This is a genomic window from Streptomyces sp. NPDC051041 (genome assembly GCF_044456065.1).
Lineage (GTDB): Bacteria > Actinomycetota > Actinomycetes > Streptomycetales > Streptomycetaceae > Streptomyces > Streptomyces glaucus.
This window is the reverse complement of sequence record NZ_JBITFM010000009.1, coordinates 113,310-226,679: the sequence shown is the minus strand read 5'-3', so window position 1 is coordinate 226,679 and position 113,370 is coordinate 113,310. Positions and strand designations below refer to the sequence as shown.

Genomic DNA, 113,370 nt, shown 5'->3' with positions numbered 1-113,370 from the left:
TTCGTTGTCGCCCCAATCACCGCGACGAGCAGGCGGAATTGACTGATCCGTCACCAAACTCGAGAAGCGTCTTGACCAAAACCTTGTGAGCTGGGCTTCTTACGCGAACCGGGAGGTCAGTTACCGGTTTTTTCGGCCAGGTTCAGATCTGTCGCGTCTACCGTCGGGCAGCGCTCAGCGGTCGTCGTTGCCGGTCAAGCCGGTGCGGTTCATGACCGCGGGCCCGCCACGCCTTGACGCGCCATCGGACAGTCACGCACCCAACAACGTGACAACACCGTTGGCGCGCCTGCCCACGTGAAGCTGATCGCCATGCCCTTCCAGGCCGGCCGTCGGCTTCATCTGTATCCGCGCACCCCACGCCCAACTACCGCCGGGCGAGGGAGCAGGGTCGGCGGTCAGGTGGCGGTGCGACGATCGAGGGCGTCGGCCAGGCGGTCAGCCACCGGGCCGGGGCGGGCCGCGAGGTGGACCAGGACACGGAGCTCAAGCGTCACGAAGGAACGAGGTCACACCCTGGGGCGCGGCCTGGGTCGCACCGGTCGGTGCCGTACGCGGGCCTTCGGCATACGGCCTGCCCAGGAAGACAAGGGGTCGGCACGGGGCCGGTTGCGGCGCCGACTACTTCCCTGGGAAGCCCTCCGTGGCAAGCACCGGCCCGGATCCGCGAGCCGCACCGGCCGTGCAACCGCCGCGCCGAACCAGCCGCGCCCAGCCCGTCGACTACGGCCAGGAGCTCCAACAGCCGCCCGGTGCACACGGCGGGGGCCATGAAGAAGAACTCCGGCCCCGCCGTGATGATCGGACGATGACCACTCGCTGCCCGCTAGTGCTCTGACCGGGAAGGTTCGCCGGGTTGGCGGTTGGGGCGGTTGGATGGGCGGTGACGTCCGTTCCGACCGCTGGAGGTGTGGTAGCTGAGCCTGTCCGTGTGCGCAGACTGACCGATCAGGAGGGGCAGAAGCTGCAGCAGATCGTGCGCCGGGGCAGTACCAGCTCGGTGCGCTACCGGCGGGCGATGATGCTGCTCGCTTCGGCCGGCGGAAACCGCGTCCCGGTGATCGCGCAGCTGGTCCAGGCCGACGAGGACACGGTGCGGGAGGTGATCCACCGGTTCAACGAGATCGGTCTGACCTGCTTGGACCCCCAGTGGGCGGGAGGCCGTCCCCGCCTGCTCACTCCTGACGACGAGGACTTCCTCGTCCAGACGGCCACCACCCGCCCCACCAAGCTCGGCCAGCCCTTCACCCGCTGGTCGATCCGGAAACTCGCCGCCTACCTGCGCCGTGTCCACGGACGCATCATCCGCATCGGCCGGGAAGCCTTACGGTGCCTGCTCCGGCGCCGCGGCATCACCTTCCAGCGCACCAAAACCTGGAAGGAGTCACCCGACCCCGACCGTGACGCCAAGCTCGACCGCATCGAGCACGTCCTGGAGCACTTCCCGGACCGGGTCTTTGCGTTCGACGAGTTCGGCCCGCTCGGGATCCGGCCGACCGGCGGCTCCTGCTGGGCGAAACAGGGCACGCCCGACCGGCTGCCGGCGACCTACCACCGCACCCACGGCGTGACCTACTTCCACGGCTGCTACTCCGTCGGCGATGACACGCTCTGGGGCGTCAACCGCCGCCGGAAGGGCACCGCCAACACTCTGGCCGCGCTGAAGTCGATCCGCGCCGCCCGGCCCGACGGCGCCCCGATCTACATCATCCTGGACAACCTCTCCGCCCACACCGGAGCGGACATCCGCCGCTGGGCGAAGAAGAACAAGGTCAAGCTGTGCTTCACCCCGACCTACGCCTCCTGGGCCAACCCGATCGAGGCCCACTTCGGCCCGCTGCGGCAGTTCACCCTGGCCAACTCCCACCACCGCAGCCATCCCGCGCAGACCCGGGCCCTGCACGCCTACCTGCGCTGGCGCAACGCCAACACCCGCCATCCCGACGTCCTCGCCGCCCAACGCCGAGAACGCGCCCGCATCCGCAGCGAGAAGGGCATCCGCTGGGGCGGACGCCCCCTCGACGCGGCAGCTTGATCAGCCTGGCGGGTCTTCCCAGCTATGGCATCAGGCGAGTCGTGGTGCCACCTCGGCTGCGACCCACTCCATAGCCTTCTCGACATGTTCAGCCGCGACAGGCAGCCACAGGGTGCAAGCGGTGAGCCCGGCCTCGGCGAGCCGCCCGAGGTCGTCGGCGACACTCGCTGCAGTGGGCGCAGTGCCGCCGAGCGGCCGTCCCGGTGGCGGAACCGCCGCAGGAAGACCGGGCGGAGTAAGGAACGCGGCCGAAGCGAGCGTCAGCCGGACAGCGTTCTCTGCGCCGGCGAGGTCACACAGGCGGCGCCGCACGTCGGTGACCTCTGCGGCGTCAGTGCCGGTGCCGTACCAGCCGTCGCCAAAACGCAGCGCACGGCGCAGGGCGGCGTCGCTGTGGCCGCCGACCCACACGGGCGGACCGCCGGCGGTGACCGGAGGCACTCCCAGGTGCGCGGCGTGCAGTGTCGTGAACGGCCCGTCGAAGTCTGCGGGTCGCCGGGTCCATAGGGCCTTGGCAGCGGCGAGGTGGTCGTCGGTGCGTGCACCACGTTCACGCGCGGGTACTCCGACGGCATCGAATTCGTCAGAATTCCAGCCGGTGCCGACGCCCAGGATCAAGCGGCCACCGGACACGACGTCCAGGGTGGCCGCCTGGTTGGCGAGCACCAGCGCCGGGTAGTACGGCGCGACGAGCACGGACGTCAGCAGCCGCAGGCGCGTCGTCGCCCCTGCGACGGCCGACAGCAGAACAAGCGGATCAGTGTCGAGGCCGAAACCGCTGTCCAGTAGGCGGTTGCCGACCGCAACGTGGTCGAAGCCTAAGTCTTCAGCGTGGCGTGCGGCGCGGAGCACGCTGGCTCCGTCGTCGAGTGGCCAGCGCGGTTGAAGGGAAACGCCGAGGCGCAGCAGGGGCATGAGGTTGCCTTTCGACGGCAGTCCGATGGCGACACGACGATCACCGACCGCCCTGTCGCCACACCCAACTCCCGCACCGCCCCTATTTCATCCCCGGCTAGGACGCAGCGGATCGCCTGTCACTCCGCACGGCGCTCGCTGAACAACACCGTGACTCCGTAAGCCGGTGAACCTTCCCGGTCAGAGCACTAGGCACCGGACCCACCCCCGCCAACGTCACCGACCCGGGCCCCCTACCGCGCGCCCAGCTCGCCGCCACCCGCCACTGAACCCCTAACAACTCCAGAAGTTCATTGAACAGGCTCTGCTGTCAGAAGTTGTACGGCTTTTCGGTGCTCCAGTTCAGCACGTCGGCCTCGTTCCAGCTGAACTGCGGCTTCTGCCCCTTGACGGTGACGGAGTAGAAGGGGCCGGTGTGACCGTCCGCGTCGCGCAGCGCGATGGCGAGCGACTGCGCCGTGTGGTTGTTCGAGCCGTAGTCGAAGAGGTTCACCGCGCTGTATGCCTTGCCTCCGGGCTGGAGCGTGATGTGCTTGTCGCCGCCGGGGCTGTCCTCCTTCGAGTGCGGCAATGCGACGTTGTCGGTGTTCCAGTCGAGCACCACGGCGGGGTACGAGGTGACCCAGCATGGCGTGGTTCCCTCGTTCACCGCGGTGAGCAGCAGGTGGTCGCCCTGCTGGCCGGCGAACCGGTGCACTGCGGTGACCAGCGTCTCGTCTCCACGGCAGGGCTGGGTGCCGGCTGTCGCGCGCTTGCTCACGACCTTTCCCGTCACGCCCGAGGCGGTCGCCGAGCGCACTCCCGCCTTGAGGTGACCAGCGCTGTCGGCCTGCGCCGCGCTGCCCTTGCCGTCCCCGTCGGACGCGGACCGGCTCGGGGTGCTGCCAGCGGTGTGGTCGCCGCCCGCCGCCGTCGAGCCGTCGCTGGTGCCGCCGCAGGCGGTCAGGCCCAGCGCCAGCGCGGCGGTGACGGCGGCCAGGACGGCGGTACGGCGGGCACGGTGCGTGGTCATGATGAAAACTCCCCCTGTGGTTTGTCCGGACGCGGTGCCTTCCCTGCTCCTGCAGGGTGACCAGCCGGATCGGCTGTTTCGTTACACCCCATGAGATGGCACAGGGCGAGCGTCGGTTCACTCGGGTCTGTCCGCATTCGGTAACAAGGGGCAGCGCGGCGGGCAGTCCGGCGGGACCAGGGCGCTGTCCGGACAGTCCTGTAACGGGCCGTCCCGGTCGCCCGCAGCCGTGTGGCCAACCGGTCGGTGAGTCACGAGAGCACCTCCTGCAGTCACCGAACAGCCCGCTCACTACTCCGCCTGCCTGGGGGCCACCTGGCCTGCTTGGGGGCCACCTGCGTATCCACCGCATCGACTGCGGTTGGCTCCGCATGATTTTGCTGCTCACCGTGTCCGGCACAGCGGCCCCCATGGCCGGGTGCTGATAAGAACCGTGCGCCGGCCGCAAACGGCGGTGACCAGTCCTGGGACCTGGCAGGTCGGGGCAGCTCCGGCGTATTGGTCGCCTCGGCGAGTGCGAGGCGACCGCCCTTCAGCTCAGGCACGTAGTTTAGATCGTGTGTTCACCACGCTAGTCGTCCGGCCCGTGCGCGATGCGACTCACCGGCTCCGCTGGTCCGCCTGGCGACGCCGCCATCAGGCCCGAGCCCAGGCCAGCCGCTACCGCCGACAAGCCGCGAATCAGACATGAAGATCACGATCCACGGCAGGAGTATTCACCGGCCCTGACCACCTGATGCACGTCCTGCGCCGCACTCTCCCCGAACTCCAGTACCACAGTGAAACCATCGACGGATGCCTCGCCGCAACCGGACTCACCCTGACGACATCACTCCGACAAGCTCAGTAGCGGACGGCCCCGTCGGCGACTCAGTGAGTTCTTTCAGCGTGGCCACTGATCGGGTGACGGGTGAGCTGAAGCACGACAGTTGTCACGTAGGGTCACATAGGCATGCTTGTTGTCACCGGCAAGGCCGTAGGTGCGCATGGGTGAGACTTGGGCAACGTCGACTTCGCCGCACTACACGGCATGAACAACCGGCCCGCGGGTCTGAGGCGAGACCCGGTCGCATGGAACCGGGCGCTCGGGGCCGCACGTCCCCCCGTACATGCTGATCGTCCTGGGGATACTCTTTGCCGTCGCGCCCGCCGTCGTCTGGATGACGATCGCCCGCACCCGCCCTGTCGGCTTCGCGATCGGCGGCACGCTGCTCGCCGGAGCCGGTGTGCTGATCAGTGTCCAGCAGGGCTGGATCCACGCCCCCGGACCCGACGCCCATCTCGTGTTCACGGTCCTGGCGCCTCTGCTCATCGCCTGCGGTGCGGGACTGGAAGGTCGGCACGAGAACTCCCCTCCCCCGGAATGGATTCCCCGCCGCAATGGAGCGATCGGCTTCCTGGGGATGCAGTTCGCCCTCACTCTCGTGGCCGGTCTCCTGTATGCGCTGATGATCAGCGAAGGCTCGGACGCCCCGCCGCCCGAGGCCCTCCCCTTATTGCCGCCGGGCATCAGCATGGTTGACGAAGGCATCAGCTGCGGTTCCGGCGGCTGCTGGCGCGCCGCGACGGTCACCAGCGGGGACGGCCTGTCCCGCCCGGAGATCATCCGCAAACTGGGCCTCGAGCAAGAGAACTGCCGCTCCAGCGGCTGGCTGCTTGACTGGCGTGACGTGTGCGTCGGAGCCAGGGACAATGGCGAGAACGTCACCATCTACGCCAGCTGGGGATACTGAGAGGCCGCTTCCGGTCGGTCACGGTGGTCCTGAACGAAAATCTGTGACAAACAGCGTGCCTCACCGGTGACAATCGGGCTGCTTCGACCGGTCTCATACACCCAGCTCAACCAGCTCTGCCGGTGACAACTGCCGTGCTTCGGCACAACGGGCCGGTGTCCCGCAACGCACGAGGCTCCCGTGCCGTTGGAGGAGGTGTTCTACGTCTCAACCCACCGGCGCGGGAGCCTCGTCGGGTGTCCATCCTGCCGCACTCGACCTGCCTCACGCCCTGGTCGAGTGGGTCACCATGCTCATCGTCACCCGTGAGGGTGGCCGCCGCTGCAAGCTCTCGCCGCACCAGCGTGCCCTGGTCGGCCTGGTGCACCTGCGTCGGCACGACACCCTGGCGCAGATCGCGGCCGGTTTCGGGATCTCGGTCGGCACCGCTCACGCCTACGTCGCCGCCGTCATCCATCACCTGTCCAAGCGGGGACACCTGTTCCCTTCTGTTGGAAATTCTCGTCTTTCGCGCACACGCACGCCTGTTGACGCGCTCGCAACGAGAGCTTTACTTTCCACGGAAAGCGCTTACCGAAGAATGCGCCGCCATTCGGTCAGTACAGCCCGCCACGCAAGCACCTTCTCCGCCATGCCCGGAAACAGCTGCAGAAAGGGCTATCCGTCATGCGATTATCCAGATGCCGTGCGTCCAGAGCCGGACTGATCGTCGCCGCGCTGGCCGTCTCCCTCCTGACCACCGCGCCCGTCGGCTCCGCTTCCGCATCTCCTTCCGCCTCCTCCCCTCCCCCTGCCTCCTCCCCTCCCGCTGTCTCGGCCGCGACCGCCGACGGTTTCGCCTCCGTCGACGCCCTGGGGCAGAACGGCACCACCGGCGGTGCGGGCGGCGCGGTCGTCACGGCCGCCACCACCGCGCAGCTCCTCGACCACATCTCCCGCCCCGAACCCCTGGTCGTGCAGGTCAGCGGTACGATCACGCTGCCCGCCGGGTCCCGCGACGGCATGCACCCGGTCGCCTCGGACAAGACCATCGTCGGTCTGGGCAGCACCGCCCGGCTGACCGGCGGCGGCCTGCACATCGGCCTCCCGGTGAGCGACGGCGTCACCTCGCCGCCCCCGGACGCCGTGCACAACGTCATCATCCGCAACCTGTCGTTCGACGGAGCCACGGACGACCTCATCAACATCCAGATGTTCTCGCATCACATCTGGATCGACCACAACGACTTCTCCGACGGCGACGACGGCGCCGTGGACATCAAGCGCGGCTCGGACTTCGTCACCGTGTCCTGGAACCGCTTCCACGACCACGACAAGACCCTGCTGCTCGGGCACGACGACGACAACGCCGCCCAGGACCGCGGGCGGCTGCGCGTCACCTATCACCACAACCACTTCGACGCCTCCGACCAGCGCAACCCGCGGGTGCGGTTCGCCGAGCCGGTGCACGTCTACAACAACTACTACCGCGACAACAGTTACGGCGTGGCCTCCGCCATGGACGCCGGGGTGGTGCTGGAGGGCAACTACTTCCACAGCGTCAACAACCCGGCCCGGGTGGACTTCAGCGGCGACCTCGGCCGTCTGGTCGCGCGCGACAACATCCTCGTCGAGTGCAACCACCCCATCGAGACGCGGGGTTCGGTCGTCGAGCCGCGCACGTACTACGCCTACACCCCGCACCGGGCGGCCGAGGTCCCGGCCGTCGTCCCGGCCGGGGCCGGCGTCGGGAAGATCTGAGAGACGGAGACGACCATGCGGAACCTCCCCTCCCTCACCCGCCGCGGCCTGCTGGCGGGCACCGCCGCCACCGCGGCCCTGGCCGCCCTGCCGGCCACCGGCGGGAGCAGCCTCGCGCGGGCCGCCGCGCCCGCCTCCGTACCGCGGGTCCGAGCCGCCGCGGCGGCGCAGAGCGCCGACGGCTTCGCGGGCGTCCCCGCGCTGGGCCTGTCCGGCACCACCGGCGGCGCCGGCGGCCCGGTGGTCACCGTCACCGACGCCGAGACGTTCCTGGACTACTGCGACCGCGACGAGCCCTACGTCATCCAGGTCCTCGGCACCCTGCGCATCAGCAGCAAGCAGGGCGTCCGCTCGAACAAGACCATCATCGGACTGGGCGGCGACGCGGAGATCACCGGCGGCGGCCTGGACATGTACCGCAGACAGAACGTGATCATCCGGAACCTGCGGTTCACCGGTGCCGACGACGACTCCCTCAGCATCCAGCAGTCCTCGCACCACATCTGGATCGACCACTGCACCTTCAGCGCGGGCGCGGACGGCCTGATCGACATCGTGCGCGGCGCGGACTACGTCACCGTCTCCTGGAACCACTTCCACGACCACAGCAAGACCATGCTGATCGGCCACTCGGACGCCAACGGCAGCCAGGACCGGGGCAAGCTGCGGGTCACCTTCCACCACAACTTCTTCGACGGCACCGACCAGCGCCACCCGCGCGTCCGGTTCGCCGAGCCGGTGCACGTCTACAACAACTACTACCGGAACAACCGGCTCTACGGCGTGGCCTCGACCGAGGACGCGGGCGTCCTGGTGGAGGGCAACTACTTCGAGAACGTCGCCCACCCGATCCGCTCCGGCTACGACGAGAGCGGTCCGGGCCGGGTGGTGGAGCGGAACAACCTCTACGTCGGCTCCGGAACGCCCCGGACGCTGGGCACGGTGATCGAGCCGCGCACCTACTACGCCTACACCCTCGACGCCCCCTCGACCGTCCCGACCACCGTCCCGGCCGGCGCCGGCGCCGGCAGAATCGCCTGAACCCGGGAGGCACACGATGCACCGCAAAGGCACGCTCCTGCTCACGGCCCTGGCCGCGCTGGCCGCCACGGCCGCCGCTCCCTCGCCCGCTCCCGCGGCCCCTGCCGCGCTGGCGGAACCGGCGCCCACCGGGTTCGCGGGCGTCGACGCGTGGGGCCAGAACGGCACCACCGGCGGCGCGGGCGGTCCGACGGTGACGGTCTCCACCGCCGCCGACCTGATCGCCGCCGTCAAGGCCGAGGGCCCCAGGATCGTCCGCGTCAACGGCATGATCACGCTGCCCGCCGGGATGTACGACGTCAGCTCCGACAAGACGATCGTCGGTGTCGGCGCGAGTTCCGGGATCTCCGGCGGCGGCCTGAACATCGGCCTGCCGGCGAGCGACGGCGTCACCTCGCCGCCCTCGAACGCCGTGCACAACGTCATCGTCCGGAACCTGACGTTCAAGAACGCCAGCGACGACTCCCTCAACATCCAGATGTTCTCGCACCACATCTGGATCGACCACAACGACCTGTCCGCCGGTTACGACGGGCTGATCGACATCAAGCGGGGCTCCAGCTACATCACCGTCTCCTGGAACCACACCCACCACCACACCAAGAACATGCTGCTGGGCCACTCCGACAAGAACGGCGCCCAGGACACCGGCCGGCTGAAGGTGACCTACCACCACAACTGGTACGACCGCACCCCGCAGCGCAATCCGCGCACCCGCTTCGGCGACCCGGTCCACATCTACAACAACTACTTCCTCGACAACAGCGACACCGGCCCGGCCTGCAACGCGGACTCGGGCTGCTTCGTCGAGGGCAACTACTTCGACGACGTCGAGGAGCCCATGACCAACAGCTACTCGGGGCCGGAAGGCGGCGTGTTCGAGCGGAACAACGTCTTCGTCGGTGACACCGGCGAACCGGTCACGGGCGGCAGCGTCGAGGATCCGGCGGACTACTACGACTACACCGTCGACGACCCGCGGACCGTCAAGGACACCGTGATGCGGGGCGCGGGTCCGGGCACCATCGGCCTGTGAGGCCTCCGCCGGAACGCCGTTCGAAGGCGGGCCGGCGGATCCGCGGGCGGGCCGGCGCGGCAGCGTGATCGCCCGCCGGGCCACCCACCGCTCGCGGCCCCGGCCGATGTCCCGGCCGGGGCCGCGGCGGGCGGCCACGGGCGCGGCGCCGTCACAGGCCCGCGTGCTCCAGCAGCAGCCCCAGATCGTCGTCCTTCACCCGGGTGACCCCTTGCGGGTGCCGGTTGGACAGGGCGTGCAGCGGGACGGGGTCGCGGTGCAGCCGGCGGGTCGCCGCCGGATCCAGCGTCGCCGTGAACCGCCACGGCTGACGAGGGCTTCCGGTCACCTCGTACGGCTCGCCCTCGATCTCGGCCACCGCGGCGACCTCCCGTACCGGCGCGGAGAAGTAGATCCACAGGCGGTCACCGGGGGCCATGCGCCGCCGCCTGGACAGGCACCACTCCCGGCGGGGCGCGGTTTCGGCGAGTTCCAGCATGCGGTCCTTGGCGGAGGAGCCGCCGTCCGGGGCGGTGCCTGCGGGTTTCACGATGAACAACCAGTCCACGGGTGCTCCTCGGCTCGTGCGTACGCGTACCCGTACCGTGCCGGCACGGGTCCCTGTGTGCTGCCCGGTGCACGAGCCGCCATGCCCGGCCGCGCGCACCCGTCGTGCACCGGATCCAGGACTGCGGTGACCGGGCGGCAGCGCCCGGGGACCACTCGCCGGGAAGGCGGTGACCGGACGGGTCGGCGGCGCCTCCGAGACCGGGCGGACGCGGTGGTGCCCCGCCGGACTCCCGGCGCCCCCGGGCACGGGCGAAGGGCCGAACCCGGCGCGCCCTCCCGCAGGCGGCCACGGCGCGGCCCGGCGCGGAAGGCACCGGCCGCGCAGGCCGGCCGCCGTCGTGGCCGGCGGGAGCAGGACGCGGTACGTCACCACGCGGAGGGGGGCGCGTTGTGGTCTGCTGTGTAGAAGCCGTGCCGCGAGGAGTGGTAGCCCATGACCGGACCAGGCGGCCCTTTGGACCCCGGCTTCGCTGACGCTGTCCTGCACAGTATCGGCGCGGGCGTCTTCACCGTGGACACGGCCGGGCTCATCACCTACGTCAACCCGTGGGCGGAACGGCTGCTGGACCGGCCGGCGGCGGAGATGCTGGGCCGTGACGCGCACGATCTGCTCCACCGCCGTCCCGACGGCGACCCGGTCCCGCGTGAGCAGTGCCTCATGCGGGCCCCCCTGCTGGGCAGCCGGAACCCCGAGGAGGGCAGCGAGGAGTACTTCCTGCGGGGCGACGGCACCATGCTGCCGATCATCTGGTCGACGACGCCCCTGATGCGCGCAGACCACGGGGAGGGGCTGGTGGTCGTCTTCAGCGACTTCAGCCTGCACCACGACGCCGAGAAGCGGGCGGCCGCCCACACCGCCGCCCTGGAAGCGCTGACCGGCCGGTTGAACCTGCTGGCGGACGTCTCCTCGGTGCTGCTGTCGGGCATGGACGCCTCCGCCGCGATGCGCCGGCTGCTTCCCCTGCTGGTTCCGGAACTCGGGGACTGGGCCGCCGTCGACCTGGTCGACGCGCGGTCCGGGGCGCCGGAGCGCGTCGCGGTGCGCAGTCCGGCCCATCCGCGCCGGGCGAGACAGCTGGAGGGGCCGCTGCCGCTGCCGGCCAGGTCCCAGCGGCCCAGGTCACCGGTCACGGGCGGGACCCATTCGTTCCTGGTGGACGCCGCCGACGTGCGGGATCCGGATGCGCCGCTCGCCGTGACCCACCGCATCCTGTTCGAACGGCTCGGCGGCCAGTGGGCCACCGTGGTCCCGATCCGTTCCCGCCGGCACCACTACGGAGCGCTGACCGTGGCGCGTGCCGAGGGCTCCCCCGCCCCCGCCGAAACCGAGGTGCGGCTGCTCTCGGACATCGGCCGGCGCCTGGCCCTGGTGCTGGACAACGCCCGGCTGTACTACGAGCAGCGCAACGTCGCCGAGACCATGCAGCGCCAGCTGCTGGCCCCCCTGCCGCAGGTCGACCACCTGCGGATGACCGCCCGCTACCTGCCCGCGCAGAGCGCCATGGAGATCGGAGGCGACTGGTACGACGCCTTCCTGCTCGCCGACGGCGTCATGGCCCTGGTCATCGGGGACGTGGTCGGCCACAACCTGCAGGCCGCCGCTCACATGGCCGAGGTCCGCAACATGCTGCGCGCCCTCGCCTGGACCCATGTGGAACCCCCCAGCATGATCATGCGCCGGCTGGACGAGGCGGTGACCAACACCAGCGATGCGCCCATGGCCACGCTGGTCTTCGCCCGTGTGGAAGGCCCGGAGGGAGGGCCGTGGCGGCTGCACTGGGTCAACGCCGGTCATCCCCCGCCGCTGCTGATCACACGTGACGGAGGCACACGTTTCCTCACCGGCGGGCACGGGCCGCTGATCGGCATGAGCGCCACCCTCCATCTGGGGCTGAGCTGGCCGGACGCGTACGAGGACCTGCCGGCCGACGCCACCCTGCTCCTGTACACCGACGGCCTCGTCGAGAGCAGGGACCGCCCCATCGACGCCGGCCTGACCAAGCTCCGCCACCACGCCTCCGTCCTGGCCCGGCGACTGTCCGGGCGGAGCGTGGACGTGTTCTGCGACCAGCTGCTGCAACGCCTCTCCCCCAGCGGCGACGACACCGCCCTGCTCGCCCTGCGCCTGCCCGCGGCCGGCGCCGGCTCTCCCGGCGACCACAGCCCGCCGCCGCCCCCGCAGAGCCCCCGCAGCCCCGCCGCCCCGGACCGGGCCGCTCCCGGCTCCGTGCAGGAGCAGGCTCCCGTGCAGGACCCCACGGGCCGGGCCCGGGAGGCGCTGCGGATCCGCAGCGGCCCCGGGGAGTAGGCGCCGCGCACGTCGGCCGGCCGCCGGGACGCGCCGGGTGAGCCCCGAAAGCCGGGCCGCCGTCCCTCCTCACACCTGATCGCGCCGCCTCTCGGCAGGCCGGTTCCTCCGAGTCGGCGCCCGGCGGGACCGGGAGCCGCGCCGAACGGTTCGCGGACCCCACGGTGGCGGTGACCGGCGCCTACACCTCCAGCTCGGTCAGCCGCTCGATCCGGATGCCGTCCACCGTCAGCGTGTCCGCCAGTTCGGCGAACTTCCGCAGGTGGGCGCCGGCGGAGTGAGCGCGCAGGTGTTCCTCGCTCTGCCACACCTCGTGCATCACCAGCAGACCGGGGTCGTCCAGGCCCTGGTGCGGCACGTAGGTGAGGCAGCCGTCCTCCTGGCGGGTGGCCGCCACCAGGGGCGACAGCGCGTCCTTCAGCTCCTGCTCCTTGCCGGGGCGCGCCTTCATGCGGGCGACGAGGACGATGGGGCCGGTGTTCCGGACGGTCATGGGTTCTCCTGTTCGTGAAGGTGTGAGCGGGTGCCGGTCCGCCGCCGGAACGCGGCGTCCCCGCGGCGGTCCGTTCCGCGACGCGGGGCGAAGCGGCTACGCCAGCCGTCCGCCGCCGTCCACGTGCAGGACGGTGCCGGTGACGTAGGGGGTGTCGATGGCGAACAGCACGGCCTTGACGAGGTCGTCCGGGGTGCCGACGCGCCGGGCGGGATTGTTCCGGGCGACCGACCGGAGGAACTCCTGCTCGCCGTCACCGAGTCCGTCCCAGGCGCCGCTGTCGACGATCCCCGGGGACACGGCGTTGACGCGCAGCGGGGCGACCTCCACGGCGAGGGCCTGGACGAGGAGGACGAGGGCGCCGTTGGCGGTGGCCATCACGGTGCGCCGGACGCCACGGCTTCCGAGGGCGGCCCCGACTCCTACGAGCAGATGCTGCGGCGCTACGCGCTGATCGCGCACGACGTGCTGACCACCGACGAGCTGCTGGCGACGGAACCGTTCCGGAGGCGCTATCCGTCGCGCCGCCGGGGCCGGCCTTCCGTCACCGGGGGGAGGCGTCCCGTCGTCCGCGGGCCGCGCGGGCGAGGTTGTTGTGCACACGGCGCAGGTACTTGGCCACGGAACAGGGCCTTCCGTCCGCGCCGCACTGGCGGCAGGTCCGCAGGTGCGTCTCGTACTCGTCGGCCGCCTGGTCGGGGCGGTCCTGAAGAGGCTGCATGAGTATTCCCGGGGTGATGCGAGGGCAGGGACGGACACAGGAACGGCCTCAACTGGTTGCCTGAGGCTCACTTCCGGATTGTGATCTTGTTACTCGGGGTACGGCAAGGCGGATCCGGCCACATGCGCGGGCGGCGGCAGCGGCCGCCCGGTGGCCGGCACGTGTCTCGGCCGCTTTCCGCAGGTGTGCCGGGTCGCTCTCCGCCCGCCGGCCGGGGCGGCGCCGTCGGGTGTGCCGACCGCCCCGGCGCCGTCAGGTGTGACCGCCGCCGTCCCGTCACCGGTCACACGGCCGGTCACCGCGCCGGAAACACCCACCGGCTACCGTGAGGCGCCTTCGCGCAGGGGAGTCGGACTCCCCTGTCCGCCCGCCCGGCGGCCGGAGGGCGGATTCGCCGGGCGCGCCGTACGAGAGGAACACACATGCCGTACGTCCTGCCCGACGACGACATCGTCCACGTCCGCGATCAGGTGTATCTGGTCACGGGCAGCAACACCAACTGGGTCATCGTCAAGGAGGGGAACAGCGCCACCCTGATCGACACCGGCTATCCGGGGGATCACGACAAGGTGCTCGCCTCGCTGGCCTCCGTGGGGCTGGCACCGGGTGACGTGACCGCCGTGCTGGTCACCCACGCCCACAACGACCACATCGGCGCGGCCGAGCGGCTGCGGTCGGCGCACGGCACCCCGGTCCTCATGCACGCGGAGGAGGTCCCGCACGCCCGGCGCGAGTTCCTGCAGCAGGTCTCGGTGGGCCGGGTGCTCGCCAACGCCTGGCGTCCCGGAGTGCTTCCCTGGGCCGTGCACGCCGTCCGGTCGGGGGGAACGGCGCACGTGCCCGTCGCCGAGCCGCGGCCGTTCCCCGCGCCGGGGCCGCTCGACCTGCCCGGCGCCCCGGTGCCGGTCCACACCCCGGGACACACCGACGGGCACTGCGCCTACCACCTGCCGGGCGCCGGCGTGCTGGTCAGCGGGGACGCGCTGGTGACGGCTCATCCCACGTCGCGCACGTCCGGGCCGCAGCTGCTGCCCGACATGTTCCACACCGACCGCGAACGGGCGCTCGGGGCCCTGGCGCGGCTGGAGGACGTGGACGCCGACCTCGTCCTGCCGGGTCACGGACCGTCGCACCGCGGCGCCGTGCGGGAAGCCGTGTCCCGGGCCCGCGAGCAGGCCGCGCGGTAGGGGCGGCCCGCCCGCCGAGGCGGGTCAAGAAGACGGCCACGAGGATTCCACAACGGTGCGGAAGGCTGACGGCGCGGCCCGTGGTGCGGCGCCCCGGCGTTCCCGCTGGGTTCAGGAGCCGTCATGGCCACCTGTCGCGCCGCCGGGATCGTTCCCGGCGGCGCTCCCCGCGCCACCGGACGCGCGCCGGAACCGGCGTCGCCCGGCCGGGTGCGCGTCCGGGCCGAGGCGTGCGGCGGCCGCGGCCGGGACCGGTTCCCGGCCGCGGCGGGCGAGCCGGGGCGCGGCCCGCTTCCCCACCGCGGGGCCGTCCCCTCCCCCTTCCGCACCGGGGACGGCGTACGGGGCCGACGGCGGGGCGCGGTCACGCGCGCTGGGCCTGCGCGATCTCGTTGAGGTGGTTCTCGACCCAGTGCCGCAGCTGCGCCAGCGGCTGCGCGACGCTGCGGCCCAGGTCGGTGAGCGCGTACTCCACGTGCAACGGCACGGCCGGGTAGATGGTCCGGTCCACGAATCCCTTCTCCTCCAGGCGGCGCAGCGTGTTGGTGAGCACCTTCGGGCTGATGCCCTCCAGCCGCCGCTGCAGCGCCCCGAAACGCTGGGGTCCCTCCTCCATCGCCCCGATCGCGAGCGCCGACCACTTGTTGGCCAGCAGGTCCAGCACCTCGCGGCACGGGCACTGGGCCGCGTACACGTCATGCCGGTCGTGCTGTTCCGTCGCGCAGATCATGACCATCGGCTTCACGCCTTCCCTTCGTGAGTCACCCCTCCCACCAGTTTACTTCCCCAGAGGAAGTAAGTGCCCTTGCGCGTTACTACCTCCCTGGGTCTACGTTGCAATGGCAGCCAGCACCAACTGCCAGTACATGAGGAGACATCCGATGAGCGAGACGTCGCACACCACCATGCCCGCGGTCGCCTACCGCAAGAGCCTGCCCGTGGACGACGCGGAGAGCCTCGTGGACGTCCGGCTGCCGGTGCCGCAGCCGGGTCCGCGTGACCTGCTCGTGCAGGTGGAGGCCATTGCGGTCAACCCGGTGGACTACAAGGTGCGGCAGAACAACGACCCGGGCGGCGAGCCCAAGGTCCTCGGCTGGGACGCCGCGGGCACGGTCGTGGCCGTCGGCGACGAGGTCGAGCTGTTCGAGGTCGGCGACGAGGTCTTCTACGCCGGCGCCATCGACCGGCCCGGTACCAACGCCCGCTTCCACGCCGTGGACGAGCGCATCGTCGGCCGCAAGCCCTCGACGCTCTCCTTCACCGAGGCCGCGGCGCTCCCGCTGACCTCGCTGACCGCCTGGGAGGGCCTGTTCGAGCGCCTCGGCCTGCACGACGGCGCCCTGAAGCAGACCGGGACCCTGCTGGTGACCGCGGCGGCCGGCGGTGTCGGTGCGATGGTGGCCCAGCTGGCGCGCGCGCTCACCAGCCTGACGGTGATCGGCACCGCGTCGCGCCCCGAGACCACCGAGTTCGCCCGCCGCATGGGGGTGACCCACGTGGTCGACCACCGCAAGCCGCTGGCCGAGCAGGTGCGCGCCGTCGCGCCCGGCGGAGTGGACCACGTCTTCAGCACCACCGGCACGGACCGGAACCTGGCCGTCTACGCGGACGTCCTCAAGCCCTTCGGAGGACTGGTCGCCATCGACGACTTCGGCCCGGTGGAGATCGGCCTGCTGAAGTCCAAGAGCATCTCCTTCCACTGGGAGCTCATGTTCACCCGGTCCCTGCACCGGACGCCCGACCAGGCGGTGCAGCACCACATCCTGAACCAGGTGGCCCGCCTGGTGGACGCCGGCATCCTCACCACCACCGCCACCACCGACCTCGGCACGATCAACGCCGAGCACCTCCGCGAGGCGCACCGCGTCCTGGAGTCCGGCAGGGCGATCGGCAAGATCACCCTCACCGGTTTCTGAGCACGGGGAAGTGGAGGCGCCGGGCCCGTGGCGCACCGGCGCCCCCGACGACGACGCGGCCGGCGCCCTCGCGGCGTCCCGCCGCTACCTGACCGACTTCGACGGCGCGGTCGGGGCCGGTGCGGACGCCGCCGACGTCGTGCGGGCGATGACCGCCGCGCACGGCGACCGCGGCAACCCCTACACCCTGTTCCTCTCGGCGGCCGCCCAGTACCCGGAGCCGGCCGGGGCCGACGGCACGCGCTGAGCCACCCGCGTTCCGCGCCTCAGTCATCCGACGGATGTGCGCGCGGTCCGGATCTCCTACCGTTCGACGACCGGGACCCGAACACGCACCCGCCGCACGCCGGATCGCCGGGCGGCGCGGTCCGGGACGGTTCCCGGGCCCGCGGCGCCCGGGCGCGGCGGGGCGACGAAGCCCCTGCGCGTCCCGCCCCGCGTCCTGCCCGTCCTCCGCCGCCCGGGGCGGGCGCGGCCCCACGAACGTCGGGCACGAGGAGACCACCGTGACAGGGTCACGACGCACAGCGGACGACGACACCGTCCGGTTCTCCGTCCTCGGGCCGGTACGGGCCTGGCGCGGCGGGAGGGAACTGCTCATCGGCCCCCAGCAGCAGCGGCTGGTCCTCGCCGTGCTCCTGGCGCGGGCCGGGCGTCCGGTGTCGATGGGCGAGTTCACCGATCTGCTCTGGGCGGGCAGCCCGCCGGCCAGCGCCGTCAACGCGGTGCACCGGTACGTCGGCGCGCTGCGCCGGCTGCTGGAGCCCGGTCTGCCCGCCCGGTCGCCCGGCCGGTGGCTCGCCGGGCAGGGCGGCGGATACCTGATGCGCGTCGACGCCGGCTGCCTCGACCTGCTGCGGTTCCGCGCCCTGGTGGAGCAGGCCCGGCGGTCGCCGGCGGCCGGCGACCCGGCGGCGGTCGACCTCTTCACCGCCGCGCTGGACCTGTGGCAGGACCGGTGCGCCGCGGACCTGGAGCCGACGGGCGTCGCCCACCCCGTCTTCACCATGCTCGAACACGAATACGTGTCCGTGGTGTGCGAGGCCGCCGAGGCATCCCTGCGGTGCGGCCGGGCGGCGGCGATGCTGCTCCCCCTGCGCCGGGCCGCGGCCCGCCGTCCCCTGGACGAGGCGCTGGCGGCCCACCTGCTCCAGGCGCTCGCCGCCGACGGCAGGCAGGCCGAGGCCGTGGCCCTGTACCTGGAGGTACGCCGCCGCCTGGCGGACGAGCTGGGCGTCGACCCCGGGCCGGAGCTGCGGGCGGCGCACGCCCGGTCGCTGCGCCACCGGCCCGCCGGTCCGCGCGGCGGGGAGACCGCGGGCGACGGGCCGCCCGAAGCGCACGACGCCCCCTCCCCCGCCCCGGCGGCGCCCGCGGTGCGGCCGGCGCAGCTCCCCGCGGACCTGCCCGGTTTCACCGGGCGCGGCGAAGCGCTCCGGCAGGCCGCGGCGCTGGCCGCGAGCGGGGACGGCGCACTGCGGGTGCTGGCGGTCGACGGCATGCCCGGTGTCGGCAAGACCGCGCTGGCCGTGCACTTCGCGCACCGCGTCGCGCGCGACTTCCCCGACGGCCAGCTCTACGCCGATCTGCGGGGCTTCACGTCCGACGGCGGCCCCGCGGACCCGGGGGACGTGCTGGCGGGCTTCCTCGACGCCCTCGGCGTGGCCCGGCACCGGATACCCGCCGCCGCGCAGATGCGTGCGGCGTTGTACCGCAGCCTTCTGGCGGACCGGCGGATGCTCGTGGTCCTCGACAACGCCTGGGACACGCGGCAGGTCAGGCCGCTGCTCCCCGGCACCGCGGAGTGCATGGCGGTGGTGACCAGCCGCAGCCGGCTGACCGGGCTCGCGGCGGCCCACGGGGCCCGGCTGCTCACCCTGGACGTGCCGTCGGCCGAGGAGGCGGCCGAGACCTTCATGGAGCGTGTCCGCGGCTGCCGTCCCGGCCTCGAAGCACCTCAGGTCCGGCCGATCGTGGACCGGTGCGGACGCCTCCCGCTGGCCGTGGCCGTCGTCGCCGCCCGTGCGGCGGCCCGTCCCGAGCGGACCCTGGCGCAGATCGAGTCCGAGTTGTCGGCCGCCGGGAGGAGTCTCGACGGCTTCGGCGACGACAACCTCGACAACGACGTCCGTGCCGCGTTCTCGTGGTCGTACCGCACGCTCGGGCCGCAGGCCGCACGCCTTTTCCGGCTGCTGCCGCTGCATCCGGGCCCGGACGCCACGGTCACCGCCCTGGCCGGCCTGGCCGGCACACCGCTCCGGGAGACCGCCGCGGCCGTCGGGGAGCTGGTACGGGCCCGGTTGCTGACCTTGCGGCAGCGGGACCGGTACCGGTCCCACGACCTGGTGCTCACCTACGCCGCCGAACTGGCCGGTCCGGCCGGGTCCGCTGCCGCTCCGTCCGGGCCGCACGGCAGCGGCAGGCCGACGGTGCACGCCGGCGGCCTGCCGCTGCTGCCCCGGACCCGCCGGCCCGGCCCGCGCCCGCTCCCGGAAGGCGCTCCGGCCGCGGCCCGCCGGGGGTGAGACCCGCCCCGGCTCGCCCACCGCTGCCTCGACGACGGCGCCACCGCAGTGCGGTTCGCCCTCGCCACCAGCCCACCCGTGAGCCGAGCACCGGCCGCTGTCCCATGCCGTCGTGCGGCGGGAACGCCCTCCCGGGTCCCCCACCGGCCCCGCCCGGCCCGGCTTCCCCACGGCGCAGGACCGTGACGGCACCGCCCCGACGGCCGGCCCGGGGGCCGTGCGGGACACCGGGCGGGCCCGGACCGCGGGGCGGGGGCCGCCCCCGTCCGCGCCGGCGCACCGGATTCAAGAAGCGCACCACAAAGCTTCCACTCGCGACGGTCATGCTGGTCCGGTGACGGCGAGCGGCCCGGCCCGTCCGGACCACGACGCCGGCCCGTCCGGACCACGACGCCGGCACGGCCCCGCGAGCGACCGGGGATCCGCCGGCCGTCGCGCCCGGCCCCTCACCCCCTCACCCCCTCACCCCGGATCCGACACGGCCCGTCAGGGAGAAACCATGGCCACAGTGACGCACCAGACCGCGCCCACGCAGTTCGTCGAGGCGGACGGCGTCCGCTACGCCTACCGCCGGCTCGGTCCCGCGGGGACGGTGCCGCTGGTGATGCTGCAGCACTTCACCGGCAACCTCGACAACTGGGACCCCGCCCTCGTCGACGCCCTCGCCGCCGAGCGCGAGGTCGTCCTGGTGGACTACCCCGGGGTGGCCTCCTCCACCGGGACCCCGGCGACCACGGTGGCCGAGCTGGCCCAGCAGATGATCACCTTCACGGTGGCCCTGGGCCTGGAGCGGATCGACCTGCTCGGCTTCTCCCTGGGCGGCTTCGCGGCCCAGGACATGGCCCTGGTCCGGCCCCGCCTCGTCCGCCGCCTGGTCCTGGCTGGCACCGGGCCCAAGGGCGCACCGGGCATGCACGGCTGGCGCAAGGACATCGAGACGCACGCCCGCGCCGAGGTGCCCACCGGCGAGGACCTGCTCTACATCTTCTTCGCCCACACCGAGACCAGCCGGGCCAGGGGCGTGGAGTTCCTCGGCCGGTTCATGGCGCGCACCGAGGACCGGGACGTGCCCAGCAGCCTCGCCTCCCGCGACGCCCAGTACGACACCGTCCTGGAGTGGGGCATCCCCGACCACTCGGCGCTGCAGCGGCTGACCGGCGTCCAGTGCCCCACCCTCATCGTGCAGGGCGACGACGACCTGATGATCCCGACCAGGGTCAGTCACCTGATGGCGGGGCTGATCCCCGACGCGCGGATCCTCGTCTACCCCGACGCCGCCCACGCGTCGCTGTTCCAGTACCCGGCCGAAGCCGCCAAGGACATCAACGAGTTCCTCGGCTGACACCCGCACCCCGCCACCCCAGGAGAAGCATTATGTCCGACCTGCTCACCACCGTCCTCGACGCCCACGGCGGCCGCGCCCGCTGGGAGGAGGCGCACCGGATCACCGCCCGCCAGTTCTTCGGCGGCGCCCTGTGGGGCATGAAGGGCCACCCCGGCGCCCTCGACGGCGTGGAGGTGACCGTCGACCTGCGGCGCGAGCACGTGTCGCAGAAGCCGTTCCTCGACGCCGGCCACCACACCTCCTTCTCGCCCGGCCGGGTCGCGGTGGAGGACTCCGACGGCAAGGTGGTCGAGGAACTCCTCGATCCGCGTGCTTCGTTCGCGGGCCACGGCCTGATGACGCCGTGGAGCCGGCTCCAGCTGGCGTACTTCTCCGGCAGCGCCATGTGGACCTACCTGGCCGAACCGCTGTCGCTGACGTTCCCCGGGGTGCGCACCGAGGAGATCGGCCCGTGGACCGAGGACGGTGAGAAGTTCCGCCGGCTGCGCGTGGTCTTCCCCGAGGGCATCGCGACCCTCAGCACCGAGCAGATCCTGTACGTGGACTCCTCCGGGCTGATCCGGCGACGTGACTACAGCGTGGAGATCGCCGGCGACACCCCCGCCGCCCACTACGTCTCCGGGCACCAGGAGGTCTCCGGGCTGGTCGTCCCCACCACGCGGATGATCTACAGCCGGGACGAGAACGGCCACAAGGTGCCCGAGCCGCTGGTCGTCTCGGTGCGTCTGGAGGACGTCGCCGTCTCCTGAGACGGCCGGAAAAGGGCGCTCCACCGCGCCGACGGCCGCCCCGGAGGGGGGCGGCACGGACAAGAAAGGCAGCCAGCCATGAGCAGCATCTCAGCCGCGTCCTCCGGGTCGTTCACCATCGGCGGCGAACTGAAGGTCAACCGGCTCGGCTACGGGACCATGCAGCTGACGGGCCCCGGCGTGTGGGGCCCCTTCCCCGACCAGGACGCGGGGGCGCGCGTGCTGCGCCGCGCGGTGGAGCTGGGCGTCACGCTCTTCGACACCGCCGACTCCTACGGCCCGGAGACGGCCGAGCAGCTCCTGCACAAGGCGCTGCACCCGTACCCGGAGGACGTGGTGATCGCCACCAAGGCCGGTCTGACCCGGCCCGGTCCGGGGCAGTGGCGGCCCGACGGGCGGCCCGGGTACCTGCGGCGGCAGGCGGAGTCCAGCCTGCGCAGGCTCGGTCTGGAGCGCATTCCGCTGTTCCAGCTGCACCGCGTCGACCCCTCGGTTCCGTTCGAGGACCAGATCGGCGTCCTGAAGGAGCTCCGGGAGGAGGGGAAGGTCGCGCACATCGGTCTCTCCGAGGTCGGGGTGGAGGAGCTGGAGCGGGCGCGCGCCATCGTGCCGATCGCCTCGGTGCAGAACCTGTACAACGTGGCCCAGCGCGACTCCGAGGACGTCCTGCGGTACGCCGAGGAGCACGGCATCGCGTTCCTGCCCTGGTTCCCGCTGGCCACCGGGCAGCTGGCGCGCCCGGGCGGTCCGCTCAACCGGATCGCCGGCCGTCTGGGCGCCGCGCCGTCACAGGCCGCGCTGGCCTGGCTGCTGCGCCGTTCGCCGGTCGTGCTGCCGATCCCGGGCACGTCGTCGGTGGCGCACCTGGAGGACAACGTGGCCGCGGCGGCGCTGGAGCTGTCGCAGGCCGACTTCGAGGCGCTCAGCGACCCGTTCCCCCCGCGCGGCTGAGGACGCCCGCGTCCGCGGCGCCCCGCCTCCCCGGCGGCACTCCCTCCTCCGGCCGCACGGGGCCGGAGCGGGGCTGCCCGCCCCCGCCCCGTACGGTCCGCCTCGACTCCCCCGGGACGACCGGTCGTGTCCGGCCGTGTCACCTCGGCACCCCGGGGAAAACCCGGTTCCTCCTCTCCACACACTCACACCTCGGAGGTCAACATGTCCGACCTGTTCCCGAACCGCCCGTCCGTGGCCATCGCCTACCACTCCGGTTACGGGCACACCGCCGTCCTCGCCGAGGCCGTCCGCCGCGGAGCCGCCGCAGCCGGGGCCGACGTGACCTTCGTCGACGTGACCGCGGTCACCGACGAGCAGTGGGGCCTGCTGGACGACGCGGACGCGATCGTCTTCGGGTCGCCCACCTACATGGGCGGCGCGTCCGCGGGCTTCCACACCTTCGCCGAAGCCACCAGCAGGCGGTTCGTGGAAGGACGCTGGGCCGACAAACTGGCCGCCGGGTTCACCAACTCCGCCTCCAAGAGCGGCGACAAGTCCAACACCCTCGCCTTCTTCGCCGCCTTCGCCGCCCAGCACCAGATGCTCTGGGTCAGTCTGGGTCTCGCCCCCGGATGGAACTCCACCACCGCCTCCGAGGACGACCTGAACCGCCTGGGCTACTGGGGCGGGGCCGGCGCCCAGACCCCGATGGACGGCGGCACCGACACCGTCCACGGCGCGGACATCGCCACCGCCGAGCACCTCGGAGCACGGGTGGCCCGGCAGGCCGCACTCGTGAGCGCCGGCCGCCACGCCCTCTCCGTCGCGCCCTGACACCGGGCCGTGTCCCCCGAGGCACACGTGCCTCGCTTCGACCGCCCGGACGACCGGCCACGAGGAGGCGCCGGAAGCTCCCTGCAGTCAGCCCCCGCCGGACACCGCACGCGCTACGGGCGCCGGGGCCGCCCGGGCGGTCCGGGCGGTCCGGGCGGTCCGGTCCCGGCCGTCCGCCGCCCCGGGGGCGCCGGCCTCGCTGCGCCCCCGGCTCAGCGTCTCCCCCGCGGCCCGCACCCGGTTCCGGTCGCTGGCTCCCCCGGTCGCCGCCGGACGGATGTTCTCCGGCCTGCTCCTCGGCCTGGCGCCTTCCTTCGACGACCAGGTCTTCGGCATCCGCAGCGGAGCCCTGAACGGCGCGGTCGTCGTCGTCCGGCCCATGGCCGCGGCGCTGTCACCGACGGTGCGGGCCCGCCGCCCCGGCCGGGCCATGGACCTCTCCGCCCTCGAGGGGAGCGGTCCGGCACCGGAGCGGCTGCGCGCTCACCCGGCCCGCCGGACCGACCGGATCCGGGCGTCCGGGGCGGGGGCCGGCCGCTCCCCGGCGTCCTCCCGCCCCAGCTCCGCGGCGTACGCCAGGGCCAGGCGGTGCGCCTCGTACCGGCCGGGCCGGCCGACGGTCAGCAGTCCGGCACGCACCAGTTCTCCCGCCGCCTCGGCCGCCGCCCGCGGCGGGAGCCCGGCCAGGCCGGCCAGGGCCGCGGTACCGGCGTCGGGGCCATGGTGCAGCGGCAGCAGCCGGAACATCCGTGCCGCCCGGGGGCCCAGTGTGCGGTAGGACCAGGAGAAGACGGCCCGTACGTCGTTGTCGTGCCCGTCGTCGCCGAAGCCGTCGAGGCTCCGGCTCTCCCCGGCCGCGGTCAGCTCGGCCGCCAGCTCGCTCAGCGGCTGGTCCGGGCGGGCCAGGGCGCGGACGGCCGCGACGGCCAGGGCCAGGGGCAGCCGGCCGCACCGTTCGACGATCTCCTCGACCACACCGGGCCGCGCGCCGCGGTGGGCCGGACCCAGCCGGCGCAGGAAGCACCCGGCCGCCTCCGCCGCCGAGGGCACCTGGAGTCCGACCAGCCGCGCCCCGTACGCGGCGGCCAGTCCGCTCAGCCGCCGCCGGCCGGTGACCACCACCATGCACAGCGGGGTGCCGGGCAGCAGCGGCCGCACCTGTGCCAGGTCCAGGGCGTTGTCCAGCACCACCAGGACCTTCCGGGCGGCCAGCACGCTGCGGAAGAGCGCCGCCCTGGACTCCGTCGACGGCGGGATGCGCCGGCGCTCCACGCCCAGCGATTCCAGGAAGCCGTGCAGGACGTCACCGGGGTCCGCCGGGTCTCCGCCGGGGGCGAAGCCGCCGAGGTCCGCGAAGAGCTGCCCGTCGGGGAACCGCGCGGCCACCCGGTGGGCGAAGCGCACCGCCAGGGCGGTCTTGCCGATTCCGGGGATGCCGTCGATCGCCAGCACGCGCAGGGCCCCGGCCGGCTCCTCCGCGAGGGCCAGCGCCTGGGCCAGGGGCCGGTCCCGGCCGAAGAAGCAGGGCAGGTCCGCGGGCAGCTGGGCGGGGACCGTGACCGGTGCGGGTCCGTGCGGCACGGGCCCGGCGGCCGCCGGGCGGGCGTCTTCCCCGCCCGCGGCCGTCGCCGGGCGGGGCTCGTCCGTGCGGCGCCGCAGGACGCGCTCGTGCGCGGCGCGCAGTTCCGCGCCCGGCCGCGCGCCCCGCTCCCGGTACAGCCGGGCGCGGATGTCCCGGTACAGGGTGAGCGCCTCGGCCTGCTTGCCGTCCGAGGCCAGCACGAGCAGCAGGCGGGCCTGGAGCCGTTCGTTCAGGGGGTGGCGTTCCGCGGCCTGGCGCACGACCAGCAGCACGGCGCCGGGGCGGCCGGACCGCAGGGCGGCGTCCGCCGCCTCGCACACCACCGAGGCGTGCTCGTGCTCCAGCGCGGTGAAGACCCGGTGGGCACCGGCGGCGAGCAGGTCCGCCGCGCACCGCCCCTGCCACTGCTCCAGGGCCGTGCCGTACCGGCGCACCGCCTCCCGCGCGTCCCCCTCGGCGGCCGCCCGGCGGGCCTGCCGCACCAGCGCGCGGAACCGGAGGAGGTCGAGGTGGTCGGCGTCGACGCGCAGCAGGTAGCCGCCGCCGTGCCGGACGAGCCACCGGCCCGGGCTCCGGGGCGGCAGGCCCGGTTCGAGCAGGCGCCGCAGTACGCCCACGTAGCGGTGGACCGCGTTGGCCGCGCTGGCGGGCGGTTCCCCGTCCCAGAGCAGGCCCACCAGGTCGGCCAGCGGAACGGGCCGCCCCGCGCGGGCCAGCAGGGCGGCCAGGACCAGGCGCTGCTGCCGGGGTCCGAGCGGCAGCTCCGTGCCGGCCCGGCACACGCGCAGGGGACCCAGCACCGAGAACCGGACGGTCTCCTGCGGCGGGCCGGCCGTCCCGGCGGGCCCGCGGGGTGGTGCCGGCGCTCGGTCGCCCGGCGCCTCCGCGGACGTCCGGACGGTGTCGCGCGGCGGCTGCCGGTCGCCCGGGGGACCGGGAGGGGCGGCCGGGGCGGCGCGCCGTGCCGGGGCGGGGCCGTGCGCCTCCCGGTGCCGGTCGTCGCCGTGCGCGGGCGCGCCGGTCGTCGGGCCGGGGTGTGCCCTGCTCCCGGGGCGGGGCACGGACGGTGAACGTGTTGTGATCATGAAGTTCTCCCACTCGGTCGTGCACGCCGGACGGCCCGCCGTCTCCGCCGGCTGCCGAGCCGTGAGGAGCGGGCGGCGGGCGGACGGGGGCCGTCCCTCGCCCGCCTGGACTGTTCGCCGGGCGGGCGCGGTGCCCGGGGCCCCGCAGCCGTTCGCGGGAGCCGTCCCGGCGTACGCCCGCGCGGCCGGGCCCGGGACGGCGGTGATCCGGACCGGTCCTGCGCGGCCACCGTAGATTCCGCTCGGGCGCCCCCGCATCGGTCGGATGACTCATCCCACGGGGCGGGATGCCGAGGCGTTCCGGGACCGGCCGGCGGGGCGGTCCCGGAGCGGCCGCGCGGGACGCCGCCCCCTTCGCCCGAACGGGTCCGGGAAGCCGCCGGTGAGACAAGTCATTCGACGGATGCGTGCCGCCGCCGGCGAGGCGACGCTGTGGGGGCGGGGCCGCGACCGCGGTGCGCGGCGACTCGGTCGTCGTCGGCAGACCCCGTCGGTCGTTCCCCGGAGGAGGACGCACAGTCATGATCGGTTCCAAGGATGCGGTGGAGGACGTCGACCTGCTGGTGGTGGGCGGCGGCAAGGCGGGCAAGACCCTGGCCATGGACACCGCGCGATCCGGCCGCAGGGTCGTCATGGTCGAGCGCGGCATGATCGGCGGCACCTGTATCAACGTGGCGTGCATTCCCACCAAGTCCCTGGTGACGAGTGCCCGGCTGGCGCGCAGAGCGGCCTCCGCCCGGTCGCTGGGCCTGAACCTGGGCAAGGTGGAGGTCGACCTGCGGCAGCTGCGCTCCCACAAGGAGGGCGTGGTCTCGGACATGGTGGCCCTCAACCACCGTCAGTTCCTGGACAGCGGCATGGACTTCGTCCTCGGCACGGCGCGCTTCGTGGCGGAGCGGATGGTCGAGATCGGCCTCGACGGCGGAGGGCGCCGGGTCGTGCGCGGCGCGGACGTCGTGATCAACACCGGGACCGTCCCGCACCTCCCGCTGATTCCGGGACTGGCCGAGGCCGACCCGCTGACCAGCGAGACCATCATGGACCTGGACCGGATCCCGGACCGCCTCGCGGTCATCGGCGGCGGCTACGTGGGCCTGGAGTTCGCGCAGATGTTCGCCGTCTTCGGAAGCCGGGTGACCGTGCTCGACCGGAACGAGCGCCTGCTGCCGCACGAGGACGCCGACGTGGCCGGGGTCCTGGCCGAGTGCCTGCGCGAGGACGGGGTCGAACTGCTCCCCCGCGTCGCCGTCAAGGAGGTAGCCCGCGAGGACGGCGTCGTCCGGGTGCTGCTCGACGACGGCCGGAGCCTGGCGGCGGACGACGTGCTCGTGGCCACCGGCCGTGATCCGGTCACCCGGGACCTGGGGCTGGACGCGGCGGGCGTCCGGACCGACGCACGCGGTTTCGTCCGGGTCGACGACGGGCTCGCCACCGGTGCCCCGCGCACCTGGGCCGTGGGCGACGTCGCCGGCAGCCCCCAGTTCACCCACGTGTCGCTGGACGACTACCGCATCGTGAAGGCCAACATCGCGGGCGGCGCGCGCAGCACCGCCGGGCGGCTGGTCCCCTGGAACCTGTTCACCGACCCGGAGCTGGCCCGGGTGGGGCTCACCGAGGAGCAGGCCCGGGCCACGGGCCGCGACGTCCGGGTCGCCAAGCTGCCCGTCAGGGCGATTCCCCGGGCCCGCACGCTGCGCGAGACCCGGGGCGTGTGGAAGGCGGTCGTCGACCGGGACACGGAGGAGATCCTGGGCGTGGCCCTGCTCGGCCCGGACTCGTCGGAGGTCCTGACGGTGGTGCAGACCGCGATGTGGGCGGGGATGCCCTTCACCCGGCTGCGGGACGGGCTCATCGCGCATCCGACCATGGCGGAAGGGCTGAACGCGCTGTTCACCAGTTGGGTGGACTGAGCCCCGGGGCCCCGGCCCGCGGGTCGGACGCGGTTCTCCGCCTGGAACGTCCAGCTCTGCTTCTCCAGCTCGGCGGTCAGCCCGATCAGCAGGTCCTGGGGCACGGCGTCCGCCTTGCCGGTGCCCTCGATCCGCGCCCGCATCCGGTCGGCAAGCGCGCGGAACGACGCGACCAGGGCCTCCGCGGCCGCGGCGTCCGCGACCCGGCCGGACGTGAAACCGGGCAGGCCGCTGCCGGCCGTGATCGCGGCGGCCCGGCCGTCCGGGCCGACCTCCGGCGCGGCGGCCCGCTCGGCGACGCGATCGGCGTAGTCACGGGCGGTGGATCCGCACGGACGGTCGCCTCTTCCCCGGCAGGGGCGCCGGGCCGCCGTCCCCGTGGGCGCGGTCCGTCCGGTGTCCGGTCAGGACGCGTTCTGCCGGTCGAACGCGGCCAGGGCGTCGCGCAGCGCGGCCCGCGAGGTGACGCCCAGTTCGGGGAAGACGCGGTACAGGTGGGCGCCGGCGGTGCGGGGCGAGATGTTCAGCTGGCGCCCTATCTCCTTGTTCGACATCCCGCTGGCCGCGAGTTCGGCGATCCGGCGTTCCTGAGCGCTCATGGGCACGGTCTCGCCGCCGTTCGGGACCCGGACGACGACCCCGGCGGCGCGCAGCTCGGTGCGGGCGCGCTGCGCCCACGGAGGGGCTTTCAGACGGTGCTGGAAGATCTTCAGGGCCGCGCCGAGATGGCCCCGTGCGGCCGTGTAGTCCCTGCGCCGGCGCAGCCACTCGCCGTAGAGCAGCCGGAGGCGCGCGTACTCGTGGGCCCACAGGGAGGCGTCCGGGACGGCGAGGGCGGCCTCGTACAGTCTCCCGGCCCGCTCGCCGGGAGCCGCCACCGCCGCGGCGGTGGCGAGGATCATCTCGTGGCGCGGTGAGACGGCGTGCAGCCGCGCCCGCTGTCCCGCCTCGACGTGGGCCCGCGCCGCCGCGGTCCGTCCGGTGCGCACCGCGGACTCCACCAGGTCGAGGAAGACGTGGTGCAGGTTGGGGGACGGCGGCAGGTCACCGGGGGCGCTCACCGCCGCCGCGTGCTGGTAGGCCTCCTCGAAGTCGCCGCGGCCCATGGCGGCCCGGGCCCGGAACCCGCTGACGGCCGCCGTCATGAGCCGGAGCCGTCGCGGCTCCGCCCACGCGGTGAGTTCGTCGCAGCGGGCGCGCAGCGTCTCCTCGTCTCCGCGCCCCGCCGCGACGGACGCCAGCCCGTAGGCGAACAGCATGCGGGGGGAGTGGTAACCGTGCTTCTCCACGTCGTCGCTCTCGGCGGCGATGGCGAGGGTGGTGTCCCAGTCCCCTCTCACGAACGCGTCGTAGCTGCGCGCGACGAGGACGAACCGCCGGCTGTCGTAGGCGGTGTGTCCCACGAAGCCGCGCCGCACGCCGTCGTAGTAGCCGAAGCAGTCGAGGGACAGCGCCGTGCAGATCAGCCAGTTGACGTGCAGGAAGGGGGCGTCGGCCGGGAGCGCGGCCGCGGCCCGGGCCAGGCGTTCCCGCGCGCCGTGGGCGGTGCGTGCCGGGTCGGCCACGCAGTCGAAGCACAGCCGCGCGGTCTCGGACACCCGGTCGAGCAGCCGGTGCACGGGCGGCCACAGCTCGGAGCGGCCGGCCCACTTGGCGCAGTTGAGCAGTACGTAGAAGGCGGCGTCGAAGGCCGCCGCGTCCTCGGGCAGGGTGCTGCGGGGGGCGGCCTCCAGCACCGGCAGCAGGGTACGGAACACCCCGTCGACGTCCCCGTCCCGGTGCCAGAACACATAGGCGGCGGCCATCGCGCCGTGCAGGGTGTCCGCGGAGCGGGAGGTGGCCAGCTCGTGGGCGGTCTCCAGGAGTCCTCCCACGCCGGCGGCGAAAGCGGCCCTGCCCAGGCGGCCCGTACGGTCGGCTGGTTCCGGGCTGAGTTCGGCGGCGCGGCGGTAGGCGGCGGCCGCCTCCGCCGCGCCGCCTCGGGCCAGCGCTCGCTCGGCCGCCCGGCAGAGTTCCGCGGCGACCGCCTCGTCGGGGTCGTCCGCCGCGTGGGCGAGATGCCAGGCGCGGCGGTCGGGTGCGTCCCGCAGGACGTCGGCCAGGGCACGGTGCGCGGATCCGCGCCGGCCCTCGGGGGACATGTACACCAGGCAGGAGCGGGCCAGCGGGTGGCGGAAGCCGATCTGGCCGGCCATGTGGTCGACGCGCACCAGTCCGCTGCGCCGGCTGTCGTCCAGCAGGTCGTCGCTCCACCGCCGGCCCGCGGCGGCCAGGGCCTGCCGGACCTCGCGGAGGTTGCCCGGCCGCTGCCCGTCCAGCGCGACGAGCAGCAGGAAGAACCGGGTGGCGGGGGCGAGGTGCCGGATGCGGTCGGCGAAGACGCTCTCCAGCCGGCTGCTGAGGGGCAGGCCGGCGGGCAGGGGGGTCCGGCCGCGGCGTTGCGCGTCGGTGAGCCGGCTGGGCAGCTCGATCAGGGCCAGGGGGTTGCCCTCGGCTTCGTCGAGCAGGCGCCGGCGGGTGGTCTCCGCCAGGTCGGGATGTCTGCGTTCGAGCAGGGTACGGGCGCCCGCCGGGGGCAGGGGGCCACGGTGAGCAGGCGCAGCCCCGTGGGGTCGATGAAGTCGTCCCAGCCGTTGCGGGCCGCCATGACGAAGACCACGGGGCAGCCGCTGAGCCGGCGCGCCACGAAGGTCATGACTTCGGCGCTGGACCGGTCGATCCAGTGCACGTCGTCCGCCAGGACGCACAGCGGGGTCCGTTCCGCCGCCAGCTCCAGCAGGGCCAGAGCCGCTGCGGAGATCGCGAAACGGCCGGGGGCCGAGCCCTCGCGGATGGACAGTGCCTGTTCGAGCACGCTTCTCTGGAAGGGCGGCAGGCCCAGAAGGTGGTCCAGCAGGGGGTGGAGGAGCTGGTGCAGGGCCGAGAAGGCGAGATCCTGCTCGGTCTCCACACCGGCCACGTGCAGCACTCTCGTCCCGTCGGCCCGGGCACGGGCCGCGGCGGCGTCCAGCAGGACGGTCTTGCCGACCCCCGGGCCGCCCCGGAGCAGCAGGGCCGTTCCTCGGAGGCGCGCACCGGTCAGGGCGGTTTCCAGCGTGTGCAGTTCGGCTGTGCGGCCCACCAGTGACAAGGTTCCTCCCCGCGCCGGCGGGCACATCCGTGCGTCCCGGCACCACCATCGTGGCAGGGGACGCCGGATGGTGCATCCGTCACATGACTGGCGGGCCCGCCCCGCACCGGGCGCGCTCAGGCCAGGAAGGCCAGCACGTCCTCGGCGAATCGCCGGTGGTACTGGAAGAGGAAGCCGTGCCCGGAGTCCGGGTAGATCCTCACCCGCGCGTCCGGCAGGAGCCCGCCCAGGAGGTGGGACGCGCGCGGCGGGACGACGAGGTCGTGGTCGCCGCCCGCCACGAGCACCGGGTGCCGGATGCCCGCGAGCCGCCGGAGGGCGGCGTGGTCCGGTACGCCCCACTCGGTCACGGCCTCGTACTGCGCGTCCCGGCCCGCCGCGGTGACCGGCGCGTCCCGGTCGTGCTCGCGTTCCATGCACCGGCCGAGGAACCCCAGGCCGCTGCGCTGGCTCGTCTTCGTGTGGTTGAAGAAGGCGTAGAGGTAGTCCTGGACGTCGAGCCGGTCGAAGCCGGCGTGGGCGAGCACGTCGTCCCGGTAGCCGTGCACGTCCGGTGCCCCGCGGGGAGCGGTGGCGGCGAGGACGACGCGCCGGACCGCGGAGGGCCGGAGCAGGGCCAGCTCCTGCGCGGTGAAGCCGCCCATCGAGTAGCCCAGCACGTCGACCCGGCGCAGACCGAGGGCGGCCGTGAAGGCCAGGGTGTCGACGGCCAGGTCCCGGACGGTGCGGGGCGCCTGTCCGGTGCTGGCGGCCACTCCGGCGTTGTCGAAGGCGATGACCTCGCGTTCGGCGGCCAGGGCGTCGACGAGCGCGGGGTCCCAGCTGTCCAGCGTGCCGCGGTAGTGCTGGAGCAGCAGGAGCGGCGGGGAGGCGGAGGGCCCGCAGCGCCGGTAGGCGTAGCTGACGCCGCTGGGGGCCTCGGTCGTCCGGTTGGGGGCGTCGGCGTACATCTGGCTTCCTCTGCCGTGGGGGGCGGTGTGTGCGCCGAGTCTGACGCCGTCCGGCGGTGCGGCCATCGGCCATTTGACCGTGGGCGGCGGTCCACTGGTCGTCACGGGCGCGGTCGGGCCCGTCCCCCCGCCGCGGAGGTCCCCTCCCGCTTCCGCCGGGGCCGTTCCCGGCGCGTCCGTACGGCCGTGGTGCCGCCGAGCCCTTCGTCGGGCGGTACGCCGCCGGTTTCCGGCACGTGCCGGAGGCCGGCGGGTGGCGGTGGGACTCCGCCCGCCGGCGGACCGGTGAGGACGGCACCGTCCCGTGGGCCGCGGGCGGCCGGGCGGGAACCCGGCGGGACGCCCCCGCCGTGCCGGTCCGGGGCGGCCGGTCCGGTGGGCTCGGTGGGCCGGGGCCCGGCGTGGGCGGACGCCCCCGCCGTCGCCGTACGCCGGGTGACCGCCGGGGACGCAAAGACGCCTTCAGCCCGTGCCGTGCGCGGCGGCCGTGTCGTCACCCGTGCCGTCCCGGCCGTCCGGCGCGACGACGGTGTACAGAACCGACCTCTTCTGCTTGTGGCGCCTGATGAGTCCCTTGGCGACGAGTCCCTCCAACGTGTTCCGCACGACCTGGGGTGTGGGCATACGGTCGGGGTGTGCCCGCAGGAGCTCCTCCCGCAGCTCCGCGGCGGAACAGGGCTCCTCGTGTCCTGCGAGCAGGCCCAGGAGGAGGTCCCTGAGCAGGGGCCGGCGTCCGGCGGCCGGCCGCCGCGCCTTCGCCCCCCGCCGCTTCCCGGTGGCCGTGCCCGAGCGCTGTGCGGGTGCGGGCGGTGTCACGGCGCCGGGCGGTGTGCGGGCCGGCCCGGCCGGTTCCCCGTCCCGTGCCCGCTCGGGCGCGGCCGAGGTGTGCTCGGCCAGCTCGAGGATGCCCTTCAGCAGGGCTTCCTCCTCCCGCAGGGTCTCGAGTCGACGGATCAGTTCCTGTTGCTCGCGGCGGTTCTCCTCCAGGTCCGACGCGGCCTGCTCCATGTACCGCGATCGCACCGTTGCGCCGGCTGACTTGCTGGGCACAGCCTTCTCTCCCTGGGTATGCGGACGACCTGCGCATCGTACTCAGCGGAACACGCGGGCAACGGGGGACGAGTGGGGGCCGGGAGCCGCGGGTCCGCGAAGCAGGTGTGCACGGTACGTGCCCGGGGGGATGAGTCCCCGCGGGACACGTGTGCGCCGCTGAGGGCGCCGCGGAACACTTCAGGTGTGCGGCCCGCGGTCACGGGCCGCCGTACGCGCGGAGCCCCGGAGGAACTCCCGCCTCGGCGAACGGCGTGAAGGCGCCGGGTCCGTCCGGTCGGGTTCGTTCATCGGTGTCGCCGGGAGTCGGTGCGCGAACCGTTGCGGTCCCGCCCTCCACCGGAGGGCCGGGGCGCGCATCAGCCGAGTGACCGGCTTCCAGGACCGGTTCCGTGGTCGGCGCCCCCTCGGCCGCCTGCCGCGGGCCCGTCGCGCCGGGGACCCGGCACGGTGCCCGCGCGTCAGCCGTCAGCCGCAGCGTGTCGTCGGGACTCCCGGTGAGACCGGGAGGGGACGCGGTACGCCCGGCAGGCCGCGGGTGAGCGGAGCCGGGCGCGGGGCGTGTCGGTCCGGGGACCGGGAATTCATCGCCGGGCGGATCTCCTGTGCTTGCCGCGGCTTGACCGGAGGCGGCCGGCACGGACGAAGGCGAGGGCGAGGCCGAGGCACTGCAGGACGGCGCAGGCGGTGATCACCGCGTCCAGGTCCGCCGGGGCGACGGCGGCCATGACGACGCCGGCGAGGGGGAAGGGCAGCAGCAGGATCAGCACGGTCAGGGAGAGGGTGCTGCCGAAGACCTCGGCGGGGATGAGACTGGACCGCAGCGTGCGCAGCACGACCGCCAGCGCGCTGTCGCCGGCCATGAAGACGGCGATCAACAGGAGGTAGGCCGGGTAGGAGTCGGCGTGCGCGAGGGCGAAGCAGGGCGCCACCGTGATGAGCGAGGCGACCCGGCCCGTCCTGACCAGCCCCCACCGGTCGATGGCGATCCGGGCCCCCGCGACCGCCAGCAGCGAGGCCGCCGCCGCGGCGGACCACACCAGGCCGACCGAGGCGCTGGACTGGCCGAGCTGCTTCATCAGCACGACCGGAGTCGCCGCCTGCAGCACGCCCAGCGCCAGGTTGGACAGCGCCAGTCCCACCACCAGGTAGGCGAGCATGGGCAGTGCGCGCAGGGTGGACCAGCCGCTGCGCAGCCCCCGGAGGAGGGACGGGGTCGCTTCCGGGACCGGCTGACGGATGTGGGGGGTGATGACGGCCGACAGTAACGACAAACCGCTGACGGCTGCGAGCATGCCGCTCGAACCACCCCATTGCAGGAGGACGCCGCCGGCCGCGGGGCCGATCAGAGCGGCTGCCTGGTCGATGCCCAGAAGGACCGACTGGACGCGGTGGGCCCCGCCGGCGGCTTCCCGGCTGGCGACGGCCCCGACGCTTTCGGCCGCGATGTAGCTGAACTCGGTCAGGAACCCGGTACAGGCCGCGAGCAGCATGACCACCACCGCCGCAGCCGTGTCGCCGACGAGGAGCAGGACGGGGGCGGCCAGGCCGACGACGACGGCCCGCGCGCAGGCCGCCATCCGGAAGACCCGCCCGGCGCCCAGCCGGTCGACGGCCGAGCCGGCCAGTCCGAAGGTGCACAGCCGGGGCCCCCAGGCCAGCACGAAGGCGACGCCGGTCAGCGCCGACGAGTCCGTGGTGCCCAGCACCAGCAGGGGAACGGTGTAGGTGGCCATGGAGGACGCGACGGCGTCCGCGAGACGGGGCAGGTAGACGGCGCGCGCCGGGCCGTACGCCGGGGTACGGGCATGCCGGGGTGCGGCATGCCGTATCGGAGTGGGTATCAAAGGAACAGCGCCTTATTTCTCCGGGAACCGAGGTGCCGGTTCTCCAGATGACGGGAGCAGGGGCAAGGGCACGCGACACCTGCCGCCCGGTCGGACGGGAACAGGCACGCCGCGCTGCGCGCATCCACGGGAACCGGGTGGTCCCGGGATCCGCGACGTCGCTTGATGATCAAGTAACGCATCTCCTACAGCGAGATCAACTCGCGAAGCATTACACCCGGTAACACGCGCTCGGCGGCCCGGACCGCCTCCGCCGGCACGGCGGTCGTCACGGCCGGCGCACCGCGAAGCGGCGCGGTCCGCCGAGCACCGCCCGCACCGCTCGCACACGGGCTCGGCCGACCGGGCGGAGCCGGTCGTGAGACGGCCGATGGCGGGTACAGGTGACGCCGTCGGAACAGGACCTTCTCCCGTGAGGAACCGAGGATGACCGATGACGCCTACCTCGTTCTGCTGAGCGGCACGGCCGCGACGCTCGGCGTGCCCCCCGCGGCCGTCGGGGAACTGGCCTGCATGGAGACCCCCGCGGTACGGGCGTGGCTCGACGCGCAGGGGGTCACCGCGGCCTCTCCCCGCCTGCGCCTGCTGCCGCCGGAGGAGACGGCGGCCATCCCCGAGGACGCCGAACGGCTGCCGGTCCCCCTCGGCGAGGAGGAGCTGAGCCGTGTGCGCCACCACGCCGCGCCGCGGGACGTCGCCCGGCTGGAGGAGGAGCTGCTGGCCTACCGTTCCTGCACGGACGGCCGGGACGCGCTGCTCACCCGTGCCCTGGCGGCCGGTGTGCCGGCGCACCGGGTCGCGGAACTGACCGGGGAGGATCTGGCTGCCGTCAAGGCGGTCGCCCGCTGACACCGTGCCCGGCGGACCGCGCCCGCCTCCCGGTCCGCCCCGTCGGCCGCCGGTGCGCCGGTCCGCGGCCGGCGCACCACCGGCTCCCCGGGAAGCCGCCCGGTTCGCGGACGGGGCCGCGTCCGGCGGGCCGCGCAGGATGCGGTCCGGGGCCCCGGCCGGTGTCCGGACCGCGGCCGCGGCACTCGGCCCACCGGGCTGTCGGGCCGCTCACCGGGCGCCACGGCCGGGGCCCGCGTCCCCGGTGCGCGAGGTCCCGGCCCGGCGGACTGCTCACCGGACTGCCTGACACGCACCCCGCACCCCGCCGGCCCGGACGGAGATCCCCGGCGCCGCCCCGCGGTACGCGGCTGACGCGCCGGCCCGGGTCGTGGACGCCGCGGCCGCCGTCACGGTCGCCCCACCCACCGCACCGGGGCGTCGTACAGCGCCCGGCGGATGGCGCGGCGCTGCGTGGCGGTGGTCGCCCCCCAGATGCCCGCGTCCTCCCCCTGTTCCAGAGCCCAGGCACGGCAGGCGAGCAGGACGTGGCACCGGCGACACACCGCACGGGCTCTGGCGACTTGTGGATCGGTCTCCCGCTCGCTCAGGGGGAAGAACAGCTCGGGGTCCTCCCCCAGGCAGGCGGCCTCCTGCCGCCAGTCCTGGAGAGCGGGCGGCTCCGCGCTGCGCGGGGCGGGATGGGGGCGGGAACGCACGGCGCACCTCCGCGTGGTGCCGGCCGAACCGGCAGGAGGCTGAGGCACGGGCAGTGCCCCAGGCCCGGCAGAGGTCGCTCCCCCCAGAGTACGCGTGCGGCGCCCCACCCGCCGCCGGACACGGACGATGCGGCTCCGGTCGGCCCGTGGCCCCGTGAGTCCGGCGTGACAGGCGGCGGGCGGCCCGGCTTCGGCAGGGCCCGAGGGACGGGAGCCCGGCCGAGGGATCCCCGCCGCCCGCCCGCGGGACGCGGCGGACACCGCGCCCCGGTGCCGGCGCCGCCGGCGGAGGTCTCCGCGGACGCGTCGCCCGCGGGCACGGGGCGTCCCGGCGGGCTGCCCGGCGGCGAGGCGGGAGGCCGGGGCCCGGCAGCGGGCCGTGACGTTCACGCGCCGGGCCCGGAGCCCCGTGCGCAGTCCAGGGGCCGCCGCAGGAACGGCGCGAGGAGGTTGCGGTAGTCGCTGGTGGGCGCCAGGCCCAGCTCACTGCGCAGTTGCCGGCGATAGGTGTCGTAGAAGCGCAGCGCGTCGGCGATGTTCCCCTCGGCGAGGTGGATCTCGCACACGCAGCGGTGGGCGCTCTCCCGCAGGGGGTCCGCCTCCAGCGCGGCCATGGCGAATTCCATGGCCGCGCCCATCTGTCCGGACGCGCGCAGGCGCCTGCTGCAGGCCTCCAGGGCGTGCAGGCGGGTCTGGCGGAAGTGCTCGCGCACCACGAGCAGCCAGCTCTCGCTCCAGTCCGGCAGCAGGTCCTGCCGCAAGGGGGCCGGCACCGTCGGCGACTGGGCGGTGGGCCGGCCGGCGGCGAGGTCGTGCACCATGCGGTAGGCGGCGTGCAGGTCGACCTGGACGTTCTGGCCCAGCCGGAGGTGTTCGTTGTCGCAGACGACCATCTGGCAGGATCCGCCGGCGCGGGACAGGCGCCACAGGGCGGAGCGCAGGCTGGCGGCGGAGCGCCGGTCGGGCAGGTGCGGCCAGAGCAGCGCGGCCGCACTGCCGCGGGCCAGGCCCTGCGCGTGGATCGCGAGCAGCACCAGCACTTTCTGCGTGGTGGGCGCCAGGTAGGTGTGTCCGTGCGGGAGACGGAGGGCGAAGCGGCCGAGCAGGGACACCTCCGCCCGGGGCCGGGACGGACGGTCACGGTCGACAGGGGGGACTGCCATGTCGGGTTCTCCACGTGCTTTCCGGGAGCGGAACGGGACTTTCCGGGTTTTCCGGGATGCAACGGACCACACACGATCTCGCGGTCGGATCCCCGTTTCCGTGATTCCCGCCGGGCGGATCCGGGCCCCGTGCGTGTGGACGGCGTCACGGGCGCTGTACCACGACGTCGTCCCGTGGTTTCCGGCGGTGCGGACCGGCTGCCGGGCGGGGACCGGAGGCGGCCGGTGCGGCCGTGCGCCACGACGGGGCGATCGCCGGTAGGGGAACGGACACGCGACGGTGACGGGGGCGGCCTAGCGTCGTGGCACGGGCGGACGAGCGCCGGCACCGGACTTGTCCCCGCCTCGGCCGAAACCGCATCTGCGATCAGGGGAACACCATGTTCCGACACACCCAGAAGCTCCAGTTCGAGGCCCGGCCGGAGAAGCCGGACCCGGCGTACGCGCACAAGCTGCAAGAACTCGTCGGCGGCGCCTACGGCGAGATGACCGTGATGATGCAGTACCTCTTCCAGGGGTGGAACACCCGCATCCAGGGCAAGTACAAAGACCTGATCATGGACACCGCCACGGAGGAGATCGGTCACGTGGAGATGCTCGCCACGATGATCGCGCGCCTGCTGGAGGGGGCCCCGGCCACCGCCACCACCAAGATGGCGACCGCCGACCCGGCCGTCGGCGCGGTCCTGGGCGGCATGGACCCGCAGCAGGCCATCATCGCCGGCGGCGCCGCGCTGCCCGCCGACAGCAACGGCTACCCCTGGAACGGCCGGTACGCGGTCGCCAGCGGCAACCTCCTCGCCGACTTCTACGCCAACGTCGCCGCGGAGGCGCAGAGCCGGCTGCAGACGGCCCGGCTGTACAACATGACCGACGATCCGGGCGTGAGGGACATGCTCAAGTTCAACCTCGCCCGTGACACCGTGCACCAGAACCAGTGGCTCGCGGCGATCGAGCAGCTGCGCGAGGACAACCTCGAGGGCGTGGTCGTCCCGGGCGGGTTCGAGGACGTGGAGTACCGCGAACACGCGCAGACGATCTGGCACCTGTCCGACGGCGCCGAGACCGAACTCGGCCTGTGGGCCGGCGGCCCGACCCCGGACGGCGACCACGAGTTCAGCGTGCTGCGGTCCCCCGAGCCGCTGGGCGACCTCGCCGTGCCCCCGCCGCCCGACCCGAAGCTGTACGCCACCTACGACGGCAGCCGGGGCGACCCCAAGGGCCCGGTGCTCGGCACCGAGACCGGCCTGAGGGGCAAGATCAAGGACGCGATAACGCCGGACGAGTGAGCGCACGGACCGGGTCCGCGGACAGGCGGGCCCGGTCCGCCGTCTTTCGAGAGGAGCACCACGATGCGTCACTCCGTCGCCTCCGCGCCGTCGCGTCGCGCGGTGGCCCGCCCCGTGCTGAGCGGTGTGTACGCGCTGTCCGCCGTTGTCGGACTCGCGTACGGCGGCCCGGCGCACCAGGCCCTGGCCGCCGTCCTCCTGGTCGCCGCCCTCGCGGGACCGCTGTCGGCGAAGGCGGTGCGCCGCCCGGGCCCGCCGCGCGGCGGATCCCTGCCGGGGAGGCGGCATGCTTGACCCGGCCTCCACCGAGCGGGTGCCGAACACCCCGCTCGCTCCACCGGCCGGCGCGCCGGCCGTCACGGCCGAGCCCGTCACCGGGCCCGCCCCCGGGGGCCGGCCGGCGCCGCGAGCCGCGACCGGCTCCCGGCCGCGGATGGTCCTGGCGATGCTCGGCCCGGCGTTCGTCGTGTCGGTCGCCTACGTGGACCCCGGCAACTTCGCCACCAACATGACAGCCGGCACCCGCTACGGGCCCATGCTGCTGTGGGTGATCGCCGCCGCCAACCTCATGGCCGTGTTCGTGCAGTACCTCGCCTGCAAGGCGGGCGTCGCCACGGGCAAGGACCTGCCCCAGCTGTGCCGGGCGCACACCCCCCGCCCGGTGAACCGGACGCTGTGGGTGCAGGCGGAACTCGTCGCGATGGCCACCGACCTGGCCGAGTTCGTCGGCGGCGCCGTCGCCCTGCACATCCTGTTCGGCATCCCCCTGCTGCCCGCCGCCTTCATCGTCGCGGCCGCCTCGCTGCTGCTGCTGACCCTCGCTCCCGAGGGGCGGCGCCGCTTCGAGATCGTCACCGCCGCGCTGCTCCTGGTCATCCTCGCCGGCTTCGTCTACCAGGCGGCGGCCGCCGGCGCGTGGAGCGGAGCCCTGTCCGGGATGCGCCCCCGCTTCGCCGACACCCAGAGCATCCTGCTGACCACCGGCATGATCGGCGCCACCGTCATGCCGCACGTCATCTACCTCCACTCCTCGCTGGCGCGCGGCCCCGCCCGGTGCTCCCCGCAGCGCAAGCGCCGCCACCTGCGCGCCCATCGCTCCGCGCTGTTCATCGCGCTCGGCATCGCGGGACTGGTGAACGCCAGCATGCTCACCATCGCCGCCGCGGCCCTGCACAGGACTGGCACGCAGGAGACGCTCGAGGCCTTCCACGCCGGGCTCGGCGCCGCCCTGGGCTCCGGCGCCGCGTGCGCGTTCGCGCTCGCCCTGCTCGCCTCCGGGCTGGCCTCCTCGGGCGTCGGCACCTTCGCGGGCCAGGTCATCCTGAGCGGCTTCCTCGGGCGCCGCATCCCGCTGACGGTGCGCCGCCTGGTGACCATGACACCGCCCCTGGTCGTCCTGTCCCTGGGCGTCGAACCGACGCAGGCGCTCGTCCTCAGCCAGGTCGTGCTGTCCTTCGGCGTCCCCTTCGCGCTCGTCCCCCTGCTGGTCTTCACGGCGCGCAGGCGGATCATGGGGGCTCTGGTCAACCGCCGCGTCACCACGGTGGCCGCCGTCGCGGTGAGCACCGTGATCAGCGCGCTCAACGTGCTGCTGCTCGTCCGCGCCCTCACGGCGTGACACCGCGGCCGGGGATCCCCACGCGGCCCGGCCGCCCCGAGCCCGCGCGGCGCCCGGGTCCCCGCCCGGCGGCGGGCCGGCCCGCCGCCGGGCCGGTTCAGTGCCCGAGGACGTGCTGCAGCCTGCCGCGGATCTGCTGCCAGGGCCGCTGCTGCTCGCCGTGCAGGGCGTTGAGCACGACCAGCCCGCCGGTCAGGGCCGGCACCGCCCACTGCAGCACCGTCAGCTGCCGCCGCGCCGCGCGCGCCTCCTCCTGGTCCCGCTCCTGCTCCTGCCGGTCCCACCCGTGCTCGCGCTGGTCCGCGCCCTCCTGCCGGGCGGGCGGGACCGTTCTCTGCACCTTCTTGCCCAGGACGCGGCTGTAGGCGGTCACCGCCAGTGCCGCGGCGGTCACCGCGCCCTTGGCCAGCGACGACGCCCCGACGCCGCGCTGTCCCGCCACCCGGGCGGCGTTGGCCTCCAGCAGGCCGACGCTGCCCACCAGGTGCGCGGCGATCGCCGCGGCGTTGACCGGCGTCCACATCGCCCAGCCCGCGCTCTCGAAACGCCGGCTGCTCTGCTCCGTGCCGCCCTCCGCGCGCGCCGCGCCGTTCAGGCCGACCGCGCCCATCAGCGACCCTCCGAACCACGCCGCCAGGCCCACGTCATGCAGGCTGCGCAGCACCGTGTTGCGTTCCGCCATCCTCAGCACCTCTTCCGCCACGAGTGGTCACATACGGCGGTGCCCGCACCGGGCACACGGTCACCAAGCTCCCCGGTCCGCACGGCACGGGCCACCGTGCCCACGCGAACGGGTGACGGGGCCGGCCGGGCAGGAAGCCGGCTCGTGGCCGCCCCGGACCCGGCGGAGCCGGAACCGGGGCGGGGCGGCCGCCGGGACCCGTGGATCGGCGATCCGGCCAGACGGCGGCGCAGTGGGGAGGCCGGGACCCGCGCGTCCTCCGGGGAAGGCGCGGGCCGGCCGCCTCCCCCGGTGCGGCACCGCACGGCGTGCGTCCGGCCGGCCGCCGCGGACCCGCCGGCCGGCGACGGCACCGGCGCACGGCGTGCCCGGCCGCCTCCCGCGGACCGGGCCGGGCCGCCGCCGCGGGGTCAGCGCTCGGACGACCGGGAGCTGTCCGCGGTCAGTCCGTGGGTGGTGGTGATGTCGGCGAGTCCGGAGATGGTGAGAACGGGTGACAGGAGCGGGGTGGCGATGAGCTCCAGACGGTCGCTGTGGGCGAAGAGCACACTCAGGCCGGCGCTGTCCAGGTACTCCACACCCGTCAGGTCCACGACGAGGGGGCCCGTGGTCCTGTCGAGGGCTTCGGCGAGCAGGCGGGCGTTGCTCATGTCGATCTCCCCCGCGACCGTCAACGAGGCGCTGCCGTCCGTGCATTGGCCGGGAGTAAGAATGAGGGGGGTGGTCATCAGGCGATCCTCGTATGCATGTCGACGGTGGTGCCGGCAGTGCCGGGGGTGATGGTGACGCGGTGCATGAGTGCCTGCATCAGCGTGACGCCTCGGCCGCGGTGTCCGTTGCGTTCGGGCTGAGGCTTCTTCCACCGGCCGGTGTCGGTGACGGTGAGGCGAAGGTCGTGGACGTAGGCCTCCGCGCGCAGGCGGATGATCTCCCCCGGCGCGTCCCGGTGGCCGTGCTCGATGGCGTTGGCGCAGGCCTCGCCCGCCGCCACGAGGACGTTCTGGACGGTGTGCGGCGGGAGGTCGCACTGATCGAGCCAGCTGCGCAGGGCCTTGCGGACGGGAGCGAGCTGGGAGGACTCGGCGGGGAAGGCCATCTCCAGCGGGGCCGGGTGCCGGTAGAGCAGCAGAGCGACGTCGTCGTCGTAGCCGTCGCTGGGCTCCAGGCGGCTCATGACCTGCGAGGCCAGTTCCTCCACCGCGACGTCGCGGCCTTCCTGGACGGCTTCGCTGGCCTGGTCGATGCCCACGCTCAGCGGGCGGCGCCGGCGCTCGACGAGACCGTCGGTGTACAGCAGCAGGGTGGCGCGGGCGGGCATGGTGCACTCGCCCTCCGGGCGCGTCCTGCCGGGGCGGACGGCCAGCGGCAGGGAACGCCCGTCCTCCAGCAGGTGGGTGGTGCCGTCGGCATGGGCGAGGATGCCCGGCGGGTGACCCGCGCTGGAGTAGGTCAGGTGTCCGGTGCCCGGGTCGAGGACGCCGCAGAAGACGGTGGTGCACACGGCCCCGGGGATGCCCGCGGCGAAGTGGTCCAGGGCCATGAGGGTGCGTGCGGGGCTGGCGTCCTGCAGCAGCAGGGCGCGGCAGGCGCTGCGCAGTTGCCCCATGACACTGGCGGCTTCCAGACCGCGGCCGACGCAGTCGCCGACGACGATGCCGATCCGGCCGTCGGGCAGGCTGATCGTGTCGTACCAGTCGCCGCCGACTTCGAGGGGCTGGGTGGCGGGCTCGTAGCGGACGGCGAAGCCGTCGGGGAGCCGGGAGGGGCCGAGGATGGCGCGCTGCAGGGCGAGGGCGGTCTCGCGCTGCTGGTCGATCTGGTGGACGCGGACGAGGCCCTGCGCGAGGTGACCGGCCAGCAGGGACAGCAGGAGCTGGTCCTCGCCGGTGAAGGGCCGGTGTTCGCCCAGGTCGACCCAGAGGGCCAGCGGGCCGTCGGGGTGCTCCAGGAGGATGCCGGCCCCGGTCTGGGCGGCGGCCGGGGTGAGCAGGGGCCGCCGGCGCAGATCGGTGAGCGTCTCGCGCCGGTCGTCGGGCAGGTCCTGCCAGGTGCGGAGGGATTCGGTCGTGGTCAGGGCGGGGTCCTCGCCGTGGCGGAAGACGGCTGCCAGGACCTCCTGCGCGCGCCAGAGGTCCTTCAGCTCGTGGAGCGCGCCGGTGAGCGCGTCGGACAGGCTGGTGGCCTGCGACAGGCGGGTGCTGAGGCTCGCGAGGGCGCTCTCGCGCTGGATGGCGTAGTGCTCGGCGGTCACGTCGCGGAAGGTGCCCACGGTCACCTGGCGTCCGGTGTCGGGGTCCTGCGCCTGGTTGAAGGTGGCGGTGACCCACAGCCGGTGGCCGTCGCGGTGGGTGACGGGGATGGTGTAGCTGCCCCGGGGGTTGCCCAGCAGCTGGGCGAAGGCGGCCTCGACCTGCCGGTGGGCCTCGGGGTCGCTGGCGGCGTCCGGCCACCACGGGTGGATCGGCTGGTAGGGCAGGTCCTCCGGGCCGTAGCCGAGGATGTCGGTGAAGGAGGTGTTGATCTCGATCACCGCGCCGTCCTCGTCGCAGACGAAGAAGGCCTCCTGCAGCGAGTCGATCAGCGCCGCCCGCCAGCGGGTGTGGTGGGTGCGCAGCCGGGCCAGCTCGATGTTGGCGCGGACCCGGGCGAGGAGTTCCGCGGCGGCGAAGGGCTTGACGAGGTAGTCGTCGGCGCCGGCCTGCAGGCCCTCGATGGAGGCCTCCTGCCCGGCCCGGGCCGACAGCAGCAGCACGGGCAGGGAGGCGGTACGCGAGTCGGCGCGCAGCGCCCCCACCAGGGACAGGCCGTCCAGGCGGGGCATCATGACGTCGCTGACCAGCAGGTCGGGGATCTGGGAGCGGATGGCGTCGAGGGCTTCCTGGCCGTCGGTGACGGCGGTGACCTGGTACCCGGCGCCCTTGAGCAGGCGGGTGAGGTACTCGCGCATGTCGGCGTTGTCGTCGGCGACGAGCACGTGGGCCGGGGACGACGGTCCGGCGGCGGGGACGGCGGTGTCCTGGTCCGCCGCCGCGGCGCTCTGGGCGGACGTCTCCGTGTCCGAGGGCAGCCAGCGCAGGGCTTCCTGCACATAGGGGTCGGCGGTGGCGGACACCGTTCCGGCGCCCGGGGCGGACGCGACGGCGTCGGCGGGCAGGTGCGCGGTGCCGAAGGGCAGCCGGATGGTGAAGCGGGTGCCCTCGCCCTCGACGCTGTCGGCGACGATGGTGCCGCCGTGCAGGCCGACGAGTTCCTTGACCAGGGCCAGGCCGATGCCGCTGCCCTCGTTGGAGCGGGACCGGGCGTTCTCGATCCGGTGGAAACGCTCGAACAGCCGCGGCATCTCGTCGGCGGCCACCCCGATGCCGGTGTCCTCGACCGTGACCACGGCCTGTCCGTCCTCGGCCCGCACCGAGACGCGGATCGCGCCCTCGAAGGTGAACTTCAGGGCGTTGCTGAGAAGGTTGAGCACCACCTTCTCCCACATGCCGCGGTCGATGTGGACCGGCTGGTCGAGCGGGGCGCAGTCGACGTCGAAGGACAGGCCGGCCTTGTCGACGGCGGAGCGGAAGACGCTGGCCAGCTCGGCGGTGACCGCGGCCAGGTCGACCGGCTCGTAGGTGGCCTGCATACGGCCCGCCTCGATGCGGGAGAAGTCCAGCAGGGTGTTGACCAGTTTGCCCAGGCGCAGCCCGTTGCGGCGGATGACCTCCAGCTCCTCGCGCACCTGGGGGTCGGCCTCCGCCAACCGGGTGCGCAGTTCCTCCAGCGGTCCCATCATCAGCGTCAGCGGGGTGCGGAACTCGTGACTGATGTTGGAGAAGAACGTGGTCTTCGCGCGGTCCAGTTCGGCCAGTTCCTCGGCCCTGCGCTGCTGCGCCTGGTAGCTGCGGGCGCTGCCGATCCCCGTGGCGACGTGCCCCGCGACCAGTTCGATGAAGCCGCGGTAGGTGTCGTCCAGGAACCGGTAGCGGTTCAGTCCGGCCACGAGGAAGCCGTAGGGCGCGCTGCCCTGCTGCAGCAGCGGCACCACCAGGGCCTGGGTGGGCGGTTCCTCCCAGGCGCCGCTCGGCAGGCCGGTGAACGGGGCGCCGTCGAGTTCCACCACCGCCGACTCGCCGCGCGCCAGCGCGGCGGCCGGCCACACGGCGTCCGGGTCGTCGAGCGCCACCACCGCGGGTCCCGCCGGATGGCCGGCTTCGAGTCCGGTGGTCGCGGCGAGCCGCGCGGAGCCGTCCTCCTGGAACAGGTAGGTCATGGTGAACGGCAGGTCCCACGGGTTGCGGTCGAGCTGCCGGGCGGCGAAGTCCAGCATCTCCTGCTCGGTGCGCACCACGCTCGGGTCGGAGCCGAGATCGCGCAGGGTGGTCATGCGCCGTTCGCCGATGACCCGCTCGGTCTCCTCGCTGACCACGCACAGCATGCCGACCACCGCTCCGGTGTCGTCCCGCAGGGCGCTGTAGGAGAAGGTGTGGTAGGTCTCCTCCGGGTATCCCGACCGTTCCAGGAACAGCAGCAGCGCCTCGTCCCAGGTCGCCCTGCCCGTGGCCAGCACGGTGTCGATGCGTGGGCCGATGTCGTCCCAGATCTCCGCCCACACCTCGCGGGCCGGCCGCCCCAGCGCCCGGGGGTACTTGCGTCCCAGCGTGTCCCGCCGGTAGGCGTCGTTGCAGAAGAACGTGAGTTCGGGGCCCCACGCCATCCACATGGAGAACTTCGACGACAGCAGGATGCTGACCGCGGTCTGCAGGCTCTGCGGCCAGCTCTCCGGCGGCCCCAGGGGGGTGGCCGTCCAGTCCACCGCGGCGAGGTCGCCGCCCACCACTTCGTCGGCGGCGAACACGTCGACCCGGGCCGCGGCCGGCGGCTCGTGCCCAGCGTCATCCACCCGCGCCATTCGACACCCCTTCGTTCCCGGGCCCTGCCGTTGTGCCGCCCGTGCCCGTGTCCGCCGCACCTGTTGCACCGCGCGTCCGGCCCGGGCGTCGCGCGGCGTCCCGGCACGCCCTGGCCTGCCCTACCCCTTGCTCCGACGACTTCGTAGGATAAGCCAGTCGTTCCCGGCGCCTGCGCCCGGGACGGCACGGCAGAGCGCACACGGCACAACGGGACGGCGGGGCATGACGGCGAGTACACCGACGAGGGTGCTGACTCCGTCGTCCGGGGAAGAGGTGTCCGGGGAGGAGGCGCGGCTGGCCGCGGTGCGCCGCTACCAGGTCCTGGGCACCGCGCCCGACGGGGCGTTCGACCGGATCGCCGCGCTCGCCGCCCGGGTCTTCGACGCCCCCATGGCCAGCGTGTCGGTCGTGGACGCCGACCGGGTGTGGTTCGCGGCCACGCACGGTCTGGGCGGCATCACGCAGATCGGCCGCGATCCCGGGCTGTGCGCCTCCGCCATCCTCCACGGCGAGCCCTACGTCGTCCCCGACGCCCGCACCGATCCCCGCACCCTGTCCCATCCCCTGGTCCGGGGCGAGCCCTGGGTCCGCTTCTACGCCGCCGCGCCCATCACCACCCGCGACGGGCAGCGCCTGGGCACCGTCGACGTGTGGGACACCCGGCCCCGCCGGCCCAGCGACGACCAGCTCGCCGCCCTGCAGGACCTCGCCGCCCTGGTGATGGACGAGATGGAACTGCGCCTGTCCGCCATCCGCACCGTCGCCGCCGAACGCGACCGCCGCGCCGACGCCGAACGCCTGGCGCGCACCCTGCAGCGCACCCTGCTGCCCCCGGCGCTGCCCGTCGTGCCCGGGCTGCAGGCGGCCGCCGCCTACCACACCGCCTCGGCCGACGAGGTCGGCGGGGACTTCTACGACCTGTTCCCCCTCGACGACGGCCGCTGGGCCTTCTTCATCGGCGACGTGTGCGGCAAGGGCGCCGACGCCGCCGCCCTGACCTCCCTGACGCGCTACACCCTGCGCGCCGCCGCCATCTACGACCCCGATCCGTGCGCCGCGCTCGCCAACCTCGACACCGTCCTCAAGGGCGAGTACCAGGGCGACGATCCCCGCCACTGCACCGCCCTCTTCGGCGTCCTCGACCCCGCGCCCGACGGCTCCTTCGCCCTCACCCTGGCCGGCGGCGGCCATCCCCCGGCCCTGGCCCTGCGCGCCGACGCGACCGTGGAGGCCCTCTCCACCGCCGGCGGACAGCTCATCGGCCTGCTCCCCCGCCCCCGTTTCGTCCGGACCACCACCCGCCTGCGCCCCGGCGAAGCGCTGCTGATGTACACCGACGGCCTCATCGAGGCGCACGCGCCCGACGGCACCATGCTCGGCCAGGACGGCCTGACCGCGCACCTCTCCCGTGCCCGCCCCCGGTCGGCCGACCACCTCCTGAGCACCGTGGACGAGCTGCTGTGCCGTCTCGGCCCCGGAGTCACCGACGACACCGCGCTGCTCGCCCTGTCCGTCCCCCCACGCCTCGCACCACCCACCCAGGAGACCCGGTGACCGAGATCCAGCACACGCTCTCCCTCACCCGGCACGACCGCCCGGCCGGTCTCGTCCTGCTGGAGGTGGCCGGTGAACTCGACCACCACACCGCGCCCCGGCTCACCGCCGCCCTGGACGACGTCACGTTCGACGCCGGCACCCGCCTGGTCATCGACCTGACCGAGCTGACCTACTGCGACTCCACCGGCATCACCGTCCTCGTCACCGCCTACAACCGCGCCACCGCGGCCGGCGCCTCCCTCAGCCTCGCCGGAGTCAACCCCGACCTGCTGCGCGTCTTCCACGTCGTCGGCCTCGACCAGGTCTTCACCTTCCACCCCACCGTCGACGACGCCCTCGCCCCACCGCACAGCTGACCACGCGGCTTCCGGCCGGGGCCCGGCCCGGCACCGCCCGGTGCGACGCGCCCGCGGACCGCGGCGGGGCGGACGGCCCCGGCGGCATCGTGAGCCGCGCGCCGCGGCCCGGGAGGGCGCCCGGGCCGCGGGCCGGCATCCGCGGCGAGGGTCCCGCAGCGTCCCTCGGGGCCGGGTGTCACAGATGCGCGCTGATCGCGACGAGCGCGAGGTCGTCGCGGAGTCTGCCCGCCCAGCGGGTGACGGCGTCGGTGAAGAGCAGGTCGGCCAGCCGGTCGGCGAGCCGGTCGTCGGACGGGCCGGTCCAGCAGGCCAGGAGGGCGGCGAGGTCCTCGGGTTCCCGGCTCAGGTGGGCTCCGGAGCCTTCGGTGAAGCCGTCGGTGTACAGGATCAGGCTGTCGCCGGGGTGGAGGACCGTGCTCTGCACAGGATGGTCGGTGGCCCGGAAGGCGCCGAGCAGGGGGCCGTGCTCCTCCAGGAGCCGCGTCCGGCCGCCGCGGCGGCGCAGCAGGGGAGCCGGGTGGCCGGCGGAGGTGATGCGCAGCCGCACGGGGGTGTCGGAGGGGTCCAGCAGGGCGTAGACGAGGGTGCAGAAGGGGCTGTTCTCCCGGAGCAGGGCCCGGTGGACGGAGGGCAGGACGTGGGCCGGGTCGGGATCCTGCTGGGCAGCGGTCCACAGGGTGTGGCGGACCAGCCCGGTGACGGCGGCCGCGGTGGGGCCCTTGCCGCAGACGTCTCCCAGGGTCAGGGCCCACTGCCCGTCGGGCAGCGGGAAGACGTCGTAGAAGTCGCCGCCGATGTCCAGGCTGTCCCCCTGGGCGCGGTAGCGGGCGACGATGTCCAGGCCGGGCAGCGTGGGCAGGTCGGGCGGCAGCAGCGGCCTCTGGAGGGCTTCGGTGGTGGCGCGCAGGCGGTCCAGGAGACGGTCCTGGCTGATGCCGACCGCGATCTGGCCGGCGATGCCGGCCAGGGAGTCGAAGGCCGTCTCGGGCAGTGGCTGACGGCTGAAGAGGGCCATGACGCCCATGAGCTCGCCGTCGTTGATCAGCGGGTAGGCGGCGAAGGCGGCCATCCCTTCACGACGGGCCCAGTCCTGGTCGTCGGCGTACCGGTCGTCGGTCACCGAGTTGGTCAGGTGCGGTTTGCGTTCGACGGCGATGAGCCCGATGCCGGGATCTCCCACCCGGATGCGGGAGCGGCCGCCGTCGAGGTGGCCGTGGGGTCCGGCGGCGGCTTGCAGGACGAGCGTGTTCTCCTGGGCGTCGAGCGTCCAGATGCGGGCCACGGCGACGCCCAGCCGGTCGACGACGGCCTGCGCGGAGCGCTGCAGGCGCTGCCGCAGGGGGTCGCCGGCGGTCATGGCGGCGGCGACATCCCCGCTGAGGAGGGCGTGGCTGGTGCGCTCGGCCAGCTGGCGCCGGGTCTCGGTGCTGCTGGTGATGTCCTCCAGTATGACCAGCGTGTGTGTGGTGCCGTCGGGGTTGGTCACGGCTTGGGCGCTCATCCGCAGGGTCTGCGCGGCCCCGTCGTCGCCGAGGCGTTCGAACAGCGTGGGCGAGGAGGGGACGAGGGCGGCGCGAGCCAGGTGCTCGCGCAGGTCCCCCCGGACGTGCGGGGGGAAGAGGAGCGGGAAGGAACGGCCCGCCGCGTCGTTCCGCAGGGAGAGGATGTCGGCGGCTTTGCGGTTCCAGGCGATGACGCGGCCGGCGGCGTCCACCGCGACGGCGCCGATGAGGACCTGGTGGTAGAGCGGGCCGAACAGCTGCTCGCCGGGCTGCCGGGCCACTTCGCCGCCGGAGAGCAGCCGGCGTTGGGCCGCGGCCTGGGCGGTGCGGTAGGCGTGCTGCAGGGCCAGCCGGTCGAGCAGCGACCGGGCGGCGCGGGCGAGGCCGTCCGGGTCGTCGGCGCGCACGTAGGCGAGTCGCTCGGCCGGGGCGAGCAGCGACAGGGCCGAGGCGTCGCCGGCGCCGGCCCGGCCGGTGACGACGATGACCGCCAGGTGCTGCGTCCGGGTCTGGAGGGCACTGACCAGACCGGCCGGGGCGGACACGTCCGCTCCCACGACCAGCAGGGTCGGCTCGTCCGCCTCGTCGGGCGGCACGGCTTCCCCGGAGGGGAGGCGGCGTACGGCGGCCCGGCCGCCGAGTTCCGTCCGCAGTACGGCCTCGGTGGCGTCGTCCACGCCCGCCAGGAGCACGTGGGGCGAAGCGGAGCCGGGCACCTCAGCTTCCCATGAGCGGCTGATCGAGCAGGGCCCGGCCGGTCCACACCCGCAGGGTGTCGGTCAGGGGTGCCATCACGTGGGCGGCGCGGGCGTCCCGCAGGTGGCGGTGCAGGGGTCCTTCCTCGGAATAGCCGATGCCCCCGGTCAGCGTGAGCGCGTCGTTGATCACCGATTCGGCCGCTTCGGCCACCTCGGCCTTGGCGGAGCACAGGCCCAGCAGCCCCTCGGGCCCGCCGGCGTCGGCTTCCGTGGCGGCCTGGTAGATCAGACGCCGGGTGCGCTCGACGCGCGCCCACATGGCGCCCAGGCGGTGCTGCACCAGCGGCTGGGCGGCCAGGGTGCTGCCGCTGTGCGTGTGGCGGCGGCGCAGCAGGTGGCTGCGGGCCTCCTCCAGGGCGGCGGAGGCCACGCCCAGGTAGGTGCTCGCCATGGCGGTCAGGAAGTAGGGGGCGACGACGTTGAAGACGTACCAGATCTCGTCGCCCTCCTCCCCGAGCAGCCGGGTGCGGGGCAGGGCCGCGCCGTCGAGGCGCATGGTCCGCGAGGCGTTGCCCCGCATGCCCAGGCCCGTCCACGGCGGCCCCCAGGTCACCCCGGGGGTGTCGCCGTCGAGGACCACGCAGGAGAACTGGCCGGGCAGGGCGTCGTCGCCGGCGGCGACGGTGGACACCACGTAGGAGTCCGCGTGCTCGCCGTTGGTCACGAAACTCTTCGCCCCGGTCAGGACGAGCTCGCTCCCCCGGGTCTCCATGCGGGTCTGGGACAGCCAGAACTCCCCTCCCGTCCCGGGCTCGGAGAGAGCCAGCGTGGTCAGGTGCTCACCGGCGGCGATGGGTTCGAGGTAGTGACGCCGGTGGTGGTCGGTGGCCTTGGCCGCGATCACCGCGGAGGCGACCAGGTGCATGCCGAAGCAGATGGAGGTCGAGGCACAGGCCCGTCCGGTCGCCTCGCCCACCTGCGCCACCGCCAGCAGGCCGTGCCCCATCCCGCCGGCTTCCTCGGGTACCACCAGGCCGCCCAGTTCGGCGCGCAGAGCCGCCATGCCCTCGGCGGGCCAGCGCCGCTCGGCGTCCACGGCAGCCGCTTGCGGGGCGAGGACCTCCTCAGACAGCCGGCGCGCCGCGGCCACCGCTGTTCCCAGTTCCGTCCTCGCCACCGTCTACCGCCTTCGCCCTCACGCCTGTGTGCCGGCGCTGTCCTTTTTCCGTACCGGTCAACCCGATCAACAATGCCACGTCGGCGGGCGTTTCCCCCACTCGCCCCGGAGGTGACAGCGGGACGCCGGTCTCCTCGCCGCCCCGTCCCGGGGCGGCCGGGCCCCGTTCAGCTCCGCAGGTGTTCGAGGGCCTGCTCGGTACTGGAGTGCAGGGTGAAGAACTGGTCCAGTCCGGTGATGCCGAACACACGGGCCAGGTGGGGCCTGAGACCGGCGATGCTCACCGTGGATCCGGCGGCGTCGGCGCGGTGACGGGCGGCGATGAGCGCGGTCAGCCCGCTGGAGTCGCAGTACTCCAGGCCCGACAGGTCGAAGATCACGCCGGAGCCCTGCGCGAAGGGGACGTCGTCGAGGGCCTGTTTGAGACGGGGAACCGTGTGGTAGTCGAGTTCGCCATCCAGACGCAGCACGATCGGCCCGGACGGATCGGGCCGCTGGGCGATGTCCAGAGTGCGCTCTTTCTCGGTCACCGTGTCTCCTGGGCGACGTGGCTGATGGGGCGGTCACAGCACAGCCTCGCAGGCCACGCTGTCCGCACGGAAAGCGGTGGCCTCCTCGCCGTCGCTCCCCGCGCTGTGCGGTGCTGCTCCGTGCTGGGCCCGACGGGGTCCCGGATCAGCTGACTCATCGTACGAAGTCGCGGAATTCCGCGGAGGGCGGTGCCGGGCGTCCGGCAGCGGGGCCCCGGACCCGGCGCCGTACCGCCGATCGCGGGGGCGCGGTGCCGTGCCGACGGATCGGGCCGGGGCCGGCCGGTCACCGGATCGGACGACGGGCCCTCGTCGCCGCACGGCCGGTGCCGGTTCGCCTCCCGGCCCCCGCGAGGCCGCCTCGCGCCCCGGCCCCCGGCTCCGTCTCACCGGGAGCTCCCGGTGAGACGGGCGCGACCGCGCCCTGCGGGGAGCCGCTCCGCGGGGGACCCGGCAGGCGGTGCCGGAGGGCCGGCCGGACCCGAAGCCGCGGTTCAGTGACATCCCTCACGCCGGATCCGGGAGCTGAGCACGCGCAATAGTAGAAACCACTATGGCGACATAGAGGATTTGTCCGGCTTGATTCGAACGGGACGACGCCGGACCCGCCGGCGTCCGCCCCCTCCCCTCCTCTCGCCCACCCTCGGCAGAGGAAAAGCCTCCTGACAGGGCGGCAGGAATCCGCGAAGGCCCCGGACGCCGGGCCAGCACACCCCCACGGCCATGGCAAGGACCGGCCGGATCTACGAGGCGAGGTAGTACACCGGTCCTTTGTGCTCCTTGTGGAGCCGTCCTCACAATGACGGTCCGCGGATTCCCCCCGCCGTTCAGGAGGCGGGGTCCGCGCAGAGCCAGCCGCGCAAGAGGCGCTCGGCGTCTACCGAGTGAGGTCACGCATGGGGAAGCACCGCAAGAACCGGCATTACCGGCGAATAGTCATCGCCGCCGTCGCCATGGGGGCCGTGGGCGTGCCGACCGTCGCCCTGGCCTGTGCCGACTGGCAGGGCAGCGAGAAGGGCCGGTTCCACGACGCCAGGGGCAACGCGGCCACGGGCGGATGGAACGACGCCGACCGGGGTCGCGGCCGGGACGGCGGCGAGGACAGCGGGCCCGGCTCCGCGGCGTCGAAGACGCCGAGCGCCTCCGGCGGTGCTCGGCGCACCACTGCGCCGAAGCCCGGAAGCACCGCACCCTCCAGCGCCCCGAAGACCACCCCCGGCACTCCGGAGGCCGCCCCCTCCACGACTCCCGGCACTCCGAAGGCCGCCCCCTCCACGGCCCCCGGCACCCCCGAGGCCACGCCCTCCGCGAGCGCCGGCACGCCGAAGGCCGCCCCCTCCACGGCCCCCGCGTCGCCGGAGACGCCGGCGGGCACCGCCACGGCGTCCGGGGTCGCCGCCCGTATCGTCGAACTCGTCAACGCCGAGCGGAAGAAGGTCGGTTGTTCCCCCGTGACCCTGGACGCGACCCTGACCAAGGCCGCGCAGGCGCACAGTGAGGACATGGCGGCCCACCGGAACATGTCGCACACCGGGTCCGACGGGTCGTCCCCGGGCGACCGGATCACACGTGCCGGCTACACCTGGAGCACTTACGGCGAGAACGTCGCCTACGGCTACGGCACTCCCGAACAGGTCATGTCGGGCTGGATGTCCAGCCCCGGCCACAAGGCCAACATCCTCAACTGCGCGTTCGAGGAGATCGGTGTCGGCCTCGCCCAGCCCGGCCACTACTGGACGCAGGACTTCGGAACCGCCCGGTAGGCGGCGGCACCGGGGAGGCGGAGCGCCGCGTCGGTGACGTCCGCGCGGTCCCCCGGCGATCCGGGGCGTCGCGGGACGCCGGTGCCGCCCGGGGCCGGCGGGGGCTCAGACGGCGGCCCGGGGTCGCGCCGGGCCGAGGTGGTGCACGGTGGTTCCCTCGGCGTGCGGGGCGAGCAGGCCCTGCAGTTCGTCGGCCGCGGCCTTCAGGAGAGCGCCGTCACGGGTGGCCCGGAGGGTTTCGAGGACGAAGGTGACGCGGGTGGAGTCCTCGGTGACGCGGGTGCGGTGGGCGTCGCGGTGGTTCCAGTGGCGGGTCAGGACGCCGGTGGTGTCCGCGTAGACGATCTCGCCGGGCTCGGGGTTCTCGACGGTGTCGGGTTCGCCGAGCGGGGTGAAGGACTCGGTGCCGTCCGCGGGGCGGATGTCGACGTCGCCGGTGACGCGGTCGAGGTCGAAGGCGCCGGCGGGCAGGCCGTGCCGGACGGAGACGAGGTTGTAGGAGTCGACGGCCGGGTTGATGCGCGGCAGGGTTCCCTTCTTGGCCAGGCGGCGGCCGAGGGCGTCGACGCTGGGGCGGACGCGACGGGGGTTGGTGCCGAAGGAGCGGTAGGCGGTGTGCCAGGACTCGATGCGGGGATCGGTCTCGTCGGCGGGCCGCCAGGTGCCGGCGGCGAGCTGCTGCTCCAGGTCCTCCAGGGCGGCCGCGGTGCGGGGCCAGGGTTCGCGGCCGCGCAGGCCGGTGGCGGTGACCAGGGCGATGAGGGTGTCGGGGAAGGCGTCCGCGAGGGCGGGGGCGAGGCGGAAGACGGGCATGGGCGGGGTTTCCGTTCCTGTGTCGGGGTGGCGGGTCAGGGCTTCCAGGGGCCGGTGCGGTCCAGGCGGCGGCGCTGTTGCCGTGCGGTGGGCACGTCCAGGCCCTGGCCGCGTGCGGCGAGGCGGTCGGCGACGGCCGCGCGGTGCTCGACGGGTTTGTGGTCGTCGTACTTGAACTTGGCCCGCACCTCGACGACTTCCAGGCGCAGGCCGCGGATGCCGGACAGCATCCGGCCGTAGGGGGGCCGGCCGACGGCGACGGGAGCGTGGTCGCCGTCGGGCTGGAAGTGGGCGAGCTGGCGGCGCAGCAGTTCGGCCTTGGCCTCGGGGTCGTCGACGACGTGGGCGCGGCAGGTGAACTGGACGGCCGTGTAGTAGCTGGTGGGGACGCCGTCGGTGGGCGGGGCACCGGCCCCGGCGCGCCAGGGGCCGGGGACGAAGGCGTAGTCGCCGATGACGGTGAGGACGACGTCCGGGTCGTGCTCGATCGCCTTCCAGACCGGGTTGGGCCGGGCGAGGTGGACCAGGAGGTGGTCGCCGTCGCAGGTGAAGTGGGTGGGGACGGCGGCGGGGGGCCGGCCGGGCGGGCCGTTGACGCTCAGGAGCCCGAAGTCGTGGCCGTCGGCGATCCAGGTCCGCCACTCGGCTTCGTCCAGGCCGGCGTCCCAGGGGTGGATCAGCATGCCGTGCTCCTTGTGCGTGCGGTGAGGCGGGGGTCTGCGGGTCTGTTCAGGCGAGGGCGAGGAGGCTGACGGCGACGGCGGCGGCGCCCGGGCCGACGAGCTGGCCGCGGTGGATGCGTTCGGCGAGCACACCGCGGGCGAGCAGGACCGCGCCGACGGGCAGCGCGGCGGACACCAGCGCGGTCACGGGCGAGAGCACGTGCATCGGGCCGATCGCCGGGGTGCGGTGGAGCAGGGCGAACGCCGCGGCCGAGGCCGCCCCGGACGCGGCGCCCCAGCCGAGGGCGCCGGCGCTGAACGAGGCGCCGGGCAGGGGCCACGGCATCAGCTCGACCGCGAGGCCGGCCGGGGCCGCGATCAGCACGGTGCGCAGCACACGGGCCTTGCGGGCGCCGAGGCCGCCGAGGAAGTCGGCGCACCCGTAGGCGAGTGAGCTGCCCAGGGCCAGCAGCGGAGCGATCACAGGACATCCCTTACCATCATCAGAACGACCGAACCGTACAACGCAATGACCAGCCCGTGTCAACCGAACGACCGCGCGGTGCATTCCGGTGGTCCGACGGCGAGGATGGAGATCAGATGGCCGAGACAGCCGCAGCCCTGCGGACGGTCGCGCACAACGTCCGGGCGGCCCGCGTCCGCGCGGGCCTGTCCCTGGACGAGCTCAGCCGCCGCGCCCAGGTCAGCAAGGGTGCCCTGGTGGGACTGGAGAAGGCCCAGGGCAACCCCAACCTGGCCACCCTGGTACGGCTGGCCGACACCCTCGGCATCTCGGTGTCCGCCCTGATGCAGGGGCCGCCCGAGGAGCGCGTCCGTGTCGTGGCCGCCGACACCGTCGCGCCCCTGTGGACCGGGGAACGGGGCGGCGAGGCCCGGCTCGTGCTGACCACCTCCGGACCCGCCCCGGTCGAGGTCTGGCGCTGGCGGCTGGAGCCGGGCGAGGAGTACCCCAGCCATCCCCACCAGGCCGGGGTCGTGGAGACGGTCAGCGTCACCGCCGGCCGCATGGTCCTGGTGGTCGACGGCACCGAGCACACCGTCGAAGCCGGGCAGACCGCCACGTTCGACGGCGACACCCCTCACACCTACCGCGGCGCCGGCACCGGGACCTGCCACCTGATCATGACGGTCCATCTGCCCCCCGGCCCCGGCGCCTCCGCCTGACCCGCACCCCGCGCGCGAGTGGCCGCGGCGTGCGCTCCGCGCCCGGCGCGCACGCACGTCGGCGAGGTCCAGCGGCTCGGTCCCGGAAGACCCCGCTCCGACTGCTCGCCAGGGGCAGCAGCGCCTCGATCAGCCGCTCCTGGTCCTCGCCGATGGCCAGGGTTCGCCCGCACACCGCCCGCAGGGCCCTCCCGTCCGGGCCGGATTGCTCAACGCGACCTCGATCTCCGCACGTTGCAGGGTCAGCGGGGTGCGCAGCTCGTGCGAGGCGTTGGCGACGAAGCGTCTCCGTGCGTCGAACGCGGCCTCCAGGCGGGCGAGCAGGTCTCGAAGGTGTCGCCGAGGTCCTTCAGCTCGCCGTCGGCGGGGCCGGGCATCGCGAGCCGCTCGTGCAGGTTGTGCGCCGAGATGCGCCGGGCCCGTTCCGTCATCACGCGCACGGACCGCAGCACCCGCCCGGCCATCAGCCGGCCCAGCCCGCCGGAGACGCCGGTCATGACGCCGAGCGCGATCCCGGACCGGGTGAGCAGCGTGCGCTGCGCCTCCTGGCGCTGGCGGTCGGCGACGTAGGAGGTCTGTGCCGGGATTTCCCGCACCGCCGGATCGCGCGAGGCGTTCATGGTGGTAATCCCGGCGCCTTCGGAGGCGGGGCTCTGCAGGACCAGGAGGTAGGTGACGGCGAGCAGGGTGGCGCCCGAGACGAGGAACAGCGTCCCGTACAGCGACGCCGCCCGCGCCGGGTTCACCGGACCGGCCGGACCGCGTGCTGCGCTCCACCGGCCGGATCGTCCGGCGGGGCGGCGGTCACGGGCGGTCGGACGAGCCGCCGTACGGCGCCGGCATGTCCAGGTCGGGGTCTCCGAACCGGGCACGCAGGGCCTGGAAGGCGGTGACCTTGTCCTCGCCGAAGCGGCGGACCTGGGAGGCGTACTCGTCGGCGGAGAGGAACGCCGTGGGCCTGGACTTGCTGTGGAACTTGTCCGCGTACATCACCAGCTTCTCCTCGTCCGTCACCGCCAGGTAGTCGTCGACCGGCAGCGGCAGGCCCTGGCTCAGGATGTCGTTCCTCGTCAGCCCCACCCCGGTGTGGTGGGAGCAGAAGCGGCACAGGGCCTCCGGGAAGCCCTCGTCCGCCAAGAGCTCGTGTCCGAGCAGCCCGTGCCGGATGTAGCCGCGGTGGTCCAGCAGGCCGTCGTCCCCGTAGAGGCGGTAGACGCCGATGTCGTGGAGGAGGCAGCCGGCGCGGACCAGGTCGGCGTCGAGATGAGCGAGGTGCGGCGCGGAGAGGAGCCGCTCGGCGATGCGCCAGACGATCTCGCAGTGCGTGTGCACGAGTTCGAACGCCTCGGCGGTCGGGGCGTACTTCTCGTGCAGCGCGCGGATCTCTTCGGGTCCCGGAATCCTCATCCGGGCAGCGTAACAACCACCGGCCCGGTGCCCCGGCGGGGAAACCGGACCGGGACGCGGGCCGGCCCCGCCGAGGTGTCCCGGCGGGGCCGGCCCGCGGTCGCCCGCGCGCTGGAGGCGCCTGCTGTTCCGGCCGCCCGTCGCGGTCGCCGGCGCTTCGGGGGCGACCCGTCGCTGTGCGGAGGCCGCCGTCACCGGACCGGCCGTCCGCGGGGCCCCGGCGCGCGGCCGGTCCGCGCCCACCGGCCGGGACCGCGGGCCTCGGCGGGCCGCCGCCGGCCTCGTCCGCGGGAGGGTTCCGGGAACCGCGGGACCGCGCGGGGCGGTGCGGCCGTCGTCAGCCGACCGCCGGGCCGGCCTCCTCGGTGCCGGACAGCTCGGCCAGGAACTGGTGGCAGCGGGCGGCGCGTTCCGAGTCCTGCTCCATGACGGTGCGGAAGAACTCGGCGATCTCCTTCTTGTTCGCGTTCTCCGCGTCGCGCACGTACTGGCCGTAGTCGTGCCCGGCCTTCAGCGCGTGGTACTGCACGGAGATGAGGTCGTACACGACGTCGCTGAAACCGGTTTCACCCGTGGCCATGAGTCCTCCCGGAGTAGGTGAGAAGTAGGAACGCAAGCCGGGTATCACCTCCTCAGCGGCCCAAACCACGCTCGGTGGCCGCGTCGCGGCGGGCGCGCTGCGGGACCACGACGTAGGCCGGGTCCCTCGTCGACGCGACGCCGCCCTCGAAGGTGCCGAACCGCTGCAGGGCACTGCCGGCGAGCAGGGCGAGCCCGGCCGCGGCGGCCGCCGGGCGGCTGCGGCGGGCGACGGTGACCGCGGCGAGCGCCCCGCCGAGGGTGAGGTGTTCCGCGGCCCGGCGCAGGCGGTGGGCGCGGCCCTCGGTGTAGGCCTTGGTCTCCAGCCCGGGCCGGCGGTCCAGGAGCCGGGCGGCGACGAGTTCCGCCGCCGCGCCCGCGGCCGCGAGGCGTCGGGCGGGGGCCGCCTCGGCCACCGGAGCGAGCAGCAGGCCGAGGCCCGCGCCGCTCGCGGCGGCGGATCCGGTGAACACGAAGGGCAGTTCGCGGTGGGCTTCGTGCCAGGCCGGCACAGCCGTCTGGGAGAGCAGCACCGCCGTGTAGGAGGCGAGTCCGGGCGCGAAGGCCGCGGCCCACAGCCCGCCCACCCGGCCCGCCCGGTGCAGCAGACGGCCGGGTCGGGTGGCGCGCCAGGGGGCGGGCAGCAGCTCGGCCGCGGCGGCCAGGCCGCTGCCGGGTCCGTAGGCGACGAGGATCCAGGTGCCGACGGACATGGGCGACGTCGGCTTCGCCACCCGCAGCATGTGGTGGAAGCGTTCGGGGCGGCCCAGGTCGGCGACGAGCAGGTAGGTGCTGGCGAGCAGGGCGCCGAAGCCGCCCAGGCGGCCGGTGCGGCACAGGGCCGGACGGCCGGTCAGGTCGGCGCCGGCCGCCAGCAGGGCCGCGCCCGCCGCCAGACCGCCGGTGAACAGGTAGGCGGGAACCTTCCACTCCCACACCGGCGGTTTCAGCACGGGCCGGCCGTAGTAGGAGCGGAACCCGTCCGCCGGGGCGGCCGTCTCCTCGCGGTGGCCGCCGCGGCGGCGGCCCGAGGCGAAGGTGCCCGCGCGGACGTCGGCGGCGCCCGCGTCGCTGCGCGGCTCGCGCGGCAGTCCGTCGTCGTCGCTCACCGGCGGCCTCCCTCACCCGACTTGACGAAGACGGCGACGGTGGCCGCCAGCAGGGCCGAGGCGGCCGCGCCGGCGTACCTCCACATGGCCGGCAGGTCGCGGGTGGGGACCACGGGATCCGGTGGCAGCCCGTAGACCTCGGGGTCGTCGAGCAGCAGGAAGAACGCGCCGTCGCCGCCCACCCCGTCGTCGGGGTCGCGGCCGTACAGGCGCGCCTCCGCCACGCCCGCCTCGTGCAGCTGCTCCAGCCGCCGGTCGGCCCGTTCGCGCAGCTCGTCGAGCGGGCCGAACTGGATGGAGTCGGTGGGACAGGCCTTGGCGCAGGCCGGTTCCAGACCGCCGCGCAGGCGGTCGTAGCACAGGGTGCACTTCCAGGCGCGGCCGTCGTCGGCCCGCCGGTCGATGACGCCGTAGGGGCAGCCGGAGACGCAGTAGCCGCAGCCGTTGCAGATGTCGGGCTGCACCACGACGCTGCCGAACTCGGTGCGGAACAGCGCGCCGGTGGGGCAGACGTCGAGGCAGCCGGCGTGGGTGCAGTGCTTGCACACGTCGGACGCCATCAGCCAGCGGAAGTCGGTGCGGCTCCCGGCGTCGCCGGCGGCGCCGGGCAGGTCGAAGGAGGGGAAGCCCAGGTCCACCGGTCCGGTGCCGAGTTCGCCGCCGCCGCGGGGCGCCTCGCGCAGGGCGTCCGCGGTCACCTCGGCCGTGTGCCCGGTGGCGGAGGGGCCGGTGGGCAGGCCGGTCAGGCCCGGATCCTGCCGGCCCAGGGGCCGCTCCTGCTCCACGAAGGCGACGTGCCGCCACGAACTGGCGCCGAGCATGCCGGTGTTGTCGAAGGACATGCCCAGCAGGTCCAGGCCGTCCTCGGGGACGTCGTTCCACTCCTTGCAGGCCACCTCGCACGCCTTGCAGCCGATGCACACGGAGGTGTCGGTGAAGAAGCCGACGCGTGGCGGGTGTTCGCGGTGGCCGGCGTCGGCGGCGGGGTCCTGAAGGGGCCCGTACAGGCTGTGCTCGTCGGTCATGGGGAGTCCTCCGGCCGGTCCGGTTCGGTGTGGGCCGGCCCGTGGCCGGCGCCGTCGCCCGCCGTCATGACGCGGGTGCCGGTGAGCGGGGTGATCCCGGCCCGGCGGCGGTAGTCCTGGACGTACTCCAGCAGGGCCGGTCCCCGCGGCCGCCGTCCGGGCCGGATGTCGCAGGTCAGCACCTTGCTCTCCTGGATCAGCACGTTGGGCTCGGCCACCACCCCGATGAGGTCGTTGACGACGTCACCGCTGCTGAGCCCGGTGTGGCCCCAGTGGTACGGCATCCAGACCTGGTGGACGGTGCGGCCCTCGACGCGCAGCGGCGCCAGCCGGTCGGTGACGACGACGCGGGCCTCCACCGCGGTCCGGCTGGTGACGACGTGCGCCCAGTCCAGGTGGCGCAGCCCGCGCTCGGCCGCCAGTTCCGGCGACACCTCCACGAACAGCTCCGGCTGCAGCTCCGCCAGGTACGGCAGCTGACGGCTCATGCCGCCCGCGGTGTGGTGCTCGGTGAGCCGCGCCGCCGTGAAGACGAAGGGGAACACCTCGCTGTGCGCCTCGGGCGGGGCCGGGTTGGAGGGGTTGTCGCGGCGGCCGTAGACCTTGCGCGTCGGGTTGGCCTGCTGGCCGTACAGGGGGTTGCGCACGGGGGACTCGTGCGGCTCGTAGTGGGTGGGCAGCGGGCCGTCCGTCAGGCCGGCCGAGGCGAACAGCCACGCCTTGCCGTCGGCCATCATGATGAACGCGTCGTCGCCGCCGAGCGCCTCGGGGCCGGAGGCGCCCTCGGGGGGCCGGTAGTCCGGCGGCTTGTGCCGCTCGAAGTCGGGGACGTCGTGGCCGGTCCACTCGCCGCGCTCCTCGTCCCACCACACGAGGGCCTTGCGCTCGCTCCAGGGCCGCCCCTGCGGGTCGGCCGAGGCCCGGTTGTACAGCACGCGCCGGTTCAGCGGCCAGGTCCAGCCCCATTCGGCCTCGTACGGGCCCTGCTCGAAGCGGGACTTGCGGCGCCGGGCCTGGTTGACCTCGTCGGCGTACACCCCGCTGTAGATCCAGCAGCCGCAGGCGGTGCTGCCGTCGGCCTTCAGGTCGGCGTAGCCGCCGACGGTGCGTCCGGTGGTCAGGTCGATGCCGTTGATGCGGCGCAGGACGTCCGCCGCGGACGGCTCGTCGCCCTCGGTCGCGTAGTCCCAGGCGAGGTCGAGCACGGGCCGGTCGCGCTCGTCGGTGGAGCCGGCCAGCCGCTCCTTCACCAGCCGGCCCAGGTGGTAGAAGAACCACAGCTCGGAGCGCTGGTCGCCGCTCGGTTCGACGGCCTGGTCCCGCCACTGCAGCATGCGCTGGGTCTGGGTGAAGGTGCCGGACTTCTCCACGTGCGAGGCAGCGGGGAAGAAGAACACCTCCGTGCGGCAGCGCTCGGGGACGATCTCCCCGGTCTCGACCTCGGGGGCGTCCTTCCAGAAGGTGGCGCTCTCGATCATGTTCAGGTCGCGGACGACGAGCCAGTCCAGGTTGGCCATGCCCAGGCGCTGCAGGCGGCCGTGCGCGGAGCCGACGGCGGGGTTCTGGCCGAGCAGGAAGTAGCCGAAGACCTTCCCGTCGACCATGTCCATCGCGGTGCGGTAGGTGCCGTGGTCGCCGTCGATGCGGGGCAGGTGGCCGAAGCAGTAGTCGTTCTCGGCGGTGGCCGCCTCGCCCCAGTACTCCTTCAGCAGCGAGACCGTGTAGGCGTCGGCGTTGCCCCAGAATCCCTTCTGGCCGGGGCGGCGGATGCCGTCCAGGTAGGCGGTCAGGTCCTGGTGGGTGACGTCCGGCATCGGCAGGTAGCCGGGCAGCAGGTTGAACAGGGTCGGGATGTCCGTCGAACCCTGGATGGAGGCGTGCCCGCGCAGCGCGTAGATGCCGCCGCCGGGGCGGCCGATGTTGCCCAGCAGCAGCTGGATGATCGAACCGGCGCGGATGTACTGGGCGCCGGTGGAGTGCTGCGTCCATCCGACGCTGTACACCAGGGCCGTGGTGCGCTCGCGGCCGGAGTTGTCCGTCCAGGCCCGGCACACCTCCAGGAACGCGTCCTGGGGGACTCCGCAGATCCGCTCGACCATCTCGGGGGTGTAGCGGGCGAAGTGCCGCTTGAGCACCTGGTACACGCACCGCGGGTGCTCCAGCGTCGGGTCGGCGGCGATCTCGCCGGCGCCTCCCTCGACGACCGGGCCGCCGGCGCCGTGCTGGTAGGGGGCGGCCTGTTCCTTGGCGCGGTGGCCCGGTCCCTCCTGCGCCCCGACGCTCTCGTAGGCCCAGCTGGAGGGGTCGTAGGAGGCGGTGTGCGGGTCGTAGCCGCTGAACAGGCCGTCGAGGTCCTCGGTGTCCCGGTAGTCCTCGCTCAGCAGGAACGGCGCGTTGGTGTACGCCTCCACGTACTCCCGGAAGTCCAGGCCGTGGGAGAGGATGTGGTTGATCACCCCGCCCAGGAAGGCGATGTCGGTGCCGGCCCGCAGCGGGACGTACCGGTCGGCGAGCGCGCTGGTGCGGGTGAACCGCGGGTCGATGTGGATGACCTTCGCACCGCGCGCCTTGGCCTCCATCACCCACTGGAACCCGACCGGATGGGCCTCGGCCATGTTCGAGCCCATGATGACGACGCAGTCGGCGTTGACCAGGTCCTGCTGGTAGTCGGTGGCGCCGCCGCGGCCGAACGAGGCTCCCAGACCGGGAACCGTGGCGGAGTGTCAAATACGCGCCTGGTTCTCGATCTGGATCGCGCCGAGCGCGGTGAACAACTTCTTGATCAGGTAGTTCTCCTCGTTGTCCAGCGTCGCGCCGCCCAGGCCGGCGAAGCCCAGGGTGCGCCGCAGCGGGCGCCCTGCCTCGTCGGTGTCCTGCCAGCCCCGGCGCCGGGCGTCCAGCACCCGGTCGGCCACCATGTCCATGGCCACGTCGAGGTCCAGGTCCTGCCACTCGGTGGCGTACGGCGGCCGGTAGCGCACCTTCCGCTCGCGCTGGGGACCGGTGACGAGCTGCTTGCTGGCGGAGCCCTTCGGGCACAGCCGGCCGCGCGAGATCGGACTGTCCGGGTTGCCCTCGATCTGGATGACGCGCTCGTCCTTGACGTAGACGCGCTGCGCGCAGCCCACCGCGCAGTAGGGGCAGACCGAGTCCGCCACCCGGTCCGCGCCGGCCGTCCGGGGTTCCAGACCGGCGGAGCGCCGGGACTGGGCCGCCTTGCCGCGGCCGAGCCGGTCGGCTCCCGTGAGCTGCCGGTACACCGGCCACCCGCCGATCCACCGTTCCACGCCCATACGCCCGCTCCCTCGTACGGCGGTGCACCTTTCTCCGAAGGCTACGCGCGCGGGGGCCGCCCGCAAGTGGGCGGTGGCAGGTGGGCGGTGGCGCCGCGCGCCGCGACCGGCCCGCGGGGTCCGCGCGGTTCCCCGCACCGGCTCCGGGGTTCGAGCGGCGCGCCCGCGCCGGGCTCAGCGCAGGACGACGGAGGCCGGTCCGCGCGGCACCAGTTCGCCGACCACCGGCGCTCCCGGCACCTCCCCCGCCACCAGCAGCCCGCCCGAGGTCTGGGCGTCGGCCAGGAGGAGCCGGGTGTCGGCGTCGGTGCCGCCGAAGTCGGTGAACGGCGCGACCCACTCCAGGTTCCGCCGGGTGCCGCCGCTGACGTATCCGTCCCGCACCGCCTCCCGGGCCCCGTCGAGGAAGGGCACGGCGGCGGTGTCGACCACGGCGGTCACCTCCGAGGCCCGTGCCAGCTTGTGCAGGTGGCCGAGGAAGCCGAAGCCGGTGACGTCGGTGGCGCACCTCGCCCCGGCCGCCAGGGCCGCGGCCGACGCGTCCCGGTTGAGCGCGACCATGGTGGCCACCGCCTGTTCGAACCGTTCACCGGTGGCCTTGTGCCGGTTGTTGAGCACGCCGAGGCCGAGGGGCTTGGTGAGCGACAGGGGCAGGCCCGGCCGGCCGGCGTCGTTGCGCAGCAGCCGTCCGGGGTCCGCCAGGCCGGTGACGGCCATGCCGTACTTGGGTTCCGGATCGTCCACGCTGTGTCCGCCGCCCACGTGGCAGCCGGCCTGCGCGGCGACGTCCAGCCCGCCGCGCAGCACCTCGCGCGCGAGGTCGAACGGCAGCACGTCGCGGGGCCAGGCCAGGAGGTTGACGGCGAGGACCGGGCGGCCGCCCATGGCGTACACGTCGGACAGGGCGTTGGCCGCGGCGATGCGGCCCCAGTCGTAGGGGTCGTCGACGACGGGCGTGAAGAAGTCGGCTGTGCAGACCACCGCCCGGGCCGGGGCGGCGTCCCGCGCGGGCAGGGTGACCACGGCCGCGTCGTCGCCGGTGGCCAGGCCGACCAGGAGCGGGGTGTCGCTCGCGGCCGGCAGGGGCCTCGCCAGTCCGTCGAGCACCTCCTCCAGCTCGCCGGGCGGGATCTTGCAGGCGCAGCCGCCGCCGTGGGCGAACCGGGTGAGGCGTACCGGGGTTTCACGCGGGGACGTCATGCCTGGTCTCCTTGATCGACGTGGGGGGTGTGGCACGGGGCGTCGGCGGGCGGCACCGGTGAGCGCGCCGTGTCCCGGGTCCGGGCCGCCGACGCGCGGTGGCCGCGGACGGTCCGGGCGTGCCGGCGGCCGTCCGGTAGCCTGGGCGGGCGAGGGAGGCGTGTGGGTGCCTGGTGGCCCTCCCGGTCTTCAAAACCGAGGTGCCCGAGGATCTCGGGCAGGCGGGTTCGATTCCCGTCCGCCTCCGCCGTCCCCGCCGGTCCGGCAGCGCCGGTGCCGGTCGTCCACGCGCTCGGTGTAGCCGCGGGCGTCCAGCAGCTCCAGCAGCGGCACGGCCACCCGGCGCGTGGTGTCCAGGGCCTGGCGGGCCTCGCTCAGCGTGAACGGCTGCGGGATCCCGCGTAGTACGTCGGCGGCCCGGGCGTCCGCCTCCGGCAGCAGCACGATGCCGTCGCCGACCCGCAGCAGCGCGCCCGCCGCGACCGCGGCGGCCAGTGCCTTGCGGGTGAGGCCCAGTTCGGCCAGGCGGTCGGCGTCCGGGGCGCGGAACGGTGCCCGGGCCAGCTCCCGCCGCACGGCGTCGACGGCGGCCCGGACGGGCGGCGGGAGAGCCGGTCCCCTGCTCCCGGGGCGGTACAACCGTCCCTGGCCGCGGCGCAGTTCCTTCTCCCCCGGGGTTTCGGCGAGCGCGTCGACCAGGGCCCGGTCGGGCAGGCCGAGCAGCCGCCGGGCCGCCTCCGTGGGCAGTCCGGGGTCCATCGGGTGCCGGGCCACGTGCCGTTCGACCTCGGCGGCCAGGCGGGCCCGCAGCGCCGCCCAGTGGTCCGGGTCGGCCAGCCAGTCCCCGGTGACCGGCGGGGCGGGCGCGGGCACGCCCATCGCTTCCAGCAGCGAGCGGCGCACGAGCCCGCGCCGCCGCAGTTCCGCCGTGCCGTCCGGGCGGCCGGTCAGGTCCGCCAGCTCGGCCGCCCTGGCCCGGGCGGCTCCGCGCCGGGCCAGGGCGGGCGGCCGCACGTCCAGTACGGTCACCCCGCACGGCGCGTGCCGCCCGCCCGGTTCCCGCAGGACGGCCCGGTCCCCGACGCGCAGGGGCAGCGCGCGGGACAGGGTCAGCCTCGCCGTGTCCGTGCCGAGCGGCCGTACGGTGACCGGTACCGCGGCGGTGCCGATGTGCAGGGTCACCGTCCGGGGCAGGTCCTCGGCCGGCCTTCCGGCGAGCCGGACGTCGGCCGTTCGGGTGAGCAGCCAGCGGCCGGGGGTCAGCAGCACCCGGCCCCGGCCGAGCAGTCCGTCGGCGGCGGCGCCGTGGACGTTGACCGCCACCCGTGCCACGCCGCCGGCCTCGGACCGGTCCTCGTGCAGGCACTGCAGCCCGCGCACCCGCAGCGCGGTCGTGCCGTCCCCCGCCACCAGCCGGTCACCGACCCGCAGCGTGCCCGCGCCCAGGGTTCCCGTGACGACCGTCCCGTGGCCGCGCACGGTGAAGGCGCGGTCCAGCCACAGCCGTACGTCCGCGTCGGCGTCGGGGACGGGCAGCGACCGGGCCAGCCGGGCCAGCTCCGCGCGCAGTTCACCGAGGCCCGCACCGGTCACGGCGCTCACCGCGACGGACGGGACGGTCCCCAGGGACGTCGCGGCCAGGCGCTCCGCCGCGTCCGCCCGTACGGGTCCGGGGTCCGCCAGATCGCTGCGGGTCACGGCCAGCACGGCGTGCCGTACCCCGAGCGCGTCCAGGATCTCCAGGTGCTCCTGCGACTGCGGCTGCCAGCCCTGGTCGGCGGCCACCACGAACAGCACGGCGGGCACGGGGCCGACGCCGGCCAGCATGGTGGCGACGAACCGTTCGTGGCCGGGCACGTCCACGAACGCGAGGTGCTCCCCGCCGGAGCCGTCGGCGCCGCTCGGGTCCAGCCTGGTCCACACGAATCCCAGGTCCAGGGTCAGTCCCCGGCGCCGTTCCTCCTCGAACCGGTCGGGTTCCATTCCGGTCAGCGCCCGCACCAGCGCGGACTTGCCGTGGTCGACGTGCCCGGCGGTGGCCAGTACCCGCATGCCGCCTACCTCCCGGTCGCCGTGACCGCCCGGACGGCCCCGGCCAGCCGCTCGTCGTCCTCCGCCGGCACCGCCCGCAGGTCGAGCAGGCACCGTCCCGCCTCCAGGCGCCCCACGACGGGGACCGGTCCGGTCCGCAGGGCGGCGGCGTACCGCTCGGGCAGCGACAGCGCGGCGCTGGGCAGCGTCACTCCGGGCGCGCCGCCGCCGCCCACCGTCGCGGCGCTCTCCACGGCCCGGACGTCGACGCCGTCGGCGGCCAGCGCGGCGGCCAGCCGTTCCGCGCGGCACCTCAGACGCCCCGGGTCGGCGGCCAGGGCCTCACCGGTCGGGGTCTCGGGGCCCCGCAGCGTCGCCTCCAGCGCGGCCAGGGTCAGCTTGTCCACCCGCAGGGCGCGGGCGAGCGGGTGCCGGGAGACGACGCGGACCAGGTCCTCGTCCCCGAGGAGGAGCCCGCACTGGGGTCCGCCCAGGAGCTTGTCGCCGCTCGCGGTGACCAGCGACGCCCCCGCCCTCAGCTGGGTGCCGGCGTCGGGCTCCTCGGGCAGCAGCGGATGGGGGCCCAGCAGTCCGGAACCGATGTCCACGACGACCGGGACGCCCAGCGCCGCCAGTTCACCGACGCCGGCGGCCCGGGTGAAGCCGGTGATCAGGAAGTTGGAGGGGTGCACCTTCAGCACGAACGCCGTCTCCGGGCCGATGGCCGCGGCGTAGTCCGCGGCGGTGGTGCGGTTGGTGGTGCCCACCTCGCGCAGCCGGGCGCCGGTGGAGACCAGCAGGTCCGGCAGCCGGAAGCCGTCCCCGATCTCCACCATCTCCCCCCGGCTGATGACGATCTCCCGGCCGGCGGCGAGGGCGGTGGCCGTCAGCACGAGCGCGGCGGCCCCGTTGTTGACGACGTGCGCCGCGGCGGCGGACGGCACCCGGTCGCGGAGGGCGGCCAGGGTGGTGCGGCCCCGGCGGGCCCGCACCCCGGTCCGCAGGTCCAGCTCGACGTCGGTGGGCCCGGCGGCCTCCTGCACCGCCCGCCGGGCCGCCGCCGACAGCGGCGCCCGTCCGAGGTTGGTGTGCAGCACCACGCCGGTGGCGTTGATCACCGGCCGCAGCCCGCCGGCCGTGCGCGGCAGCAGGGCGACCGCGGTGTCGGCCACGCCGTCGGGCGGGACGGTCCCCGCGCGGGCCCGCTCCTGCGCCTGCCGGACGGCGGACTTCACCACCCCGGCCCCCAGCCGGCCGGCCGCCTCCACCAGGCGGGGATCGCGCAGCACGGCGTCGGTGCGGGGAACGCGGCGCCGGCCGTCCGGCCCCGGCGGCGTGTCCCTCCCCCCGGCGGGTCCGGCCGCGCCGGGTGCGCGGTCCCCGGCCCTCACCCCGCTCCGTTCGGTCGTGTCCCGCTGGTCCACGCGTCCCTCCGTCCACGCCGCGCCCGGCTCGTCGCCGTCCGGTGGACTCCCATCGTCTCCCAATGCCGCCGGCCGGTGGCGGGACACGCCGGGACACCGCCGTCGACCGGCCCGCGGACGACGGCCGCGGGCAGCGGCCCGCCGGGCGCGTCCCGCGTTCCCCCTCCCCCGTGTCCCTTCCACCCCGCGGCCCCGCCTCCGGCGGCGGGATCAGCGGTTCCGCGGTCCGCCGCAGCCCGGGGGGGTGCGTCCGGGGTGTCGGCGGCGGGGGGCTCATTCCGTTCGTCGCCCCGGTGGCCGGGCGGTGACCGGGCGGCCGCTTCGCGCTGTGCGGCGCACCGCCGCGGGGGGTCCGCGGCGGCCGGGTGCCGCGGACCCCTCGCAGCGGTCCAGGTGGGCCACGACGACCAGGTGGGGGAAGGTGAGCGCGGCCAGCAGGGCCACTCCGCGGGCGGCCGTCCGGCCGTCCGCCGGGAACGCGTGGGGCAGGGCGGTGAGCGCGGCGAGGGCGGCAAGGGCGACGACGGTGGGGACGGCCGCCTGGCGGCCGAACCTGCGCAGCACCGCCGCGGTGCGCCCGGCCCGCAGTGCCGGGATGTTGGCGGGGTCGGCCAGGACCAGCCGGGCGATGTGCCGTACCGAGTGCCAGGCACCGAAGTAGGCACCGAACGCCACCAGGGGCGGCACCACGGTGAACAGCGCGGTGAGCAGCAGCAGTTCGGCGGCCTGCCGGTGCCGCCCGCCGCGCAGCGCCGTCACGCAGCCGGCCGTCACGGCCGCTCCGGCCAGCGCCGCGGCGGCCGGCCGCGCCGGCGCGGCCAGCAGCCAGTCGAGGCCGGGGGCGAGCTGCCGTACCACCGGGCGCACCTGCTCGGGCCACCGCACCAGGGGCAGTACGGTGGTGACCGCTCCGTGGGCGAGGGCGTGCGCCGTCCGCCGGGCCGGGCCCGCCGGGCCGTCGCGCAGGGCGCAGAACCGGGCGTCGCCGTAGCCGAAGTGCAGCGCGGAGACGGCCAGGAAGACGCCGAACACGCAGGCCGGGGCGGCCAGGGCGGCAGCGGGGACGGCCACGGCCGCCGCGGCGTAGCCGAGCGGGACGACGCCCCGGCGCCCGGCCGCGGACCGGGGGCGGCGCCGGAACCAGCCGGGCACCAGGTGGTCGACGGCGCCGTGCGGCAGGCCGGCCACCAGGCCGATCAGGAAGACCGCGACCGGCCAGCGCCGCCATGCCTCCGGCGCCACCAGGCCGACGGCGAGCACGGCCGCCACCGCGCCGGCGGAGATCCGGCCGGCCGGCGCCAGGACGCGGGCCGCCGGCGCCGGGGGCGGCCGCCGGGGGTCACCGGTCCCGGCCGGTGCCATCGCGGCCGTGGTCGCCGTGGCCGCCGCCCCCGCTGCCGTCGCGCACCGGCGGCGGGGCGGGGCGGGCGCCGTGCCCGGCCAGCGACGCCGCCACCGGGGGCCAGGCGTCGGCCCGCTTGACGTGCGAGATCCACACCTCCTCCGGGTGGGTCCCGGTGCCGGCCCGGAGGTCGTCGGCGGTGCGCACCTTGGCCACCTTGTGGATCAGCACCCCGAACCAGACCTTGGCGGCGACATCGGCCGCGCAGAAGCCGAGCTGGGTGACCAGAGCCCAGCCCACCAGGTCGGAGTCGGGGTCGACGGACTGCTGGATCAGGTAGATCAGCGGGTAGACGCCGAAGGAGCTGAACAGCAGGACGGTCGCCCGTTTCAGGCCGGTGTACGCCTCCGGCGACAGCTCGTCGCGGCCGGCCAGCACCGCGTGGCCCAGCACCGCGTACAGCACGAGGAAGAACACCGTGCTGATCGCGGCCCACACCACCAGCCACAGCACCCGGTTGCCGTTGTCGAGCACCTGGGCGCCGAGGAAGCCGGTGAGGATCATCAGGAAGGACGCCGACACGGCGGTGCCGCGCAGCACGGACATCCGCCGCCCGGCGACGGCGCACACGGCGAGCAGTTCCACGGCGAGCAGCGGCACCGTGACCGACCAGTCCGCGTACCGCATCCCGCCGTCGAACTCGGTGTCGGCCACCGGCACGTACCGCTCCTCCCGCAGGGTGAAGGAGGTCTTCCAGCTGACGAAGAGCTCCACGTAGGCGAGGAAGGCCACCAGTTGGAGCAGGGCGCTGGCGTCGCTCGCCGCCCGGTAGCGCGGGGCCGTCTCGCTCCGGGTGACGAACGCGTGCAGGGAGCCCGCCAGCAACGCCAGGCCGGTCGCCATCAGGGCGTACAGCACCATGCGGTACTCGCCCTCGGTGTAGGTCAGCAGGCCCGAGAACTCGCCTCGCACCGGGGGCGCCGCCGGTGCGGGCGCGCCGCTTGATTCCGCGGCGCCGGAGCCGGCGCCTGTTGCCGGTGCGAGCAGCATGACCGTCCCTGAGGCCGAGGCGGCCGGGCGGGCCGGCGAAGCCGCCGGTCCGCCCGGTGCGCGTGCGCAGGCCGGACCGGCCGGCCGGCGCACGCGCTCGGATACGCGACCACGCTAAGGAGACGGCCGGGCGGGCGGCGACCGGAGCGGGTCCGCCGGAGCGACGTCCCGGCCTGCGGACGGGGCTGCCGGCCGGGAGGGGCCGAGCCCGTGACGGGAGCAGGTTCCGGTTCGGCGCCGCGGCGGGGGGCTCACTCCGGCCAGGGACGGGCATGGGCGCTGGCCGCGCCGATCGCCGCCCTCACCGCCCGTTCGACCAGCGAGACACCGTCCTCCATCGACGCGTTGCCGCTGCTGAGGACCGAGACCAGGTACCGGCGTCCGTGCACCGTGACCTGCCCGATGCTGTTGATGACCCACAGCTGGGTCGCGGTCCGCTGCAGCCAGCCGTTCTTGAGGGCCCATCGGGGGGCCGCCGCGGACACCCCCCAGTCCTGGCCCTCCACGATGCCGCCCATCAGCTCGCGGATGTAGGCGCGGGACGCCCGGTTCAGCCCTGCGCGGGCGCGGACGGAGACCGCCGGCACGCGGGCGAACACCGAACGCAGCAGCCGGATCTGGTCCTTCGCGGTGGTCCGGGTCAGGCCCCAGTGGAAGCCCGGGCCCGCCTGTGTCGAGGAGAGCCCCAGGCGCTCGTTCGCCGCGTCGAGGCCCTCGCCCCTGCCGATCGCCCGCCACAGGCGGTTCGCCGCGTCGTTGTCGCTCGTCCTGATCATCGCCTCGGCGGCCTCGCGCTCCTCGGCGGTCAGCTCGCGGCCCTCGTCCTGCGCCTGGAGCAGCAGCGCCGCGAGGATGTCCACCTTGATGATGCTCGCCGTGTCGAACATCGCGTCGCCACGGTAGGACGCGATCTCCCGGTTGGCGCCGTCCAGGTCCAGCACGGCCACCGCGAGCCGGGGGTCGCCGTCCCGCAGGACCGGCCCGAGCGCCCGGGCGAGGGTCGCGCCGGGTTTCTCCGGCGGTGGCGCCGCCAGTACGGCGGCCGGCGCGCTCCCCCGTGCGGGGGGTGTCCGCGTCCCGTCGAGCGTGCCGGTGGAGGAGCAGGCGACGAGCGACGCCACGGCCGCGGTGGCGGCGCAGGCCGTCAGCGCGTGCGGGCGCAGGCCGGCGGAACCGGACCTTGTGAGCGCCTGGTGCGTCCCGCTGAGCTGTTCGTCGGGCATGGCGAGCAGGCCTCGGCATTCCTGTACAGGGAGACGGTAGATCAGAAAATATGACATATCGCCTGGTGATGACCGCCGATGTCGTGCCAGGCGTGTCGCCCCGGGGCGCTCGCGGTCGGCCTTCGGCCCGCCGTCACCCCGCTCCGTCCGGGCCGGCCCCGCACAGGCCGGCCCGGACGGGGCGGGGCCCGGTTTCGCCTCGCCGGCGGCGGGAAACCCGGCACAGCGATCACGGGACCCCGGAACCGCCCGCTGGGCAGTGGGCCGTCGAGTGAAGGATCCGGCGCATGACATCGGATGGGACAACCGGCACGGCCGTGGTGACCGGGGCGTCGTCGGGGATCGGCGTCGAGTACGCCGCGCAGCTGGCCCGGCGGGGCTGGGACCTGGTGCTGATCGCCCGCCGCGCGGAGCGGCTCGCCGCGCTGGCCGCACGGCTGCGCGAGGACACCGGTGCGACGGTGGAGACGGTGGCGGCCGACCTCGCTCGCGCGCCCGACCTCGCCCGGGTGGCCGGACGAGTCGCCGGCGACGACGTCGCGCTGCTGGTGAACAACGCGGGCATCAACGGGTACGGGCCGTTCACCGAGGTCGATCCCGGGCTGCTGGCCAAGGTGCTCGACGTGAACGTCGTGGCCCCCACGGTGCTGACCCGCGCGGCCGTCCCCCACATGGTGGCGCGCGGGCGGGGCGCGGTCGTCAACGTCGCCTCGCTGCTGGCGTTCGCCGGCGCCCTGCCCCCCGGCCCCCTCCCCCACCGGGCCGTCTACGGCGGCACCAAGGGCTACCTGGTGACGTTCACCAGGACCCTGGCCGCCGAGCTGGCCGGCACGCCGGTGCGCGTGCAGGTCGTCTGCCCCGGACTCACCGCCACCGAGTTCCACCTCGGCGCGGGCGACGCTCCGGTGCCCGGCGAGGCGCGGGTCCACGACGAGGGCGGGATGCCCCCGGCCGACGTGGTCACCGCTTCCCTCGCCGCGCTGGAGACCGGGGAGGTGGTGTGCGTGCCGGGCCTGCCGGACGCCGAGGCCGTGGCCCGGCTGGCCGCCGCGGAGCTCGCCCTGCGCGACGGCTCCGGCGCCGCTCTGGCCGACCGCTACCGCGCGGCGGACCACCCCGACGGCTGAGACCGGGCGCGGCGGCCCGCGCGGCCGCCGCCGCGCTGCCCGAGGACGCGCGGCCACCGGCCCCGGGGCGGTGACGGCGCGGCGGCCGAGGGGCAGCGCCGCCGGGCCTCATTCGTCGCTGTCCGCGGGCTCCTGGAATTCGGGCGCGAGCGGGCCGCGGTCCTCCGCGTCCTGCCCGGTGAAGGCGGCGGTGCTCGTGTCGTCGTCGACGGCCCTGCGCACGGAAGCCTCCTCCTCCACGGCGTCGGCGGCCCCCTCGGGCGGGTCCTCGCCCGGCTCCTCGGTGTGCCGCGGCCAGCCGGCGTCGGCGTGGGTGAGCCGGTCGTCGTGCTCGGCGCGCATGCCGGACCCGTGCGCGGGCCTGCGGTCGTCGTGGCCGGTCATGGCCTCTCCCCTGATCGGACCTGATCGAAGCGGAGCCCGGCGGCCCACCGCGGTGGAGCGTCCCCGGGCGGTGACGGGCGTGCGTCCCGGTGCCGGGCCGGCCGCGGCCACGCTGCCGAGCGGCCCGGCGCCGGGACGCACGAGTACCTCCGGGGGCGTCTGCGCAATCCCGTCGGGCCGCGGCACGGTTCCCTTCCCGGCCGAGGAGCCCGTCCCGGCGAGCCCGGAGCCGTCGCGGTCCGCCCGCCCGGGGGCACCGGCGGCCCCGCGCCGGGGACGGGGCCGCCGGTGCCCCCGGGCCGACGACGAACCGGCCGCCTGCGCCCGCCCGTGCGGCCGTGCGCCGTTGAGGACCGGGCCCTCCTGTGGTGTCGTACGGTTCTCGGACGCGGCCGGGCGGGCGGCCGCGCGGCGCACTCGACCGCGGCCGGACCGCGCGGGCATGGGGGGGATCGCTGATGGGGGCGGACGCGTTAGCTGAGTGGGGGGCCGCGGCGGCGTCGCAGGTGACGCTGGAGGGCCTGCTGTCGGTGGTGGGCGCGGGGTCGCTGGAGCTGCACATGGCGCCGGGCGGCCTCGGGGCGCCCGTCACCGGTGTCACCCTGCTGGACCCGCTGGAGCCCGGCTTCCGGCCGCGGGAGCTCCTCCTCGCGGTCGGGGTCGACGCGCGGTCGGCCCACGCCGTGGACGTTCTGCGGCGGGCGGGCGAGGAGGGCGCCACCGGAGTGGTCTTCGGTCCGGTCACCGCGGGGGGACCGGCTCCCGCCCTGCGCAGGGCGGCCGAGGAGGCCGGTACGGCGGTGCTGTTCCGCACGTCCTGGTGCACCTGGGGCCAGTTGGTGGGCGTACTGCGGGCGGGGCTGGCCTCGGCGGGGCTCCCGCCCGGCCTGTCCACGCAGGCCGTGGCCCTCGGCGACCTCAACGGGCTGGCCGACGCGGTGGCCGCCCTGGTGGGGGGCGCGGTGACGATCGAGGACATGGAGTCCCGGGTGCTCGCCTACTCCTCCACCGACACCGAGGAGGACGTCGACGAGCTGCGCCGGCTGACCATCCTCGGCCGCCGCGTGCCGCCGTGGCGCGTCGCCGCGATGCGGGAGGCCGGGTTCTTCCGGGCGCTGTGGGGAACAGGTGACGTGCTGTACCGGCCGGCGCACGGGGCGGACCCCGAGCGCCTGGTGGGGGCCGTGCGGGCGGGCGGCGAGGTGCTGGGCTCCATCTGGGTGGCGGCGGTCGCGGGGCGCTCCCTCGCCCCGAACGCCTCCGAGGCCCTGCGCGCGGCGACCCGGGCGGCCGCCCCCACCTGCTGCACCACCGTACGCGCGGCGCGGACACCCGCCTCGTGGAGGACGCGGCGCGTGCGGTGCTGGAAGGACGCGGCTCCGCCGGGGTGCTGGCCGAGCGGGCCTCGCTGCCGGAGACCGGGAACAGCGCCGTCCTCGCCGTGCACGCCGGGATCGACCAGGCGGACGACGCGGCGTCACGGCTGCACGGCCTGCTCGCGCTGCACTGCTCCGCGCACGGCCGCCGGGCCGTCGCCGTGTGGGCCGGCGGGACGGTGCTGGTGGTGCTGGGCGCGCTGGACCACGACCCGCGGCGGGCCGACGCCCAGGTGGCGGAGCTGGGGACGTCGCTGGCGGAGCGGTTGCCGGCCGCGCTGGGCACGACGGTGCGGGTCGGCCTGGGCGACGTGGTCGCGGGCCTGGCGGACCTGCCCGGGTCCCGCCGGTCGGCCGAGCTGGCCCTCGACGCGCTGACGGCGGCCGGGGGGCCACGCCTCGTCGCCCGGACCGAGGACGTCGCGGAGACGATCGGCCTCATGCGGGTCATGGACGCGTTGCGGGAGGTGCACCTGCCGCAGGGGACCCCCGTGGCGCGGCTGGCGGCGTTCGACGCGGAGCACAGCGGGAGCTGCCTGCTGGAGACGTTGCGGGTGTACCTCGACCACTTCGGGGACGTGACCGCCGCCTCCCGCGCCCTGTGCGTGCACCCCAACAGCCTGCGGTACCGGATCCGCCGCATCGTCCAGGTCTCGGGAATCGACCTCGGCAGCCCCGACGCCCGGCTGCTCGCCCAGATCCAGCTGCGGTTGCGCGACCGCGGCGCCGGTCGCTGACCGGCGCCGCCGGACCGGCCGGCGCGCGGCCCGCGCTCCGGCGCGTTCGGCCGTCGGCACCATGCCACGGCCCGTTCCTCGTGGCCCCGCACAACGGCGGTGCCCTCCGCCCCGGGCACTGCCCGCGGCCGGCGGTCCCCGCGGCCGCGCCTTTGAAGTCTCCACGAAGACGTCCCCGGAGGGGAGCGGGCAGCCTGGGACTCCGCCCGGGCTCGCCGGGCGTCCGGCGCACCGACCGTGGAGGAACACCCGTGACCGACCTCACCGACGCCACCGAACGGCGTGAACACATCCTGCGAGCAGCCGTACGGCAGGGGCTGCTGGACCCCGAACGGTCCCTGCTGGCCGGGTTCGTCGACCTCGACGGCGTCGCCCGGACGGTGGGCGCCCTGCGCGCGGCGTTCCCGGGCTCGCTCTCCGTCCTGCACGCCTTCGCGGCGAAGGCGAACAGCCTGGTACCCGTGCTGGCGGAGCTGAGGGAGCACGGCATGGGCTGCGAGGTGGCGACGGGCGGCGAGCTGGCCCGGGCGCTCGCGGCGGGCTTCCCGCCGGAGAGGATCGTCTTCGACTCGCCGGCCAAGACCCGCGCGGAACTGGAGTGGGCCCTCGAACTGGGCGTCGCGATCAACGCGGACAACTTCCAGGAACTGGACCGGATCGACTCGATCCTCGCCGGGCGCGACCCCGCCTCGCGGATCGGCGTACGCGTCAACCCCCAGGTGGGCGGGGGAACGATCGCGGCGATGAGCACCGCCACGCGGACCTCGAAGTTCGGCATCCCCCTGTCGGACCCGGACAGCCGCCGGGAGGTGCTGCGGGCGTTCCGCGACCGCCCCTGGCTGACCTGGGTGCACACGCACGCCGGGTCGCAAGGGTGCCCGCTGGACCTCATGGCCCGGGGGGTCGCGGAGGCCGTCTCCTTCGCGGACGAGGTCAACCGCGCCCTGGGACGGCGCCAGGTGACCGGGATCGACATCGGTGGCGGCCTGCCCGTCAACTTCGCCGACGACGAGGTCACCCCCGGCTTCGGCACCTACGTCGACCTGCTTCGCGAGCACGCGCCCGACCTGTTCTCCGGCAGGTACGGGATCGTCACCGAGTTCGGGCGGGCGGTCCTGGCCAAGAACGGCTTCACCGCCGCCTACGTCGAGTACACCAAGACCGCGGGCGGCCGGCCGATCGCCCTCACCCACGCCGGTGTCCAGGTCGCCACCCGGACGGTGTTCGCCCCCGAGGCCTGGCCGCTGCGGATCACCGCGCACGCCCCGGACGGCGGGGCGAAGCACGGCAGCCCCGTCCGGCAGGACATCGCCGGCCCCGCCTGCTTCGCCGGCGACCTGCTGGCGCGGGACCGGGCGCTGCCGCTGCTGGAGCCGGGCGACCTCGTCGTGCTCCCGGACACCGGCGCCTACTACTTCTCGACGCCGTTCCACTACAACAGCCTGCCGGAGCCGGCCGTGTACGGCGTCCGGGTCGACGGGGACGGCCGGGTCGCCTTCACGCTCGTCCGGCCCGCCCAGGACCCCTACGAGCTGACGGCCCCGGACGGGCGGACCGTGCTCGCCCACCGGCCCGGCGGCCTCGTACGCCACTGACCGTCGTCCACGCGAGGAGCACCGAGGTGGGACAGGAGAACCGCACGAGGGGCGAGGGGAACACGCCGCTGCTCAGCCAGCGTGCCGCCGTGGTGTTTCTGCTGGCGGCGCTGGTCGGCGTCGGCGCCGCCGTCCTGGCGGTCCTGGCCGGCAATGTCTGGCCCCTCGCGGTCAGCGTCGGCGGCGGTGCGGGCGCCATGGCGGTCGTGTTCTTCAACCAGATCATCGACTAGGCCGCGCCGGCGCCCGGGCCGACGGCTTCCCCGGCCTGTTCCGCGCGTTCACCGTCCGGGCCGCCGTGCGGGCCTCGGCGACGCGGGGCGCCCCCGCCGGAGCGTTCCTCCGCGCCCTCCCGCCGCACGCCGGTGGGCGGCCGGCCCGGTGTCCGCCGCAGCGCGGGCCGGGCCGGCGCCGCCTGCCGGCCGCCCGGTGCGGGGCGGCGGCCCGCGTCCCCCGCCCCCGCCTGCGGGATCAGCCGCCGCGCGGCGCGGACTCCCGCGGCGAGCCCGCTCCGCCGGGCAGGGGGTCACCGGACCCGCGCGGCGCTCCGTACCAGCGCCAGTCCGTCCGGCGGGGGCGGCCGGGCAGCTCGACGCGGCCGGTGGCCCACAACAGGGCGGACGACGCGTCGCCGGTGACGGGCACGTCCGGGAACAGCCGGGCGAGAACCCGCCGGCTCAGGTCCTGCGGGGGCTCCCACGCGCGCTGGATCCCCCGGGTGATGTCGTGCGTGTGGACGAGGGTCTCGACGACGCCCATGGCGGCGAACCCCTCCGGGTCGGAGGCGCCGAAGACATGCGGGGCCAGCACGGTGGGAGCGGTGTTGTCGACGGCGGTCGCGAGCAGTCCGCCGCAGGCCTCGACGACGGTCAGCAGCCCCTCGGGGCCCGCGGCCCGGTCACCGAAGACGACGTTGGCCGGTCCTCCGGGCCGGTCGCAGGAGATGCGCAGCGGCACGCGCGGGACGCCCATCGGACGCGCGAGCCCGAAGCGCAGCGCGTAGGTGAGCAGGTCGTCCGCGAGGTGTTCCAGGGTCTCCCAGCAGGTCCACTCCAGGTCGCCGGCGCGGGCATCCCACCGGGCGGCCGGGACGCCGGCGAGGGCCTCCACGCAGTGAGCGACGGCCTCCCGCACGTGTTCCCCGCCGACCAGCGCACTTGATTCTCCGGAACGCGACACGGGAGCAGGTTACAAGGCGGCGCCCGCGCCTTCGTTCCCGGGCCGTCGCCGCGTTCGGCGAGGTCACGCGGGGACGGCCGCGCCGGCAGACCGCCGGATACGCCGTGCGGAGCGGGGCGGGGCCGCGGCGGCGGCCGTCCCGGGCGCGCCGGGGTGGCCGGCCGTCCGCTCGTCCGGGTGCGGGCCGCCCGGTTCTCCGTCAGGGTGGGAGGAGCCGTCCGCACGCGGGAGGAGCGCGCGGGGAGAAGGGGTGGAGGCGGTGGCCGACGCGACGAGCGGCGACGAGCGGCGGGAGGCCCCGGCCGCCTTCCGGGAACCGGCCGGCACGACGCCGTTCGCCCGGGGAGACGGCCGGCCGTCGGCGGGTCGCGGCCGGCGGGACGGCACGGGGACGGCGGCGAGCCGGCCGGGCGCGCCCCGGGCCGCGCGATCACCGGAGGCCTGCGCGGGGGGAGGGAAGGGCGGTTCCCCGCATTCGGTCCACGCGCACCTGTGCGAGGTCGACGGCCGCGCCCGCCGCCGCGCGCAACGGCCGCCGGGAGACGGGCGCGGCGCGCGACGGCGTCGCTCGTCGACGGGCCGGGAGGGCTCGGCCCCGTGCCGACGAGGAGCGGACGGGGCGACGGGAACGCGGGCCGTGCGACGCCGACGGCCGTCCGGCGCACGCGCGGCCGACCGGCGGCGATGGCGCCGCGGGCGTGGCCGGGAACACCCCTGGAGGTTCATGATGTTCGAGGCATGCGATATCCGTGAGTGGCGGGATCACGACGTTGTGGACCCGGACGGTCACAAGATCGGTGCACTGGAGTCGGTCTATGTGGACACGGTCACCGACCAGCCCTTCTTCGCCACGGTGACCGTCGGCCTGCCCACCCGCCGCCGGCTGGTGTTCGTCCCCCTCACCGGTGCGACGGTCGGCCCGGGGTATCTGAAGGTCGTCCACGGCAAGGACGTCGTCAAGAAGGCCCCGGCGATCGACGTCGACGGTGAACTGCCCGCCGCCAAGGAGCCGGAGGTCTTCGCCCACTACGAACTGGACTACGCGCCGGGCGCCGGCGGCGAGCGACGTCTCGCCCGCCGTTGACGCACCGTGGCCGCCGGGGGGAGCGGCGCTCCGCTCGCCCCGGCGGCGTGGCGCTGCGCGCCGGCCGCCGGCACGGGGGCCGTTCCGGCGGCCGCGGGCGGCGCCGCCCGCGGCGGCGAAGGCCCGCCGCGCCGACCGGTGCCCGGGCCGGGGCGGACGCGCCCGCCTCGCCCTCCTCCGGGAGAGGCGGCCCCCCGGCCCGGGCGGAGCCGGGGGCGGCCGGGCGGGGTGGGGCCGGTCAGTGGCTGGCTGTGAGCTCGCCGCTGAGGCGGCCGTGCAGACGGGCGCTGGGTTCGTTCAGGCCGGTGATCTCGACCTGCTTGCCGCGCTGGGCGTACTTGGTCCCGACGGCGTCCAGGGCGGCGACGGAGGAGGCGTCCCAGATGTGGGCGGCGGACAGGTCGATGACGACCTTGCCGGGGTCGCCGGCGTAGTCGAACCGGCCGACGAGGTCGTTGGAGGAGGCGAAGAACAGCTCGCCGGTGACCCGGTAGACCACGGTGGTGCCGTCGGGGTCGAGGACGGCGGTGACCTCGGCGAGGTGGGCGACCCGCTTGGCGAAGACGACCATGGCGGTGATCGAGCCGGCCACCACGCCGACGGCGAGGTTGTGGGTGGCGACGACCACCGCGACGGTGACCACCATGACGGTGATCTCACCGGCGGGCATCCGCCTGAGGGTCCTGGGGGCGACGGAGTGCCAGTCGAAGGTCGCGAACGACACCATGACCATGACGGCGACCAGGGCGGCCATGGGGATGTCGGAGACCACGGGTCCGAAGACGATGCACAGCACCATCAGGAACGCCCCGGCGAGGAAGGTCGACAGGCGGGTGCGGGCGCCGGACACCTTCACGTTGATCATGGTCTGGCCGATCATGGCGCAGCCGCCCATGCCGCCGAAGAAGCCGGTGACGATGTTGGCGATGCCCTGTCCGATGGACTCGCGGGTCTTGGAGGAGCGGGTGTCGGTGATGTCGTCGACCAGCTTCGCGGTCATCAGCGACTCCATCAGGCCGACCAGTGCCATCGCGAAGGCGTAGGGGGCGATCGTCGTCAGGGTGTCCAGGGTGAAGGGCACGTCCGGCAGGCCCGGCACCGGCAGCGAGGAGGGCAGGGCGCCCTTGTCGCCGACCGTGGGCACGGCGATCCCGGCCGCGACCGTGACGACGGTGAGGACGACGATCGACACCAGCGGCGCCGGGACCACGGTGGTGACCTTCGGGAAGAGCACCATCAGCGTCAGCCCGGCCGCGATCAGCGGATACACCGGCCAGGGCACACCGGTCATCTCGGGAACCTGCGCCATGAAGATGAGGATGGCGAGCGAGTTGACGAAGCCGACCATCACCGAGCGCGGCACGAACCGCATCAGCTTCGCCACCCCCAGCGCGCCCAGGACGACCTGGAAGACCCCGGCGAGGATGACCGCGGCGACCAGGTGGCCCAGGCCGTGCTCGCGGTTGAGCGGTGCGATCACGAGGGCCACGGCGCCGGTGGCGGCGGAGATCATCGCGCGCCGGCCGCCGACGACGGCGATGGTGACGGCCATGGTGAAGGAGGCGAACAGCCCGATCGCCGGGTCGACCCCGGCGATGATCGAGAACGAGATCGCCTCGGGGATCAGCGCGAGCGCGACGACGAGACCGGCGAGGACCTCGGTGCGCCACACCTTCGGATCACGCAGCCAGTCGGGCCTGAGAGCGCGGAGCCGCGTGGCGGGGGACGGTACGGAAGAGGACAAGGAAGCAGCTACCTGTCGTGCTCGGGCACGCCCCGGGGCGGGGCGGGGCGCGCGGAAGACGGTGCGGGAGGCCGGGTCGGCGTCCCGCGATCGACCGCTGAGGGGCCGGAAGTCGAGGACGGAGCCGAGGGGCGCGAGCGGGTGCGCGTCGGAGCTCCGGTCAGGGGCGGGGGGTCACGGCGGACAGGCGGCGGCGCCGGGCACCACGGACTCGCGCACGCGTCTCTCCTGCACCACTCGGATTCATCGCCGGGGGCGGCGTCGGCCCCGACACGGCAGCGGTGGGGCCAGGACGCCCGCACCACGCGCGGAGGGGAACGGCGCTCGAGGTCCGTCCTCCCCCACGACAACTCTACCCTAACGTTAGGGTAGGGATCGGTGGACCGGACGGAGCGCAGCGCCGTCGACAGCGAGAGGGCCAGGTCGGGGACGTGAACAGCAAGCACATGCAGATCGGTGAGGTCGCCGCGCGGACCGAGCTGTCCCTGCGCACCATCCGGCACTACGAGGAGACCGGCCTCGTCGTCCCCTCGGCGCGCTCGCAGGGCGGCTTCCGTCTCTACACCGAGGCCGATGTCGCCCGCCTGATGGTCATCCGCCGCATGAAGCCGCTCGGCTTCACCCTGGACGAGATGCGCTCCCTGCTGGAGGCCACCGACCGCCTGGACGCCGGCGAGGAACTGCCGTCCAAGGAGCGGGAGGAGCTGCTGGACCAGGTGCGCGGCTACGAGGAGGCCGCGCGGCAGCGGGTGGCCGACCTGCGCACCCGGCTGGCCCGGGCCGAGGAGTTCGCGGCCACGCTGCGCGAACGCCTGGTGCGGAACGTCGCGCCGACGAAGGCCCCCTAGCCGGGACCGGGTGCCCCGGGCGCCGGCCGATCGCCCGGCACGCGCGGCCCGGGCGCCGGGCGTTCGCAGCCGCGTTCGAGGAGCCGGCCGGGCGCCCCGGGGCGGCCGTGACCGTACCGGGGCGCGAGCGGCGGAGGGGTCCGTCGCCGGCCGGGAGACCGCGGGCGCCGGCCTCCCGGCCGCCTGTGCCCGTGGCGACGCCCCGCCCGGTACGGCCGGGCGGGGCGTCGCACGCGGGCGCGTGCCGGGTTCAGTCGGCGGTCGTGGCCGCTTCGGCGTCCGCCCCGGCCGCCGGGCCGGATTCCTCGGCGAGGCGTTCCATGCCGCTGGTGGTCTTCAGCGGCTTCTCCTTGAGGAACACGACGGTGATCAGCGCCAGCAGGGCGCAGGGGGTGGCGATGAGGAACAGGTCGGCGGTGGCGACGCCGTAGGCGTGCTCGACGATGCCCCGTACCGGCTCGGGCAGGGTGCTCACGTCCGGGACGCCGGCCTCGCCGCCGCCCGAGCCCTGGCCCGTGATGCCCGCCGCCTTCAGGCCCTCGGTCATCTCGGCGGTGACGCGGTTGGCCAGGATCGCGCCGAGGACGCTGGTGCCGATGGTGCCGCCCATGCTGCGGAAGAAGGACAGGACGGAGGTCGCGGCGCCCAGCTCACTGGCGGGCACGTCGTTCTGGGCGGCCAGCACCAGGTTCTGCATCAGCATGCCGACGCCGATGCCGAGTACCGCCATGTAGAGGCTGAGCAGGGCGAAGGAGGTGTCCGCGCCGATGGTGGAGAGCAGGCCGAGTCCGACGGTCATGATCACCGCGCCCGCCACCAGGTACCGCTTCCAGACGCCGGTCCTGCTGATCATCTGCCCGGCCACGGTGGACGACACCAGCAGGCCCAGGATCATCGGCAGGCTCATCAGACCCGCCATGGTCGGCGACTTGCCCAGGGACACCTGGAAGTACTGCGAGAGGAAGACGGTTCCGCCGAACATGGCGACGCCCACCAGGAGGCTGGCGACGGTGGTGAGCGTCACGGTGCGGTTGCGGAAGATGTCCAGCGGGATGACCGGCTCGGCGGTCCGGGCCTCGACGAGGACGGCGGCGGCCAGCAGCAGGAGCCCGCCGCCCGTGAGCGCGGCGGTCTGCCAGGAGAGCCAGTCGAACTCGTTGCCCGCCAGCGACACCCAGATGAGCAGGGCGCAGACGCCCGCGACGATGAGGAAGGCGCCCAGGAAGTCGATCTTCACCTCGCGCCGGGTCACGGGCAGGTCAAGGGTGCGCTGGAGCAGCACGATGGACAGCAGCGCGAACGGCACGCCGATGAAGAAGCACCAGCGCCAGCCCAGCCAGGAGGTGTCCACCAGCACACCGCCGACCAGCGGGCCGGCCACCGTGCCGACGGCGAACACGGCGCCGAAGACGCCGGCGTACTTGCCGAGCCTGCGGGGCGGGATGATCGCGGCCATCACGACCTGGGCGAGGGCGGTCAGTCCGCCCGCGCCGATGCCCTGGACCACGCGGCTGAAGATCAGCAGTCCGACGCCGTGCGAGAAGCCCGCCAGCAGCGAGCCGATCACGAACATGCCCAGGGACAGCTGGAGCAGCAGCTTCTTGTCGAACAGGTCGGACAGCTTGCCCCACAGCGGAACGGTCGCCGTCATGGCCAGCAGTTCCGCGGTGACGACCCAGGTGTAGGAGGACTGGCTGGCCCCCAGGTCGGTGATGATCGTGGGCAGCGCGTTGGACACCACGGTGCCCGCCAGGATGGCGACGAACATGCCGGCCATCAGGCCCGACATGGCCTGGAGTATCTGCCGGTTGGACATGGAGCTGGGCGGCGCCGCGTCGGGCGCCTGCGTTGCGGTCACGACATCTCTTTCGACGATCGGTGGTCAACGGCTGGTCGGTGCGGGCCCGGGTGGCCGCCGGAGGCGTTCCGGGCCCGACGAGGCGAGGGGGGCGGCAGGATCGGGGACCGCGGGACCGGGGCCGAACCGTCCGGCCCCGGTCCCGCGGGCGATCATCGGGACGGCGCGGGCAGGCCGGCCGCGAGCAGGGCGAACACCTCTCGGAAGACGTCGGCGAAGGCGACCTCGTCCTGCCGGGCGCACCAGTGCTCCACGCCGACCCGGACCGCCGTGCCGGCCACGGCGGCCAGCAGCCGCGCGTACAGGTCGAGCGCGCGGCGCCGCTCGTCCTCGTACGCGCCGTCGCCGTCCGCGGGGGACGGCGCGCGGTCGCGGGCGGCGGGGCCGGACTCGATCCGCCGGACGATCACCTCGGCGAGGCCCGCCTCGTCGGCCATGTGGGCGCCCAGGCTGCGCACCAGCAGGTGCGGGGAGGCGCGCAGCACCTGGGCGTGCAGGCTCCACAGTTCGTGCTGCCGCTCGGCTTGCGCGAGTTCCACGGCGAGCGCCTCGCGCAGCGCCTCCAGGGGCGACAGGGCGGCCGGCGCGTCGAGCAGGGCCCGGCGGACGCGGGCGCCCGCGTCCGCGTCGATGACCACGAACGCGTCGTCCCGCGAGTCGAAGTAGTTGAAGAACGTCCGCACGGACACCCCGGCGGCCGCGCTGATGGCCTCGACGGTGACGTTGTCCGCCCCGTGTTCGGCGGCGAGGCGCACCGCGGCCTCCGCGAGGGCGGCGCGGGTGGCCCGTTTCTTGCGCTCCCGCAGACCGTCGCGCGCCGCGCTGCTCTCCCCCGTCATACGTTGCATGCTATGCAAAAATGCATCCCGTGCAAAATCGTTTCCGGCCGGTTCTCCGCGCGCCGGGGTTCCGGCGACGCCGGGGCCGGCCGTGAACGCCGTCACCCTGCGGGAGATCCCCGCCGTGCGGGATCCGCGCCGCGCTCAGCCGTGCCGCTGCGCCTTCTCCATCGCCGCCACCAGCCGCGTCAGCGCCCGCAGGACCCGCTCCCGGTCCTCCCCAAGGTCCGCGAAGAGCTCGACCTCGGCGGCCAGCTGCCGGGGGAAGAAGCCGTCGATCGCCTCGGCGCCGGCCGGCGTGATCGAGACCAGGACGGAGCGCCGGTCGGCGGGGTTCGGGGTGCGGGAGACGAAGCCGCGCCGCTCCAGCTTGGCCAGCGTCTTGCTGACGCCCGCGCGCGACAGGCCCAGGCGTTCGGCGAGCCCCCGGGCGATCACCGGTCCGGCGGCGTGGCGCAGGGGGATGAGCATGTCGACCTCCGGCGCGGTCAGCGGAGCACCCTCGTAGAGGGGCTCGACCGCCTTGGCCAGGAGTCCGGTGGCGTGCTTGAGGAGCGCCACCAGTTCCATGGGGGAGGTGTCGAGGCCGGGGTGGTGCGCGGACCACTGCGCGCGGACGTCGGCGGGGGAGGACATGCGGCTCGCCTTCTCGCTCCGTGAACCAATTTTGTTAACCAGTGAACTACTGGCTTATCTTTGAACGCATGGTATCCCCGTCACCCTCCTCCGCCGTCGGCGGACAGGCCCCCGGCACCGCACGCCCCGCGCCCCGCGCGGGTTCCGCGACGGCCCTGGTCGCCGTCCTGGCCGCGCTCACGGCGGTCGCCCCGCTCGCGACCGACATGTACGTCCCCGGCTTCCCCGCGATGGGGGACGCGCTGGGCGCGAGCAGTTCGTCGGTGCAGCTCACCATGACCGCCTTCCTGGCCGGCCTGGTCGCCGGACAGCTGCTCATCGGACCGGTCAGCGACGGGCTCGGCCGACGGCGGCTGCTCCTCGCCGGCTCGGCCGGGTTCGCCCTCTTCTCGCTCGTCTGCGCCGTCGCCCCGAACGCCGAAGTGCTGACCGCCGCCCGCTTCCTGCAGGGCGTCGCCGGCGCGGCGGGCATGGTGCTGGCCCGCGCGGTTCTCACCGACCGCTTCCACGGGGCCGAACTCCCCCGCCGCTTCGCCCTGCTCTCCCAGATCATGGGCGTGGCGCCGATCGCCGCGCCGGTGCTCGGCGGGGCGGTCCTGGCCGTGTCCACCTGGCGCGCGGTGTTCGTCGTCCTCGCCGCCCTGGGCGTCCTGCTGCTGCTCGCCGTGGGGAAGGCGGTGCCGGAGTCGCTGCCGCCCGAGCGCCGCCACAGCGGGGGCGTGAAGAGCACCTTCCGTGCGATGGGCGGCCTGCTCGGCCGGCGCGTCTTCATGGGATACGTCCTCGTCGTCGCCTTCGCCGCGGCAGCGCTGTTCGCCTACATCGGCGGCTCCAGCTTCGTCTTCGAGAACCTGCACGGCGTCTCGTCGACGGCCTACTCCCTCATCTTCGCGGCCAACGCCGTCGGCATGCTGATCGCCGGTGCGGTCTTCGCGAAACTGGCCGGGCGCGTGGCGCTGAACACGCTGCTCACCGTCGGCGTGGGCCTCGTCCTGCTGGGCGCGCTGGGACAGGTCCTCGTGGTGCTGGCGGCCGGGGAGGTCCTCGCGGGCACCTGGGCGACGCTCTTCGTCACCACCGCGGGGATCGGCCTGGTCTTCCCGTCGGGCATGACCATCGCCCAGGGCCTCGGCCGCGGCGCGCCGGGGGCGGCCTCCGCCCTGGTCGGCGGCCTGCAGTTCCTGTTCGGCGCCGTCGCCTCACCGCTCGTCGGACTCTTCGGGGAGCACAGCTCCCTGCCGATGGGGCTGATCATGCTGGGTGCGGCGGGCGCCGCGGCCCTCTCCCTCGTCGGCCTGGCACGGCCCTGGCAGCGGCACGGCGAACCGGAGGCACCGGCGGCTTCCGGGACCTGACCGCGGTCGCGCCGGCGCGACGGCCGTGCCCCGGCGGCCGCGGAAGCCCGGCGCAGCAGTTCCTTCGTGGGCACGGCCCCCTGACGGGCGGCCGCCCGGGCCCGTCGGCGCGCAGGAGCGTCGAGGGCGGCGAGGGCGCTGCGGACCGCCGTCCGCGCAGGGCTTCCCCCGGCCGGACAGCCGGACAGCCGTCACCCGCCCGGCGGGACGGGCCCGCCTTCGGCGCTCCCTGCCCGCGCTGCCCTTCGCCGGTTTCACGAGCAGGCCGCGAGGACCGGTCACCGCACGGCGGCCGCGCGGATCAGCGCGGCCGCCGCCGCGTCGACGTCGGCCTCGCAACTCCAGCGGCCCAGTGACAGCCGCAGCGCCCCCAGCGCCCGGCCGGCGGGCAGGCCCATGGCGCGGAGCACCGGAGACGGGGAGTGGGCGCCGCTGTGGCAGGCCGAACCGGTCGAGGCCGCGATCCGCGGGCAGGCGGCGAGCAGTTCGTGTCCGAGGGCGCCGTCGATGCTGACGTTCAGCGTGTTCGGCAGGCGCGCCCCGACCGGCCCGTTGAGACGGACCCGGCCGGGCAGCGCGTCGGCCAGGCGCCGGTGCAGCGCGTCGCGCAGCGCGGCGACCCGCCCGGCCCGGCCGTCGGCGAGCTCCCGGCCCGCGAGCCGGGAGGCGGCGCCCAGGGCGACCGCCAGGGCGACGTTCTCCGTGCCGGCGCGCAGGCCGCGTTCCTGGCCGCCGCCGTAGACGACCGGCTCCAGCCGTACGCCGTCGCGTACGAACAGGGCGGCCGTGGCCTTGGGCGCGTACATCTTGTGTCCGACCACGGTCAGCAGATCGACGCCCAGCCGCCGGACGTCGAGGGGGATCTTCCCGGCGGCCTGGGCGCCGTCGCAGTGGAACAGCGCGCCGTGGTCGTGGGCGAGGGCGGCGAGTTCGGCGACGGGCTGGAGAGCGCCGGTCTCGTTGTTGGCGGCCATCACCGACACCAGCACCGTCTCCCCGGTGAGGGCGGCGGCGAGGGCGGCCGGGTCGACCAGCCCGTCGCCGGTCACCGGCAGCACCGTCACCCGTACGCCGTGCAGGCGCCGCAGGGCACGGGCCGTCTCCAGCACGGCCGGATGCTCGGTGGCCTGGGTGATGAGGTGCGGCCGGGCGCGGCCGGAGGCCAGCACCGCGCCGCGCAGGGCGAGCAGGTCCGCTTCGGAGCCCGAGGACGTGAACACGATCTCGTGGGGTGCGGCTCCGATCAGGGCGGCCACCTGGGCGCGCGCCTCGGCGAGCGCCCGGCGCGGGACCTCGGCGTAGGAGTGGCTGCTGGAGGGGTTGCCGAAGAAGCCGGTCAGGTACGGCGCCATCGCCTCGGCGACCCGCGGGTCGACGGGAGTGGTGGCGTTGTAGTCCAGGTAGACCGGCCCGTCGGCCAGTTCCGGGTGCGGCGGGAGCGGGCCGGTCATACCGGCTCCGCCGCGTCGGCGGGCAGCCGCGCCGGACTCCGCCCGGCCGTGCCGTCGTCGTGCCGGATCGCGCGCCGCCCCCGGCCGGCCGGCGGCCGCACCGCGGCATGGGCCGGGACGCGGTGCCCGCCACGGCGGTACGCGACGCTCCCGGCGCCCTCGGGCAGCGCGTCGGTGCGGCCGGCCGGCTCGCCCGGGGCGAGCGGATCCGGCGGCTCCGGGCGCTGCCCGCCGGCCTGCGCCTCGCCACCGGCCGCGAACGCGTCACACGGCCGTGCTCTCGCACGCGGGGCCGGCCGTGTCCCCGGACGCGGGACGGCGGCCTCCGTCGGGAAATCCTCCATGATCCATGGAATACCGCACGCGGGCGCCGGATGCGGTGATCACACGACCGCCGATGCGGTGATCGCGCGGCCGCCGGCCGAACTCCGGGCCGGCCCCGGCGGGCTGCCGCGACCGCGCCGGCGGCGAGGCGCCGAGGGGACCGGCCGGGCTTCTCCGGGCAGCGCTCCGTCCGGGCACACGGGCAAGTCCCCGGTTCCGCCTCAGGAGGACTCGCGCACCACCAGTTCCGTGGGGAGCGTCAACTGCTGGCGTCCCGCGGCGACTTCGGTGATCTCGGTGAGCAGGATCCGGGCCATCGTCCGGCCGAGTTCCTCGACCGGTTGGCGCACCGTGGTCAGCGGCGGGTTGGTGTGGCGGGCGAGGACGGAGTCCTCGAAACCGACGACGGCGACGTCACCCGGCACCTGCCGTCCCCGGCAGCGCAGTTCGGCCAGGGCGCCGACGGCCATGAGGTCGGAGGCGGCGAAGACGGCGTCCAGGTCCGGGGCGCGTTCAAGGAGCGAACGTATCGCCCGACGGCCGCCCTCCTCCGTGAAGTCACCGACCTCGACCAGGGATTCGTCGGCCGGCACCCCCGCCGCGCGGTGGGCGTCGCGCCACCCGGCGAGCCGGCTGCGGCCGACGTCCATGTCGAGCGCCCCGGTGATGGTCGCGACACGTCTCCTGCCCCTGGCCAGCAGGTGCCGGACGGCGGCGGCGGCGCCCCCGGCGTTGTCGGAGTCGACGTAGCTCAGTCGCTCCCGCTCGTCGCGGCGGCCGGCCAGCACGGTGGGCAGCCCCATCTCCTCCAGCATGCCCGGCAGCCGGTCGTGGGCGTGGACCGAGACCAGCAGCACGCCGTCGACCCGGCGGGTCGCCACCGACGCGGTCAGCTGGTCCCGTTCGGCCTGGTCGCGCACGAGCATCAGCTGCAACTGGGTCCGGGTCTCGGCGAGCGCGCCGCTGACACCGCGGATCAGTCCCGCGAAGAACGGCTCCGAACCGAGCCGGCTCTCCGACTCCGGGATCACCAGCGCCACCGCGTTGGTCCGGTTGGTCACCAGGCCGCGGGCGACCGAGTTGGGGACGTAGTTGAGCTCCTTGATCGCCGCCAGGACCCTGGCCCGCGCGTCGGCGCTGACGAGGTCCGAGCCGTTGATGACGCGGGACACCGTCGTCCGTCCCACCCCGGCTCGGGCGGCGACCGTCTTGATGGTGGGGCGGCGGTTCCCTGTCATGCGCTCCTCCCTCGGTGACCGCGGCGGCACCGGCCGCGGACTGACCAGCGGCATTGTGGCAGACACCATGGCCGGAGCAGCACCCCGCCGGACCCACGAAACGAACGGAGGCACCAGCTCCAGCAACAAGTTGCGTTCACGTTATTGACACAGGGCGTCCGCCGGGACGAGTCTTCCACCCGTCGGTGGGCACGTTCCCACCCCTCGGTGGGTACGTTCCCATCGATCGTCACAGCCGCCCTGGACATCACGGGACTTGTCACTCCGGTGCGTCAGCGCCGTCGCTTGGAGGAAGAAACATGGGCACTGTTCACAGGTCGTCGCGTACGAGAGCGGTCGCGCTGGTCGCGACCGCCGGTGCGCTCTCGCTCGTCGTCGGCTGCAGCGGCAGCGACGACTCCGTGACGGGCGGCGGCAAGAAGGACGGCAAGGTCGTCATCACCATGGGCATGTACGGGGTGATGGGCTTCAAGGAGACGGGCCTGCTGGAGCAGTACGAGAAGGAGAACCCGAACGTCGACATCCAGGCCGAGGTGGCCGGCGACGAGCAGACGTACTACACCGCCCTGCAGACCAGGCTCGCCGCCGGCAAGGGCCTGAAGGACATCCAGGGCATCGAGATCGGCCGGGCCAAGGAGATCGTCGACACCCAGGCCGGCAGGTTCGCGGACTTCTCGGACGTGGCGGGCACCGACCACTTCCTGCCGTGGAAGCAGTCCCAGATCACCACCGAGGACGGCAAGGTGCTGGGCCTGGGCACCGACATCGGCCCGATGGCCGTCTGCTACCGCAGGGACTACTTCGAGAAGGCCGGCCTGCCCACCGACCGCGAGGAGGTCGCCAAGCTGTGGGAGGGCAGCTGGGAGAAGTACGTCGAGGTCGGCCGCACCTTCAAGAAGGACTTCAAGGGCGGCGACGTGGCGTACATGGACGCGGCCAGCGGCCTGTTCAACGCCATGGTCTACGGCTACCCGGAGCAGTACTACAACGCCGAGGGCGATCTGATCTACGACACCAACCCGGCCGTCAAGGAGGCCTGGAACCTCGCCGCCGAGGCGGCCGAGGAGGGACTGACCGCCAAGCTCCGCCAGTTCCAGCCGGGCTGGGACCCGGGACTGGCCAACGGCACGTTCGCCACGGCCGTCTGCCCGGCCTGGATGCTCGGCCACATCGGTGAGAAGGCCGGCGAGCAGAACAAGGGCAAGTGGGACGTCGCCAAGGCCCCCAAGGGCGCCAACTGGGGCGGTTCCTTCCTCGGCGTGGTCGAGCAGAGCCCGGTGAAGGAGGAGGCCAAGAAGCTCGTCGCCTGGCTGACCGCGCCGGAGCAGCAGGCCCACATCTTCCAGAAGCAGGGCAGCGTCCCGTCCTCGCAGAAGGCGCTGGAGAGCACCGAGGTCAAGAGCGTCACCGCGGAGTACTTCAACAACGCCCCGATCGGCCGGATCTTCGGCGAGGCCGCTCAGGAGATCCCGGACAAGCAGGTCCTCGGCCGCAAGGACGGCACGATCAAGGACACCTTCTCCCAGGGCCTGACCCTGATCGAGCAGCAGGGCGCCTCGCGCGACGAGGCGTGGAAGACCACTGCGGACCGCATCGAGAAGGCGGTCGGCTGACCCGCCGCCCCTCCGGCCGCCGGACCCGCCCGCGTTCCGTCGTCGGGTCCGGCGGCCCCGGCTCACCCGTCTGTTCTCAGGAAGGAAGTCCGGTGGCCACCTCCACCACCAAGGTCCAGGTCGGCGAGGGGCGTGAAGGCCCGTCCCCGAAGCCGGGCGGCGCGGGCGCCGGCCGGCGACGCGGCGCGCTGCTGCACCGGCTGGACGTCAAGGGCGCGCCCTACGCGTTCGTCGCACCGTTCTTCGTCGTGTTCGCCGCGTTCAGCTTCTACCCCCTCGTCTACACCTCCTGGATCTCCCTGCACCGGGTGGAACTGGCCACCCTCGACATCATGGAGTGGGTGGCGTTCGACAACTACGTCGAGCTGTGGAACGACTCCCGGTTCTGGAACGCGCTGCTGAACACCATCACGATCGGCGTCATCTCCACGGTGCCGCAGCTGCTGATGGCCCTCGGCCTGGCCCACCTGCTCAACTACCGGATGCGCGGTTCGCTGTTCTTCCGCGTCGCCTCGCTCGTTCCCTACGCCACCTCCGTCGGCGCCGCCGCCCTCGTGTTCACCATGCTCTTCGAGCGGGACTTCGGCATGATCAACTGGGCGCTCGGCCTGGTCGGCGCCGACCCGGTGGACTGGGAGGCCGACAAGTGGCCCGCGCAGATCGCGATCTCCACCATCGTCATCTGGCGCTGGACCGGCTACAACGCGCTGCTCTACCTGGCCGCCATGCAGGCCATCCCCGCCGACCGGTACGAGGCCGCCGCGCTGGACGGCGCCTCCCGCTGGAAGCAGTTCACCCACGTCACCGTCCCCGGGATCCGCTCCACCATCGTCTTCACCATCGTGCTCTCCACCATCGGCGCGACCCAGCTGTTCGGCGAACCGCTGATCTTCGGCCAGGGGCCCAACGGCGTGACCGGCGGCGCGGACAACCAGTACCAGACGCTGGGTCTGCTGCTGTACGAGGAGGGCTGGAAGAACTACCAGATGGGCCGCTCGGCGACCGTCGCCTGGGCGATGTTCCTGCTGCTCGTCCTCGTCTTCGTGGCGCAGCGCCTGATCGGGCGCCTGCGCTCCCGTACGTCCTGACCAGGAGACGCCATGACCACAGAAAGCCTCCCGGTCCGGACGGACAGCCCGGCCCGGACCTCCCCGCAGAAGACCGCCGCCGGCCGCGGTGGCCGCCGGCTGCTGAGGCAGCGCGCCGGCCGCCAGCACCACGCGGGCCCGCTCGCCTACGTGCTGCTCGCGATCACGGCGATCCTGTCGATCTTCCCGCTGTACTGGACGATGGTGGCGGCCTCCACCGACAACACCCGCGTCAGCCAGACACCGCCGCCGTTCCTGCCCGGCCCGAACCTCTTCGACAACCTCGCCCGCGCCTGGGACGAGGCGGCGATGGGCAAGGCCATGATCAACAGCACGATCGTGGCCGGGACCATCGCCCTGTCCACGGTGTTCTTCGCGACGCTGGCCGGATTCGCCTTCGCCAAGCTGCGGTTCAAGGGCCGCAACGTCCTGCTCATGCTGGTGATCGGCACCATGATGGTGCCGCCGCAGCTCGGTGTCGTGCCGCTGTTCATGATGATGTCCGAGCTGGGCTGGTCGCAGCAGCTGCCCGCGGTCATCTTCCCCACCCTGGTCAGCGCGGTCGGCGTCTTCTTCATGCGGCAGTACCTGTCGGAGGCGCTGCCGGACGAGCTGGTCGAGGCCGGCCGCGTGGACGGCGCGCACTCACTGCGGATCTTCTGGAGCATCGTGCTGCCCATCGCCCGCCCCGCGATGGCGGTGCTGTTCATGATCACGTTCGTGCACGCCTGGAACGACTTCTTCTGGCCGTTCGTGGTGCTCGACATGACCAACCCGACGGTCCCCGTCGCCCTCACCCAGCTCAGCGCCGGCTACATCCGCGACCAGTCCCTGATCATGGCGGGCGCGCTCCTCGGCACGCTGCCGCTGCTGGCGATGTTCATCGTGTTCGGCCGCCAGATCGTCAGCGGCATCATGCAGGGCGCCGTCAAGGGCTGACCCGCCGAACCGACCCCCGGGCCCCTTCCGGCGCCCGGCCCCCGGGGCGGGGCGGGCCACCCCCCTGGGTGCCCGGGCGGCCCGCCCCGCGCGCCGCCCGGGCACCGCGCATCCGCTCGGCCCGTACGCGCCCCCACTCCCTCACCCGAAAGGACACACGTGGTCACCGCAGCACAGCAGCAGACCGCATCCGCCCCGGACACCGACCTCGCCTTCCCGGAGGGCTTCCTCTGGGGCACCGCGACCGCCTCGTACCAGATCGAGGGGGCCGCGGCCGAGGACGGCCGCACGCCGTCCATCTGGGACACCTACGCCCGCACCCCGGGCCGGGTCCGCAACGGCGACACCGGGGACATCGCCACCGACCACTACCACCGCTGGCGCGAGGACGTCGCCCTGATGGCCGAACTCGGCATCGGCGCCTACCGCTTCTCCCTGGCCTGGCCGCGGATCCAGCCCACCGGCCGCGGTCCCGCCGTGCAGAAGGGACTCGACTTCTACCGGCGCCTCGTCGACGAGCTGCTGGACAAGGGCATCCAGCCCGTCGCCACCCTCTACCACTGGGACCTGCCGCAGGAGCTGGAGGACGCGGGCGGCTGGCCGGAGCGCGCCACCGCCGAACGGTTCGCCGAGTACGCGGCCCTGGCCGCCGACGCCCTCGGTGACCGGGTGAAGACGTGGACCACCCTCAACGAGCCCTGGTGCAGCGCCTTCCTCGGGTACGGCTCCGGTGTGCACGCCCCCGGCCGCACCGACCCGGTCGCCGCCCTGCGCGCCGCCCACCACCTCAACCTGGCCCACGGGCTGGCCGTGCAGGTGCTGCGCGACCGGATCCCGGCGGACGCCCGGTGCTCGGTCACGCTCAACGTCCACCACGTGCGTCCGCGCACCGACAGCGGCGCCGACGCCGACGCCGCCCGCCGCATCGACGCGCTGGCCAACCGGGTCTTCACCGGTCCGATGCTGAACGGCGCCTACCCGGAGGACCTCTTCAAGGACACCGCCGCGCTGACCGACTGGTCCTTCGTGCGCGACGGCGACCTCGCGCGGATCCACCAGCCGCTGGACTTCCTCGGCGTCAACTACTACTCGCCCACGCTCGTCTCCCAGGCGGACGGCAGCGGCACCCACACCTCCGACGGGCACGGCAACAGCGCCCACAGCCCGTGGCCGGCGGCCGACGGGGTCGCCTTCCACCAGCCCCCGGGCGACACCACCGCCATGGGCTGGGCCGTCGACCCGACCGGCCTGTACGAACTGCTGCAGCGGCTGGCCGCCGACTTCCCCCGGCTGCCGCTGGTCATCACCGAGAACGGTGCCGCGTTCCACGACTACGCCGACCCCGAGGGCAACGTCAACGACCCGGAGCGGATCGCCTATCTGCGCGGCCACCTGGCCGCCGTGCACCAGGCCGTCCAGGACGGCGTGGACGTCCGCGGCTACTTCCTGTGGTCGCTGCTGGACAACTTCGAATGGGCCCACGGCTACAGCAAGCGCTTCGGCATCGTCTACGTCGACTACCCGACCGGCACGCGCATCCCCAAGGCCAGCGCCCGCTGGTACGCCCAGGTGGCCCGCACCGGCGTCCTGCCCGGAGCCTGACCCCGGCCCGGTGCGGCGTCCACCGCCCCGCACGACGCCGCACCGCGAGCCCGCCCCCGACGCCCGGTCCACCGGGTCCCGGGGGCGGGCTCGTCCTGCGTCGCGGGGCCGGCGCCGGGCCCTTGGCGCCGACGCGCCACGGCCGGCCGCGGGGCGGCGGACCGCCGTGGCGCGTCGGCGCCCCTCCCGGTCGCGGCCGCCCGGCCGTCACTCCCCCGGGTAGCGGACCCCGATCCGCTCCCGCACCGCGTCCAGGACCTCCATGACCGCGATGGTGTCGGCCAGCGGCACCAGCGGCGACTCGGTCAGGCCCGCCCGCAGGCAGCGCATCACCTCCCTGGCCTGGTGTCCGTAGCCGTTGCCCTCCTGCGGCGGAGCGGTGACGGTCTGCGGCTCGTGGCCGTCGCGGTGCAGCACGAAGGAGCGCGGGTTGAAGAAGTCCGCCGGTATCTCGATGCGTCCCGCGGTTCCGTACACCGCCGCCCGGTGCTCGTCACGGGCGAGCAGGGAGCACGACAGCACGGCCATCGCCCCGTCGGGGTATCCGAGCAGGACACCGGTCTGCGCGTCGACGCCCTGCGGGGACAGGCGCGCGTGGGCGGTGACGGTGTCCGGGGTCCCGAGCAGCAGGTGCGCGAAGGAGACCGGGTAGGTGCCCAGGTCGAGCAGGGCGCCGCCGCCCGCCGCCGGGTCCCACAGCCGGTGCTCCGGCGGTGCGGTCACCCGTTCCCCGAAGGAGGCGTGCAGCGCGCGGACCTCGCCGATGGCGCCGTCCGCCACCAGATCCGCGACACGGAGCACGGTGGGGTTGACGCGGGTCCACATCGCCTCCATCAGGAACAGGCCCTGCTTGCCGGCCAGTTCGGCCAGCTCGCGGGCCTGCCGGCCGCTGAGCGAGAACGGCTTCTCGCACAGCACCGGTTTGCCCGCCTCCAGGCAGGCCGTCGCCGCCGGCACGTGGTGGGCGTGCGGAGTGGCCACGTAGACGACGTCCACCTCCGGGTCGGCCGCCAGCTCCCGCCAGCTGCCGTGGGCCCGGGGGATGCCGAACCTCGCCGCGAACCGCCGCGCGGCGTCCGCCGACCGGGACCCGACCGCGGTGACCTGCGCGTCCGGCAGACGCAGCAGGTCCTCGGTGAAGGCGGCGGCCATGCCGCCGGTCGCCAGGATGCCCCAGCGGATGGGCTGTTCGCTCACGTGCTTCTCCCGCTTCGATGGTGGTCACAGGACTGCCCCCGCACTCTATGGGCGCGTTCCCACCCGTGGCGAGACCCGGTCCGCCCGACAGCGCGCGACCGGCTCGCGGGCGCCGGCCGGCGGACTTCGGCCGTGCCCCGTCACCGCCCGGCGAGCCCGGCGCCGGGACCCCTCACCGCCCGGATCCCCTGGGCGGCCGGTACGACCGCCGGACGGCTGCCGGGCGGAGGGCCGCCTCGCCGGGGCCGGCCCCGCGCGCCGGCCCGCGGACCGTCCGAGCCGGCGGGACCCGCGGCGCGGGCGCGGCTCCCCGGCCCGGCGGGCGGTGCAGTGGGCGGGCCGCGCGGGAAGTCACCCGTCCGCTCCGCGGCGCGCCGTGTTCCCGCGCGGGGTGAGGGTGACGTGGGGAAGGGCGGGGGCGGGAAGGCGCTCCCCGGCGTAGCCGTCGACCGTTCCGAACCGGTCGGAGGCGTCCTGCCACGCCTGCCTGGCCGCGACGATGTCCTCGTGGCTGCGGCCGACGAAGTTCCACCACATGACGATCTCCTCCTGGAACGGCGTCCCGCCCAGCAGCACGGTCCGGGCGGGGGTGTCCGTCTCGTTCGTCAGGGTCAGCGTGGGGTGTCCGGCGTCCAGGCAGCCCAGCTCCGCCGGGCGCAGCAGTGTTCCGGCGAACCGGACCTCGCCCTCGTCGACGAGGAGGCCGTGCTCGAAGGCGGGGTCCGTCTCCAGCGTGACGGTCGCGCGCGGCGCGAGGAGGAGTTCGGCGCCGAGCAGGGGCGTGAAGGTCGGCACCGGGGAGGCGGCGCCGGCGAGGGTGCCGAGGAAGACCCTGATGTCGGCTCCGTCCAGCCGGACCGGCTCCGGGACGTGGTGCCGGAAGTCGCGGCCGGTGTCGCGGTGTTCCCCGGGCAGGGCCACCCACAGCTGCACGCCGTGCAGGACCGTGGTGCGGGGGGTGGAGACCTCGGAGTGACTGATGCCGCGGCCTCCCGTCATCAGGTTCAGCTCACCGGGTCTGACCAGGGCGTGGCTGCCCAGGCTGTCGCGGTGTTCGATCTCTCCGCTGAACAGCCAGCTCACGGTCTGCAGTCCGGTGTGCGGATGGGGGGCGACGTCCATGCCGCCGGTGTCGGCCACGTCGTCGGGGCCGTAGTGGTCGAGGAAGCACCAGGCCCCGATCAGCGTCCGGTCCCGCTGCGGCAGCGTGCGCCGCACCGTCATCGCCCGCGGGCCGCCCAGCGGCACGGCTCGCGGCGGCAGCACGTCGGCCTGCCCCGCGGGCGCGCCGCGGCCCGCGGCGTCGCAGCGCGGTCCGGCGGGCGGCACCTCGGAGTTGCTCATCGCACGCCCCTCTCACCCAAAGATAGTTTGATGTTCAACAATCATGTCGATGGTAAGTCTCCGCCCCGTAGAGTGCGCGGCACAAGGAGCGGGGGACGCCAGATCCACGAAGGAGTCCGGGTTGAGCGACACGGCAGCAGGCCCCGCGGGCCGGCGGGTCTTCATCGACAAGCAGAACCCCAAGGTCTACCACGCCCTGTTCGAGACGGCCGTGGAAGCCCGCGCGGCCGCCGCCGACGCGGGCCTGGACCGCGTCCTCGTGGAGCTGGTCGACCTCCGCGTGTCGCAGATCAACGCCTGCGCCTACTGCCTCGCCCTGCACACCCGGGCCGCGCTGCGCGCCGGCGAGACCCCGCAGCGGCTGGGGGTGCTGGCCGCCTGGCGCGACACCGAGGTGTTCACGGCCCGGGAACGCGCGGCGCTCGCCCTGGCCGAGGCCGTCACCGAGCCCGCGGACGCCGCCCTCCAGGAGGACGCCTACGAGGCGGCGCGCCGGGTCTTCACCGACGACGAGCTGTCCGCGGTGATCTGGGTGGCGATCACCATCAACGCCTTCAACCGGGTCTCCGTCCTGAGCAAGCACCCGGTGCGCGCCGTCCCCGGCCAGGAGCGCGACGCCTGACGGGCCCGGGCCCCGGCCGCGCGGCCGGGGCCCGGAACGGCGGAAGGGGTTCCGCTCCCGCACGGATGCGGGAGCAGAACCCCTCGGTCGAGCGCTGGGCAGGCCTTGCACCTGCATCTCCCCACGGGAAGCGGGGCGTCTTTCCTTGGACCACCAACGCACGTCTCACCGCCCGTCCTCGAGCGGCTCGCGCAAGATCCATATTACCGTGGTCACGGCGGTGGCACGCACCGGTCGTCGGCCGACGGAGCGACCCGGGCACCCGGCCGCGCCCCGCTCCACCGTCCGCCGCGGCGGGCGGCCGGCGCGTCAGGGCCGCTTCGGATCCCGCCCCGGCGGGGCCGTGCTCTCCCGCAGCACCAGCCGCGTCGGCACCAGCGTGGTGCCCCGCTCCGGGCCCTCCTGGCGCATCTTGCGCAGCACGGCCTCGACACAGAGCCGTCCCACCTCGGCGAAGTCCTGGTGGACGGTGGTCAGCGGCGGCAGGAAGGACGACGCCTCGGGGATGTCGTCGAAACCGATGACGCTGACGTCCTCGGGCACCCGCCGGCCGCGTTCGTGCAGGGCCCGCAGCAGTCCGAGGGCCATCTGGTCGTTGGCCGCGAAGACGGCCGTGCAGTCCTCGCGGGCCGCGAGTTCGAGCCCGGCGCGGTAGCCCGACTCCGCCGACCAGTCCCCCCGGATCAGCGGCGGCGGGACGCGGCCGGCCTCGGTGAGGGCGGCGCGCCAGGCGTCCGTGCGGCGCTGCGCGGCGAAGGAGTCCGCCGGGCCGCCCAGGTGCCACACCGTCCGGTGGCCGAGGTCGAGCAGGTGCTGCACGGCGGCGCGGGTGCCGCCGGCCTGGTCGGTGTCGACGACCGTGTAGTGGTCGCCGGCGTCGGAGTCGACGACCACGACCTGGACGTGCGGCGGCAGGGTGATCGTCGCCGCGTCGAGCAGATGGACCTCCATGATGACGATCACCGCGTCGACGGCGAGCTCCTCCAGCCGGGAGAACGCGCCGCGCACCTCGTCCTGCGTGGGCACGGCGACCGGGAGCAGCGTCACCGCGTAGCCCTCGCGCGCCGCGGAGGTGGCGATCGCCTCCAGGGTCCGCACGTTGCCGGTGGTGGCGAGCGTGAAGGTGATGACGCCGATGGTGCGGAACTCGCCGCGCTTGAGCGCGCGGGCCGCGCTGTTGGGCCGGTAGCCGAGCTCCTTCATCGCGGCCAGCACCTGACGGCGGGTCTCCTCGTGCACTCCGGCATAGCCGTTGGAGACCCGGGAGACGGTCTGCGAGGAGACGCCCGCCAGACGGGCCACGTCGGCCATGGAGGCCGTGGTCCGGACACCGCGCCGGGCGCGGTCACCGATGCGCTTCGAAGCGCCGCCGGCCGGCTCGCCGGTGGTTCCGGCCCGCTCGACGGCCGGGCCGGGCACGTTCGCCGGCGTCCTCTCAGCCGAGTCCACTCGTCGTCAGCCGCCTTCCGTCGTTGTCCGCGTCATGGTTTCCCCGAAGGACCCTTGACCGTCGTCATCGGGGCAGTGTAGACATGCCGCCATCAGATGTTTACGTAAACATAACAGCTCGCCGCCTTTTTTTGGCCGTTGATGTTTACGCAAACATCAGGTGGGGGTGTGCCGTCCGGCCGGTCCGGCCCACGCCATCGGTTCCACAAGTGCGGACGAGCGAGGAACGACATGACGACGCTGCAACCGCCGGCGGCCGCCGGGCCGCGGCCGGCACCGCCCCCGGCGAGACGGGACCGCCGCTCCTGGACGGGATGGGGTTTCATCGGCCCCTTCGTGGCCGTCTTCGCCGTGGTGTTCCTGGCTCCGATCGCGTACTCGGTCTATCTGAGCCTCTTCCGCGACCAGCTCATCGGCGGGACCACCTTCGTCGGCCTCGACAACTACCGGCAGGCGCTGCGGGACGAGAACTTCTGGGCCGCGCTCGGCCGCGTCTCGCTCTTCCTGTGCGTCCAGGTGCCGGTCATGCTCGGCATCGCCCTCCTGGTGGCCCTGGCCCTGGACAGCGGGCGCCTCTACGGCAGGAACTTCTTCCGCATCTCGGTCTTCCTGCCGTACGCGGTGCCGGCCGTCGTCGCCACCCTCATGTGGGGCTTCATGTACGGCACGCGCTTCGGCCTCGTCGGCGACCTCAACGACGCCTTCGGCCTGTCCCTGCCCGACCCGCTCTCCTCGGACCTGGTGCTGACCTCGATCGGAAACATCGTCACCTGGGAGTTCGTCGGCTACAACATGCTGATCTTCTACTCGGCGCTGCGTGTGGTCCCGCACTCGCTGTACGAGGCGGCCGAGATCGACGGCGCCGGGCAGATCCGGGTCATCACCGCCATCAAACTGCCCGCGATCCGCGGCGCCCTGGTCATCGCGACGATCTTCTCCGTCATCGGCAGCTTCCAGCTCTTCAACGAACCGAGCGTCCTGCAGAAGCTGGCGCCCAACGCCATCACCACCGACTACACCCCCAACTCCTACACCTACTCGCTGTCCTTCTCCGGCCAGCAGCACAACTACTCCGCGACGGTCGCCATCGTCATGGGACTGATCACCATGGTCATCGCCTATGTCGTCCAGCTGCGCGGCCTGCGCAAGGGAGTGTGAAGCAGCGATGACCAGTACCGTCGCCGACGTCTCCGGCCGCTCCGCGCCCTCCCGCTCCCGCGCGTCCGGCCCCGCGTCCCGGCTGCGCACGCCCCGGCGCGGCCACTCCCCCTCCCGGCCCCGGCGCAGCGTCCTGCTGACCGTGCTCACCGGCCTGGTGCTGCTCTACAGCCTGGTGCCACTGGCCTGGCTGGCCATCAGCGCCACCAAGACCCAGCAGGGACTGTCCCGTTCGTTCGGTCTGTGGTTCGACGGCGATTTCGCCCTGTGGGACAACATCGCCGAGACGTTCACCTACGACGACGGCGTCTTCACCCGCTGGCTGCTGAACACCGTCCTGTACGTCGTCCTGGGCGCGGGCGGCGCCACCTTCCTCGCCGTGCTGGGCGGTTACGCGCTGGCCAAGTTCGACTTCCCGGGACGCCGCGCGGTGTTCGCCGTCGTCATCGGCGCCGTGGCCGTGCCGGGGACCGCGCTGGCGGTGCCGACGTTCCTGATGTTCAGCAACATGGGGCTCACCGACACCCCGTGGGCGGTGATCGTTCCCTCCCTGATCTCCCCGTTCGGCCTGTACCTGATGTGGGTGTTCGCCGGTGAGGCGATCCCCACCGAGCTGCTGGAGGCGGCCCGCATCGACGGCGCCGGCGAGGTGCGCACCTTCTTCCAGGTCGCCCTGCCGCTGCTGGCGCCGGGCATCGTCACCGTCTCCCTGTTCACCATGGTCGCGACCTGGAACAACTACTTCCTGCCGCTGATCATGATCAAGGACCCGGACTGGTATCCCCTGACCCTGGGCCTGAACAGCTGGAACGCCCAGGCCGCGACGGCCGGCGGCCAGCCCGTGTTCCACCTGGTCATCACCGGCTCCCTCATCACCATCGTCCCGCTGATCGCCGCGTTCCTGCTGCTGCAGAAGTACTGGCAGTCCGGACTCGCCGCCGGAAGCGTCAAGGAATAGCGCCACTCCCCCACCGCACGACCGTGCGGCCCGCGCCTTCGCGCGCGTGCCGCGCGGGCCCCTGCCCCTGCAACCCCCATCGGTCACGGTTTCGGCCACGAAGAAGTGGAAGCACGACCATGCGCATGCCCTCCCGCCGCCTGCTGCGCGGCATCGGCCTCGTCTGCGCCCTCGCCCTGGGCGCCACCGCCTGCGGCGGCTCCGACGACTCCGGCTCGAGCCCGAAGAAGGTCTCCGAGGCGGACGTCCGGGCCGCGTTGGAGAAGGGCGGCACGATCACCGTCTGGGCGTGGGAACCCACCCTGAAGCAGGTCGCCGCCGACTTCGAGAAGGAGCACCCCGGCGTCGAGGTGAACCTGGTCAACGCGGGCACCCACAACGACCAGTACAAGGCGCTGCAGAACGCCATCTCCGCCAAGAAGGGCGTCCCCGACGTCGCCCAGATCGAGTACTACGCCCTGGGCCAGTACGCGCTGACCGAGCAGCTCACCGACCTCAGGGGCTTCGGCGCCGGCAAGCTGGCCGGCCGGTTCTCCCCCGGCCCGTGGAACAGCGTGAAGGCCGGCGGCGAGGGCGTCTACGGCCTGCCGATGGACTCCGGTCCCATGGCGCTGTTCTACAACAAGAAGGTCTTCGACAAGTACCGGATCAAGGTGCCCACGACGTGGGACGAGTACGTGGACGCGGCCCGCGCCCTGCACAAGGCGGACCCGAAGGCGTACATCACCAACGACGCCGGTGACGCCGGTCTCACCACCAGCCTGCTGTGGCAGGCCGGTTCGCGCCCCTACCGGGTCGACGGCACCAAGGTGAGGATCGACTTCTCCGACGCGGGCGCCGGGAAGTACACCGGCACCTGGCAGAAGCTCCTCGACGAGAAGCTCCTCGCGCCCGTCACCAGCTGGTCCGACGAGTGGTACAAGGGCCTCGGCGACGGCACCATCGCCACCCTCGCCACCGGCGCCTGGATGCCCGCCAACTTCACCTCCGGCGTGAAGGACGCCGCCGGCGACTGGCGCGTCGCCCCGCTGCCGCAGTGGGAGGCGGGCGCCCGGGCCGGCGCGGAGAACGGCGGCAGCGCCCTGACCCTGCCCGAGCTCGGCGGGAACGAGGCGCTGGCCTACGCCTTCGTCGAGTACGCGAACGTCGGCAAGGGCGTCGACACCCGGGTGGAGGGCGGCGCGTTCCCGGCGACCACCGCGCAGCTGAACTCCAAGGCGTTCCAGGACACCGAGTTCCCCTACTTCGGCGGACAGCAGGCCAACAAGGTCTTCGCCGAGGCCGCCGCGAACGTCGCCGACGACTGGTCGTACCTGCCGTACCAGGTGTACGCCAACTCGATCTTCAACGACACCGTCGGCAAGGCCTACGTCTCCGGCACCACGCTGGCCGACGGCCTGAAGGCGTGGCAGGACGCCTCCGTCGAGTACGGCGCCGAGCAGGGCTTCACCGTCGAGAAGTAGCACGCCGGGGCGGCGCGCACACCCCGCGCCGCCCCGGTGCCCCACCCCCGGAAGGACCGCCATGATCTCCACCCTCCTGTCCCGCCGCAGCGGGGCGGACGGTGACCTCGCCCCGCGCCTCGTCTACGGCGCCGACTACAACCCCGAGCAGTGGCCCCGCTCCGTCTGGGAGGAGGACGTCCGGCTGATGCGCGAGGCCGGCGTGAACCTCGTGTCGGTGGGGATCTTCTCCTGGGCCCGCATCCAGCCGGCCGAGGACGAGTGGGACTTCGCCTGGCTGGACGAGGTCATGGACCTCCTGCACGCGGGCGGCATCGGCGTCGACCTGGCCACGGCCACCGCGTCCCCGCCGCCGTGGCTCACCACGGCCCACCCGGAGATCCTCCCGGTCACCGCGGGCGGCGAGACCCTGTGGCCGGGGGCGCGCCAGCACTGGCGCCCCACCTCGCCGGTCTTCCGCCGGTACGCGCTGCGCCTGGTCCGCGAGATGGCCACCCGCTACGCCGGTCATCCGGCCCTGGTCGCCTGGCACGTCAGCAACGAGCTGGGCTGCCACAACGTGTACGACTACTCCGACGACGCGGCCCGCGCCTTCCGCGACTGGCTGCGCGCCCGCTACACCACGCTCGACGCGCTCAACGACGCCTGGGGAACGGCGTTCTGGTCGCAGCGGTACACCGACTGGGAGCAGATCCTGCCGCCCCGGCTGGCCGCCTCGCATCCCAACCCCACCCAGCAGCTGGACTTCAAGCGCTTCTCGTCGGACGCGCTGAAGGACCACCTGCGCGCCGAACGCGCGATCCTGCGGGAGATCACGCCGGACGTCCCGGTCACCACCAACTTCATGGTGATGGGCGGCACGAAGGGCATGAACTACCCCGACTGGGCCGACGAGATCGACTTCGTCTCCAACGACCACTACGTCCACCCGGGTCCGCAGGACCGCGACGAGCTGTCCTTCTCCGCCAACCTCACCAGCGGCATCTCCGGCGGGCGGCCCTGGTTCCTGATGGAGCACTCCACCAGCGCCGTCAACTGGCAGCCCGTCAACGTCGCCAAGCGGCCCGGCGAGCTGGCCCGCGACTCGCTGCTGCACGTCGCGCACGGAGCCGACGCGGTGTGCTTCTTCCAGTGGCGCCAGTCCGCGGCCGGCGCCGAGAAGTACCACTCCGCGATGGTCCCGCACGCGGGGCCGGACAGCGACCTGTTCCGCGCGGTGACCGAGCTCGGCGCGACCCTGAAGGCGCTCGCCCCCGTCGCGGGCAGCGAGCGGGAGCCCGCCCGGGTCGGCATCCTCTACGACTGGGAGTCGTGGTGGGCGAGCGAGCAGGACTCCCACCCCACCTCCCTGCTGGACTACCGGCAGGAGGCGCTGGACTGGTACTCCGCCCTGCTGGCCCTCGGCATCCGCGCCGACCTCGTCACCGCCCGGGCCGACCTGCACCGCCACCGGGTGCTGATCGCCCCCGTGCTGCACCTGGTCCCCGCCGACCTGGCCAAGACGCTCACCCGGTACGCCGAACAGGGCGGCCACCTCGTCACGACGTACTTCTCCGGCGTCGTCGACGAGAACGACCACGTGTGGCTCGGCGGCTACCCCGGCGCGCTGCGCGACCTGCTCGGCATCCGCATCGAGGAGTTCGGGCCGCTGCTCGCCGGTGACACCGTCGCACTCGACGACGCGACGACCGGCAGCCTGTGGACCGACCGGATCACCGTCACCGCCCCCGAGACCGAGGTGCTGTCCCGCTACCGCACCGGCGTGCACGCCGGGCGGCCCGCCGTCACCCGGCGTCCGACGGGCGGGGGCTCGGCCGCCTACGTCTCCACCCGGCTCGGCGTCGACGGGCTCACCGCCCTGCTGCCGCGGCTGCTGGAACCGGCCGGCGTGGCGAGCGAACTGCCCGCCGCCGTACGGGGGCTGGTCGAGACGACCGTGCGCCGGGGCGCCGACGCCCGGTTCGTGTTCCTGGTCAACAGGACCGACGAGGCCGTCACGGTGCCCGGCCTCACCGGAGAGGTGCTGCTCGGCGGCACGGGCGCCGACGGCGCCCTCGTCCTCGGGCCCCGCGCGGTCGCCGTCCTGCGGCAGCCGGCCGCCTGAGCCGTACCCGCACCCCACGTCTCCCCGGAACGGCACGCACCCGTTGCGGGGGCCGCCCCTCCCGTCCCGCCGAGCGCGGGGCGGGAGGTCCACCAGAGCGCGACCACACCTCAGTTGGGAGCACACCGATGGCACGCCGTACCCGCAGCAGACGGCTGCTCGCAGCCGCCGGCATCACCGCCCTGGCCACCGGGGCCACCCTGGTGTCCGCCCCGTCGCCCGCCGCGCAGGCGGCGGACGTCCCCTCCGTCACCGTCCGGCCCGACCCCTCCTACCAGCAGGAGCCGTTCGAGGGCTGGGGCACCAGCCTCGTCTGGTTCGCCAACGCCACCGGCGACTACCCGAAGGAGATACGCGAGAAGCTCGCCGCGCTCCTCTTCGGCGACGACGGCCTGGCGCTGAACATCGCCCGCTACAACATCGGCGGCGGCAACGCCCCGGACGTGAAGGACTACCTGCGCGCCGGCGGCGCCGTCGAGGGCTGGTGGCGGGCCCCCGCGGGCACCACCCGCGAGGACACCGACTGGTGGGACGCCGGGGATCCGGCCGACTGGAACGACGACGCCGACGCCACCCAGCGCTGGTGGGTCGACCGCATCAAGGACGACATCACCCACTGGGAGACGTTCAGCAACTCCCCGCCCTGGTTCATGACGGTCAGCGGCTACGTCTCGGGCGGGTTCGACGCGGCCGAGGACCAGCTCAAGGCCGAGTCCGTCGACGACTTCGCCGCCTACCTGGCCGGCGCGACCAGGCGGCTGGAGCAGGCGCACGGCATCAAGGTCGACACGGTCGACCCCTTCAACGAGCCGAACACCACCTACTGGAGCACCCGGCTCGGCCCGGACGGCGAACCCGTCGGCGGCCGTCAGGAGGGCGCCCACATGGGCCCCGAACTCCAGCAGAAGGTGCTCCGGGCGCTCGCCCCGGCGCTGCGGAAGGCGAGGACCGGGGCGGAGATCTCCGCGATGGACGAGACCAACCCGTCCCTCTTCGCCCAGAACTGGAACGCCTACTCCGCCGAGGCCCGCGCCCTCGTCGGCCAGATGAACGTGCACACCTACGGCACCGGCCAGCGCACCACCGTGCGCGACCTGGCCAAGGCCGAGGGCAAGCGGCTGTGGATGAGCGAGGTGGAGGGCGACTGGGGCGACGGGCAGAGCTTCACGGACATGCGCCCCGGTCTCGGCCTCGCCCAGCGCATCGTCGACGACCTGCGGGAACTGGAGCCGCGCGCCTGGGTGTTCTGGCAGCCCGTCGAGGACTACGACAACATGAAGCCCGGCGGCGAGTCCGCCAGGGGCGGCAACTGGGGCGAGATCCAGGTGCCGTTCAGCTGCACCTCGCAGGACACCCTCGAAACCTGCCCCGTCCGCACCAACACCAAGTTCGACACCGCGCGCAACTTCACCCACTTCATCAGGCCCGGCGACCGGCTGATCAAGGTGAACGACACCTCCAGCGCGGCCGCCGTGACCAGGGACGGCAAGGGCGCCTCGCTCGTCCACGTCAACAGCGCCACCCAGGCGCGCGAGGTCACCGTCGACCTGTCCAAGTTCCGCACCGTGAGCCGCGACGCGACCGTCACGCCCGTCGTGACCAGCGCCGACGGCAAGCTCGAACGGCACGCGCCCGTCAGGGTCACGGACCGCGCGGCCACCTTCACGGTGCCCGCCCAGTCGGTGACGTCCTTCGTCGTCCAGGGTGTCTCCGGCGTCGCGAAGGACGCCCCGCTGCTGCGCAAGGGCCACACCTACACCCTGACCGGCGTGCAGAGCGGCAAGGCGGTCACCGTCGCGGACGACGGCACCGGCCTCGTCATCGGCACGGGCGACGGCTCCGCCGCGCAGCAGTGGCGGCTGAGCCGGGTGCGCCCCGGCAGCGGCACCGGCGACCGCTACGTCTTCACCAACCCGGTGGACGGCAGGCGCCTGGCCGTGCGGAACGACGTACCGGTGGCCGAACCGGACAGCGGACGGCGCGACGAGGCCGCCGAGTGGATCGCGTCGACCACCGGGGACGGCACCTGGACCCTGGTCAACGCCGCCACCGGGCGCCTGCTGGAGGTCGGCGGGCAGGCCACCCACGAGGGCGCCGCGGTCACCACCTGGCCGCCCAACTCCGGTTCCAACCAGCGCTGGACGATCACCGACGTGACATCCGGCAGGGACTGATCCCCTGCCCCCCGCCGGCCCCGGTGCGCGTCGAGGACGGCGTGCGGGCCGGGGCCGGCGCGGTGGTCCTGCCCGGCGTGGCGGTGGGACGCGGACCGGTCGTCGGCGCGGACGGCGTGGTGACCGCCGGCGTCCCGCCGATGGTGGTCGTCGCCGGGACGCCCGCGCGCCTCCTGCGGCCGATCACCGCGCGGAGTGACCGGGCGTGCCGTGCCGCCGGGCCGTCCGGCTCAGACCCCTTCGGCGCCCGTGCAGCGGCGGGCGAAGTCCACGGTGCGGACGTAGCACTCCTCGACCTCCTCGTCGGACAGGCCCACCCACAGGTGGTTGCCGCCGGTGACCAGGCGCAGGTCCGGGTGGTGACCGGCCGCGCGCAGGGCCTCGGCGAGGCGGACGGACTGCCGGGCGGGGACCAGGACGTCGTCGGCGCCGTGCAGAAGGAGGAAGGGCGGTGCCTGGGAGGTCACCCGGGTGACCGGGCTGGCGTCGCGCGCCGCCCCGGCCCGCTCCGCCGGGGCGCCGCCGAGCAGCAGGGCCTCGAAGGTGGCCGGGTCGCGGGTGTCGTACGCGCCCTCGGGGAGGTCGTCGGCGAGGTGCGTCAGGTCGGTGGGGGCGTACCAGGTGACGCAGCCGGCGACGGTGCCGGCGGGCTGGGTGAGGGCGGTCAGGGCGGCGAGGTGCCCGCCCGCGGACTCGCCCCACAGCACGGGCCGCGCGGCGTCCAGGCCGAGGCCGGCGGCGCGGGTGCGCAGCCAGGCCAGCAGGGCGGCCAGGTCGTCGGTCTGGGCCGGGTACGGGGCCTCGCCGCTGAGGCGGTAGTCGGGGCAGGCCACCGCGAAGCCGGCCCGGGCCAGCCGGGCGAAGGGGCCCGGCCGCCAGTGGCGGAAGCGGGGGCCGAGGTCGTCGCGCAGGCCGGTGCGCCAGGCGCCGCCGTGGACGAAGACGACGACGGGCACGGGTCCGGCGGCGTCCTCGGGCAGCCACAGGTCGACGGTCAGCGGGCGGCTGCCGTCCGGTACCGCGTAGACGGCGCCGCGCAGGAGCCGCACGCCGTCGGCGGGGCGGGCCGGGTGCGGCAGGGGCAGGGCCGCCGGGTCGGGCGGGGCCAGCAGGTGCAGGGGGAAGGGCGCGGGGCCGTGGTCGGTCACGGTGGCGACTCCGTCGTTCACAGGGCCGTGCGGGGCAGGATGCGGCGGGCGTTGGCGGTGGTCAGGGCCCGCCAGCTGGCGGCGCCGTCGGGCGCCTCGGCGGCGTCCAGGCCCGCGACGTGGGCCTCCACCCCGGCGGCGGGGGTCCAGCAGTGGTCGCTGCCGTACAGCAGCCGGTCGGTGCCGACCAGGTTCATCAGCGCGGGGAGCTGGCGGGGCAGGGCGGGGCCGGCGAGGTCGTAGTAGAGGCGGCCGAGCTGCTCGACGGCGCCGGGCGCCTCGGTGCCCTCGGGCATGAACATCCGCATGAACCCGTCGATGCGGTCGGCCAGGACCGGCAGGGCACCGCCGCAGTGCGGCACGATCACCGTCAGGTCGCGGTGGCGGCTCAGGGTGCCGGCCATGAGCAGGTCGGTGACGGTGCGGGCGGTGTCGAAGACGAACTCGATCATCGGGCGGGGGCGTCCGAGGGCGGAGCGCTCCCAGCACACCGGGGAGGTGGGGTGCAGGAAGACGACCGCGCCGCGCCGGTCGAGCTCGGCCCAGACGGGTTCCAGGCCGGGGTCGCCGAGGTAGGTGCCGTGGGTGTTGGTCTCCAGCACCACGCCGTCGGCGTGCAGGGTGTCGTAGGCGTGGGCGATCTCCGCCAGGGCGCCGTCGACGTCCGGCAGGGGCAGCGAGGCGAACAGGCCGAAGCGGCCGGGGTGGTCGCGCACGGTCTCGGCGCCGGCCTCGTTGACCTCGCGGGCCAGGCGGCGGGCGGCGGTGTCGTCGCCGAAGTGGACGCCCGGCGAGGACACCGAGAGCATCGAGGTCTCGATACCGCAGCGGTCCATCAGTTCCAGGTGGGCGGCCGGCGACCAGGTGGGCCAGGCGGGGACGCCGTCGGGGAGTTCGTGCCCGGCGGCACGCGCCTGGCGGACGTAGGAGTCGGTGACGAAGTGGGCGTGGACGTCGAGGTATCCGGGGGCGTCAGAGGGCATGGGTGTCTCCTGGGTCTGCGGCGGGCGGCGAGGGGGCGGGGCGCCGGGCCGGGCGGTCGCGGACGGCGGTGGCGGCGCGTTCGCCGAGCACGATCCCGGCCAGCCCGGTCAGGCCGATGAGCGGCGGGGCGGGCGAGGTGAGGTCCAGCGCCCAGTACAGCGCGCCCATGAGCAGGCCGGCGGCGAAGGAGGGGGCGGCCCCGCGGAGGAAGGCGCGGGCCGCGCCGGGGGCCGTCACAGGGCCTCCAGCGCCGCCTGGCCCAGCAGCATGCCCAGCAGCCCGGCCAGCGCGACCGGGGGCGGTGCGGGCGACTTCACCCGCACCAGCACATAGGCCGCGCCGACCAGCACGCCGGCGAGCAGGGCCTTCAGGTACGGCATGGGTCGCTCAGCCTCCGGTGCGCCACTCGTGGTCGGGCAGGAAGTTCACGTCGTACCGCTGCGGCACGGTGCCGAACTTGTGCGGTTCGGGGACGAACGGCTTCCCGGGCAGGCCAAGTTCGTCGGTGGGCGTGCCGAGGTTCTCGAAGAACCGCTCGAAGGTGCCGCCCGGGCCGGCGGCCACGCCGACGATCCGGCTGTGGTGGCGCTCGATGCGGTAGGCGTGCGGGCAGTTCTTCGGGACGAAGCCGAAGTCGCCGGCGGTGAGCAGCTTCTCGTACTGCTCGCCCTGGAGGTCCTCCACGAACAGGCGCACCGCGCCGTCGGTGATGTAGAAGACCTCGTAGGTGTCCGGGTGGGAGTGGGCGGGGATGGTGTCGCCCTTCGGGCCTTCGCAGGTGAAGAAGTTGAAGGTGTTCTCGGTCTGCTCGCCGCCGGCGTAGATGGTGAACAGGTCGGTGAAGAGGTGGGCGCGGTCGCCCATGCCCTTCTCGATGAAGTACGGCTTGCCGGGCTCCGGCGGGATGTGCGAGCGCTCGCGGTAGCGGGTGGCGAACTCGATGGTCATGGTGGTCCTTCCTGGTTGCGGGGAGGGCGCGCGGCCGGGGCGGGACGAGCGGCCGGGTACGGCCGTGAGCGGTTTCCGGCCCGCGGCGCCGCCCGTCCCGGGGGCGGCGGGCCGGAAGCCTGCCGGAACGTGCGCGGCCGGTCCCGCGGCGGAGCTTCCCTCCGGCAAACCTAGAACCGGCCGGGAGGGGGGTCCGACGTACACTCGGGCACGCGATGAAGAAAAACGGACAGATCGCGGCCGGCCGCGGCACGGCCGGCGTCCCGGCCGTGCCGTACCGCCCGACGCCCGGGAGGCCGCCGGGTCTGGAGGTCCTCGACCTGCCCGGACTCGCCGCCCGCGCCGCCGGGCGGGAGCTGCCCCTGACGGTGCCCGTCCGTCCGGCCTTCCACCTGATCGTCGCGTTGCGGAGCGGCCGCCTGCGGTGCTCGGTGGACTTCACCTCCTATCCGCTCGCCCCGGGCGACTGGCTGTGGGTGTGGCCGGGGCAGGTGCTCCAGTTCCCCGACGGGCCGGGGGACGGCGACGGCACCGTCCTGGTCTTCCCCTCGGGCTTCCCCAGTGCCGCGACGGACGCCCTGATCCGGGACGGCGAGCACGTCCCGCACCGTCTCGTCACCCCGGACGCGCCGCGGCAGGCGGCCCTGCTGCGCCTGCTGGACGCCCTGGTCGAGGAGCACGCCGGCCTGGCCGACCTGCCGCTGGAGGCGTACATCGAGACGCTGCGGAACCTGCTCTCGGTGATCCTCGTCCGGCTCGTCCACCTCGCCGACCCCAGGCGGCGGACGCGCTCCGGCGGCAGCGAGCCGTTCCAGCTGTTCCGCCAGGCCGTCGAGGAGGACTTCCGCCGGACCCACCGGGTGGAGGACTACGCCGCCCGGCTCGGCTACAGTCCCCGCACCCTCACCCGCGCCACCCGGGCGGCCCTGGGCTGCGGCGCCAAGCGCTACATCGACGACCGGGTGCTGCTGGAGGCCAAGCGCCTGCTCATCCACACCTCGCTGCCGCCGGCCGTCATCAGCGAACGCATCGGGTTCACCTATCCGACCGTCTTCAGCGCCTTCTTCCGCCAGCACACCGGCATGACGCCGACCGAGTTCCGGTCCCTGGCCAGGCCCTGAGGGCCGGGCGCCGGGAACGCCCGCCGCGGGCGGCGTCCGTGCGCGTTCCGCGGGGTGCGCGGCCGACCGCCTTCCCGCCCGGCACGCTCCGCCGCGCCGGTTCCGAAGGGCCCGCGCCGCGGGCCGCTCCGACGGACCCCCTTCCTGTGTGGCGTGTGTCACACCTCCAAAACCTAGTGCCCACTAGGCATTCGGATTCATCATCGACCGCGCGGCTGAAACGTTTCGCTCTCGTCGCGAACACATGGCCACCCCGTTAACGGCGCGGTCCGCGCACCTCCTCGCCTCCCTGCGCCCGGCTGATTTCCGAAAGGAGCGGTCTCGTGACACCGACGTCAGCGAGTCCCTCGCTCGATGCAGCACCCTCCCCGCACCGTCAGAGGTGGACTCCGCGCCTGGTGGGCGTCCTGATCGCCCTCATCTGGCCCACCCAGTTGCTGGTCACCGTGGGCATCCTCGGCTCCAACGCCACCGCCGACGTGGCGCAGAGCTTCCGCACCACGCAGGTGGCCTGGTTCTCCCTGATCGTGACGCTGGTCTCCGCCCTGCTGAGCCCGTTCGTCATCAAACTGGGCGACCTGTACGGCAAGAAGCGGATCATGCTCGGGATGATCGCCCTGGGCGTGGTGGGCGACGTCATCGCCGCGACCGCGAACAGCTTCGAACTCCTGCTGGTCGGCCGGGGCCTGGCCGCCTGCTACGGCCCCTTCCCGGCGCTCTCCTTCCCCGCGGTGCGGGACATCTTCCCGGCCAGGCTGGTGAAGTCCGCCAGCGGCATCCTCGGCAGCAGCCTGGGCCTGGTCGCCCTCGCCTCGCCCTTCCTGGCCGGCTGGCTGATCGACGGCTGGGGCTACAAGGGAGCCATGTGGTTCATGGCCGCCGCCACCACCGTCTCCTTCCTCCTCGTGGCGACCCTCGTGCCCGAGACCCCGAAGCACGCCTTCGAGTCCGGCTTCGACTGGCTCGGCGGCATCGTCCTCGGCGGCGGCCTGGCCGTCCTCGTCTACGCCGTGGGCCAGGGACAGGCCTGGGGCTGGGGCAGCGCGAAGACCCTGGCCTGGCTCGCGGCCGGCGCAGCCGCCCTGATCGGCTTCCTGCTCGTGGAGCGGACGAGCCGCCACCCGATCCTGGACCTGGGCGTCCTGCGCCGCCGCGCGGTGGCGGCCACCGTCGTCTCCGGCGCCCTGGCCCAGGCGGTCGCCTACACCGCGCCCGTCGTCGCCATCCTGCTGGCGCTCTATCCGCACATCCCCGGCGTCTCGGCCGGCTTCGGCTGGACCGCGCAGCACAGCGCCACCGTCGGCGTCACCTGGAACCTGCTGCTGTTCGTCACCGGCCTGACCGCCAGCCGCCTCCTGCGCGCCGTCGACACCCGGCTGATCTGGTGGGCCGGACTCGCGGCGATGGGCCTGGGCTACCTGCTGGCGGGCTTCTTCCACGCCGGCGCGGTCCAGCTGACGTGGACGATGTGCGTGGCGAGCCTGGGCAGCGGCCTGGTCGTCGCCGCCGCGCCGGTGCTGGTCGTCGGCGCGGTCTCCACCGACGAGCAGGGCCTGGGCAGCGGCATGCTCACCATGCTCACCCACGTCTTCGGGGCGGTGTTCAGCGCCGCGATGTTCGCCGCCCTCGCCGCCGACGGCACGGTCGTGGAGGGCACCGCGTTCTACGGCGACAGCGGCTACGCCCGGGCCTTCTGGGTCGGCGCCCTGCTCAGCCTGGTCGCCCTCGTCATCGGCCTGTTCATCCCCGCCCTGCGCGAACCCGAGAAGGAGGCCGAGGAGGCACCCGCCGCCGCAGTCTGACGCACCCCCGCCCCGGGGGGGGGGGCGCCCCCCCCGGCGGCGCCCGCCCCGCCCCGCCCCCCGGGCCCCCCCCGCCGCCCCCCCCGCCGGCGCCCCCCCCCCGCCCCCCCCCCCCCCCCCCCCCCCCCCCCC

93 protein-coding genes, 1 tRNA gene and 4 pseudogenes are annotated in these 113,370 nt (G+C 74.3%); 45 read left to right on the top strand and 53 right to left on the bottom strand.

What is annotated here, in order from left to right:
- Window positions 1-1,018: 1,018 nt before the first annotated feature.
- On the top strand, window positions 1,019-2,035 hold the full coding sequence (locus ACIBAI_RS17520) for an IS630 family transposase (protein ID WP_399035125.1): 1,017 nt from the start codon (window positions 1,019-1,021) through the stop codon (window positions 2,033-2,035).
- A gap of 30 nt (window positions 2,036-2,065) precedes the next feature.
- On the opposite strand, the gene ACIBAI_RS17515 is transcribed toward ACIBAI_RS17520, so the two are convergent.
- Window positions 2,066-2,950, bottom strand: a complete 885-nt coding sequence (locus tag ACIBAI_RS17515; RefSeq protein ID WP_399035101.1) for a TIGR03619 family F420-dependent LLM class oxidoreductase — start codon at window positions 2,948-2,950, stop codon at window positions 2,066-2,068.
- Between the two features lie 310 nt (window positions 2,951-3,260).
- Window positions 3,261-3,962, bottom strand: coding sequence for a DUF4232 domain-containing protein (locus ACIBAI_RS17510; RefSeq protein WP_399035100.1), 702 nt, complete (start codon window positions 3,960-3,962; stop codon window positions 3,261-3,263).
- Between the two features lie 550 nt (window positions 3,963-4,512).
- Between ACIBAI_RS17510 and ACIBAI_RS17505 the strand changes: the two are divergent.
- From ACIBAI_RS17505 to ACIBAI_RS17480, 6 genes and pseudogenes are all read left to right on the top strand, one after another.
- Window positions 4,513-4,653: pseudogene (locus tag ACIBAI_RS17505) on the top strand (IS701 family transposase); the annotation flags it as partial.
- 418 nt (window positions 4,654-5,071) lie between these two features.
- Entirely contained in the window at window positions 5,072-5,695 is a 624-nt protein-coding gene (locus ACIBAI_RS17500; protein ID WP_399035098.1) for a hypothetical protein, read from the top strand.
- Between the two features lie 289 nt (window positions 5,696-5,984).
- A pseudogene (locus ACIBAI_RS17495) lies at window positions 5,985-6,153 on the top strand (transposase family protein); the annotation flags it as partial.
- A gap of 208 nt (window positions 6,154-6,361) precedes the next feature.
- Window positions 6,362-7,435 carry a polysaccharide lyase family 1 protein gene (locus ACIBAI_RS17490; RefSeq protein WP_399035096.1) on the top strand — a complete coding sequence of 358 codons (1,074 nt, stop codon included), beginning with the start codon at window positions 6,362-6,364 and terminating at the stop codon, window positions 7,433-7,435.
- A gap of 15 nt (window positions 7,436-7,450) precedes the next feature.
- Entirely contained in the window at window positions 7,451-8,476 is a 1,026-nt protein-coding gene (locus ACIBAI_RS17485) for a polysaccharide lyase family 1 protein (protein ID WP_399035094.1), read from the top strand.
- Between the two features lie 16 nt (window positions 8,477-8,492).
- Window positions 8,493-9,512: a polysaccharide lyase family 1 protein gene (locus ACIBAI_RS17480; RefSeq protein WP_399035092.1), complete on the top strand. Its 1,020-nt coding sequence runs from the start codon at window positions 8,493-8,495 to the stop codon at window positions 9,510-9,512.
- Window positions 9,513-9,663: 151 nt separating this feature from the next.
- Here ACIBAI_RS17480 and ACIBAI_RS17475 read toward each other — a convergent pair whose 3' ends face one another.
- On the bottom strand, window positions 9,664-10,059 hold the full coding sequence (locus ACIBAI_RS17475) for a hypothetical protein (RefSeq protein ID WP_399035090.1): 396 nt from the start codon (window positions 10,057-10,059) through the stop codon (window positions 9,664-9,666).
- A 435-nt stretch (window positions 10,060-10,494) separates the two neighbouring features.
- Here ACIBAI_RS17475 and ACIBAI_RS17470 point away from each other — a divergent pair, with 435 nt between their 5' ends.
- Window positions 10,495-12,369 (top strand): SpoIIE family protein phosphatase, encoded by a 1,875-nt coding sequence (locus ACIBAI_RS17470; RefSeq protein WP_399035088.1) that lies wholly within the window; start codon window positions 10,495-10,497, stop codon window positions 12,367-12,369.
- 181 nt (window positions 12,370-12,550) lie between these two features.
- Here the strand turns inward: ACIBAI_RS17470 and ACIBAI_RS17465 are convergent, their stop codons facing one another.
- The 3 genes from ACIBAI_RS17465 to ACIBAI_RS17455 form a co-directional block, all read right to left on the bottom strand.
- A complete protein-coding gene (locus ACIBAI_RS17465; RefSeq protein WP_399035086.1) occupies window positions 12,551-12,862 on the bottom strand; it encodes a putative quinol monooxygenase in 312 nt (103 codons plus the stop codon).
- A gap of 96 nt (window positions 12,863-12,958) precedes the next feature.
- Complete coding sequence (locus tag ACIBAI_RS17460; protein WP_399035084.1) at window positions 12,959-13,240, bottom strand: SDR family oxidoreductase; 282 nt, start codon at window positions 13,238-13,240, stop codon at window positions 12,959-12,961.
- 166 nt (window positions 13,241-13,406) lie between these two features.
- Window positions 13,407-13,583, bottom strand: coding sequence for a hypothetical protein (locus ACIBAI_RS17455; protein ID WP_399035082.1), 177 nt, complete (start codon window positions 13,581-13,583; stop codon window positions 13,407-13,409).
- Window positions 13,584-14,005: 422 nt separating this feature from the next.
- On the opposite strand from ACIBAI_RS17455, the gene ACIBAI_RS17450 reads away from it, so the two are divergent.
- Window positions 14,006-14,770 carry an MBL fold metallo-hydrolase gene (locus ACIBAI_RS17450; protein ID WP_399035080.1) on the top strand — a complete coding sequence of 255 codons (765 nt, stop codon included), beginning with the start codon at window positions 14,006-14,008 and terminating at the stop codon, window positions 14,768-14,770.
- A 364-nt stretch (window positions 14,771-15,134) separates the two neighbouring features.
- Here the strand turns inward: ACIBAI_RS17450 and ACIBAI_RS17445 are convergent, their stop codons facing one another.
- On the bottom strand, window positions 15,135-15,506 hold the full coding sequence (locus ACIBAI_RS17445; RefSeq protein ID WP_399035123.1) for a winged helix-turn-helix transcriptional regulator: 372 nt from the start codon (window positions 15,504-15,506) through the stop codon (window positions 15,135-15,137).
- Window positions 15,507-15,675: 169 nt separating this feature from the next.
- Here ACIBAI_RS17445 and ACIBAI_RS17440 point away from each other — a divergent pair, with 169 nt between their 5' ends.
- The 7 genes from ACIBAI_RS17440 (at window position 15,676) to ACIBAI_RS17410 (ending at window position 23,072) form a co-directional block, all read left to right on the top strand.
- Window positions 15,676-16,686, top strand: a complete 1,011-nt coding sequence (locus tag ACIBAI_RS17440) for a zinc-binding alcohol dehydrogenase family protein (RefSeq protein ID WP_399035120.1) — start codon at window positions 15,676-15,678, stop codon at window positions 16,684-16,686.
- 10 nt (window positions 16,687-16,696) lie between these two features.
- On the top strand, window positions 16,697-16,933 hold the full coding sequence (locus ACIBAI_RS17435) for a hypothetical protein (protein ID WP_399035078.1): 237 nt from the start codon (window positions 16,697-16,699) through the stop codon (window positions 16,931-16,933).
- Between the two features lie 259 nt (window positions 16,934-17,192).
- Window positions 17,193-19,211 carry a BTAD domain-containing putative transcriptional regulator gene (locus ACIBAI_RS17430; RefSeq protein WP_399035075.1) on the top strand — a complete coding sequence of 673 codons (2,019 nt, stop codon included), beginning with the start codon at window positions 17,193-17,195 and terminating at the stop codon, window positions 19,209-19,211.
- 499 nt (window positions 19,212-19,710) lie between these two features.
- Window positions 19,711-20,553, top strand: coding sequence for an alpha/beta fold hydrolase (locus ACIBAI_RS17425; protein ID WP_399035074.1), 843 nt, complete (start codon window positions 19,711-19,713; stop codon window positions 20,551-20,553).
- Window positions 20,554-20,585: 32 nt separating this feature from the next.
- Window positions 20,586-21,305 carry a hypothetical protein gene (locus tag ACIBAI_RS17420; protein ID WP_399035072.1) on the top strand — a complete coding sequence of 240 codons (720 nt, stop codon included), beginning with the start codon at window positions 20,586-20,588 and terminating at the stop codon, window positions 21,303-21,305.
- 78 nt (window positions 21,306-21,383) lie between these two features.
- Window positions 21,384-22,256 (top strand): aldo/keto reductase, encoded by an 873-nt coding sequence (locus ACIBAI_RS17415; protein WP_399035070.1) that lies wholly within the window; start codon window positions 21,384-21,386, stop codon window positions 22,254-22,256.
- Window positions 22,257-22,460: 204 nt separating this feature from the next.
- Window positions 22,461-23,072 carry a flavodoxin family protein gene (locus tag ACIBAI_RS17410; RefSeq protein WP_399035068.1) on the top strand — a complete coding sequence of 204 codons (612 nt, stop codon included), beginning with the start codon at window positions 22,461-22,463 and terminating at the stop codon, window positions 23,070-23,072.
- A 483-nt stretch (window positions 23,073-23,555) separates the two neighbouring features.
- On the opposite strand, the gene ACIBAI_RS17405 is transcribed toward ACIBAI_RS17410, so the two are convergent.
- Complete coding sequence (locus tag ACIBAI_RS17405) at window positions 23,556-25,454, bottom strand: BTAD domain-containing putative transcriptional regulator (RefSeq protein WP_399035066.1); 1,899 nt, start codon at window positions 25,452-25,454, stop codon at window positions 23,556-23,558.
- Between the two features lie 806 nt (window positions 25,455-26,260).
- Between ACIBAI_RS17405 and ACIBAI_RS17400 the strand changes: the two genes are divergently transcribed.
- Window positions 26,261-27,649, top strand: a complete 1,389-nt coding sequence (locus ACIBAI_RS17400; protein WP_399035064.1) for a dihydrolipoyl dehydrogenase family protein — start codon at window positions 26,261-26,263, stop codon at window positions 27,647-27,649.
- Window positions 27,650-28,053: 404 nt separating this feature from the next.
- On the opposite strand, the gene ACIBAI_RS17395 is transcribed toward ACIBAI_RS17400, so the two are convergent.
- The 5 genes from ACIBAI_RS17395 to ACIBAI_RS17375 form a co-directional block, all read right to left on the bottom strand.
- Window positions 28,054-29,859, bottom strand: coding sequence for a LuxR C-terminal-related transcriptional regulator (locus ACIBAI_RS17395; protein WP_399035062.1), 1,806 nt, complete (start codon window positions 29,857-29,859; stop codon window positions 28,054-28,056).
- A gap of 260 nt (window positions 29,860-30,119) precedes the next feature.
- Window positions 30,120-30,770 carry an AAA family ATPase gene (locus tag ACIBAI_RS17390; RefSeq protein WP_399035060.1) on the bottom strand — a complete coding sequence of 217 codons (651 nt, stop codon included), beginning with the start codon at window positions 30,768-30,770 and terminating at the stop codon, window positions 30,120-30,122.
- Window positions 30,771-30,895: 125 nt separating this feature from the next.
- Window positions 30,896-31,729 carry an alpha/beta fold hydrolase gene (locus ACIBAI_RS17385; RefSeq protein ID WP_399035058.1) on the bottom strand — a complete coding sequence of 278 codons (834 nt, stop codon included), beginning with the start codon at window positions 31,727-31,729 and terminating at the stop codon, window positions 30,896-30,898.
- A 462-nt stretch (window positions 31,730-32,191) separates the two neighbouring features.
- On the bottom strand, window positions 32,192-32,737 hold the full coding sequence (locus ACIBAI_RS17380; RefSeq protein ID WP_399035055.1) for a hypothetical protein: 546 nt from the start codon (window positions 32,735-32,737) through the stop codon (window positions 32,192-32,194).
- A gap of 626 nt (window positions 32,738-33,363) precedes the next feature.
- The gene (locus ACIBAI_RS17375) at window positions 33,364-34,626 is read right to left on the bottom strand and encodes an MFS transporter (RefSeq protein WP_399035053.1); all 1,263 of its coding nucleotides are present in this window, start codon (window positions 34,624-34,626) and stop codon (window positions 33,364-33,366) included.
- Window positions 34,627-35,052: 426 nt separating this feature from the next.
- On the opposite strand from ACIBAI_RS17375, the gene ACIBAI_RS17370 reads away from it, so the two are divergent.
- Window positions 35,053-35,475, top strand: a complete 423-nt coding sequence (locus ACIBAI_RS17370; RefSeq protein WP_399035051.1) for a DUF6003 family protein — start codon at window positions 35,053-35,055, stop codon at window positions 35,473-35,475.
- A gap of 389 nt (window positions 35,476-35,864) precedes the next feature.
- Here ACIBAI_RS17370 and ACIBAI_RS17365 read toward each other — a convergent pair whose 3' ends face one another.
- Window positions 35,865-36,173 (bottom strand): WhiB family transcriptional regulator, encoded by a 309-nt coding sequence (locus ACIBAI_RS17365; RefSeq protein WP_399035049.1) that lies wholly within the window; start codon window positions 36,171-36,173, stop codon window positions 35,865-35,867.
- 386 nt (window positions 36,174-36,559) lie between these two features.
- On the bottom strand, window positions 36,560-37,336 hold the full coding sequence (locus ACIBAI_RS17360) for a BTAD domain-containing putative transcriptional regulator (RefSeq protein ID WP_399035047.1): 777 nt from the start codon (window positions 37,334-37,336) through the stop codon (window positions 36,560-36,562).
- A 380-nt stretch (window positions 37,337-37,716) separates the two neighbouring features.
- Between ACIBAI_RS17360 and ACIBAI_RS17355 the strand changes: the two genes are divergently transcribed.
- The 3 genes from ACIBAI_RS17355 to ACIBAI_RS17345 all read left to right on the top strand — a co-directional run bounded on the left by ACIBAI_RS17355 (window position 37,717) and on the right by ACIBAI_RS17345 (window position 40,243).
- The gene (locus ACIBAI_RS17355; protein ID WP_399035045.1) at window positions 37,717-38,625 is read left to right on the top strand and encodes a manganese catalase family protein; all 909 of its coding nucleotides are present in this window, start codon (window positions 37,717-37,719) and stop codon (window positions 38,623-38,625) included.
- Between the two features lie 63 nt (window positions 38,626-38,688).
- Window positions 38,689-38,919, top strand: coding sequence for a hypothetical protein (locus ACIBAI_RS17350; RefSeq protein WP_399035043.1), 231 nt, complete (start codon window positions 38,689-38,691; stop codon window positions 38,917-38,919).
- A complete protein-coding gene (locus ACIBAI_RS17345; protein WP_399035041.1) occupies window positions 38,912-40,243 on the top strand; it encodes an Nramp family divalent metal transporter in 1,332 nt (443 codons plus the stop codon). Before ACIBAI_RS17350 ends, ACIBAI_RS17345 begins: the two co-directional genes overlap by 8 nt.
- A gap of 97 nt (window positions 40,244-40,340) precedes the next feature.
- On the opposite strand, the gene ACIBAI_RS17340 is transcribed toward ACIBAI_RS17345, so the two are convergent.
- The 3 genes from ACIBAI_RS17340 to ACIBAI_RS17330 all read right to left on the bottom strand — a co-directional run bounded on the left by ACIBAI_RS17340 (window position 40,341) and on the right by ACIBAI_RS17330 (window position 45,819).
- Window positions 40,341-40,925: a hypothetical protein gene (locus ACIBAI_RS17340; RefSeq protein WP_399035039.1), complete on the bottom strand. Its 585-nt coding sequence runs from the start codon at window positions 40,923-40,925 to the stop codon at window positions 40,341-40,343.
- A gap of 410 nt (window positions 40,926-41,335) precedes the next feature.
- Window positions 41,336-41,653, bottom strand: a complete 318-nt coding sequence (locus ACIBAI_RS17335; RefSeq protein WP_399035037.1) for an STAS domain-containing protein — start codon at window positions 41,651-41,653, stop codon at window positions 41,336-41,338.
- Window positions 41,653-45,819 carry a SpoIIE family protein phosphatase gene (locus tag ACIBAI_RS17330; protein WP_399035035.1) on the bottom strand — a complete coding sequence of 1,389 codons (4,167 nt, stop codon included), beginning with the start codon at window positions 45,817-45,819 and terminating at the stop codon, window positions 41,653-41,655. The genes ACIBAI_RS17335 and ACIBAI_RS17330 overlap by 1 nt, the downstream gene beginning before the upstream one ends.
- A gap of 247 nt (window positions 45,820-46,066) precedes the next feature.
- On the opposite strand from ACIBAI_RS17330, the gene ACIBAI_RS17325 reads away from it, so the two are divergent.
- The gene (locus tag ACIBAI_RS17325) at window positions 46,067-47,374 is read left to right on the top strand and encodes a PP2C family protein-serine/threonine phosphatase (protein ID WP_399035034.1); all 1,308 of its coding nucleotides are present in this window, start codon (window positions 46,067-46,069) and stop codon (window positions 47,372-47,374) included.
- Window positions 47,371-47,733, top strand: coding sequence for an STAS domain-containing protein (locus tag ACIBAI_RS17320; protein WP_399035032.1), 363 nt, complete (start codon window positions 47,371-47,373; stop codon window positions 47,731-47,733). Before ACIBAI_RS17325 ends, ACIBAI_RS17320 begins: the two co-directional genes overlap by 4 nt.
- Before the next feature lie 178 nt (window positions 47,734-47,911).
- On the opposite strand, the gene ACIBAI_RS17315 is transcribed toward ACIBAI_RS17320, so the two are convergent.
- From ACIBAI_RS17315 to ACIBAI_RS17305, 3 genes are all read right to left on the bottom strand, one after another.
- The gene (locus ACIBAI_RS17315; protein WP_399035030.1) at window positions 47,912-49,954 is read right to left on the bottom strand and encodes a SpoIIE family protein phosphatase; all 2,043 of its coding nucleotides are present in this window, start codon (window positions 49,952-49,954) and stop codon (window positions 47,912-47,914) included.
- A gap of 1 nt (window position 49,955) precedes the next feature.
- On the bottom strand, window positions 49,956-51,113 hold the full coding sequence (locus ACIBAI_RS17310; RefSeq protein WP_399035028.1) for an acyl-CoA dehydrogenase family protein: 1,158 nt from the start codon (window positions 51,111-51,113) through the stop codon (window positions 49,956-49,958).
- A 167-nt stretch (window positions 51,114-51,280) separates the two neighbouring features.
- A complete protein-coding gene (locus ACIBAI_RS17305; RefSeq protein ID WP_399035025.1) occupies window positions 51,281-51,643 on the bottom strand; it encodes an STAS domain-containing protein in 363 nt (120 codons plus the stop codon).
- Window positions 51,644-52,539: 896 nt separating this feature from the next.
- Here ACIBAI_RS17305 and ACIBAI_RS17300 point away from each other — a divergent pair.
- Window positions 52,540-53,406: a CAP domain-containing protein gene (locus ACIBAI_RS17300; RefSeq protein ID WP_399035023.1), complete on the top strand. Its 867-nt coding sequence runs from the start codon at window positions 52,540-52,542 to the stop codon at window positions 53,404-53,406.
- 105 nt (window positions 53,407-53,511) lie between these two features.
- Here the strand turns inward: ACIBAI_RS17300 and ACIBAI_RS17295 are convergent, their stop codons facing one another.
- From ACIBAI_RS17295 to ACIBAI_RS17285, 3 genes and pseudogenes are all read right to left on the bottom strand, one after another.
- The gene (locus ACIBAI_RS17295) at window positions 53,512-54,219 is read right to left on the bottom strand and encodes a B3/4 domain-containing protein (RefSeq protein ID WP_399035021.1); all 708 of its coding nucleotides are present in this window, start codon (window positions 54,217-54,219) and stop codon (window positions 53,512-53,514) included.
- A 35-nt stretch (window positions 54,220-54,254) separates the two neighbouring features.
- The gene (locus tag ACIBAI_RS17290) at window positions 54,255-54,902 is read right to left on the bottom strand and encodes an FMN-binding negative transcriptional regulator (protein WP_399035019.1); all 648 of its coding nucleotides are present in this window, start codon (window positions 54,900-54,902) and stop codon (window positions 54,255-54,257) included.
- Window positions 54,903-54,957: 55 nt separating this feature from the next.
- Window positions 54,958-55,365: pseudogene (locus ACIBAI_RS17285) on the bottom strand (EamA family transporter); the annotation flags it as partial.
- 116 nt (window positions 55,366-55,481) lie between these two features.
- Between ACIBAI_RS17285 and ACIBAI_RS17280 the strand changes: the two are divergent.
- Window positions 55,482-56,066: a helix-turn-helix domain-containing protein gene (locus ACIBAI_RS17280; RefSeq protein ID WP_399035017.1), complete on the top strand. Its 585-nt coding sequence runs from the start codon at window positions 55,482-55,484 to the stop codon at window positions 56,064-56,066.
- 129 nt (window positions 56,067-56,195) lie between these two features.
- Here ACIBAI_RS17280 and ACIBAI_RS17275 read toward each other — a convergent pair whose 3' ends face one another.
- The 8 genes from ACIBAI_RS17275 to selD form a co-directional block, all read right to left on the bottom strand.
- Window positions 56,196-56,324 carry a hypothetical protein gene (locus ACIBAI_RS17275; protein ID WP_399035117.1) on the bottom strand — a complete coding sequence of 43 codons (129 nt, stop codon included), beginning with the start codon at window positions 56,322-56,324 and terminating at the stop codon, window positions 56,196-56,198.
- On the bottom strand, window positions 56,309-56,812 hold the full coding sequence (locus ACIBAI_RS17270; RefSeq protein ID WP_399035015.1) for a HAMP domain-containing protein: 504 nt from the start codon (window positions 56,810-56,812) through the stop codon (window positions 56,309-56,311). Before ACIBAI_RS17270 ends, ACIBAI_RS17275 begins: the two co-directional genes overlap by 16 nt.
- Window positions 56,813-56,870: 58 nt before the next feature.
- The gene (locus tag ACIBAI_RS17265; RefSeq protein WP_399035013.1) at window positions 56,871-57,473 is read right to left on the bottom strand and encodes an HD domain-containing protein; all 603 of its coding nucleotides are present in this window, start codon (window positions 57,471-57,473) and stop codon (window positions 56,871-56,873) included.
- 337 nt (window positions 57,474-57,810) lie between these two features.
- Complete coding sequence (locus ACIBAI_RS17260) at window positions 57,811-58,053, bottom strand: acyl carrier protein (RefSeq protein WP_344609690.1); 243 nt, start codon at window positions 58,051-58,053, stop codon at window positions 57,811-57,813.
- Between the two features lie 52 nt (window positions 58,054-58,105).
- Window positions 58,106-59,161 carry an NrfD/PsrC family molybdoenzyme membrane anchor subunit gene (nrfD, locus tag ACIBAI_RS17255; RefSeq protein ID WP_399035011.1) on the bottom strand — a complete coding sequence of 352 codons (1,056 nt, stop codon included), beginning with the start codon at window positions 59,159-59,161 and terminating at the stop codon, window positions 58,106-58,108.
- Window positions 59,158-60,186 carry a 4Fe-4S dicluster domain-containing protein gene (locus ACIBAI_RS17250; RefSeq protein ID WP_399035009.1) on the bottom strand — a complete coding sequence of 343 codons (1,029 nt, stop codon included), beginning with the start codon at window positions 60,184-60,186 and terminating at the stop codon, window positions 59,158-59,160. The genes nrfD and ACIBAI_RS17250 overlap by 4 nt, the downstream gene beginning before the upstream one ends.
- Window positions 60,183-63,479: a formate dehydrogenase gene (fdh, locus tag ACIBAI_RS17245; RefSeq protein ID WP_399035006.1), complete on the bottom strand. Its 3,297-nt coding sequence runs from the start codon at window positions 63,477-63,479 to the stop codon at window positions 60,183-60,185. The genes ACIBAI_RS17250 and fdh overlap by 4 nt, the downstream gene beginning before the upstream one ends.
- A gap of 174 nt (window positions 63,480-63,653) precedes the next feature.
- Window positions 63,654-64,679, bottom strand: a complete 1,026-nt coding sequence (selD, locus tag ACIBAI_RS17240; protein ID WP_399035005.1) for a selenide, water dikinase SelD — start codon at window positions 64,677-64,679, stop codon at window positions 63,654-63,656.
- A gap of 154 nt (window positions 64,680-64,833) precedes the next feature.
- Between selD and ACIBAI_RS17235 the strand changes: the two genes are divergently transcribed.
- Window positions 64,834-64,926, top strand: a tRNA-Sec gene (locus ACIBAI_RS17235).
- Window positions 64,927-64,961: 35 nt separating this feature from the next.
- On the opposite strand, the pseudogene ACIBAI_RS17230 reads toward ACIBAI_RS17235, so the two are convergent.
- The 5 genes and pseudogenes from ACIBAI_RS17230 to ACIBAI_RS17210 all read right to left on the bottom strand — a co-directional run.
- Window positions 64,962-66,731 (bottom strand): annotated as a pseudogene (locus ACIBAI_RS17230) (SelB C-terminal domain-containing protein); the annotation flags it as partial.
- A gap of 5 nt (window positions 66,732-66,736) precedes the next feature.
- Window positions 66,737-68,134: an L-seryl-tRNA(Sec) selenium transferase gene (gene selA, locus ACIBAI_RS17225; RefSeq protein ID WP_399035003.1), complete on the bottom strand. Its 1,398-nt coding sequence runs from the start codon at window positions 68,132-68,134 to the stop codon at window positions 66,737-66,739.
- A gap of 273 nt (window positions 68,135-68,407) precedes the next feature.
- Window positions 68,408-69,496 carry a Brp/Blh family beta-carotene 15,15'-dioxygenase gene (locus ACIBAI_RS17220; RefSeq protein ID WP_399035002.1) on the bottom strand — a complete coding sequence of 363 codons (1,089 nt, stop codon included), beginning with the start codon at window positions 69,494-69,496 and terminating at the stop codon, window positions 68,408-68,410.
- Window positions 69,474-70,448 carry a bacteriorhodopsin gene (locus tag ACIBAI_RS17215; RefSeq protein WP_399035000.1) on the bottom strand — a complete coding sequence of 325 codons (975 nt, stop codon included), beginning with the start codon at window positions 70,446-70,448 and terminating at the stop codon, window positions 69,474-69,476. The genes ACIBAI_RS17220 and ACIBAI_RS17215 overlap by 23 nt, the downstream gene beginning before the upstream one ends.
- A 329-nt stretch (window positions 70,449-70,777) precedes the next feature.
- Entirely contained in the window at window positions 70,778-71,749 is a 972-nt protein-coding gene (locus tag ACIBAI_RS17210; RefSeq protein ID WP_399034997.1) for a serine hydrolase, read from the bottom strand.
- Window positions 71,750-72,036: 287 nt separating this feature from the next.
- On the opposite strand from ACIBAI_RS17210, the gene ACIBAI_RS17205 reads away from it, so the two are divergent.
- Window positions 72,037-72,876, top strand: coding sequence for an SDR family NAD(P)-dependent oxidoreductase (locus tag ACIBAI_RS17205; protein WP_399034995.1), 840 nt, complete (start codon window positions 72,037-72,039; stop codon window positions 72,874-72,876).
- A gap of 108 nt (window positions 72,877-72,984) precedes the next feature.
- Here ACIBAI_RS17205 and ACIBAI_RS17200 read toward each other — a convergent pair whose 3' ends face one another.
- Window positions 72,985-73,260: a hypothetical protein gene (locus ACIBAI_RS17200; RefSeq protein WP_399034994.1), complete on the bottom strand. Its 276-nt coding sequence runs from the start codon at window positions 73,258-73,260 to the stop codon at window positions 72,985-72,987.
- A 1,360-nt stretch (window positions 73,261-74,620) separates the two neighbouring features.
- On the opposite strand from ACIBAI_RS17200, the gene ACIBAI_RS17195 reads away from it, so the two are divergent.
- The 3 genes from ACIBAI_RS17195 (at window position 74,621) to ACIBAI_RS17185 (ending at window position 77,201) form a co-directional block, all read left to right on the top strand.
- Complete coding sequence (locus ACIBAI_RS17195) at window positions 74,621-75,373, top strand: PucR family transcriptional regulator (RefSeq protein WP_399034992.1); 753 nt, start codon at window positions 74,621-74,623, stop codon at window positions 75,371-75,373.
- Between the two features lie 251 nt (window positions 75,374-75,624).
- Window positions 75,625-76,968: a diaminopimelate decarboxylase gene (locus tag ACIBAI_RS17190; protein WP_399034989.1), complete on the top strand. Its 1,344-nt coding sequence runs from the start codon at window positions 75,625-75,627 to the stop codon at window positions 76,966-76,968.
- A gap of 26 nt (window positions 76,969-76,994) precedes the next feature.
- A complete protein-coding gene (locus tag ACIBAI_RS17185) occupies window positions 76,995-77,201 on the top strand; it encodes a hypothetical protein (RefSeq protein WP_344609921.1) in 207 nt (68 codons plus the stop codon).
- 238 nt (window positions 77,202-77,439) lie between these two features.
- Here the strand turns inward: ACIBAI_RS17185 and ACIBAI_RS17180 are convergent, their stop codons facing one another.
- Complete coding sequence (locus ACIBAI_RS17180; protein WP_399034987.1) at window positions 77,440-78,147, bottom strand: hypothetical protein; 708 nt, start codon at window positions 78,145-78,147, stop codon at window positions 77,440-77,442.
- A gap of 727 nt (window positions 78,148-78,874) precedes the next feature.
- Here ACIBAI_RS17180 and ACIBAI_RS17175 point away from each other — a divergent pair.
- Window positions 78,875-79,231, top strand: coding sequence for a PRC-barrel domain-containing protein (locus ACIBAI_RS17175; RefSeq protein ID WP_399035115.1), 357 nt, complete (start codon window positions 78,875-78,877; stop codon window positions 79,229-79,231).
- Between the two features lie 238 nt (window positions 79,232-79,469).
- Here ACIBAI_RS17175 and ACIBAI_RS17170 read toward each other — a convergent pair whose 3' ends face one another.
- On the bottom strand, window positions 79,470-80,975 hold the full coding sequence (locus tag ACIBAI_RS17170; RefSeq protein ID WP_399034985.1) for a SulP family inorganic anion transporter: 1,506 nt from the start codon (window positions 80,973-80,975) through the stop codon (window positions 79,470-79,472).
- Window positions 80,976-81,406: 431 nt separating this feature from the next.
- Between ACIBAI_RS17170 and ACIBAI_RS17165 the strand changes: the two genes are divergently transcribed.
- Window positions 81,407-81,823, top strand: a complete 417-nt coding sequence (locus ACIBAI_RS17165; protein ID WP_399034983.1) for a MerR family transcriptional regulator — start codon at window positions 81,407-81,409, stop codon at window positions 81,821-81,823.
- A 250-nt stretch (window positions 81,824-82,073) separates the two neighbouring features.
- Here the strand turns inward: ACIBAI_RS17165 and ACIBAI_RS17160 are convergent, their stop codons facing one another.
- The 3 genes from ACIBAI_RS17160 to ACIBAI_RS17150 all read right to left on the bottom strand — a co-directional run bounded on the left by ACIBAI_RS17160 (window position 82,074) and on the right by ACIBAI_RS17150 (window position 85,156).
- Window positions 82,074-83,639 carry an MDR family MFS transporter gene (locus ACIBAI_RS17160; protein WP_399035113.1) on the bottom strand — a complete coding sequence of 522 codons (1,566 nt, stop codon included), beginning with the start codon at window positions 83,637-83,639 and terminating at the stop codon, window positions 82,074-82,076.
- A gap of 194 nt (window positions 83,640-83,833) precedes the next feature.
- Window positions 83,834-84,529 carry a TetR/AcrR family transcriptional regulator gene (locus ACIBAI_RS17155; RefSeq protein ID WP_399034981.1) on the bottom strand — a complete coding sequence of 232 codons (696 nt, stop codon included), beginning with the start codon at window positions 84,527-84,529 and terminating at the stop codon, window positions 83,834-83,836.
- Window positions 84,530-84,664: 135 nt separating this feature from the next.
- Window positions 84,665-85,156, bottom strand: coding sequence for a MarR family winged helix-turn-helix transcriptional regulator (locus ACIBAI_RS17150; protein ID WP_399034979.1), 492 nt, complete (start codon window positions 85,154-85,156; stop codon window positions 84,665-84,667).
- 68 nt (window positions 85,157-85,224) lie between these two features.
- Here ACIBAI_RS17150 and ACIBAI_RS17145 point away from each other — a divergent pair, with 68 nt between their 5' ends.
- Window positions 85,225-86,511 (top strand): multidrug effflux MFS transporter, encoded by a 1,287-nt coding sequence (locus ACIBAI_RS17145; protein WP_399034977.1) that lies wholly within the window; start codon window positions 85,225-85,227, stop codon window positions 86,509-86,511.
- 278 nt (window positions 86,512-86,789) lie between these two features.
- On the opposite strand, the gene ACIBAI_RS17140 is transcribed toward ACIBAI_RS17145, so the two are convergent.
- Window positions 86,790-87,962 (bottom strand): cysteine desulfurase family protein, encoded by a 1,173-nt coding sequence (locus ACIBAI_RS17140; RefSeq protein ID WP_399034976.1) that lies wholly within the window; start codon window positions 87,960-87,962, stop codon window positions 86,790-86,792.
- Window positions 87,963-88,507: 545 nt separating this feature from the next.
- Window positions 88,508-89,524 (bottom strand): LacI family DNA-binding transcriptional regulator, encoded by a 1,017-nt coding sequence (locus ACIBAI_RS17135; RefSeq protein WP_399034974.1) that lies wholly within the window; start codon window positions 89,522-89,524, stop codon window positions 88,508-88,510.
- A gap of 299 nt (window positions 89,525-89,823) precedes the next feature.
- On the opposite strand from ACIBAI_RS17135, the gene ACIBAI_RS17130 reads away from it, so the two are divergent.
- The 4 genes from ACIBAI_RS17130 (at window position 89,824) to ACIBAI_RS17115 (ending at window position 94,766) form a co-directional block, all read left to right on the top strand.
- Window positions 89,824-91,137 carry an ABC transporter substrate-binding protein gene (locus ACIBAI_RS17130; RefSeq protein WP_399034972.1) on the top strand — a complete coding sequence of 438 codons (1,314 nt, stop codon included), beginning with the start codon at window positions 89,824-89,826 and terminating at the stop codon, window positions 91,135-91,137.
- A 92-nt stretch (window positions 91,138-91,229) separates the two neighbouring features.
- Window positions 91,230-92,225, top strand: a complete 996-nt coding sequence (locus ACIBAI_RS17125; RefSeq protein WP_399034970.1) for a carbohydrate ABC transporter permease — start codon at window positions 91,230-91,232, stop codon at window positions 92,223-92,225.
- A gap of 12 nt (window positions 92,226-92,237) precedes the next feature.
- Entirely contained in the window at window positions 92,238-93,164 is a 927-nt protein-coding gene (locus ACIBAI_RS17120) for a carbohydrate ABC transporter permease (RefSeq protein WP_344608302.1), read from the top strand.
- A gap of 159 nt (window positions 93,165-93,323) precedes the next feature.
- On the top strand, window positions 93,324-94,766 hold the full coding sequence (locus ACIBAI_RS17115) for a GH1 family beta-glucosidase (protein WP_399034968.1): 1,443 nt from the start codon (window positions 93,324-93,326) through the stop codon (window positions 94,764-94,766).
- A gap of 207 nt (window positions 94,767-94,973) precedes the next feature.
- On the opposite strand, the gene ACIBAI_RS17110 is transcribed toward ACIBAI_RS17115, so the two are convergent.
- Window positions 94,974-95,963, bottom strand: coding sequence for a Gfo/Idh/MocA family protein (locus tag ACIBAI_RS17110; RefSeq protein WP_399034966.1), 990 nt, complete (start codon window positions 95,961-95,963; stop codon window positions 94,974-94,976).
- Window positions 95,964-96,314: 351 nt separating this feature from the next.
- Window positions 96,315-97,307 carry a pirin family protein gene (locus ACIBAI_RS17105; protein WP_399034964.1) on the bottom strand — a complete coding sequence of 331 codons (993 nt, stop codon included), beginning with the start codon at window positions 97,305-97,307 and terminating at the stop codon, window positions 96,315-96,317.
- A gap of 121 nt (window positions 97,308-97,428) precedes the next feature.
- On the opposite strand from ACIBAI_RS17105, the gene ACIBAI_RS17100 reads away from it, so the two are divergent.
- Entirely contained in the window at window positions 97,429-97,929 is a 501-nt protein-coding gene (locus ACIBAI_RS17100) for a carboxymuconolactone decarboxylase family protein (RefSeq protein ID WP_399034962.1), read from the top strand.
- Between the two features lie 309 nt (window positions 97,930-98,238).
- Here ACIBAI_RS17100 and ACIBAI_RS17095 read toward each other — a convergent pair whose 3' ends face one another.
- Window positions 98,239-99,240 carry a LacI family DNA-binding transcriptional regulator gene (locus ACIBAI_RS17095; protein WP_399035111.1) on the bottom strand — a complete coding sequence of 334 codons (1,002 nt, stop codon included), beginning with the start codon at window positions 99,238-99,240 and terminating at the stop codon, window positions 98,239-98,241.
- A 369-nt stretch (window positions 99,241-99,609) separates the two neighbouring features.
- Here ACIBAI_RS17095 and ACIBAI_RS17090 point away from each other — a divergent pair, with 369 nt between their 5' ends.
- The 5 genes from ACIBAI_RS17090 to ACIBAI_RS17070 all read left to right on the top strand — a co-directional run bounded on the left by ACIBAI_RS17090 (window position 99,610) and on the right by ACIBAI_RS17070 (window position 107,235).
- A complete protein-coding gene (locus ACIBAI_RS17090; RefSeq protein ID WP_399034960.1) occupies window positions 99,610-100,536 on the top strand; it encodes a carbohydrate ABC transporter permease in 927 nt (308 codons plus the stop codon).
- 7 nt (window positions 100,537-100,543) lie between these two features.
- On the top strand, window positions 100,544-101,494 hold the full coding sequence (locus ACIBAI_RS17085; RefSeq protein ID WP_399034958.1) for a carbohydrate ABC transporter permease: 951 nt from the start codon (window positions 100,544-100,546) through the stop codon (window positions 101,492-101,494).
- Window positions 101,495-101,613: 119 nt separating this feature from the next.
- Window positions 101,614-102,957, top strand: coding sequence for an ABC transporter substrate-binding protein (locus tag ACIBAI_RS17080; RefSeq protein WP_399034956.1), 1,344 nt, complete (start codon window positions 101,614-101,616; stop codon window positions 102,955-102,957).
- Between the two features lie 61 nt (window positions 102,958-103,018).
- Window positions 103,019-105,061 carry a beta-galactosidase gene (locus ACIBAI_RS17075; protein WP_399034954.1) on the top strand — a complete coding sequence of 681 codons (2,043 nt, stop codon included), beginning with the start codon at window positions 103,019-103,021 and terminating at the stop codon, window positions 105,059-105,061.
- A gap of 128 nt (window positions 105,062-105,189) precedes the next feature.
- Entirely contained in the window at window positions 105,190-107,235 is a 2,046-nt protein-coding gene (locus tag ACIBAI_RS17070; RefSeq protein ID WP_399034952.1) for an RICIN domain-containing protein, read from the top strand.
- Window positions 107,236-107,465: 230 nt separating this feature from the next.
- Here the strand turns inward: ACIBAI_RS17070 and ACIBAI_RS17065 are convergent, their stop codons facing one another.
- The 5 genes from ACIBAI_RS17065 to ACIBAI_RS17045 are packed head-to-tail and all read right to left on the bottom strand — an operon-like array spanning window position 107,466 to window position 110,315.
- Window positions 107,466-108,383: an alpha/beta hydrolase fold domain-containing protein gene (locus tag ACIBAI_RS17065; protein ID WP_399034951.1), complete on the bottom strand. Its 918-nt coding sequence runs from the start codon at window positions 108,381-108,383 to the stop codon at window positions 107,466-107,468.
- Between the two features lie 17 nt (window positions 108,384-108,400).
- Window positions 108,401-109,366, bottom strand: coding sequence for an amidohydrolase family protein (locus tag ACIBAI_RS17060; RefSeq protein ID WP_399034948.1), 966 nt, complete (start codon window positions 109,364-109,366; stop codon window positions 108,401-108,403).
- On the bottom strand, window positions 109,356-109,604 hold the full coding sequence (locus ACIBAI_RS17055; protein WP_399034946.1) for a DUF1427 family protein: 249 nt from the start codon (window positions 109,602-109,604) through the stop codon (window positions 109,356-109,358). Before ACIBAI_RS17055 ends, ACIBAI_RS17060 begins: the two co-directional genes overlap by 11 nt.
- Complete coding sequence (locus tag ACIBAI_RS17050; RefSeq protein WP_399034944.1) at window positions 109,601-109,747, bottom strand: DUF1427 family protein; 147 nt, start codon at window positions 109,745-109,747, stop codon at window positions 109,601-109,603. The genes ACIBAI_RS17055 and ACIBAI_RS17050 overlap by 4 nt, the downstream gene beginning before the upstream one ends.
- A 7-nt stretch (window positions 109,748-109,754) precedes the next feature.
- Window positions 109,755-110,315 (bottom strand): quercetin 2,3-dioxygenase, encoded by a 561-nt coding sequence (locus ACIBAI_RS17045; RefSeq protein ID WP_399034941.1) that lies wholly within the window; start codon window positions 110,313-110,315, stop codon window positions 109,755-109,757.
- A 215-nt stretch (window positions 110,316-110,530) separates the two neighbouring features.
- Between ACIBAI_RS17045 and ACIBAI_RS17040 the strand changes: the two genes are divergently transcribed.
- On the top strand, window positions 110,531-111,436 hold the full coding sequence (locus ACIBAI_RS17040) for a helix-turn-helix domain-containing protein (protein WP_399034940.1): 906 nt from the start codon (window positions 110,531-110,533) through the stop codon (window positions 111,434-111,436).
- Between the two features lie 323 nt (window positions 111,437-111,759).
- Complete coding sequence (locus ACIBAI_RS17035; RefSeq protein ID WP_399034938.1) at window positions 111,760-113,238, top strand: MFS transporter; 1,479 nt, start codon at window positions 111,760-111,762, stop codon at window positions 113,236-113,238.
- Window positions 113,239-113,370: the final 132 nt, after the last annotated feature.

Excerpts from the sequence above, each read along its gene's own strand:
- ACIBAI_RS17520 (WP_399035125.1), top strand. The coding sequence starts at position 1,019 with ATGATGCTGCTCGCTTCGGCCGGCGGAAACCGCGTCCCGGTGATCGCG.
- ACIBAI_RS17515 (WP_399035101.1), bottom strand. The coding sequence starts at position 2,950 with ATGCCCCTGCTGCGCCTCGGCGTTTCCCTTCAACCGCGCTGGCCACTC.
- ACIBAI_RS17510 (WP_399035100.1), bottom strand. The coding sequence starts at position 3,962 with ATGACCACGCACCGTGCCCGCCGTACCGCCGTCCTGGCCGCCGTCACC.
- ACIBAI_RS17500 (WP_399035098.1), top strand. The coding sequence starts at position 5,072 with ATGCTGATCGTCCTGGGGATACTCTTTGCCGTCGCGCCCGCCGTCGTC.
- ACIBAI_RS17490 (WP_399035096.1), top strand. The coding sequence starts at position 6,362 with ATGCGATTATCCAGATGCCGTGCGTCCAGAGCCGGACTGATCGTCGCC.
- ACIBAI_RS17485 (WP_399035094.1), top strand. The coding sequence starts at position 7,451 with ATGCGGAACCTCCCCTCCCTCACCCGCCGCGGCCTGCTGGCGGGCACC.
- ACIBAI_RS17480 (WP_399035092.1), top strand. The coding sequence starts at position 8,493 with ATGCACCGCAAAGGCACGCTCCTGCTCACGGCCCTGGCCGCGCTGGCC.
- ACIBAI_RS17470 (WP_399035088.1), top strand. The coding sequence starts at position 10,495 with ATGACCGGACCAGGCGGCCCTTTGGACCCCGGCTTCGCTGACGCTGTC.
- ACIBAI_RS17465 (WP_399035086.1), bottom strand. The coding sequence starts at position 12,862 with ATGACCGTCCGGAACACCGGCCCCATCGTCCTCGTCGCCCGCATGAAG.
- ACIBAI_RS17460 (WP_399035084.1), bottom strand. The coding sequence starts at position 13,240 with ATGGCCACCGCCAACGGCGCCCTCGTCCTCCTCGTCCAGGCCCTCGCC.
- ACIBAI_RS17455 (WP_399035082.1), bottom strand. The coding sequence starts at position 13,583 with ATGCAGCCTCTTCAGGACCGCCCCGACCAGGCGGCCGACGAGTACGAG.
- ACIBAI_RS17450 (WP_399035080.1), top strand. The coding sequence starts at position 14,006 with ATGCCGTACGTCCTGCCCGACGACGACATCGTCCACGTCCGCGATCAG.
- ACIBAI_RS17445 (WP_399035123.1), bottom strand. The coding sequence starts at position 15,506 with ATGGTCATGATCTGCGCGACGGAACAGCACGACCGGCATGACGTGTAC.
- ACIBAI_RS17440 (WP_399035120.1), top strand. The coding sequence starts at position 15,676 with ATGCCCGCGGTCGCCTACCGCAAGAGCCTGCCCGTGGACGACGCGGAG.
- ACIBAI_RS17425 (WP_399035074.1), top strand. The coding sequence starts at position 19,711 with ATGGCCACAGTGACGCACCAGACCGCGCCCACGCAGTTCGTCGAGGCG.
- ACIBAI_RS17420 (WP_399035072.1), top strand. The coding sequence starts at position 20,586 with ATGTCCGACCTGCTCACCACCGTCCTCGACGCCCACGGCGGCCGCGCC.
- ACIBAI_RS17415 (WP_399035070.1), top strand. The coding sequence starts at position 21,384 with ATGAGCAGCATCTCAGCCGCGTCCTCCGGGTCGTTCACCATCGGCGGC.
- ACIBAI_RS17410 (WP_399035068.1), top strand. The coding sequence starts at position 22,461 with ATGTCCGACCTGTTCCCGAACCGCCCGTCCGTGGCCATCGCCTACCAC.
- ACIBAI_RS17400 (WP_399035064.1), top strand. The coding sequence starts at position 26,261 with ATGATCGGTTCCAAGGATGCGGTGGAGGACGTCGACCTGCTGGTGGTG.
- ACIBAI_RS17385 (WP_399035058.1), bottom strand. The coding sequence starts at position 31,729 with ATGTACGCCGACGCCCCCAACCGGACGACCGAGGCCCCCAGCGGCGTC.
- ACIBAI_RS17380 (WP_399035055.1), bottom strand. The coding sequence starts at position 32,737 with ATGGAGCAGGCCGCGTCGGACCTGGAGGAGAACCGCCGCGAGCAACAG.
- ACIBAI_RS17370 (WP_399035051.1), top strand. The coding sequence starts at position 35,053 with ATGACCGATGACGCCTACCTCGTTCTGCTGAGCGGCACGGCCGCGACG.
- ACIBAI_RS17360 (WP_399035047.1), bottom strand. The coding sequence starts at position 37,336 with ATGGCAGTCCCCCCTGTCGACCGTGACCGTCCGTCCCGGCCCCGGGCG.
- ACIBAI_RS17355 (WP_399035045.1), top strand. The coding sequence starts at position 37,717 with ATGTTCCGACACACCCAGAAGCTCCAGTTCGAGGCCCGGCCGGAGAAG.
- ACIBAI_RS17350 (WP_399035043.1), top strand. The coding sequence starts at position 38,689 with ATGCGTCACTCCGTCGCCTCCGCGCCGTCGCGTCGCGCGGTGGCCCGC.
- ACIBAI_RS17345 (WP_399035041.1), top strand. The coding sequence starts at position 38,912 with ATGCTTGACCCGGCCTCCACCGAGCGGGTGCCGAACACCCCGCTCGCT.
- ACIBAI_RS17340 (WP_399035039.1), bottom strand. The coding sequence starts at position 40,925 with ATGGCGGAACGCAACACGGTGCTGCGCAGCCTGCATGACGTGGGCCTG.
- ACIBAI_RS17335 (WP_399035037.1), bottom strand. The coding sequence starts at position 41,653 with ATGACCACCCCCCTCATTCTTACTCCCGGCCAATGCACGGACGGCAGC.
- ACIBAI_RS17330 (WP_399035035.1), bottom strand. The coding sequence starts at position 45,819 with ATGGCGCGGGTGGATGACGCTGGGCACGAGCCGCCGGCCGCGGCCCGG.
- ACIBAI_RS17300 (WP_399035023.1), top strand. The coding sequence starts at position 52,540 with ATGGGGAAGCACCGCAAGAACCGGCATTACCGGCGAATAGTCATCGCC.
- ACIBAI_RS17295 (WP_399035021.1), bottom strand. The coding sequence starts at position 54,219 with ATGCCCGTCTTCCGCCTCGCCCCCGCCCTCGCGGACGCCTTCCCCGAC.
- ACIBAI_RS17290 (WP_399035019.1), bottom strand. The coding sequence starts at position 54,902 with ATGCTGATCCACCCCTGGGACGCCGGCCTGGACGAAGCCGAGTGGCGG.
- ACIBAI_RS17280 (WP_399035017.1), top strand. The coding sequence starts at position 55,482 with ATGGCCGAGACAGCCGCAGCCCTGCGGACGGTCGCGCACAACGTCCGG.
- ACIBAI_RS17265 (WP_399035013.1), bottom strand. The coding sequence starts at position 57,473 with ATGAGGATTCCGGGACCCGAAGAGATCCGCGCGCTGCACGAGAAGTAC.
- ACIBAI_RS17260 (WP_344609690.1), bottom strand. The coding sequence starts at position 58,053 with ATGGCCACGGGTGAAACCGGTTTCAGCGACGTCGTGTACGACCTCATC.
- ACIBAI_RS17250 (WP_399035009.1), bottom strand. The coding sequence starts at position 60,186 with ATGACCGACGAGCACAGCCTGTACGGGCCCCTTCAGGACCCCGCCGCC.
- selD (WP_399035005.1), bottom strand. The coding sequence starts at position 64,679 with ATGACGTCCCCGCGTGAAACCCCGGTACGCCTCACCCGGTTCGCCCAC.
- ACIBAI_RS17220 (WP_399035002.1), bottom strand. The coding sequence starts at position 69,496 with ATGGCACCGGCCGGGACCGGTGACCCCCGGCGGCCGCCCCCGGCGCCG.
- ACIBAI_RS17210 (WP_399034997.1), bottom strand. The coding sequence starts at position 71,749 with ATGCCCGACGAACAGCTCAGCGGGACGCACCAGGCGCTCACAAGGTCC.
- ACIBAI_RS17205 (WP_399034995.1), top strand. The coding sequence starts at position 72,037 with ATGACATCGGATGGGACAACCGGCACGGCCGTGGTGACCGGGGCGTCG.
- ACIBAI_RS17200 (WP_399034994.1), bottom strand. The coding sequence starts at position 73,260 with ATGACCGGCCACGACGACCGCAGGCCCGCGCACGGGTCCGGCATGCGC.
- ACIBAI_RS17175 (WP_399035115.1), top strand. The coding sequence starts at position 78,875 with ATGTTCGAGGCATGCGATATCCGTGAGTGGCGGGATCACGACGTTGTG.
- ACIBAI_RS17160 (WP_399035113.1), bottom strand. The coding sequence starts at position 83,639 with ATGTCCAACCGGCAGATACTCCAGGCCATGTCGGGCCTGATGGCCGGC.
- ACIBAI_RS17155 (WP_399034981.1), bottom strand. The coding sequence starts at position 84,529 with ATGCAACGTATGACGGGGGAGAGCAGCGCGGCGCGCGACGGTCTGCGG.
- ACIBAI_RS17150 (WP_399034979.1), bottom strand. The coding sequence starts at position 85,156 with ATGTCCTCCCCCGCCGACGTCCGCGCGCAGTGGTCCGCGCACCACCCC.
- ACIBAI_RS17145 (WP_399034977.1), top strand. The coding sequence starts at position 85,225 with ATGGTATCCCCGTCACCCTCCTCCGCCGTCGGCGGACAGGCCCCCGGC.
- ACIBAI_RS17140 (WP_399034976.1), bottom strand. The coding sequence starts at position 87,962 with ATGACCGGCCCGCTCCCGCCGCACCCGGAACTGGCCGACGGGCCGGTC.
- ACIBAI_RS17135 (WP_399034974.1), bottom strand. The coding sequence starts at position 89,524 with ATGACAGGGAACCGCCGCCCCACCATCAAGACGGTCGCCGCCCGAGCC.
- ACIBAI_RS17130 (WP_399034972.1), top strand. The coding sequence starts at position 89,824 with ATGGGCACTGTTCACAGGTCGTCGCGTACGAGAGCGGTCGCGCTGGTC.
- ACIBAI_RS17120 (WP_344608302.1), top strand. The coding sequence starts at position 92,238 with ATGACCACAGAAAGCCTCCCGGTCCGGACGGACAGCCCGGCCCGGACC.
- ACIBAI_RS17105 (WP_399034964.1), bottom strand. The coding sequence starts at position 97,307 with ATGAGCAACTCCGAGGTGCCGCCCGCCGGACCGCGCTGCGACGCCGCG.
- ACIBAI_RS17095 (WP_399035111.1), bottom strand. The coding sequence starts at position 99,240 with ATGGCCGACGTGGCCCGTCTGGCGGGCGTCTCCTCGCAGACCGTCTCC.
- ACIBAI_RS17090 (WP_399034960.1), top strand. The coding sequence starts at position 99,610 with ATGACGACGCTGCAACCGCCGGCGGCCGCCGGGCCGCGGCCGGCACCG.
- ACIBAI_RS17085 (WP_399034958.1), top strand. The coding sequence starts at position 100,544 with ATGACCAGTACCGTCGCCGACGTCTCCGGCCGCTCCGCGCCCTCCCGC.
- ACIBAI_RS17080 (WP_399034956.1), top strand. The coding sequence starts at position 101,614 with ATGCGCATGCCCTCCCGCCGCCTGCTGCGCGGCATCGGCCTCGTCTGC.
- ACIBAI_RS17075 (WP_399034954.1), top strand. The coding sequence starts at position 103,019 with ATGATCTCCACCCTCCTGTCCCGCCGCAGCGGGGCGGACGGTGACCTC.
- ACIBAI_RS17070 (WP_399034952.1), top strand. The coding sequence starts at position 105,190 with ATGGCACGCCGTACCCGCAGCAGACGGCTGCTCGCAGCCGCCGGCATC.
- ACIBAI_RS17060 (WP_399034948.1), bottom strand. The coding sequence starts at position 109,366 with ATGCCCTCTGACGCCCCCGGATACCTCGACGTCCACGCCCACTTCGTC.
- ACIBAI_RS17050 (WP_399034944.1), bottom strand. The coding sequence starts at position 109,747 with ATGCCGTACCTGAAGGCCCTGCTCGCCGGCGTGCTGGTCGGCGCGGCC.
- ACIBAI_RS17045 (WP_399034941.1), bottom strand. The coding sequence starts at position 110,315 with ATGACCATCGAGTTCGCCACCCGCTACCGCGAGCGCTCGCACATCCCG.
- ACIBAI_RS17040 (WP_399034940.1), top strand. The coding sequence starts at position 110,531 with ATGAAGAAAAACGGACAGATCGCGGCCGGCCGCGGCACGGCCGGCGTC.